This is a genomic window from Hyphomicrobiales bacterium, assembly GCA_016710435.1.
Lineage (GTDB): Bacteria > Pseudomonadota > Alphaproteobacteria > Rhizobiales > Aestuariivirgaceae > Aestuariivirga.
Genome location: JADJVV010000001.1, coordinates 1008173 through 1122342, shown reverse-complemented (window position 1 = coordinate 1122342; position 114170 = coordinate 1008173). Strand labels below are relative to the sequence as shown.

The following is a 114170-nucleotide window of genomic DNA, read 5'->3' as shown; positions in this document are numbered from 1 at the left end:
CCGTGCGTCGGCGATGGCCGGCAATCGGGCACCAGCGGCTCGCCCTCCATTCTCAATGCCTCGCCGGAAGCTGCGGCAGGCGGTGGCCTGGCGCTCCTCAAGAATGGCGACATGGTGCGCGTCGACCTCAACACCGGCGACTGCAACATGCTGGTGAGTGAAGCGGAATTGAAGACGCGCCGCGAAGAGCTTGAGAAGAACGGCGGCTACAAGGTGCCGGAATCGCAGACGCCGTGGCAGGAAATCTTCCGCAAGGAGGTGGACCAGTTGTCCAACGGCATGGTGATGAAGGGCGCCACCAAGTTCCAGCGCGTGGCGAAGGTTCATCCGGTCCCACGGGACAATCACTGACCCGGATGAAGAGACGGCTGTTCCTCGCGGGTGCCGCAAGCGCGCTGCTGGCGTCACCGGCCCTTGCGCGCAAGGACCTGAATGAAGCCGAGTGGGTGACGGGAATCATCCCCGAGAAACCGTTCGACATCCAGTTGATGAACCTGGAGCGCATCCCGCCGGCCTTTCGCAGGCAGGATGTGCGCTGGAACGGCCGTGAAGAGGCGGGGTCTGTGGTGGTCGATGTGGCCGCGCGGCATCTCTACGTCATCGGGGGACAGGGCAAGGCGATCCGCTTCGGCATTGCCGTGGGACGCGAGGGCGTGGGGTGGTCCGGCACGACGGTGGTGGGCCGGAAGGCCAGGTGGCCGACGTGGACGCCCACCGCCGGCATGCGCCAGCGCAATCCCAAGCTGCCGGTGCAGGTGAAGGGCGGGCCGGAGAATCCGCTGGGTGCGCGTGCACTCTATCTCTATCGCGATGGGCGCGACACGCTCTATCGCATCCACGGCACGAATGAACCGTGGTCCATCGGCAAGGCCGCATCCTCCGGCTGTTTCCGCATGCTGAACGAAGACGTGTTCGAGCTTTACGGCAGTGTGCCAGTGGGGGCTCGTGTATTCGTCAGGTGATCGCCGAAACCGTCCGTGTACGGAATGGTTTCCCGGAGCGGAGCCGGCGCAAGACAACTTCCGGTTCCGTTGCGGCGCACATTTTTGTGCGGCGCACGTGTTGTGCCGCAACATCGTTTGCACCCTCCATCACGCATAACTGCCATACTCTTACCACCCTTTAACTGTTATATCAGTTTGCCGCATGCTACGCGTGCCAACAGGCAATGGGAGGAAGACAAACATGATGACGCGCATTACCCGACGTACACTTGTAGCAGGCGTGGCCGCGGCCGCGCTGCTCGGCAGTGCCACCGTGGCGCTGGCCGCTGACAAGATCCTGGCGTCTGTGCCGGGATTGAGCTTTCCGTTCTTTGTTCACATGATGAATGCCTTCAAGGCGGAGATTGGCAAGCAGGGCTACGAAGCCGTGGAGAGCGACGGCCAGGTTTCGTCTCCCAAGCAGACGGCGGATATCGAAGCCGCCATCGCGCAGGGCGTGAAAGGCATCGTGATCAGCCCCAATGAAGTGGACGCCATGGCACCGGCGCTGCAACAGGCGGTGGAAGCGGGTATTCCCGTCGTCACCGTTGACCGCCGCGTGCCTTCGGTTGAAGGCATTCTCGGCCACATCGGCGCCGACAACGTGAAGGGCGGCGAAGCCCAGGGCAATCTCATCAAGCAGCTCTATCCCGATGGTGCGACCATCGTGAACCTGCAGGGACAATCGGGTGCCTCGCCCGCCATCGACCGCAACAAGGGCCTGCATAACGTGCTGGACGGCGATGCGAAGTACAAGATCGTGTTCGAGCAGACGGCAGGCTTCGCCCGCGACAAGGGCCTGTCGGTGACGGAAGCCGCCCTCTCCGGTCTGGCTGAGCCGCCGAAGGTGATCGTGGCTGCCAACGACGACATGGCGCTCGGCGCCATGGAAGCGGTGAAGGCCCGCAATCTCACGGGCATCGCCATCATCGGCTTCGACGCCCTGCCCGAGGCACTGGCGCAGGTCCGTGACGGCGGCCTCACGGCGACGATCGAGCAGTTCCCGGGCCAACAGAGCGCGCTCGGCGTGCAGACGCTGGTGGCCTTCCTGAAGGATGGCACGAAGCCTGCCGAGCAAGTCCACCTGATCACGCCCGTGGCCGTGACCAAGGACAATCTCAACATCGCCGAACGCCTGGGCGAAGTGAAGTAACAGCATCCGGATTTCCGGCCGGGCAATGACCCGGCCGGAGCCTCCCATGCAGACTCCTTCCGACGACGGGCCGCCCCTGCTGCGCATGACGGGCATTTCCAAGTCCTTTCCGGGCGTGAAGGCGCTTGAGAACGTGGACTTCGCGGTGGGTACTGGCGAAATTCATGCCTTTCTCGGCGAGAACGGCGCCGGCAAATCCACGCTGCTGAAAATTCTCTCCGGTGCGCAGGCACCCGACTCCGGCACGATTGCCCTCGACGGAAAACCCGTGGTGTTTGCAACGCCGCAGGAAGCCCAGCGCGCCGGCATCGTGACCATCTACCAGGAATTCACCCTGGCGCCCGACATGAGCATCGCCGAAAACGTGTTCGTGGGCCGGGAACTGGGATCACGCTTCTTCGTCAGCCATCGCCAGATGGAGGAAGAGACGCGCAAATTGTCGAAGCGGATCGGACTCGACCGCAGTCCCGCGACGCGGGTGCGCGACCTGGCCGTGGCCGAGCAGCAGATGGTGGAGATTGCGCGGGCGCTCTCCATGAAATCGCGGATCATCGTGATGGATGAACCCACGTCCGCGCTCAGCAGGTCAGAGGTCGAGAAACTCTACGCCATCATCCGGGCCCTGAAGGCCGACGGCATTTCAACCATCTTTGTCACGCACCGGCTGGATGAAGTGTTCGAGATCTGTGACAGCTACACGGTCCTGCGCGACGGACACCATGTCGGCCAGGGGCGCGTCGCCGACACGAGCATCGAAGGCATCATCCGCATGATGGTGGGACGCGATGTGGGCCTCCTTGCCCACCGGCAGGATACCAGCGCCACGGCGGAGGTGGCACTGGAGGTGCGCAACCTCACCCGCCGCCGCAAGGCCACCGACGCCAGTGCCATCGAACTCCACGACGTCTCCTTTTCCGTACACAAGGGTGAAATCCTCGGCATCGCGGGCCTTGTCGGGGCGGGCCGCACGGAATCGGCGCGCGCCATCTTCGGCGCCGACAGGCTCGACAGCGGCGAGGTGCGCGTGGGCGGCAGGGCCGTTGCCATCGCCAGTCCGGCCGACGCCATTGCCCACGGCATCGGCCTCGTTCCCGAAGACCGCAAGCAGCAGGCGCTGTTCCTCGGACTCGCCATCCGCACCAACCTGTCGATGGCTGCTCATGACCGCATCACCGGGTGGGGGTCCTTCATCAACGTACGGCGGGAAAAGGATCTCGTCGAAGACTACCGCCGCAAGCTCAACATCCGCATGACGTCGGACGAGCAACTGGTCGGCAACCTCTCCGGCGGCAACCAGCAGAAGGTGGTGCTGGCGCGCTGGCTCGCCTTGCGGCCCAGCGTGCTGATCGTCGATGAACCGACACGCGGCATCGACGTCGGCGCCAAGGTCGAGGTGCACAACCTGCTCATCGAGATGGCGCGGGAGGGCATTGCCATCATCGTCATCTCATCGGAGCTGCCGGAAATCCTGGCGCTGGCCGACAGAATCGTCACCATGCGCGAGGGGCGCGTCACCGGAAACGTGCCGGGCCCCGGTGCCACGCAGGAACAACTGATGACGCTGATGACGCTTTCCAAACCAAAGGCTGCCTGAGAGGAAACACGCGCCATGTCCACGACCGGCCTTCCGCCCAGCACGCGCGATACATCCTTCGATGCCTTCGGCTTCATTGCGCGTTTCGCCCCGCTCATCTTCCTGCTCGTCCTCATGGCGATCTTTGCCATCATGGAGCCGCGCTTCCTCTCCTCGATCAATCTCTTCAACGTCATGCGCCAGGTGTCGATCACCGGGCTCCTCGCCATCGGCATGACCTTCGTCATTCTCACAGCCGGCATCGATCTCTCGGTGGGCTCGCTCCTCGCCTTTGCGGGGCTAGTGGCCGCCGCGGTGGCCAAGGGCGGCATGCAGGACCGTTTCACCGTGGGCGATGATGCGGTGGGCTACGGCTGGCCGCTCGCGGCGCTGGCCGCTATCATCGTGGGATTGATCGGCGGATACCTGCAAGGCTTTTCCATCACACGCCTCAAGGTGCCGCCCTTCGTGGTGACGCTGGGCGGCATGTCGGTCTTCCGTGGCGCGGCGCTGCTGTTTGCGGCGGGTGGGCCGATCAGCGGATTCGACAAGGCCTTCACCTGGTGGGGACAGGGCAAGATCGGACCCATGCCCGTGCCTGTGATCATCTTTCTTGTCGCGGCCGCCATTGCCCATGTGGTGCTGCGCTACATGCGCTTCGGCCGGCGTGTCTATGCGGTGGGGGGCAATCCCGAGGCGGCGCGGCTGTCGGGCCTCAATGTCAATGCCATCATCTGCAGCGTCTATGTGATCATGGGGTTCTTCGCGGGATTGGGCGCCTTCGTGCTTTCGGCGCGCCTCAACTCGGCAGAGGCCGTGGCGGGCACGGGCTATGAGCTCACCGTCATCGCATCCGTCGTGATCGGCGGCACCAGTCTTTTCGGCGGCGTTGGCACCATCTTCGGCACGGTGATCGGAACAATCCTGATCGGCGTGCTGCTCAATGGCCTCGTGCTGATGAATGTCTCCAGTTACATCCAGCAGATCATCATCGGTGTCATCATCGTGCTGGCGGTGGCCTTCGACACCTTCGCCAAATCCCGCCGCAAGCGGGGCTAAAGCAGAAGGCCACCCGGAGGTGGCCTTCGTAGTCTCAAAATGATGGTTCGTCAGGTATTGCGCTTGCGCGCCGCCAGTGTGCGCAGGCGGAGCGCATTGAGGCGGATGAAGCCGGCGGCATCCTTCTGGTCGTAGGCGCCGCGGTCGTCCTCGAAGGTGACGAGGTCGTTCTTGTAGAGCGACTTGGGCGAGCGGCGGCCCACGACGATGACATTGCCCTTGTAGAGCTTCAGGCGGACGTCGCCTTCCACATGCTCCTGGCTCTTGTCGATCATTGCCTGCAGCATCTCGCGCTCGGGCGCGAACCAGAAGCCGTAATAGACCAGTTCCGCATAGCGCGGCATGAACGAGTCCTTGAGGTGGGCGGCTTCGCGGTCGAGCGTGATCGATTCCATGGCGCGGTGCGCCACACCGAGGATGGTGCCGCCGGGGGTCTCATAGACCCCGCGCGACTTCATGCCGACGAAGCGGTTTTCCACGAGGTCGAGGCGGCCGATGCCATTGTCGTGGCCGAGGCGGTTCAATTCGGTGAACAGCGTGGCGGGACTCATGGCCTGGCCGTTGATCGCCACCGCATCGCCGTTCTTGAAGCTCACCTCGATGTAGGTCGCTGTGTCGGGCGCATCCTCGGGCGCAATGGTGCGCTGGTAGACGTAAGGCGGCGGCTCTTCCCACGGGTCCTCCAGCACCTTGCCTTCCGAAGAGGAGTGCAACAGGTTGGCGTCAACCGAGAAGGGCGCCTCGCCGCGCTTGTCCTTGGCCACCTGGATTTGGTGGGCTTCGGCGAATTCGATCAGGTCGGTGCGGCTCTTGAACTGCCACTCGCGCCAGGGTGCAATGATCTTGATGTCGGGGTTGAGGGCATAGGCGGTCAGTTCGAAGCGCACCTGGTCGTTGCCCTTGCCCGTGGCGCCGTGGGAGATGGCGTCGGCTCCGGTCTGTTCGGCGATCTCGATCAGGCGCTTGGCAATGAGCGGACGGGCGATGGACGTGCCCAGCAGATAGACGCCCTCGTAGACGGCATTGGCGCGGAACATCGGGAAGACGAAGTCGCGGATGAATTCCTCGCGCAGGTCCTCGATGAAGATTTCCTTGATGCCGAGCAACTCGGCCTTCTTGCGGGCAGGCTCGAGTTCGCCGCCCTGTCCGAGGTCGGCTGTGAAGGTCACGACCTCCGCATCATATTCGGTCTGCAACCACTTGAGGATGATGGAGGTATCCAGTCCGCCGGAATAGGCGAGCACGACTTTGCGGATTTTCTGTTTCGACATGATGGTTCCCGGATGGCCCACGGAAGGGGCAGCAGCTTCGGGCATGCGCCTTACACTTGCAAAAATGGGCAGGCAAGGCCGCCTTCGGCCTCACCCGCCGGATTGACATTACTGCCCGTTGTCGATCTGGTTGATGACGGTCATCAGGCCGAGATCGGGAGAGGCGCCGCAGGCCGCGCCGATTTCCTTGCCGGCGGCCTCGAAGGATTCCATGTCGATCGTGGTGTCGCCCGCCTTGCCGCCGTAATAGCCGTGCAGCCAGATCAGAAGATAACTGGCTTCGTCGTCGGTCATGGTGGCGAGGTCAGAGCACTTGATGGTGGAGATGTCGATCACCTCGGCACGGGCCGGAAGGGTGGCAAGCACCATCATGCCTGCTGCGATGGCAAGTTTCTTGAGCATTGGTTGTCCTCGTTGAGCCCCGGTGCAACCTCTATAGCTTGCTTTTGGGAAAGAGGAACAGTGGGGGTTGCAGGAGAGTGGGGACTAGAGCGCGTAGAGCCACGTCACTGCCGCCGTGGCCAGTGCCGATGCCGCCAGCAGCAGCAACAGAAAGGTGCCCGCCTTTCCCTTCGCAATGAGGTCCCCGGCAGAACGTCCGGCAACGGCCCAGAAGGTCAGTCCGGTGGCGATGCCGGCGGCCAGACCTGCCCACGGCATCCACGGCGTAAGGCGCAGAACCGCGCCGGTAATGCCTCCCACCAGCATGGCAAAGCCCACATAGAGCCAAGGGCTGCGGATGGCGCGCCATTCCGCGACCAGGACGATGGCGTGGGCGGGAAGGGCCGCCCAGATCGCCATAAACAGGGCGGCGAAGGCAGCCAGCACATACCAGGGTGTATCCGGGACGCCTTCTCCAGCCACGGCAAACAGCACGCCAATCAGAAGCCCGGCCACGGCCGCACTCAGCGCGTATGCGACGGCCAGCCGGCAATAGCGCAGGACGGCGGCGGTCATGGGTTTGTGACGGCATCTCCCGGGAGCGCGCCCCGGTCCTTCGCCCTGAGGCGCTGGCTCTCGCTTTTCAGTTGGCCGCAGGCGGCCATGATGTCGCGGCCGCGCGGCGTGCGCACGGGACTGGCGTAGCCCGCCTTGTTGACGATCTCGGCGAAGGTTTCGATCGTTTCCCAATCGGAACATTCGTAGGCCGTGCCTGGCCAGGGATTGAAGGGAATGAGGTTGATCTTCGCGGGAATGCCGGCGAGCAGCTTCACCAGGCGCTTGGCGTCGGCGGGGGAATCATTGATGCCCTTCAGCATCACGTATTCGAAGGTGATGCGGCGCGCGTTGGAAAGTCCGGGGTAGGTTCGGCAGGCCTGCAGCAGTTCGGCCAGCGGATATTTCTTGTTGAGGGGCACGAGGGTGTTGCGGATCTCATCGGTCGTGGCGTGCAGGGAAATGGCCAGCATGGTGCCGATCTCGTCTCCGGCGCGGGCGATCTCGGGCACGACGCCTGATGTGGAGAGGGTGATGCGTCGCTTCGACAACGAGAGTCCTTCGCCGTCGCTTGCAAGCTCCATCGCCTGCTTCACGTGATCGAAGTTGTAGAGCGGCTCGCCCATGCCCATCAGCACCACGTTGGTGATGTAGCGGCCCGAGGAGGGCGGTGCCGGATTGGCGGCGAGGTCTTCCGGCCAGTCCCTGATGCGGTCGCGCGCCAGCATGATCTGGCCGACGATTTCTTCCGCCGTCAGGTTGCGCACCAGCGTCTGCGTGCCGGTGTGGCAGAAGGTGCAGGTGAGGGTGCAGCCCACTTGCGATGAAATGCACAGCGTGCCGCGGTCGGCCTCCGGGATATAGACGGTCTCGATTTCGTGGCGCTGGCCGCGTTCATCGGGGGCGAGGCGGAGCAGCCACTTCATGGTGCCGTCATTGGACTTCTGTTCGGCGACGATTTCGGGCCGGGCGATCTGGAAGGCTTCGTCCAGCTTGTCGCGCAATTCGCGGGCGATGTTGCTCATGGCACCGAACGAGGTTACGCCCTTGTGGTAGATCCAGTGGAAGAGCTGGTTGGCGCGCATCTTGCGCTGCTTCTCGGGCACGCCGACGCGGGCCAGCATCTCCATCAGTTGCGCGCGCGAAAGCCCCACCAGCGACGGACGGAGGTCATTCTGGATGTAGCGTTCGGGCAGGTTGGATATCAGTGTGGCCATTTCGGCCGTCCCTTTACTTCACTTCGTAGGCGCCGACCATGGGTCCCAGAGGCAGGTAGCCATCATTGCGGCGCAGATCGGTCGAATAGAGGCTGGAGATGGTGCCGTCCAGGAACAGCGCATTGGGCGTGCCCAGCGCATCACGGAAGAAGCGGGCGAACTGGTGAAAGGTCACGGCATTTTCCGAAAGGGCGAATACCACTTCGCCCGAGGCCGTGACGCCGACGCCGTTCCGCACCTTGGCGGAAGTGCCGCTTTCTGAAAACTTCGGGTGGATCCTGCCGTTGATGACCAGCATGGGGCCTGATTGCGTGGCGAATTCGGGCTTGCGGCCCGATTTCACGAAGGCTTCCGTCTCCATCACCGCCGCCTTGCCATTCTCCAGCAGGAACACACCATTCGGTTTCAGGTGGAAGTTGCCGTAGCCGTTGCGGCGATTGAGCTTCTTCTGCGTCTGCCCATGCTCGACGTAAAGGCCGATGGGGCGCAGCTTGTCGTCGAACATGCCTGCATTCATGGCGAAGGTCAGGCGCTTGCCGTCACCCGCCAATTGTTGCGCGAGGCCGGAAAAGGTGGCGATGGGTTCGCCGTCGTCGCCGAGGTTGTAGAGTTCGAGCGGCTGCCGGGTGGGATCGAAGCGGCAGACATCGAAGCTCGTCCCCTCGTGCTCCTCGGTCGAACAGGCGGATTGCGCCGCAGCCGGCATGGCCATGGGCCAGAGCGCCAGCAAGAGCACCGCCAATATATTCCGCGCCGTCATCGCAGACCTATTTGCAGGCGCTGTCGATCTCGTCGATCGCAGCAGATATGCCCGCCAGCGAATAGCTGTCGGTGGTTTCAGTGCCCTTCCAGGAAATGCCCGCCACCTTGAGTGATGTGCCGTCCTTCATGGCGGCCACGATGTCGGCATCATCCTTCTCGGCCCAGGCGGTGTCGCCCACGGGGAAGAGGGTGAAGGTCTTGTCGTCGATGGTCAGTTTCACCGTCGTGCCATCCTTGAAGGGATAGCCGATGATGGTGGAGATCTGACCCTTCACCTTGCGGCCCGGATAATTGGTCACGATGAAGCGGATGGGACCGCGTTTCGCTTCGCGGGTGGATTGGCTCTTCTTCGGTTCGGAGAAGGCAAAGCACACCTTGGAATCCGGCGCCTTGTAGGTGAAGGCCTGCCAGTCCTTGAAGGCACCGAGCTTCTTGGGCTCGTCGCTGGATTGGGCCAGGGCCGCGCCCGCAAGCCCGAGGGAAATCAAAACAACTGGAAAAATGCCGCGCATCATCATTTGTTAACCATAGGTTCCAACCCGTTAACAGGACGTAACGGTGAGGCACGTTGCCCTAGAGCGGAAAATTCCGGCCCAAATGGGGCAAGACCTGCCGCACACATCTTGTGCGGGAGCGACCAAAGGCGATGTTGCGGCGCAGCATGGCTGCCCCTAGTCTTCCTGCCCGGACTGACAAGGGAGACGGCCTGTGACGATTGCGGTGGAGTTGCGTGAGGCCCACGGGCGCGTGGCGAAACTTGTGCCGCAAGCGATTGCGCATCTGCGTGTGAAACTTGCCGGCGACCGCACGGCAGAGGGCTTCGACCGCGAGCAGCACCTCGCCCACGGCATCGCCTGGCTCGCCACCTATACCGAAACGCTGGCGGCGCTGGCAGATCATGCGGAACGGCTCACGGCCGCAGGCACCTACAGCATCGCCGATGGGCTTTTGGCCCGCGTCCTTGCCGGGGAATATCTCAATCAGGTTGCGGGTGGCATCTCCCTCAACCAGCAGGAAGTGATCCGCCCGCATGAACTTGGGCTGGCGGAGTCATCCCTCGCGGCGATTCGTGCGCTGCCGCTGTTCCGCAACGGCAACGGGACAGATTCCCGTGCCGCCCTCTCGGCGGAGCTGGCGGGCAAGGCGGCCTCCGACATCCTCGGCTCCTCAGGCCTTGATCCGGCGCTGGAGGACATGCGCCAGAGCATGAACCGCTTTGTCGCCGACAAGGTGGCGCCCCACGCCCATGGTTGGCACCGCGCCAATGCCTATGTGCCGCTGGAGATCATGTCCGAACTGGCAGGGCTTGGCGTCTTCGCGCTCACCTTGCCGGAGGTCTACGGCGGGCTGGCGCTTTCCAAGCAATCCATGTGCGTGGTCTCGGAAGAACTGTCGCGGGGCTGGATCGCCGTGGGCTCGCTCGGAACACGCGCCGAGATCGCCTCCGAACTCATTCTCTGCGGCGGTACCGAGGCGCAGAAGCAGCACTGGCTGCCGCGGATTGCATCCGGTGAAATCCTGACCACCGCCGTCTTCACCGAACCCAACACAGGTTCAGACCTCGGTTCGCTCAAGACACGCGCCGTGCGCGGCGGCGATGTCTACAAGGTGACGGGCAACAAGACGTGGATCACCCATCCGGTGCGTGCCGACCTGATGATGCTGCTTGCCCGCACCAACCCGGCGGAACCCGGCTACAAGGGCCTCTCCATGTTTCTCGCCGAAAAGCCGCGCGGCAGTAATGCCGATCCATTCCCCGCGCAGGGCATGAGCGGCGGCGAGATTGAAGTTCTCGGCTATCGCGGCATGAAGGAATTCGAAATCCGCTTCGAGGATTTTGAGGTGAAGGCGGAAAACCTTCTGGGCGGCGTGGAAGGCCAGGGTTTCAAGCAACTCATGCAGACGTTTGAATCGGCCCGCATCCAGACGGCGGCGCGGGCCGTTGGCGTGGCGCAGAACGCGCTCGACCTCGGCCTCTCCTATGCGCAGGACCGTGTCCAGTTCGGCAAGAGTCTCATCCACTTCCCGCGCGTCGCCGACAAGCTGGCGCTGATGGCGGCGGAGACCCATGGTGCGCGGCTTCTCACCTATCGCGCCGCCGCCGCCAAGGACGAGGGCCGCCGCTGTGACGTGGAGGCCGGCATGGCAAAGCTGCTGGGCGCCCGTGTCGCCTGGGCCAACGCCGACAACGCGCTGCAGATCCACGGCGGCAACGGCTTTGCGCTCGAATACCCGATCAGCCGCGTGCTGTGCGACGCGCGCATTCTCAACATCTTCGAAGGCGCGGCCGAAATCCAGGCCCAGGTGATCGCGCGGCGGCTGCTGGACGGCGCGAATTGAGTGTTCCCGTCGGCATGACGAAGGCCAGGGGACATTGAAAAGGCAGATGCCGGTCCGTCTGTGCAAATCACGTTCCTCCGCGTAGGAAGCCACCATGACCCAGAAGTCCATCCTCATCACCGGCTGCTCGACGGGCATCGGCCACACGTGCGCGCTGGGCCTGAAGGCGCGTGGCTACCGGGTGTTTGCGACGGCACGCACACCTGAAGACCTGAAGCGGCTGGAAGAGGAAGGCCTGGAGGCCATCGCGCTCGATTACCGCTTTCCCGACAGCGTGGAAGCTTGCGCGGCCGAGGTGGCAAGGCGCACGGGCGGCGTCCTCTTCGCGCTGTTCAACAATGGCGCCTATGGCCAGCCCGGGGCGGTTGAAGACATCACGCGCGCCGTGCTGGAGGAACAGTTCGCGGCCAATGTGTTCGGCTGGCATCAGTTGACACGGGCCCTGCTGCCGATGATGCGCAAGGCCGGCGAGGGGCGGATCGTGCAGTGCTCTTCGGTGCTGGGACTTCTCGCGCTCAAATATCGCGGGCCCTACAATGCGTCCAAGTTTGCGCTGGAAGGATTGACAGACACGCTGCGGCTGGAGCTGCGCGGCAGCGGCATCAGGGTGGTCACCATCAATCCTGGCCCCATCGCCACGGCCTTCGTGAAGAACGCGCGCGCGGCGTTCGAGAAGAATGTCGACATGACACACTCCAACTACAAGGCGGATTTCGAGGCGCAGCGGCGGCGGCTGGACCGGGGCGGCAACAGCCGCTTCAAGCTGCCGCCCGAAGCGGTGCTGGCGAAGCTGATCCTCGCGCTGGAAAAACCGAATCCGCGGGCGCATTACTATGTGACCATCCCCACGCACGTGGCAGCGCTCATGCGGCGCATCCTGCCGTCGGGACTTCTCGACCGCTTTGCCAACCGGCACAGCTGAAGCAGGCCGATTGGCAAGCCCGCCGAAAGCGGCTAGGTCCCTTGCCCATGACTTTCACCAGCCTGATCAGTTTTGCTGTCGTTGCCGCCGTGGCGGTGGTTCTTGTCCTTGGCCTTGCCAACATGATGCGCGGCGGCTCGCCCAACCGCTCGCAGAATTTCATGCGCTGGCGCGTGCTCCTGCAATTCGGCGCGATCATCGTGCTGATGCTCGCCCTGTGGCTGAGCCAGCGCGGGGCTTGATTCCGGCGGACGAATTCCCATCTGCAAGTCTCCTTGGAACAGGGAGGGTTGCTCATGGCCGGTCAGGACGAACAGATGGTGCGCGAAGGCTTCTGGCCGAAGCTCACCCGCCATGCCGCACAGCTTCCCTTTGCCGATGAACTGCTCGCCGCGTGGTATTGCGCCACTGATCCCGCCACGCCGCTGAAAGTGAAAGGCACGCTGTTCGGTGCGCTTGCCTATTTCATCCTGCCCTTCGACGTGATTCCCGACATGATCCTGGCGCTCGGATTCACCGACGACATGGCCGTGCTGATGGCGGCGGTGACGCTGGTGCGGCGCCACATCACGCCAGCGCACCGCGACAAGGCACGGGCCATGCTGGATGAAGTCAGGTCCGGGACGGTGGCCGCCGGTTCACAATAAGGACGGCCGCGGCGCAGACGGCCATGCCGAGCACCTGCACCGCCGTCAGGGTTTCGCCGAACAGCACATATGTCATCACTGCCGCAACGCCGGGCACGAGGAAGATGAGGCTCGAGACCTTGGCCACGGCCCCTTCACGGATGAGGATCATGAGCAGCGAGATCGCTCCCAGCGACAGCACCAGTACGGACCACGCCAGCGCGAACCAGGCATTGAAGCTGCCATCGAAGCGGCCCTTCTCGAACAGCGCCACGGCCACAAACATCACCAGGCTTGCACCGACATATTGCCAGGCTCCGCCGCTGGCGATGTGCAGCGCGCTGGCGAAGCGCTTCTGGTAAACCGTGCCCAGCGCAATGGCGATGGTGCCGCCGAAGGTGGCCAGTGTCGTCGCCGGGGTGATGCCGTCAACCGTCGCCCAGGAGAGTTTTGGAGAAAGGACGAGGCCCACGCCCGCAAGTCCCACGGTGAGTCCGAGCCAATGGCGGGGGCCAATCCGTTCCTTCACCAGTCCTGCCGCGAGGAAGGCGGTGAGGAGCGGCTGCAATCCCACGATCAGCGCCGAGACGCCTGCGGGAAGGCCATGGGCCACCGACCAGTAGATGGGTGCGAGGTAGACCGCATGAATGAGGCTGCCCGCCACCGTCGCATGCAACGCCGGGCGAAAGCCGGGCCATGGCGCCTTCACGGCCACGGCGATGGCGGCGAAGAGGGCCGCAGCCAGGGGAAAGCGCAGGGCAAGGAAGGTGAAGGGTTCCACATGAGGCGCCGAGAGCCTTGCCACCACAAAGCCCGTCGCCCACATCACCACGAAGAGGGCGGGTGCCGCGGCGATGAAGGGTTTGACGAAGCGCGATGCCATTGAAGCCTCTTGGACTAAACCTCTTGCCCGTCTTTGCGTACAAAGGCGAATGCAAAGGCTGCAATGGCGCGCACTGCAAACGGGGGATAGGGTGACGGCATGACCAAGAACAGCAGCGCCACGCCCAGCATCAGCCCGGTGCGCCTCGCCGTGGAGAGCCTGAGGCGTCTCTTCGCCGACGAGGCCGTGCCGCTCGCCGGAAACATCGCCTTCCGCATGTTGTTCTCGATCTTTCCGTTCCTCATCTTCCTCACGGCGCTTGCCGGATTTTTCGGCACGGAGGAACAGTCGCGGGCGGCTGTCGATTTCATCATCGGGGTCGTTCCTCCGGCGGTGGTGCAACCGCTGGCGAGCGAGATCCGCTCCATCCTCACGGTGCCGCGCGCCGACCTCCTCAGCCTCGCTGCATTGCTGACGATCTGGAGCGCCATGGCGGGTGTGGATTCGGTGCGCGTCGGCCTCAACCGCGCCTATGACCTGAAAGAGCAGCGCTCGGGCTGGCTCATCTATCTCATCGACATCCTCTTCGTTGTGGGTGCGGCGGCGCTGTTCCTTGCCTTTTCAGTCCTGCTGGTGCTGCTGCCACTGGCACTCCGCTATGCAGCCACCCACGGCGTCGAGGCGGTGGCGCGCTTTGCGGAGTTGCAGCAGATGCGCATTCCGCTGGCGCTGCTGCTGATCTTTGCCGGCGTCTTTGCCGCCCATGTGGCGCTGCCGGCGCGGCGGCTGCCGCTGCGGCGCCTGCTGCCGGGCGTGCTCGTCACGGTCATCATCTGGGGCGTGATGGCGCTGGGCTTTTCCTGGTGGCTGCTGGAGTTCAACTCCTTCGCCTCCACCTACGCCTCGCTCTCCGGGCTGTTTGCCGCCATGTTCTTCCTCTATCTCTCCGCGCTGGTTCTGATCCTTGGGGGCGAAGTGAACCGCGTCATCGACCTGTTGCAGACAACCGACACGGTTCCGGAAAAACCGGACAAGCGGGAGTGAGGGGGCGGAAGCCTCACCCCGCAGCTTCCAGCGTGTCCTCGAAGCTCTTCAGTCCGGCGCGCGGCGCTGAGACCAGCACGGCCATGTTGCCGGGGCGGTGTTCGTTCTTCCACATCTTCATGTGGGCGAGGGGGATGTCGTTCCAGCCGTAGACCTCCGACATGCAGGGATCAATGCGCTGGGCCTCGACCAGCTTGTTGGCGGCGGAGGCCTGCATGAGATTTGCAAAGTGCGATCCCTGGGCGCGCTTCTGGTGCATCCACAGGTACCGCGCATCCATGGTCAGGTTGTAGCCCGTGGTGCCGGCGCAGATCACAACCATGCCGCCCCGCTTCACCACGAGGATCGAGACCGGGAAGGTCGACTCACCCGGATGTTCGAACACCATGTCGACGTTGTTGCCCTTGCCGGTGATGTTCCAGATTGCCTTGCCGAATTCGCGGGCCTGCTTCAGCCAGTCATTGTAGGCGGGTGTGCCCACCTCGGGCATGGCGCCCCAGCATTTGAAGTCCTTGCGGTTGATGACGCCACGGGCACCGAGGCCGAGCACGAAGTCGCGCTTGTCCTCGTCGGACACGACGCCGATGGCGCTTGCACCTGTCGTCGCTGCAAGCTGCACGGCCATGGAGCCGAGCCCGCCCGAGGCGCCCCACACCAGCACGCTCTGGCCCGCGCTCAGCACATGCGGGCGGTGGCCGAAGAGCATGCGGTAGGCGGTAGCGAGGGTGAGCATGTAGCAGGCGCTTTCCTCCCATGAGAGGTGCTTCGGCTTGGGCAGGAGCTGGCGGGCCTGCACGCGGGCGAACTGGGCGAAGGAGCCGTCCGGCGTTTCGTAACCCCAGATCCGCTGCGAGGGCGAGAACATGGGGTCGCCGCCATTGCACTCCTCGTCGTCGCCGTCATCCTGATTGCAGTGGACGACGATCTCGTCTCCCACCTTCCAGCGCTTCACCTTGGCACCCACGGCATAGACAACGCCCGAGGCGTCCGAGCCCGCGATGTGGAAGGGATTCTTGTGGCCGTCGATGGGCGAGATGGGCTTGCCCAGCGCGGCCCAGACGCCGTTGTAGTTCACGCCCGCCGCCATCACGAGGATGAGGCATTCATCCTCGCCGATCTCCCACGTCGGAACGACCTCCACCTGCATCGCCGTATCGGGCGGCCCGTGGCGGTCCTGGCGGATGCACCAGGCATGCATTTGCGCCGGCACCTGACCGAGAGGCGGAATCTTGCCGATGGCATAGACGTCCTTTGCCCGGCCCTGGTCGGTCGAGGAGGGGAGCGTGCTGGCGGCTGCGGTCATGGAGGTCCTCACGGCTGGGAAACAGGAGATCAGTCTGCGCCAGTCCAACCTATTTTGCATTGCACCATTAGTCCATGGCAGGACTGGCCCCCGACCACGCGGCATCTTGACGTTGTCGCAGGTTGCGGACCACATTGCGCAACCGGCGTTCGGCGCGTCGGGATACCATTGATCATCTGCATGCGGGACGGGGGGCCGGACTGATGGAACAGGTTCTTGACGCCGTTTGGGACGTTTACAGCGGCTTCACCATGTGGTCGCCGTCACGCGTGACCACGGTGACGCTGCTTGCCTTCACGGCCTGCTCGTCCTTTGTGCTCACGGGCTTCACGGCGGGAAGCCGCATGTTCACGCTGCCCTTGTGCTTCATCCTCCTCTTTGTCTCCGGCCTTTTTGCAAACTACCTGGGCCGCGACCTGCATCTCGCGGGCGCGACCGAGATGCAGACGGCGATCGTGTTTGCCGTCGCAGGGCAGATGATCGTGGCATTCCTGCTGCTGCTCTTGCTCAAGACCGGAAGTTCGGGGCAAGGGCGCGGCTGAAGGCTGCACCAAAGTGGGGTTGCGGCACCGCAACCGCCATGCTTCCCTGCTGCAATGCAACACGATCGGGTTTCCCACCGCCGGGGCTTCCATGTCTGAACGCCGCAAGGACAGTCCCTGGCTGATGCGGACCTACGCCGGGCATTCCACGGCGGAAGATTCCAACCGGCTGTTCCGCACCAACCTGTCCAAGGGCCAGACCGGATTGTCGGTGGCCTTCGACCTGCCGACGCAGACGGGCTACGACAGCGATGATCCGCGGGCGCGGGGCGAAGTGGGAAAGGTCGGCGTGCCCATCTCGCACATCGGCGACATGCGGGCCCTCTTCGATGGCATTCCGCTCGCCGAGATGAACACCTCCATGACCATCAATGCCACAGCGGCGTGGCTGATGGCGCTCTACGTGGCGGTGGCGGAGGAGCAGGGGGCACCGCGCGAGAAGCTGCAGGGCACCACGCAGAACGACATCATCAAGGAGTATCTGGCGCGTGGCACTTATGTGTTTCCGCCGGAGGCCTCGTTGCGCCTGACGGTCGATACCATTGCCTTCGCCACGCGGGAGATGCCGAAGTTCAACCCCGTCAACATCTGCTCCTACCATCTGCAGGAAGCGGGTGCGACGCCGGCGCAGGAACTTGCCTTCGCGCTCGCCACGGCCACGGCCGTGCTCGATGCCTGCAAGGCCTCGCCCGAGATTGCCGCCGGAGCCTTCCCCATCGTTGCCAGCCGCATCTCGTTCTTCGTCAACGCGGGTATCCGCTTTGTGACGGAAGTCTGCAAGATGCGCGCCTTCGTCGATCTCTGGGACGAGATGCTGCGGGAGCGCTACGGTGTGGCCGACGAAAAACTCCGCCGCTTCCGCTATGGCGTGCAGGTCAATTCGCTCGGACTCACCGAGCCGCAGCCTGAAAACAACGTCTATCGCATCCTCATCGAGATGCTGGGCGTGGTGCTGTCGAAGACGGCGCGCGCCCGCGCGGTGCAGTTGCCGGCGTGGAACGAGGCGCTGGGCCTGCCGCGGCCTTTCGACCAGCAGTGGTCGCTCCGCATGCAGCAGATCATGGCCTTCGAGACGGACCTGCTTGAGCACGAGGACATCTTCGACGGCAGCAGCGTGATTGCCGCCAAGGTGGAGGCGCTGAAGGCGGAGGCCCGGACGGAAATGGCAGCGGTGGCGGCGCAAGGCGGCGCGGCCTCCCTGGCGGGGCTCGCTTACATGAAGGAGGCGCTCGTTTCCTCCAACACGGCACGCCTGCAAGCGATCGAGTCAGGCGAGATACAGGTCGTCGGTGTCAACGTCTTCACCTCCAGCGAGCCGTCGCCGCTTGCCTCCGGCAATGCCATCATGACGGTGAAGGACGATGTGGAGTTCGGCCAGATCGAACGCCTCAAGGCGTGGCGGGCGATGCGCGACTGCAAGGCTGCCGCCGCGGCTCTCGCGGCGCTGAAGCAAGCGGCAGCGGAAGGCCGCAGCATCATGGAGCCCTCCATTGCCTGCGCCAGGGCTGGCGTCACAACGGGTGAATGGGGCAGCGCCTTGCGTGAGGTGTTCGGGGAGTTCCGCGCGCCCACGGGCGTGAGCCTCCGCCCCCATGACGGCGTTCATGCTTCACATGAGGCGCTTCAGGGACGTGTGGCAAAACTTGCACAAGCCCTTGGGGTCGCACCCAAATTCCTCATGGGCAAGCCCGGACTCGACGGCCATTCCAACGGTGCCGAGCAGATCGCAACCCGCGCCGCCGACATCGGCATGTCCGTCATCTACGACGGCATCCGCATGACGCCCGACGAGCTGGTGGAGCGGGCGGTGGCGGAAAAAGTGCAGCTTCTCGGCCTTTCGATCCTGTCCGGCAGCCATGTGCCGCTGGTGCGCGACGTCATGCAGAAACTCCGTGCACGGAACATCTCCATCCCCGTCGTGGTTGGCGGCATCATCCCGGACGACGACGCAAACGTGCTCAAGCAACTCGGCGCCGCCGCCATCTACACACCCAAGGACTACGACCTGAACAGGATCATGGACGGGCTGGTGGGGTTGATGGAGCAGCGCGCTACTGGGTGAGCGCGCCAGCAGGAGAGGCCACGCAATTCCCCGGCATGGGTGTGGACTTGCAGAGGTCGTTGCCCATGAGGAGGGCGACTCCACCGGCGTTGGTGCGGAGGTGCAGCTTTTCGAGCTGATCCTTGGTGAGGTTGTTGATGGACTTGAATTCCGCCTTCTCACTTTCGGTGATGATGGCGAGGTCAATTCCCATCTGCCTGTAGTAGGCCGTCAGTTCCTTCTTCAGGCCCTTGTAGATGCCATACGTCACCTTCGACTTGTCCGGCTTGCGGCTGACGATCTTGCGATCGATCACTTTCTTCTTGCCCTTCACGATGCGGTAGCGCTCGCGGTAGGTGATGATCTCGCGGGTCCACACGGTGCGGGGTTGGTGCACGCCGACGTAGGTTCCCAGTCCGGCGAGACGGTGGGTGCCGGCGGCCAGCACGAGGTGGCAGGCGGAATTGCACCAGGCGTTATATTCAAGCGCGACCCCTTCATAAACGCCAGCGCGGCCCTCGGGCAGCTTGCAGTCTTTCTTGTCGGGGGCGCAGCCGGAATAGAGAGTATAGCCCACCGCCACGTCGAGGCCGCGCTTGCGGATCATCTGGCCGATCTGCATGGCATGGCGGATGGAGCCGCCCGGTGAACGGATGAGGATGGGCAGCTTGCGCTTGCCCATCTGCTTGAACACCTTGGCGAAGAGGGCGGGAGTTGCGGGCGTGATCTCGCCCTCGGCGGCAATCCATTCCGGGCAGATGGCGGTACAGTGGCGGCTGTCCGCCTGCACGATGACAACCCGCATGGGAGCATCATAGATGGGCTTCGCCACCGCCGGAGTGGACGGGGCCGGCTTCTTCTTTTTCTTGCCGGCCGCATCTGCCTCAAGGGCAAATGCCATCGCAAGGGCCAAGGCCAGGCACAGTGCCAGAATACGACGCAACATCGGGAGCCCTCCGGAGGCCCCATGAAACCACAACTCCGGCGGCATGCAAGGCCCCGGCGGGCTCCTGCCGCCAGACTTGACTTTTCAGGGTGAATTCGCCATTCAGCCACGGACTTTGGCGGCAACCATGCTGTCCAAGCCCATTGCGCTGCCCCAGGGTGCCCGGCTTCTTCGGAAGCAATATTGAAAAAGACCGCTTTTCCAACGGGTTAGAAAGCGGCTCCGTCCGGCGCGGGAAAGAAGGAAGAGAATGTACGCAGTCATCAAGACGGGCGGCAAGCAGTATCGCGTTGCCGCCAACGACAAGATCACCATTGAAAAGCTCGACGGCGCCGCCGGCGACCAGATCACGTTCGACAACGTGCTGATGGTCGGCAACGGCGGTTCGGTTGAAATTGGCGCGCCCTTCGTGGCCGGCGCCACCGTGGTCGGCGAAATCGCCGCCCAGGAGAAGGCCGACACGGTCTATATTTTCAAGAAGCGCCGCCGCAAGCACTACCGCCGCCGCAACGGCCACCGCCAGTTGCTGACGTCGGTGACGATCACCGACATCCTGACAGGTGGTGCGAAGCCGGCCGCCAAGGCCAAGGCCGAGAAGAAGGCGGAAGCCAAGGCCGCTCCGGCCGCTGCCGCCCAGCCGCTCGCCGCGCCCGTGGGTGAAGGCAAGTCGGATGACATTTCCCTCATTGGCGGCATTGGCCCCAAGATGGAAACGGGCATGCGCGAACTGGGCTACAACACCTTCGCCTCCATCGCCGCCATGAGCGCCGATGACGTGGCCAAGGCCGAAGCCCACCTGAAGCAGAAGGGCCGCATCGGCCGCGAGGAATGGATCGAGCAGGCGAAGGAACTCCTCGCCGGCAAGCCGCCCCGCGCCAAGACCGACCGCGCCCGCACCTAATCGAATTGATCCAAGGAGACTGATCCATGGCACACAAAAAAGCAGGCGGTTCATCCCGCAACGGCCGCGACACCGCTGGCCGCCGTCTCGGCGTAAAGCTGTTCGGTGGCGAGCAGGCCATTCCCGGCAACATCATCCTGCGCCAGCGCGGCACCAAGTGGCACCCGGGAACGGGCGTCGGCATGGGCCGTGACCACACCATCTTCGCGATGGTCGCCGGCACCGTGACCTTCCGCGGCACCAAGGACAACAAGCAGCTCGTGTCTGTCGTTGCCCCCAAGGCAGCGGAATAACGCAAGCGCTTCTGCCGGATCATCCGGCATTGCAGTCCGGGAGGAGATGGAACACCATCTCCTCCCTTTTTTCGTTGTGGAGGCGATGGTGTGGAACGATCTTGAAACCGCCCGGCTGATCCTGCGCCCGTTGCGCGCGGAGGATGCTGATGTGCTGGTGCGCGAACTCAATGATTTTGCCATCGCGCGCAACACGGCGCGCATTCCCCATCCCTACCACCGCAGCGATGCTTTGGAATTCCTGGACTTCGCGGCGTCAGGCGTTGCCCGCTCGCGCATTGCCGGCGTCGAGGAAAAGACCTCGCCCGGACAGCTGATCGGCGTCATCAGCTATGAATGGCATGAAGCCTCGGACAATGCCGAGCTTGGCTACTGGTATTCGCAAGCGATGTGGGGAAAAGGCATCGGCAGCGAGGCGGGCCGCGCCATGGTCGATGACGCCTTCGGGCGGGAAGGCCACCGCGAACTCATCGCCTGTTACCACAACGACAACGCCGCTTCGGCGCGCATCCTGGTGAAGCTGGGATTTGAAGTGACCGGCCCGTGCAGCAGTTATTCCAAGGCGCAGGGGCGGGAAGTGCCCGTGACAAACCTCAGCCTGTCACGGGAACGCTGGCGTCAAGGCGTTCAAAACACCTTGGCGACGTAGGAGGCCACGAGTTTCTTGCGGCCAAGGCCGCCGTTGTGCTTGGAGGCCGCGAGCTTCAGGTTGCCGTTGGACTTGCGAATGGCAAGGGCAAGGTGCTTCAGGCCGTACTGGATGTTGACGGACGGATTGAGAAGCGTCGTGCAATTGCCACGGAAGCCCATTTCGCGCGCCGTGGCGCACTTCAGCTGGAACAGGCCCAGTTCACCGTGGGATCCGCGGGCGTGCGGATTGTAGTTCGATTCAACCTTGGCGATGCGCAGTGCAAACCAGGTTGGCACACCATGGGCGGGTGCGAGCGCCTTGATCATCGAAACCATTTCTGTTTCGCCGGCAGATGCGGTCGTTGAAAGTAGACCGAAGTAGAGTGCTGACAGAACTGCAGCAGACTTGAAGTACTTATTCATATGGTAATACCCCCTTCAGGCATTCGTTGTTCAGTTCAGACGTCACTCCCAGTAGGAGTGGCGTGCCTCATGACAGCCGCCTGTCTTGAATGGAGATCTTACATTGTCCAAATGTGACCGCAATAAGGATCAGACCCCCGAAAATACCTTGTCATTCCTGTGTTGCTGCGATGCAACAACTTCGTTAACTCTTAGTTAACGCTATCAGATTCCGGATGTTTGGGGGCAGGGTTGCGCAGGATGCGGTGCGAAAACAGGCTTCGGTTGCGCAAGAGAATGCGAATCTCATAAGAATCCCGGGGATGGACAGCACCTCACGGCCCCTTTCCGCCGTCAGCCAGGCCAGCGCCTGGAGTGCGCTTGCATTGGGCGCCGGGGCTTTTTCCCTGTCCAAAGTGCAGGCCTTCCCGCCAAAACTTGCCCTGTTTCTCATCTGCAGCGGCATCGCCATCCCCTTCGTGGGGGCGGAACTGCCCCGGATTGTCGAGGCCGCGCGGAAAGACTGGCAGCCAAATGTTGCGCGGGTGGCGGTGAAAGCGGTGGGGCTCGCGGCGCTGTTGGCCGGGCTTTGCGCCGCCTACATCGTCTTCCGGGGATTTGCCGAGACCTTCGTGCTGCCGCTCCTGCCCGATGGCCCGTGGTGGTATGCGGGTCTCTGTGTGTTGGCGCTCGTCTACCTGTTCGTGGCCGATGCGCTTCTGCCGGAGAAGCAGGATGAGCTGTGGGAGATCGGCAGCGGCACCCTCAGGGGTTTTCCCGCGCCTCTCAGCGATGCGGCCCGGCAATACGTGCTGGGCTGGGTGCTCAAGGGTTTCTTCGCGCCCCTCATGGTCACGTTCGCGCTCTCGAACCTGAAGAACCTGCTGCCGCTCGATCTGGCGGCAACCTTCAGGGATCAGGCGGCCGGCTTCTCGCTCATATTCGACGGGCTCTATTTCATCGACGTGGGCTTCGCCAGCATCGGCTACCTCGCCACCCTGAAGCTGCTCAACACCCACATCAAGACAATCCAGACCACGCTCCTGGGATGGGTCATCTGCCTTGTTTGCTATCCGCCCTTCTGGCCGGCGGTGTGGCAGAATTTCCTGAACTACGACGACGGGCTGGAGTGGGGCGCCTGGCTGTGGGAGACGCCGGTGCTGTGGTACGCTTGGGGAGCGGCGGTTCTGTTCTGTGTCGCCGTCTATGCCTGGGCCACGCTGTCCTTCGGCATACGCTTTTCCAACCTCACCAACCGGGGCATCATCACCAACGGTCCGTACCGCTTCGTGAAGCACCCCGCCTATATCGCCAAGTGCGTGAGCTTCTGGCTGATCGCCATCCCCTTCATTCCCCACGGCAGCCCCGCGGCGGCGATCGGCAATTGCGTGGCCCTGGCATTGGGCAACCTCATCTATGTGGTGCGGGCGCGTACGGAGGAGGCGCAACTGATGCAGGATGCCGACTACCGGGCCTACAGCGCCTGGATCGACCAGCACGGGCTAGTGGCGCGGCTGGCGCGGCGCTTTCCACGGCTCGCCCGGGCCCGTGGCGCGGCCTGAGGCAGCTTGCGGTTCCGCAACTTAGCAATTCCCTGTTTCGCCCCCCTGCGTTAGAAGCCCCCCATGAAATTCCTCGATGAAGCAAAAATCTATGTGAAGGCCGGTGACGGCGGTGCAGGCTCGGTGTCGTTCCGGCGCGAGAAGTTCATCGAGATGGGCGGGCCCGACGGCGGCGATGGCGGCCATGGCGGGGACGTGTGGGTGGAAGCCGCCCACGACCTCAACACGCTCATCGACTACCGCTACCAGCAGCACTTCAAGGTGAAGACGGCCGGGCACGGCATGGGCCGGCTGCGGGCCGGTGCTTCGTCGGAAGACATCATCCTCAAGGTTCCCGTTGGCACGCAGGTTTATGACGAAGACCGGGAAACGCTGGTCGCCGATCTCACGCACGTGGGGCAGCGGGCGCGCATCGCCAAGGGCGGCAACGGCGGGTTCGGCAACCACTATTTCAAGTCGTCCACCAACCGTTCACCGCGCCATGCCAATCCAGGCCAGATCGGTGAAGAGCGCTGGATCTGGCTCCGCCTCAAGCTCATTGCCGATGCGGGCATCATCGGCCTGCCCAATGCGGGCAAGTCAACCCTGCTCTCGGTCGTCTCGGCGGCGCGGCCGAAAATCGCCGACTATCCCTTCACCACGCTGCATCCGCAGCTTGGCGTTGTCCGCGTTGACGGCAACAGCTTCGTGCTTGCCGACATTCCCGGCCTCATCGAAGGCGCCAGCGAGGGTGCGGGCCTCGGCACGCGCTTCCTCGGCCACATCGAACGTTGTGCCGTCCTGCTGCACCTGATCGATGCCACGGGTGATGATCCGGTGGCCGCCTACAAGACGGTGCGTGAGGAACTCAAGGCCTACAGCAAGGAACTGGCGAAGAAGCCGGAAGTGATCGTGCTCAACAAGGCTGACGCGCTGACGGAGAAGGCGCTCGAGAAAGTCGTGACGACCTTCAAGGCGAAACTGAAAAAGACGCCGCTCACCATTTCCGCCGCCGGCCAATTGCGGATCGATCCGGCGATGCGGGCGCTGATGGCCATCATCAGCAAGGCCAAGGCGAAGCTGTTGACGCCAGACCCCGACTCCATTGTCACGGATGAGTGGCGGCCATGACGAGCCGGCTTGCAAAAGCCCGCCGCATTGTCGTGAAGGTTGGTTCCGCCCTGCTGGTGGATGACAAGACGGGCACATTGAAAGCCTCATGGCTCACGTCGCTGGTCGATGACATCGCCGATTTGCGCGTAAGGGGGTCCGACGTCATCCTCGTCTCTTCCGGCGCCATCGCGCTGGGGCGGCGCACGCTGGGCCTGCCCAAGGGCAAGCTCGATCTGCCGCAGAAGCAGGCCGCCGCCGCCGTGGGCCAGATCGCGCTGGCGCAGGCCTGGGCGGAAGCGCTCCGTGCACGGAATATCGTTGCGGCGCAGGTGCTGGTGACGCTCAATGACACCGAAGAGCGGCGGCGCTATCTCAACGGCCGCGCCACCCTGGGAACACTGCTGGCCCAGGGGGCTGTTCCCGTCATCAACGAAAACGATACGGTGGCAACAACGGAAATCCGCTACGGCGACAACGACCGGCTTGCCGCGCGCGTGGCCTCGATGATGTCGGCGGATTGCCTGGTGCTGCTCTCCGACATCGACGGGCTCTACTCCGCGCCGCCCAACCAGAAGGGGGCCGTATTCATCCCGGAAGTGCGTGCCATCACCCCCGAGATCGAGGCGATGGCAGGCAAGCCCGTGTCGGGTGTGGGTTCGGGCGGCATGATCACCAAGATCGACGCGGCCAGGATCGCGCTCGGAGCCGGCTGCAACATGGTGATCGCCTCCGGACATGTGGAGCATCCCCTGCGGCGCATCCGCGACGGGGAGCGGGTGACGTGGTTCGTGGCAGAGGCCACGCCGCTGCAATCGCGCAAGCGCTGGATCGCGGGCACGTTGCAGCCCACAGGACGGCTCACCATCGATGATGGCGCCAAGGCCGCCTTGCTCAAGGGCAAGAGCCTGCTGCCCGCAGGCGTCAAGGAAATCCTCGGCAGTTTCTCGCGCGGCGACACGGTGAGTGTCGCGGGCGCGGACGGGCAGGAGATCGCACGGGGGCTCGTCACCTACGACAGCGGCGATGCCCAACGCATCAAGGGCCGCAAATCTTCGGAGATCGAGAAGGTCCTGGGCATTTCAGGACGCGACGAAATCATCCATCGCGATGACCTTGTGATGATGACGGGAGGCGGCGATGGAGAGTGACATGCCGGCACTTGGCCGCAAGGCGCGTGCCGCCGCCGCGTCACTTGCGCTTGCGCCGGCGGAGCAGAAGAATGCGGCGCTGGCGGCCATGGCCGCGGCGCTGCGGCGCAATGCCAACAGCATTCTCGCCGCCAATGGCAGGGACATGGAACAGGCCGCGCGCAAGGATATGAAGGCCTCATTCACAGACAGGCTGAAGCTCACGCCGGACCGTCTGGAGGCAATGGCCGGGGGACTTGAGAAGATCGCGGCGCTGCCTGATCCGGTGGGGCGCGTACTGGCGCGCTGGACAAGGCCCAACGGCCTCGAAATTTCGCGCGTGTCCGTGCCGATCGGTGTCATCGGAATCATCTACGAGAGCCGCCCCAATGTGACGGCTGACGCCGGTGGCCTCTGCCTCAAGTCGGGCAATGCGGCGATCCTGCGCGGTGGCTCCGACGGATTTGAATCATCGCGCGCCATCGTCGCCTGCCTGGCGGAAGGACTTGCCGAGGCGGGACTTGATCCGGCGTCCATCCAGATGGTGCCGACAGCCGACCGCGCTGCCGTGGGCGAGATGCTGAGCGGACTTGGCGGAACGATCGACCTCATCGTGCCGCGCGGCGGCAAGAGCCTCGTGGCGCGCGTGCAGCAAGATGCGCGCGTTCCGGTGTTCAGCCATCTCGAAGGCATCTGCCATGTCTATGTGGACAAGGATGCAGACCTCGCCATGGCACGGGAGATCGTGCTCAACGCCAAGATGCGGCGCACCGGCGTGTGCGGCTCAGCCGAAACCATTCTGGTGGACAAGGCGATTGCGGCGAAGGCCCTTTCGCCGATCATCCGTACACTGACGGATGCGGGTTGCGAGGTGCGTGGTGATGCGGAAGCCCAGATTGCCGATGCCGCGGTCAAGCCCGCAACGGAAGAGGACTGGTCGACCGAATATCTCGATGCCATCGTCTCGCTGCGGGTGGTGGACGGCGTGAATGGGGCGATGGCCCATATCGCGCGCTATGGTTCGCAACATACGGATTCGATTGTCACGGGCAATGCCGCCACCGCCGAGACTTTCCTGCGCACGGTGGATTCGGCCATTGTCCTGCACAACGCCTCCACACAGTTCGCCGACGGCGGCGAGTTCGGCTTCGGCGCGGAGATCGGCATCGCCACGGGCAAGCTGCATGCGCGGGGCCCAGTGGGTGTCGATCAGCTCACCACCTTCAAGTACCAGGTGCGTGGCCATGGGCAGACGCGGCCCTGATGCTGCGGCTCCCGCCCTTCGGTGCCGGACAGCGGATCGGCCTTTTCGGGGGATCCTTCAATCCGGCGCATCGCGGTCACTACATGGTGGCGCTTTACGCCTTGAAGCGGCTGCAACTCGATTGGGTGTGGTGGCTGGTGTCGCCACAGAATCCGCTGAAGGACCCGTCGGAAACGGATGAGTACGGCAAGCGTCTCGCCTACACGCGGCGCATCGCACGCCATCCCCGCTTCATCGTCACCGATCTCGAGCAACAAATCCACACACGCTACACGGCACAGACGCTGGAGGCGCTGAAGGGGGCTTTCGCGCGCGGCCACTTCGTCTGGATCATGGGGGCGGACAGCCTTGCCAACCTGCACCGCTGGCATCACTGGACCGACATCATGGAGAGCGTACCCGTCGCCGTGCTCGCGCGGCCAGGCTATTCCATCCGGGCGCTGCAAAGCCCCGCCGCCACACGCTTTGCCTCTTGCCGCGTGCCGCAGGATCTTGCCGCCTCATTGCCGTTGCGGAAGCCCCCGGCCTTCGCCTTCATCACCATGCCGCTCCGCAAGGAGAGTTCAACGGCGATCCGCAAGCGGCGCAAGCCTGCTTGAATGAAACGGGCGCGGGGTTTAGATTGCGCCTTCAGCAAGGGAACATCACACTGAAAAAGCCAGCGAAGAAGAGCGCAGCCAAGGCGAAGAAGACCGCCAAGACGGCTGCGGCGAAACGGGCCACGCCCGCCCGCAAGACTGCAAAGGTTGCGGCCAAGTCCAAGGTGAAGGCGCCACGCAAGGCCGTGGCCGCCAAGACGTCCAAGGCTCCGGCCAAGAAGACGGCGAAAGCGAAGGCCGCGAAGAAACCGGCCGCCCGCAAGGCGTCGGCGAAGGCGGTTGCGAAAAAATCCGTGGCCAAGACTTCCGCCGCCAAGAAACCGGCCACCAGGAAACCAGTCACCCGGAAACCCGCCGCCAAGAAGGCCGCCGTGAAGAAGACGGCTGCCCGGAAGCTGGTGGCGACGAAGGTGGCGCCGAAGAAAATTGCCGCCAAGAAGATTGCACCGAAGAAGGTTGCACCGAAGAAGGCCGCGGCGAAGAAGCCCGTGGTACGGCAGGCGGTCAGTGCTCCGATTGCCGCGCCGCAGTGGTCGCCGCTGGTCATGGAGGTGCTGAAGCAGCTCGATGACAGCAAGGCCGAACAGGTGATCACCATCGACGTGTCGAAGAAATCGAGCGTCGCCGATGTGATGGTGGTGGCCTCGGGCCGTTCCAACCGCCATGTCAGCGCCATCGCCGACCAGGTGGTGGAGCGTCTGGAGCAGATGGGCAAGAAGAACATCCGCGTCGAGGGCATGCCGCAATGCGACTGGGTGCTGGTGGATGCCGGCGACCTGATGGTGCATGTGTTCCGTCCGGAAGTGCGCAGCTTCTACAACCTGGAAAAGCTGTGGTCGGAACACGCGCCCCAGTGAGGGCGCCGTGAAGCTCATGATCGCCGCCATCGGGCACCTGAAGTCCGGGCCCGAGAAGGCGCTTGCGGCGGAGTATGAGCAGCGGATCGCCGTGCTGGGCCGCAAGGCGGGGTTCACCGCCGTTGCGGTTCAGGATTGGTCCGAGTCGCGGGCGCAGGACGTGAAGCTCCGCCAGGCGGAAGAGGCGAAGGCGCTGTGGTCGGTGGTTCCCGACGGGTCTCCCGTACTGGTGCTGGACGAGCGGGGCGAGGCGCTGAGCAGCGCCGAATTCGCCAGGTTGCTCGCCGCCGAGGCGCGCAAGGGCGGCAAACAACTGACGCTGATGATCGGCGGGCCCGACGGACATGCGGCGGAAACACGCGGGAAGGCTGTGAAAACACTGAGTTTCGGGCCGATGACCTGGCCGCACCGGCTGGTCCGGGTGATGCTGCTGGAGCAAATTTACCGGGCAGTCACCATTCTGGTTAATCATCCCTACCACCGCGCCTGAATCTTCTCGCAGGCGCCGGCCGCCCTATTTTGGCCCAAGAGACCCTGTATTTATTCCTATCGATGCTGCTGTTCATCCGACATCTCCTGCTGCTCACCGCGCTTTTCGCGGGGCTGTCGGCTGGCGCGGGGGCTCAGACGGCAACGCCATCTGCTGACCCGGCCCAGGACCTGAAGGCGCTGGAGGAGCAGCTTGCCGCCGCCAAACAGAGCCAGGCCGCACTGGTGCGGCGCATGGTGGAAGCCATCCGGGCGCAGGAGGATGCCTCCTCGCGGCTCGTCACCCTCGCGGCCACGGCGCGCCAACAGGAAGCCCAACTCGCCAAGACCACGGCGCGGCTCGACAAGTTGCAGACCGACAATGCCAAGGCGCTGCTGGCGCTGGCACGGAAACGGGAATCCCTGTCGAAACTGCTGGCTGGCCTGCAACGGCTGGAACAAAATCCGCCACCTGCCCTGGTGGTCTCGCCAGGCGATGTGCTGCAGGCGCTGCGCGGCGCCATGATGTTCGGCGCAGTCATTCCCGACCTTCGCCGCGACATGGATGAATTGCGCACCGCCCTCAAGGACGTGGAAGCAATCCGGCTTGCCCTGCAAACCGAAAAGCAGAAGGGGGCGGATGCCCTTGCGGCGCTGGAGGGAACCCGTGCCGAGGTCGCTGCGGCCGTCTCCGAACGGCAGGCGGCCGCCGCCGATATCGCCCTCGCCCTGACGGGCGAACGGGCGAAATCCGATGCCCTTTCTGCCGAAGCAAAGACCTTGCAGGACCTCGTCGCCGTCCTTGACCGGCAGCGGACGGAGGATCTCCGCCGTCAGCAGGTGGAAGCGGAGGCGCGCGTGAAGGCCGAGGCGGAACGCCTCGCACGCGAGGAAGCCGCCCGGCTTGCCGCCGAAGAGGCGCGCCAGAAGGCCCTGGACCGTCCGCGCGTGGCCTTTGCCAAGTCCATGGGACAACTGGATTATCCGGTGCAGGGAACGCTCTGGCGGGGTTATGGCACCGACAATGGCCTCGACGGCAAGACCTCCGGGATCTTCCTTGCCGCACAACCGGGAGCACAGGTGCTGGCACCGGCAGACGGCGAGATTGTCTTCGCCGGGGCCTTCCACAGTTATGACCAACTCGTGATCTTGAATGCCGGTGAAGGATATCTTGTGCTTTTGGCAGGGATGCACGAAATATCGGCCCAGCAAGGCCAAAGCGTTCGGGCTGGCGAACCTGTGGGAATCATGGGTGACAAGCCTGCAAAAATGCTATTGGCAGCGAACCTGACAACCGCGGCTGCTCCCGTGCTATATGTGGAGTTCCGCAAGCATAACGAGCCAGTTGATCCATCTCCCTGGTGGCGCGACGGCGGCAAAGAGGCGATGAGATGAAGGCTTCACGACTGAAGACACTGGGATTGTTGCTGGGCGGCGCCATGACGGGCGTGGTCGCCATGCAGGCCTTCAACGTGGCCGACGCCGCGTCCAATGCCGAGACCTACAAGCTCCTGAACCTGTTCGGCGACGTCTATGACCGCGTGCGCGCCGACTACGTGGAAGAGCCTGACGAGAAGAAGATGATCGAAGCGGCGATCAACGGCATGCTCATGTCGCTTGATCCGCATTCCAGCTACATGGATGCGAACAGCTTCGAGGACATGAACGTCAAGACCAAGGGCGAATTCGGCGGGCTTGGCATCGAAGTGACGATGGAGAACGGCGTCGTCAAGGTGATGTCGCCCTATGATGGCACGCCCGCCTCGAAGGCCGGCATCCTCGCCAACGACCTGATCGTCGGCATCGACAAGAAGGAAGTGCAGGGCCTCACCCTCAACGAAGCGGTGGACAAGATGCGCGGCGCCATCGGCACGCCCGTGACGCTCACCATCGTGCGCGGAAAGCAGGACCCCTTCGACGTCACCATCACGCGCGACGTCATCAAGATGGAATCGGTGAAGTTCTCGCTGGAAGGCAATGATGTTGGGCTGATCCGCATGAGCTCGTTTACCGAGCAGTCGGACATCGGCCTGCAGAAGGCGATTGCCGACCTCGACAAGCAGACCAGCGGCAAGGTGAAGGGATACATCCTCGATCTCCGCAACAACCCCGGTGGCCTGCTGTTGCAGGCGGTGTCCGTGTCGGATGCTTTCCTCGAGCGCGGCGAAGTTGTCTCCACGCGCGGGCGAAATCCGGAAGAAGTGGAACGCCACACCGCCCAGAAGGGCGATCTCACCAACGGCAAGCCGCTGGTGGTGCTGATCAATGGCGGCTCGGCATCGGCATCGGAGATCGTCGCCGGTGCGCTGCAGGACCATCACCGCGCAACGCTGATCGGCACGCGTTCCTTCGGCAAGGGTTCGGTGCAGACCATCATTCCGCTGGGCAATGAAGGTGCGATCCGCCTGACGACGCAGCGCTATTACACGCCGTCGGGCCGCTCCATCCAGGCCAAGGGCATCGATGCGGATATCGTGATCGAGCAGCCGCTGCCGCCGGAACTGCAGGGCAAGAACGTTTCGTCGGAAGGCGAAGCGGGCCTGCGCGGCCACCTCTCCAATTCGGAAGGCGGCGATGAAGGCGGCGGTTCGTCTGTCTATGTGCCGGAAGACAAGGACAAGGACGTGCAGCTGAAGGCCGCGATCGACTTCCTGCATGGCGTGAAGGTGGTGACCAACGTCAAGCCGCCGGAAAAGAAAGACGAGAAGACCCCCCAGGCCAACTGAGGCGCGATATCGCGAGAAAGAAATCGGAAGGCCGGGGCATGCCCCGGCCTTTCGCGTCTGGGGGTGGCGGTGTGGGTTCGTGGTTAACAACGCGTTAACGGTTGGCGGGCCAATGTGGGGGTTCACGAATCGAGCACTGACGGCCCATTTCCATGTTTCGCGATGAACTGAAGCAGCCCTTGCGCAAGAAGAGCCTGACCCAGCGGCTGTGGGCGAAGCGTCCGCATGCGCTGGTGCTGGCCTATGCAATAACGGCCGCGGGATTTGCGGGCACAGCCCTGTGGGCCGTGAAGCAGCCCTTGCCCTTTGCCGGCGAGCCGCTGGTCACGGTGAGCATACCAGCGCCAGAGGAAATCAAGACGGCGTCGACCGATCCGGCGGCAGCCGATGCTGCAGCGGACGAGGCGGTGGATGCGCCGGTTCCTGACATCGACGCCAATGATCCCGCCGCCCAGGCACCGCCGCCCGATGACAGCGAAGCGATCCAGGCGGTGAAGAGCGATGACGCCATCATCGTGCAGCCGCGCCGTACGCTGGCGCCTGCTCCCATTGCATCGGTCGTGGAGGTCACGACCTGGGGACAGTTGCCGCGCATTTCCAAGACCGGCGAGAAACCGTCACGGGTCTATGCCCGCAGCGCCTCGCTCAATGACATTCATTCCGACCGGCCGAAGATCGCCATTCTCCTCGGGGGCCTCGGGCTCAACAAGAAACTGACGCAGCGCGCCATCAAGGAACTGCCGGGCGAGGTGACGCTTGCCTTCGCGCCCTATGGTGACGGATTGCAGGAGCAGGTGAACGTGGCGCGCGGCCAGGGCCATGAAGTGTTCCTGCAGGTGCCGCTGGAACCGATCGGCTATCCCGCCAGCAACCCCGGACCCAAGACATTGCTGGGTGACACCAGCGAAGCGGAAAACATCGATGCGCTGCGCTGGCACATGAGCCGCTTCACGGGCTATGCAGGCGTGGTCAACTACATGGGCGGGCGCTTCCTCTCGATGCCGAAACCCCTGAAGCCGTTCTTTACCGAGTTGAAGAACCGCGGACTCATGTTCCTGGAAGACGGTTCGCTCGCGCTCTCTGCGACGGAACAGACAGCGAAGTCCGCCAACCTGCAGGCCAAGCGCGCCAAGGTGGTGATCGATGCCGATCCTTCGCCGCAGGCCATCACCAGCGCGCTGACGCTGCTGGAGGAAGAAGCCAAGGCCAACGGCATGGCGGTAGGCACGGGTTCCGGACTTGAAGTCACCATCGATACATTGAAGGACTGGGCACGGGATGCCGCCGAGCGCGGAATCGTGCTGGTGCCGGTGACGGCAAGCTATCAGGGCCGTCTCGGGTAGACGTCTTGAACTTCGGCCCCGAACTTGCCAAACAGCGCGCGGGGCGGCCCTCGCTGGCGGCCTTTCCTCAACACTGCGGACAGTGATCACCATGACCAAGAAGGCTTCCGATATCACGGCCTATCGCCCTTGCGTGGGCGTGATGCTGCTCAACAGGGAGGGCCTTGTGTGGGTGGGCCGCCGCTTCGAGAAGCAGAACGACGACGGCGTGGGCAAGTGGTGGCAGATGCCGCAGGGCGGCATCGACGAGGGCGAGGATGCTGCGGCAACGGCCTTGCGCGAACTCGAAGAGGAGACGGGTGTCACCTCGGCCGAAGTGATCGCGGAGGCGCCGGGCTGGTTCACCTATGATCTGCCGGAAGAACTGATCGGGCGAAGCTGGAACGGCAAGTACCGTGGCCAGAAGCAGAAATGGTTTGCCTGCCGCTTCACCGGCGAGGACAGCGAGATCAACCTGAAGCCGCCCGGCCACAAGCAGGAATTCGACCAGTGGAAGTGGGCGACCATGGACGAGGTGCTGGAGATCGTGGTGCCCTTCAAGAAGGCGGTCTATGTCGAAGTCCTCAAGGCGCTGCGGCACCTGGGCAAGTGACGGCGCCATGACCATCCGGCACATCATTTTCGATTGCGACGGCGTGCTGATCGACAGCGAGGAAATCTCGATGGCGGTGGACCGCGCGTTGCTGGCGGAGAACGGCGTTCACCTCTCGGAAGGCGACATGCACCGCCGCTTCGTGGGCAAGACCTTCACCGCCATGATCAGCGAAATCGAGACGCAGTATGGCCGCGCGATGCCCGCCGACCTGGAGGCGCGCAAGGACGTGATCATGCTCGAGGCCTACGCCCGCGATCTCAAGCCCGTGGCCGGCGTTCCTGCCATGCTGGACGCGGTGACGCTGCCGAAGAGCATCGGCACCAATGGTCCGCGGGCGCGGGCGATGCAGGCGCTTCGCCTCCTCAAGATCGGTCATCACTTCGATGAGCGCATGACGACGTTCGAAGACGTGAAGAACGGCAAGCCGGCACCCGACATCTATCTGCTGGCGGCGAAGCGTGCGGGCTTTGCACCGTCCGATTGCGCGGTGGTGGAAGACAGCGTGACCGGCGTGGCTGCGGCCGTGGCGGCGGGCTGCGTGACCTTCGGCTTCACGGGATCGCAGGTGCATCGCAGTGAACACGCGCTGAAGCTCGTGGAACTCGGCGCCCATGTGGTGTTCGACGACATGGCAAAGCTGCCGGGGTTGCTGGCGAAGCTGGGGTGATGCCGCTGGCTGCCTTGCCGCGCGAACGTCGCCCCGGCGGCAGCAGGGATCCAGGCCTCCCGGCCTTGGAGCGGGTTGGGGTTGACATTTTGCAGCGCAGCATCCATATGGCGGCAACCTGCTTCATTGCGGCCAGTTAACGAATGACGTGAGGCGCTTCTTCAAGCTGCCATTCGGCCCTGCAGGTTTTCCAGCATTCCTTTCACGTGGGACTGTCATCACGCACCGCGCCCGGATGCAGCGGTGTGTCATGTCCCTCTTTGCTTCCGACATTGAAAGATATTGTCTTGACGACATTTGACTCCCTCCATCTCTCCGCCCCCATTCTCAGCGCCGTGAAGGCCGAGGGCTATGAGACGCCGACGCCCATCCAGGCGCAGGCCATCCCGCATCTTCTCGCGGGCCGCGACCTTCTGGGCATTGCCCAGACGGGCACGGGCAAGACGGCGGCCTTCGCGCTGCCCATGCTCGAACTTCTCTCCAAGGACGGCCGCCGCGCCGAGCGCGGCACGGCCCGCGCCCTCATCCTCGCGCCGACGCGCGAACTTTCCTCGCAGATCCTTGAAAGTTTCAAGACCTACGGCAAGAACGTCAAGCTGTCGCGCACGGTGGTGTTCGGCGGCGTGTCGCTGGGCAAGCAGATCGAAGCGGTGCGCAATGGCGTCGACATCCTTGTCGCCACGCCGGGCCGTCTCGTCGACCTGATCGAGCGCCGCGCGCTCACCCTGTCGAAGGTCGAAATCTTCGTCCTCGACGAGGTGGACCAGATGCTCGACCTGGGCTTCATTCATGCCATTCGCAAGATCACGGGCCTGCTGCCGAAGAAGCGCCAGAACCTGTTCTTCTCGGCCACCATGCCGAAGGAGATCGCAGGGCTTGCGGCGAACCTTCTCAACGATCCGGCCCGCGTCGAGATCACGCCGGTGGCGACAACCGCCGAGCGCGTGACGCAGTCGGTCATTCACGTCGATCCCGCCAACAAGGCCAAGCTGCTGACAGCGCTGCTGCAGGATCCGCAGATCACCCGCGCCCTGGTCTTCACGCGCACCAAGCACGGCGCCGACAAGGTGGTGAAGGTGCTGACGCAGGCCAAGCTCGAAGCCGCCGCCATTCACGGCAACAAGAGCCAGGCCAACCGTGAGCGCGCCCTTGCCGGCTTCAAGAACGGCAAGGTGCTGGCCCTCGTTGCCACCGACATCGCCGCGCGCGGCATCGACGTCGATGGTGTCAGCCATGTGTTCAACTACGACCTGCCCTTCGTGCCGGAATCCTACGTGCACCGCATTGGCCGCACGGCGCGCGCCGGTGCTGATGGCGAGGCCATTGCCTTCTGCACGCCGGAAGACCGCGGGTTGCTGCGCGACATCGAGCGCACCATCCGCCAGACGGTGCCGGTGAAGGAACATGAACTGGGCATCGCCGGTGTCACCGAGCTTGCCCCCATGCATGGCTGGGATCCGGGTGCCAAGCGCAAGTCGGGTGGTGGCCGCCACATGCCGAAGGCGGCGAAGAAGCCGCATCATCGCGGGCAGGGTCCTGCGCGTGGCGACAAGCCGCGCAACGACGGGCAGCGTAACGATCAGCCCAAGCGCGAATGGAGCCCCACGGGCATGCCCATGCAGGCGATCGACCAGTCGCAGTTTGCCAAGAAGGCGGAACCGGCGGTGCAGAAGCCCGCAGGCGAGCGCCTGCGTCACGAGCGTCCGCACGCCGAGCGCCAGCCGTCTGAACGGCCTGCCCATGTGAAGAGCGATCGTCCGCATGGTGAACGCAAGATGGGCGAACGCAAGTCGGGTGAGCGCAAGATGGGTGATCGTCCGCACGGTGAACGCAAGGTGGGTGATCGCCCGCACGGTGAACGCAAGGTGGGTGAACGCAAGATGGGCGAACGCAAGGCGGGTGAGCGGTCCTTCGGGGCCAAGCCCGGCCGTGGTCCGAACAAGGGTGGCAAGCCCGGCTTCCGTGGCGACAAGGCGTCCGCTCCGCAGGCCAAGCAGGGCAATTCCAACAACTGGATGAAAAACATCGGCCGCGGCAACACGCCGTAATCGCCGAACTGCTTTCCGAAACGTGATGGCCCGCTCCGTGCGGGCCATTTTTTTGTCAGGGACGCAGCCTGGCCGGGAAGGCTCAGGCCAACAGCGGCACCTGCGGGCTGGCGTCGGCGGCGAGTTTGCCGAGGAGGCGGGGGTCGTCGTGGACTTCGACCATGCGCATGTAGGGCGTGAAGCCGGAGCGGACGTAGAAAGGCAGTGCCAGCGGCGAATCGAAGGTGCAGGTGTGCACCCAGAAACGGCGGATGGGCCGCATCCAGGCGCGGCGGATGGCTTCATCCATCAGGGCGCGGCCGAGGCCCTGGCCGATGGCTGTGGGCACGAGGCCGTAAAAGGCCAGTTCGCACTGGCCTGCCTCGGCGAAGTTCAGTTCCAGCATGCCCAGCACATCGGTGCCGCGCATGAGGGCACAGGATTCAATCGCCGGATTGGCGAGGATGGCGGCGAGGTCCGCATCCGCCATGATGAGGCGGGAGAACCACATGAGGTCGCTGCCCACGTCGCGGAAGAGGGCGCGGTGGCCGGCAAGGTCGCGGGCGTCGAAGCGCTTCAGCCACAGGTCGGCGGGGAAAGGTTGGAGCGCCCGGTGCGGCATCTCCTTCATCTCCAGGCAGGTGACGATGTTGGCGAGCTTGCCGGGCGGCAACTCATAATAGCCGTTGGGCAGATCAAGGCGTGACATTCAGCGGTTCATGCTTTCGGTGGGTTTGTCTTCGGCAGGTGGCGGGAGGGAATCCACACATAGCCATCATTGTCGAGAAGCATGCATTCGCGCAAGCCATGGGGCTTGTCGATTGATCCGGCAAGCACGGTGTAGCCGTGGGCCCTTGCCCGCGCTTCCGCTTCGTCGGGATCGACATGATAGCAGCGCAACTCGACGCCCACGCCCCGGGGCGCATCGCTGGTGAGGGTGGCGTGGAGTTCATTGCCGCGATAGCTCGCCGGAATGTGGAACATGAAGTCAGCCCCATGGAGCTTCATGGCGGCAAAGACATCGGTTCGGAAAAAGAGAGTCGCGCCAAGCACTTCGGTGGCGAAATGCACCGCGGGCGTGACCTCGTTCACAATCAGGTTGAAGCCGAGGCCGGTGAGGGTGCGGCCATAGTCCGCGCCAGACATGGGGGTGGCGGAGGGGGTATCGGATGCCATGGCAGGGGTTTCACCACGGCACGGGCGCACGGTCCAGACCACTCGTCAGGCGGTGAGAGATTCCACTGCTTCGGCGCGGCGGCGGTCGTCGAAGGAGATGCGGCAGCCGCGCAGCATGTCGTCAAGCGGCAGGTTGTGGTGGCGAATGGCGAGGAACAGACAGGCGGCAGCCTCGCCCGCGATCTGCTCCTCATCGTGTTCATCGCCGGCGAGTTCGGTGCACAGGCGGTGGGCGAGTTCGGCCACCATGGCGCCGGCCACTTCGGCCCGCAGGCTCTGGGCCGACAGCCAGCTTTCGCGGATGTCGTCAGGCGTGAGTTCGAACATGCAGGAGGCGCCGACGCTGACGGGAATGTTGCCGCGGGCACGGATCGCCACCGCAAGCCCGCCTGCGCCTTCGGGCGGGCAGGACAGGATTTCCGTCGCAGGCTTTCCACAGAAGGCCATGACGCACCTCCACACACAGACACTGGGACTGCGAGTGTGCGCCGGGTTGATTGCAATCGGGTTAAGAGTCGCCGGCTGGGCGCGCGCGCTCCCGCCAGCGCTGCCGATAGGCGGCGAGGCCATCGATTGCCGCCCCGGCCACCTTGCGCATGGCGATGTCGATATGGGGGAGTCTTCCGTTGGGCATGAGCGCGAGGCAGGCGGCACCGGCGGCGGTGCCGTCGCGGGCCTCTGAAGCCAGGACGGCCTGTTCCGGGCGCAGGGCTGCCAGTACCGCGAGGAAGACGCCGTTCTGCGAGAAGGGTCCATCGACGATGACGTTGCCCTTGGACGAAATGGCATCGAGGGATTCCGCCACCATGAGGGCGCAGTAGAGCGAGGCCAGCGCGGCACGCGCCCCGGGGCTGTCGCGGAGGCTTTCGCGGAACGGCCCGGTGATGCGGCCCTTGAGGCCGGTGCCCGGCATGGGGCCGCCTGAATCCGTGAAGGAGGGCAGCGCCATTACATCAGCCGCCACGAGATCCGCCACCTCCTGCAGCGTTCCACCCGCGGCGCCTTGCGAGAGCACCTCGAATTCCTTGCCGCCGAAGAAGCGGCAGCTGGCCACCGTCTCGCCGAAGACATTCTTGTTGGCGACAATGTCGCGGGCGGGGTCCAGCGTGGTGATGTCGGCGTCGGTGTCGAAGCCGATGATCCAGGTGCCGGTGGAGAGAAGCGTGAAGTGACTCTGGCCGCCGGCGAGATAGCGCAGCAGGTTGGCATTCGAATCGTGCACGCCGGCGAGGATGTCGGCGCTGCCGCGGAAACCCTTGCCGCGCAGGGACGGCGTCAGCGTGCCGATGACCTCCCAGGCGTGGGCCTGAGGCGCATAGTGCCTGTCCCATCCGAGCCGGTGAGCCAGCGAGGAGGGGCCGCCGTTCCGCATGTCCACCAGATGAGACTGGCAGGACATGGACGACACCTCGGTGACGGCGCGGCCGCCGAGGGCAAAGCCCACGTACTGCATGAGCGGCAGGATGGTGCGCGTGGCGGCAAAGGCCTCCGGCATCACCTGCTGCTGCCAGAAGAGCTGCATGCCATGAAGCAGGGCGCGGGGCAGTGGCGGCGAATAGCTTTCGGCATAGTCTGGCATGATGTCGTGATAGGCCCGCTCGATCTCTGGCGGTGGTTCCGACATGTAGTCCATGACGGGTACGGCCGGCGTTCCGTCCGCGTCCAGGCTGACGATGCAGGCGCCATGGGCCGACGTCACGATCCGGTCGATGGGGAGCAGCTGATCGAGTTCGCGCAGGGCCTCGGCGGCAAAGGCGATGATGGGTGCGGTATCGATTTCGCGGTAATGGGCACCATCGTGATGGGGGCTCACGCGCTTTCTTTCGCTCACGATGTTGAGCGAGGTATCGTAGAGGATGACCTTGGTGTTGGTGTAACCGACATCTACGACGGCAATTCCGCGCATGGTTGCAATTTCATTCGTCATACATGCACTCTATGCAGACGTTCGCGCTGGACGCAACGGCGCAGGCGCTGTTAGCAATGACGCAGGAAACGGAGTTCGCCCATGAGCAAGCTGAAGTACAAGGACCTGCGCAGGGAGGTGATCGCCACGTGCCTCGCCATGAATGAAGAGGGCATCAACCAGGGCACCTCCGGCAATGTCAGCGTGCGCACCGAGGAAGGTTTCCTCATCACCGCGTCGGGCATTCCCTACAAGAAGATGAAGCCGCATCATGTGGTGGAGATGGATCTGGACGGTGGCTATCGCGGTGACTTCCTGCCCTCGACCGAATGGCGCATGCACCTCGACATCTTCCGCAACCGGCCCGAGGCCAAGGCCATCGTGCATACGCACTCGACCTATGCCACGACGCTCGCCTGCCTGCGCAAGGACGTGCCGGCCTTCCACTACATGATCGGCGTTACCGGTGGGCCGAGCCTGCGCTGTTCCGACTATGCGGAATTCGGCACGCCGGAGCTTTCCACCGTGATGCTGAAGGCGATGGAAGGGCGCAACGCCTGCCTCCTCGCCAACCATGGGCAGATCTGCTTCGGGCCGAACCTGGAAAAGGCGCTGTGGCTGGCAGGTGAAATCGAAACCAACTGCCATCAATACTGGGCCGCACTGCTGGCGGGCAAGCCGGTGGTGCTGGACGAGGCGCAGATGACCAGCGTGCTCCGGCGCTTCAAGAGCTACGGCAAGCAGGCGAAGGATTTGCAGGGACTCGATTCGTCACAGCTTGCCGTGATGATGCCGGTGAAGCGCGATGAGGCGCCACCTGCGCCTCCGGAAAAGCCGCGCAAGAAGAAATCTGCGACGTTCTGAAGCGCCGCCTGCGGATGTCGCGCGCGATGTTGCGCCGCAGCATCGCGCGCGTTCTGTTGCAGTGCGAGATGAGTTGCGCGGATTCTTCCTGTGCGTGTTGACAGTGACGACGTCATGATTCTACTGTCGCCGATACAAATGTAATTTCAGATTTACAAAAGTTCACAGGTGCCTTCGGGCGGTTGAAGAACAGTCGGGAAGGGTCAATGGGAACGGGGCAATCGCCTGCAACGAAACGTGCGTGGCTTCCGCGCTGGCTGACCAGCGAGCACCCTTTCCCATGGCTTTTTCCAGCCACCGCCCTGATGGTCGTGTTCGGGCTGTTCCCGCTCTACAAGGCGGTTGAGACCTCGCTTTACAAAAAGAACGCCGCCACCCGGAAACTGGTGTTCGATCCCGACTTCAACTGGACGAAGGTGCTGTTCGACGATCGGGTGTGGAACGCGCTGGGCAACACGCTCATGTACACGGGTATCGCGCTCACCTTCCAGCTGGTGCTGGGCATGCTGATCGCGTTGCTGCTTGATTCGGACCGCAAGGGCTATGGCCTGATGCGGGCCATGATGACGCTGCCGCTGGTCATTCCGCCGTCGGTGACGGCCATGATGTTCCTGCTCATGCTCAACGGTTCGTTCGGCGTGCTGGCGCAAGGGCTGATCGGGCTCGGCTTGCTGCCGCCCGGCTATCCCATTCTCGGCAATGCCTCGACCGCCATGGCGGGCGTGCTCTTTGCCGAGATCTGGCAATGGACGCCCTTCATGGTGCTGATCATGCTGGCGGGCCTGCGCTCGCTTCCCAAGGAACCATTCGAGGCAGCGGCGATTGACGGCGCCACGCCGGTTCAGGCCTTCTTCAAGCTGACGCTGCCGATGATGAGCAAGGTGATTGCCATCGCGGTGCTGATCCGCGGCATCGATCTCATGCGCGCCTTCGACTACGTGAAGGTGATGACGGACTCGGGCCCCGGCACCGCCACGGAGACGATGACGAGCTACGCGGGCCGCATCTACTTCGGTAATGCCGACTTCCCCTATGCCTCGACGATCTCGCTGATGACGCTGCTCCTCGTGATCATCACCTCCACCCTCTTCATGCGCATTTTCAAGGTGAAGCTCTGATGGAACTGTCCCGGCGCTGGCAGCTTGTGCGCGATGCGGTGGCGGTGTTCGTCACCGGCATCTTCATGTTCCCCATCTTCTGGTGGGCGCTGACCTCGATCAAGCCCATCTCCGCCGTGTTCGACAAGGACCGTGTGGTGTGGTTCGACTTTGCCCCGACGCTCATCAACTATGCGGTCACGCTGTTCGGGCGCTCGCGTTCGCAGCTTGCAATCGACGAAGGGCTCGGCATGGGCGTCGCCGGTGCTGATTCCTATGACTCCCGCCAGTCGCTGCTCGATTCGATCATCATCTCCGTGGGCGCGACCGTGCTCACCATGATCGTCGCCGTGCTCGCGGCCTATGCGCTGTCGCGCATGCGTTTCCGCGGCCGGGACACGTTCCTCAACTGGGTGCTGGGCCAGCGCTTCATGCCGCCCATCGCAATCCTCGTGCCGATGGTGACGATCTATGCCGGCCTCGGCATGCGCGACAACCAGAACCATTTCCTCGGCTATGTCGGCATCATCCTCATCTATGCGCTGATGAACCTGCCGATCGCGCTGCTGCTGCTCAAGTCGTTCTTCGACGACGTGCCGCACGACGTCGACCAGGCCGCGATGATCGACGGCGCCACGCGCTGGCAGAGCTTCGCCAAGATCGTGCTGCCCATGGTCAAGGGCGGAGTCGCCGCCGCCGCCGTGCTGTGCTTCATCTTCTCATGGACGGAATTCCTGCTGTCGCTGTTCCTCACGACGGAAATCCGCACCATCCCCGTCAAGATTTCAACCTTCGTCACTTCCACCGGCAACGAGTGGGGCTTCATCACGGCGCTGGGCACGGCAGCCGCGATCCCGAGCTTCATCTTCATCCTGCTGGTGCAACGCCATCTGGTCCGCGGCCTTACTCTGGGCTCCCTGAAGGAGTGATGCCGCGAACGAGAACCTGAACTCTAAACCATTGGGAGGATATTCATGAGCTTTAGAGAGTACGACAAGAAAACCTACATTGCGGACCTGGCCCGCGATTTCGCCGCGCGCCGCATTTCCAAGCGGTCCTTCCTCAAGAAGGCCGGCCTTGCCGGCGTGGGCTTCTCGGCCTTCAACCTCGCCCTTCTCGGCAACGTGCGCCGTGACCGCGGCTTCACGCTGGGCGAAGAAGCCATGGCGCAGGATGCCGACATCATGAAGTGGCTGAAGGATGTCTCGGGTCCGTTCAAGGGCACGAAGATCCGCTACACCTCGGAAGCGACGCCGCCGACGGTGGTGCTCGACAAGCTGAAGGGTGAATTCACCGAAGCCACGGGCATCGAAGTCGAAATCGAAATCGTGCCGCTTGAGCAGGTTCTCGCCAAGGCCACGCAGGACGTGCAGGGCCAGCTCGGTTCCTACGACATCTACTATCTCGACCAGTCGTGGGTCGCGACCTTCAGCCAGGACACGGTTGACCCCGTGCAGTACTACAAGGACAAGCCGGACCTGGCCATGCCGGGCTTCGACTTCGACGACTTCTCGAAGCCGCTCGTCGAAGGCCTTGCCATGTATGACGGCCACTGGGTCGGCATTCCCTTTGACATTCCGATCATGACCACGATGTACCGCAAGGACATCCTGGAGAAGCACAAGATCGCCCCGCCGAACACGCCGGAAGAATTCCTGGCCGCGGCGCAGATGATCACGGAAGCCGAAAAGGCCAATGGCATCTTCGGTACGGGCCTCCAGGCCAAGTCGGGCCACTACTCGCTCGAATGCGACTGGACGCAGGTTGTCTGGAACGCTGGCGGCTCCATCTTCGGCGCCGACAAGAAGTTCAAGGGCAACGACGAAGCAGGCATCAAGGGCCTGCAGCTGTACCAGGAACTGCTCAAGAACGCTCCGCCCGAATCCACCAACTCCACCTGGGACGGCCAGTTCCAGATGGGTGCTGCCGGACAGGTCGCCCTCATCAACTCGTGGGATGAATTCTTCCCCGGTTGGGATGCGGCCGATTCCAAGGTGCAGGGCCTGTGGGAAGCCAAGCGCCCGATCCGCGGTCCGAAGTATCGCACCCCGGCGGAAGCAGGCTTCGGTGAAATCCCGAACGCCGGCCACCAGGGCGGTTCGATCCTCGGCCTGTCCAAGTACTCCAAGAACGTGGACGCCGCCTGGATCTTCATGCAGTGGGCCTGTTCGAAGGACATCATGACACGTTGCACGCTGGGCGGTGGTTTCGCTCCGATGCGCCTGTCGTCCTTCGCTGATCCGCGCGTGAAGGCCAAGGAAGTCGTCGGCCCCGGCACGACGCGCCACCTGCCGATCGTGAAGGAAATCATCGACAACGACATGGCTTCCGAACCCGATATGCCGCTGTGGGCTGGCTTCTCGAACAACGAGATCCCGGTGAACCTCGGCAAATTGCTGACGGGTCAGGACTTCGGCGGCGACGCCAAGAAGTGCATGGACACGATCGCCTCGGCGATCGACGCCGCAGTGGCCGAAGCGGGCCTCTGAGACAAAAGCTGAAGCCTTTCCCCGCCTTCAGGGCGGGGGAAGGTTTTACCGGCTGGCAGGAGATCCGCGCGCCGGATCTTCCGCCAGTTCCCGCGTTGCCGCCGGAGAGACCGGCGCTCCGCGCAACAGGCGCACCCCTTCCGGACCCACAGGATTCATGACCCCCGATCTCGTCATCGGCATCGACCAGTCAACGACCGCGACGAAGGCCATCGCCTTCGACAGGCGCGGGCGCATTGTCGCGGAAGGCCGGGCTGGCGTTCCCATTTCCAATCCGCGCATGGGCTGGTTCGAGGAAGAGGTTTCGGACTGGACTGGCTCCGCCGCAAAGGCGCTGAAACTTCTCACCAGGAAGATTGCCAGGGACCGCATTGCCGCGGTTTCGATTTCCAACCAGCGCGAGAGTTTCGCGCAGTTCGACAAGACCGGAAAGGCGCTCCGCCCCGGCACGCTGTGGCTTGATGAGCGCGCCCATGTGGAGGTGAAGGAAATCGCCGACGAGGTGGGCTCCGACAGGCTGCACATGCTGTCCGGCATTCCAGACGATGTCACGCCCTGCCGCACGCGCTGCCGCTGGTTCTCCAAGAACGAAGCGAAGATGTGGGGCAAGACCGCCAAGACGGCGGAGGTGCACGGCGTCCTCGCCCATTTCCTCACCGGGGAATGGAAGACATCCATTTCCTCCGCCAGTCCCATGGGCCTGCTCGATGCCAAGACCTATGACTGGTCAGACACCTTGATGGCGGCCGCCAAGGTGCGGCGTGACATGCTGCCGGCCCTCGTACCTTCGGGCGAAGTGATGGGCCTCGTCACGGCTGAGGCCGCCCGGATCACGGGCCTCAAGGCCGGAACGCCTGTGGTTGCGGGCGGTGGCGATGGCCAATGTGCCGGCGCCGGAGCCAACACCTTCCTCAAGGGCCGTGCCTACCTCAATCTCGGCACGGCGGCCGTGTCCGGCAGCTACGGCGAGGCCTATGCGGTGGACCGTTCCTTCCGCAGCCTCGTGGCTGTGGGCGAGACGGGCTTCAGCTACGAAACGGCGATCCGCACCGGCACTTATCTTCTGACGTGGCTCGTCGAGCGCATCTTCCACCAGAACCCGGCCAGGAATCCGAAAATCTTCGCCGAACTGGAAGCCGAGGCAAAGGCGGTGCCCATCGGTTCGCGCGGGCTTGTCATGCTGCCCTATTTCTCCGGCATCATGACGCCCTATTGGGACACGGATGGCCGGGGCATGTTTGCGGGCCTCTCCGGCAGTCACACGCGCGCCGACCTCTATCGCGCCCTGATGGAGGGGATCGCCATGGAACAGGCGATGATGACCAATCGCGTGGCGGAGGTGACGAGCCCCATCGACCATTTTGCCATCGTCGGCGGCGGATCGAAATCCGACTTGTGGTGCCAAATTGTCGCCGACGCCTCGGGCCGCGACGTGAAGCGGCTGGAAACCGTTGAGGCGTCCGCATTGGGTGCGGCCATGGCCGCCGCCAAGGGCGCGGGCTGGTTCAAGACGCTTCCCGCAGCCGCTGCCGCCATGAGCGGCAAGCCCACGAAGACCTTCCGTCCACGGACGAAAGAATCGAAGGCCTATGCAGAACTTCTCTCCATCTACCAGGAACTCTGGCCGCAAATCTCAGGATGGAATGCGAAGCTGCAGGATTTCGCCCGGAGGCAGGGCTGATGAACGCCAATCCCAAATCCATCACCGGCAAGACCGATTGGAACAGCCTCATCCGCGACGTGATCTCGGGAGAATGGCGCGACCCCGCCACGGGTAAACGCTGCGAGGTGCCCTTCGAGACCATCCGCATCGAGGAGACGCTTGATGGCGGTGCCGCCGACCTGGTGGCGCCACTCAAGATCGGCCGCAAGCTGGCGGTTGTTTCCGACACCAATACGCTCGAAGCCATGGGCCGCCGCGTGGCCAAGGAATTGAGGGGCTGGACCGATGTGGAAGAAATCGTCTTCCCCGGCGACACCCATTGCGATGAGCCGACGATTGCACTGATGCAGGAGAAGACGCGCCACTGCGACGGCTGCGTGGTGGTGGGCTCCGGCTCGCTTTCCGACACGGTGAAGTATGCGACCTTCAAGGACGGGCGAAAATATGTGAGCTTCGCCACCGCGGCTTCCATGAACGGCTATGGCGCCGGCACGGCATCGGTCACGCTCGCCAATGGCTACAAGACCAGCGTTTCGGCGCAGGCGCCGCGGGCGGTGTTCGTGGACCTCAAGGTCAACGCGGCAGCCCCGCCGTGGCTTTCGGCGGCGGGCTTCGGTGATTCCATCGTGCGGCCCGTGGCGCAGGTGGAGTGGTGGGCGGCGCACCGCCTGCTCGGCACGTCCTATTCGCAGACCCCCTTCGACCTTTTCCACGTGGAGAAGGACGAGGACCTGATGATCAAGACCTCGCCTGGTTACAAGACGGGATCGATCGAGGCCAATGGCTATCTCTACCGCGTCCTGGTGCTGGCGAGCTTCGGCAACAACATCGTGGGGTCGTCGCATTCGGGCTCCATGGGCGAGCACCAGATTTCGCACTGGATCGACATGTTCGCGGGTGCGGCCCATCCCGGCACGACGCACGGCCAGCAGGTCGGTGTTGCCACGGTGACGCTGGCGCGTCTGCACCGCTTCCTCCTCTCACTCGACAAGGCGCCGCAGATCAAGGCGACCCGCATTTCAGAAACGGATTTTGTCCTGCGCTATGGCGCAAGCATCGGCCGCATGATGTTTGCCGAAGCAAAGAAGAAGTCCTTCGACACGGAAGGTGCGGCGCGCTTCAACCGCCGCCTTGCCGAGGTGTGGCCGCAACTGCGCGCCGAACTGAAGGCCATGATGATCGACCCCGATGAACTCCAGCACATGCTGCAGGAGGCGGGTGGCCCCGTCACCGCAAGCGATCTCGGCCTGCCGCGCGACATCTGGCGCCAGGCCATGAAACATGCCCGCGACATCCGCAACCGCTGGTCCTTCCTGGACCTCGCGGATGACGCCGGGCTTCTCGACGATTTCCTCACACACGATCCGCAATAGGGACCGCATCCATGGCATCCGTCACGCTCCGCAACATCCGCAAGAACTACGGCAACCTCGAAGTCATCCACGGTGTTGACCTCACCATCGACGATGGTTCCTTCGTGGTGCTGCTGGGGCCATCCGGCTGCGGCAAGTCCACGCTGCTGCGCTCGATCGCCGGACTGGAAAGCATCAACTCCGGTGATATTTCCATCGGCGACAGGCGCGTCAACGACGAGCATCCGAAAGACCGCGACATCGCCATGGTGTTCCAGAACTATGCGCTCTACGCGCACATGAACGTCAAGGACAACATGAGCTTCTCGCTCAAGCTGGCCAAGCGCCCGCAGAGCGAGATCGACGAGAAGACGTCCTGGGCCGCAAAGATCCTCAACCTCGAACCCTACATGGCGCGCTTCCCGCGCGAGCTTTCGGGCGGGCAGCGCCAGCGCGTCGCCATGGGCCGCGCCATCGTGCGCAACCCGGCGGTGTTCCTGTTCGACGAGCCGCTCTCCAACCTCGATGCGAAGCTGCGCGTGCAGATGCGCACCGAGATCAAGGAATTGCACGAGCGATTGAAGACGACGACCGTCTACGTGACGCACGACCAGATCGAGGCCATGACCATGGCCGACAAGATCGTCATCCTGCGCGATGGCGTGATCGAGCAGGAAGGTTCGCCGCTGGAGGTCTATGACCACCCGGCAAATCTTTTCGTGGCCTCGTTCATCGGTTCGCCATCGATGAACCTGATCAAGGGCACGGTGACCAAGGGGGCCGTGGTTGCCGCCAACGGCACGCGCCTGCCGCTGCCGCCCAAGGATGCCCGCGCCAGGGAAGGCCAGAAGGTGGTCTATGGCATCCGCCCGGAAGACCTGGAATTGGGCAAGGGTTTCGACATCGCCCTCTCGGTCACGGAACCCACGGGGCCGGAACTGCATGTCTATGGTGATATGGGCGAGGAAGAAATCTGCGCGGTGCTGCGCGAACGCGCCGACCTCAAGCGCGGCTCCACGGTGAGCCTGGCGCCGCGCCTCGACCGCGTCCACCTGTTCGACGCCGATACAGGCAAGGCGCTGTGAGACTGTCACTGTGAGCAAGACCGTCACCATCCTGGGGGCTGGCGTCATGGGATCCGCCATGGTGCTGCCCTTCGCCGACCGGGGCATGCGCGTGCGGCTTGTCGGCACGCATCTCGACCGGGCCATCATCGACAGCGTGAAGGCGAGCGGCCTTCATCCCAAGCTGAACGTCACGCTGCCCAAGCCGGTGCAGGCCTTCCATCACGAAGACCTGGCCAAGGCCGTGGGAGATGACACCGATTTCATCTTGCTGGGCGTGGCCTCGGCGGGGGTGGAGTGGGCCATCGACCAGCTGGCGGGCGTGCTGAAGAAATCGACGCCCGTCATCATGATCACCAAGGGCATGTCGCCGGAGCCGGCGGGGCTCGGGGCGTTCCCCGACGTGGTGCAAGCCGCCTTGCAGACGCGGCTCGGATTCAAGGTGCCCGTCGCTGCCATTGGCGGGCCCTGCATTGCCGGTGAACTGGCGGTGCGGCGGCAGACGGGCACTGTCATCGTCTCGCGCGATGAAGCGCTGGCGCACAGCTTCGCCCGCGATTTCGAGACGGACTATTATCACCCCCGCACCTCCACCGACATGCTGGGCGTGGAGGCCTGCGCGGCGTTCAAGAATTTCTTCGCCATCGCCGTGGGCTGGGCCCATGGCAAGCTGGAAACCTTGCCGGAAGCGGAGAACAAGGGCCGCAACAACAATGCCGCCGCCATCCTTTTCGACCAGGCGGTTCGCGAGATGATGGAGCTTTCGCGGGCCCTGGGCGGCACGGCGGAGAGCGTTTGGGGCATGCCGGGCACCGGCGACCTCTATGTGACATGCCAGGCCGGGCGCAATTCCAGGCTTGGCAACAATCTGGGCCGTGGCCTCACCTACAACCAGGTGAAGGCGGGGCCGATGCGCGATGATACGATCGAAGGGGCGGAACTGGGCCGCGCCGTCGCAGCATCGCTCCGGGCGATGATGGCGGCGGGCACGCTGGTGGCAATACGCCTGCCGCTGACGCAGGCGCTGCTTGACTGCCTCACCAACGACACGCCACTCGATCCGCCCTGGGCGAAATTTCACACGGGCTGAGAACACATGTCCGCAACGCTTCCCGATGATGCCGCTGCCAGCCTCTCCGCTGCGGCAGTTGATGTTGGGAGCATGCTTCCGGAAGCCGACCGCGAGGAGCAGCTGGCGACGCGCGCGGCCTGGCTCTACTTCATCGGCAACAGCACGCAGGAGCAGATTGCCAAGAAGCTGGGATTGACGCGGCTGCGCGTGAACCGGCTTCTGGCGCAGGCGCGGGACCAGGGCCTCGTGCAAATCCAGGTGACTGGCCGGCTTGCGGGTTGCGTGGCGCTGGAACATGAACTGGTGGCGCGCTACGGTCTCAAGGATGCGGTCGTGGTGCCATCGCCGGCCGATGCCATGCAGATCCGTCCGCTGATCGCGGCGGCGGCTGGGCACTACCTGTCGCAGCACCTGCACGACAACATGTCGGTTGGCGTGGGCTGGGGGCGGACGCTGCGGCTGTCGCTGGCCTCGGTGGTGCGCAAGCCCTATCGAAAGCTGTCGGTTGTCTCGCTGATCGGCGGGCTGACGCAATCCTCCGCCGTCAATCCGCATGAAACGGCCTCGCACCTCGCGGATATCATCGGCGGGCAGTGCTATTATTTTGCCGGTCCCGCCTTCACCGATTCGGCTGAAAGCCGCGACATGCTGATGAACCAGCCCATGTTGCGCGATGTCTTCGAGCGTGGCCGCACCGTCGATCTGGCCTTCCTCTCGGTGGGGGACCTTGCCCATGCCAACACCATGACGGCACTCAACCTCATCACCGATGCGGAGGCCAAAAGCCTGCAGGCCGCCGGCGCGGTGGGCGACGTGTGTTCTCACTGGATCAACACGGCAGGCGATGTGATCGACCATCAGCTCAACTTCCGCGCCGTGGGGCTGTCGCCTGTCCATCTCAAGGGGGTGCGGGATTCGATCCTGGCGTCGGGCGGCAAGGCGAAGGTCGGCGTCATCCACGGGGCGCTGGTGGCGCGTTATGCCAACCGCCTGTTGACGGATGAGGCGACGGCGCGCCAACTGCTGGCCCTGAAGTAACCGCGGGGGAGAGCAAGATCATGGCACAGGAAGCCGTTCTGGGCATTGATGTGGGCACATCGGGCGTGCGCATTGCGGCGCGCGGCAAGGACGGCGCGCTCCTCGCCATGTCGCAGGCCACGATGGCGGCACCACTCATCGATTTCGGCCGCGCCCTGCAGGATCCGGCGATCTGGTGGGATGCGCTCACCCAGGCCTTCGCGGGTCTCCGGCTGAACGGCATACAGGTGCTGGCGCTGGCGATTGACGGAACATCGGGAACGATCCTGCCGGTCGATGCCGCGGGCCAGCCGCTGGGCCTTGCCTCCATGTACAACGACGTGGCGGAGGCCGATGCGGTGAAGGCCATTGCCGCCGTTGCCCCGGCGGAGACGGCGGCGCTTGGGGGAACATCGCCGCTGGCGCGCGCCATGATGATGGACAAGGCCGCGCCCCGCATCCTGCATCAGGCGGACTGGCTGCTGGGACGTTTGTGCGGACTCTTCGATGTGTCTGATGAAAACAACGCGCTCAAGTCCGGCTATGACCCGGTGAAACGGGAATGGCCGGCGTGGATCGCAGGGACCGGATTCGATGCGGCACGTTTTCCCAAGGTGGTGCCCGCAGGGACGCGCGTGGGCACGCTCACGCCGGAGATGGCGCAGAACCTGGGCCTGCCCGATGGCGTCGCCGTGGTGGCGGGCACGACGGACGGCTGTGCGGCCTTCCTCGCCAGCGGCGCCCGCGCTGCAGGTGATGGCGTCACATCGCTCGGTACCACGCTGACTTTGAAGCTTCTTTCGGCAACGCCGGTGTTCGCGCCGAACTTCGGCATCTACAGCCACCGCATCGGCGACCAGTGGCTGGCGGGTGGCGCGTCGAATACGGGCGGCGGGGTTCTGGCGTCATTCTTCTCGCGCGAGGAAATCGTGCGGCTCACGGCGCTGATCGATCCCGAGGTGCCGACGGGCCTCGACTACTATCCGCTGTCGCGGCCGGGCGAGCGCTTCCCCGTCAATGATCCGGCCTTTGCGCCGCGCGTCACGCCACGGCCCTCGCAGGACGAGGTGTTCCTGCAAGGCCTGCTGGAGGGAATCGCGGCGGTGGAGGCGCTGGCCTATCGCAAGCTCGCCGAGCTTGGCGCATCACCGCTGGCGTCCATCCGCAGCGTCGGTGGCGGTGCGGCCAACGACAAATGGACACGCATGCGGCTGAAGGCGCTGGGCGTTCCGGCGCTTGAGCCTGAAAGCGAACATGCCGCCATGGGTACGGCCCGGCTGGCCTGGCGCGGGATCGGCCACGATGCGTAGGATCTCGGGCCTCGGGGAGATCGCGCGCGATTTCGATGCCATGCTGATCGACCAGTTCGGCGTCATCCATGATGGGCAGAAACTCTATCCGGGTGCTGCCGCTGTGCTGGCGGAACTGCATGCGGCTGATATTCCCGTCGTCGTCATGACCAATTCCGGAAAGCGCGCCGCGCCCAACACAGCGCGCGTCGTCAAGATGGGAATCCCGCGCGCGCATTTCGTGGACTGCGTGAGTTCTGGCGAGGTTGCGTTCCAGTCGCTTGACGTGAAGACGGCCTTCCTCGTCGGCAAGGATGGCGAGGACTACGCCTTCGATCCCATCCGATTCGTCGATGACCCAAAGGAGGCGGAGGTGATGCTCATCCTCGGCTCCAATGCGCCGCGCCTGTCGCTCGATGATTATCGCGCCCTGTTCCGGGGCATCACGTTGCCGGCGCTGTGCTGCAATCCCGACCGGTGGATGATCACATCCTCCGGCTTGCAGCCCGCGCCCGGCGCCATTGCCGCCGTCTATGAGGAGATGGGTGGCAAGGTGTCGTGGATTGGCAAACCCTACGCGGGCATCTACCGGCATGCGCTGAAACTGTTCGGCAACCCGGCCCGCGTGCTCTGCATCGGCGACAGTGCCGAACACGATGTGGCAGGCGGGCGTGGAGCCGGATTGTCAACACTGCTGGTGCAGCAGGGTGTGAGTGCGGGCGTGGTGGAGGCGGAACTGGAACCGCAGCCGGATTACGTGGCGGCGGAGTTCCGGTGGTGAGCCCCGCCCCGGCCTGCGCCGGGGTGTCGGCACTGGGTTGGATCGTTCAAATCAGAACGCGCTGTCGTGCCATCAAGGCGCGCCTCTGGAATGACGAATGAAAAGAGGAACTGGTGCCGCCCTCACGTCTTCTTCAGCAGCCACTCGTGGTCTTTCTGGTTGTTGAACTTCCAGATCCGTACTGGTCCGGCCATGACGTTGAGATAATACAGGTCGTAGCCGTGGATGGTGGCGCAGGGGTGGTAGCCCTTGGGCACCATGGTGATGTCGCCGTCTTCCACGGCCATGGCCTCGTCCAGCTTGCGGTCGTCGGTGTAGACGCGCTGGAAGGCGAAGCCCTGCGGCGGGTTGAGGCGGTGATAGTAGGTCTCCTCCAGCAGCGACTCCTTGGGCAGGTTGTTCTTGTCGTGCTTGTGCGAGGGGTATGACGAGGTGGACCCGTTGGGCGTGATCACCTCGACGACCAGCAGGCTCTCGGCGCGGGGGTCTTGCTCAGGCAGGATGTTGCAGACGTAGCGCGTGTTGGAGCCGGAGCCGCGTGTTTCGATCGAGAGTGTGGCCGGATCGATGACGAAGGCCTCTGTGGCCTTTTTTGCTGGTGCGGTGCAGATGTTGACGACGCAATCGGTTTCCGCCGTCACCGACCATTTCGCCCCCGGCGGCACATAGACGCTCCACGGCTTGCCCTCGAACACGTTCATGCGTTCACCGACCACGCCGAAGCTCTTGCCGGCAACCTTCACCTCGCCCTTGCCGGAGATGAACACGATGCAGGTTTCGCGCGCGGCTTCAACACCCTTGGCGGTCTTGCCGGGGGTGAGTTTCCACACGTCATGGCCGACGTATTTCCACTTTGCCGATTTCGGCGTGACGGAGATGACCTTGCCGGTCTTCTTCGACGGCTTGACGAGGAGTCTGGAGGGCATGGTTGTCTATCCCAGTATCAATATCCGAGGGTCTGCCTGGCGCGTGCTTCGGCCCATTCCTTGCTGGCGTCAAGGACGGTGGGGCGGACGGAGACTTCGGGCACGCCCACGTCCCACCAGGCGCCACCGGCATCGGTGGAGATCATCGGATCGGTGTCGATGACGATGAGCGTGGTGCGGGTGTTGTCTTTCGCGTCCTTGAGGGCCGTCTCCAGTTCGGCGAGCGACTTGACCTTCAGGGCAATCGCACCCTGTGCGCGCGCATGGGCGGCGAAGTCGATGGCGGGCGAGACTTCCTGCTTCACGTTGTGGTCATAGAGGTTGTTGAAGCGTTCGCCGCCCGTCGCATGCTGCAGGCGGTTGATGCAGCCATAGCCGCGGTTGTCGAGCAGCACGATGGTGAGCTTGTGGCCGAGCATCACGGCGGTCGAGAGTTCGGAGTTCATCATCATGTAGGAACCGTCGCCCACCATGACGACGACGTCCTTGTCGGGCCGCGCCATCTTGATGCCAAGGCCGCCGGCAATCTCGTAGCCCATGCAGGAGAAACCGTATTCCATGTGGTAGGAGCCGGGGAAACTGGCCTGCCAGAGCTTGTGCATCTCGCCGGGCAAGCCGCCTGCGGCACAGATGCCGATCACGTCGCGGCCGAGCGCGCGTTGCACCGAGCCCACCACCTGCGCATCCGATGGCAGTTCGGCATTGCTGGCGGCGGTGTAGGTCTCGGCCACCTTGATCCAGTCGGCGCGGGCGGCCTTTGCCTTTGCCGTCCACGCGGCGGGGGCGGTCCACTTGCCGAGATTGGCGGAGAGTTCCTCAAGGCCGACGCGGGCATCCGCGACCAGCGGCAGGGCCTGATGCTTGCTCGCGTCGAAGACTTGCGTGTTGAGGCCGATCAACGTCTTGGATGCGTTCTGGAACAGCGTCCATGAGGCGGTGGTGAAATCCTGGAGGCGCGTGCCCACGGCGAGCAGCAGGTCGGCGTATTCGCTCACGGTGTTGGAGGCACCCGTGCCGGTGACACCGACGGCACCCATGTTGAGGTCATTGAGGAAGGGCAGTGACGACTTGCCGGCCTGTGTCTCCACCACGGGAATGCCGTGGCGTTCAGCGAAGGCGGCGAGAGCTGCGTTCGCTTCCGAGAAGTTGACGCCACCACCGGCAATGATGACGGGTTTCTGCGCGGCCTTGAGGGCGGCCACGGCGGCGTGGAGTTCGCCTTCGTCCGGGCGCGGGCGGCGGAAGCTCCAGGTGCGTTCGCGGAAGAAGCTCTCGGGATAATCGAAGGCTTCGGCCTGCGTGTCCTGGCAGAGGGCGAGCGTTACGGGTCCGCACTCGGCGGGATCGGTCAGCACGGACATGGTGCGGTTCAGCGCGGGGATCAGCTGTTCGGGACGCATGATGCGGTCGAAGTAGCGGGACACAGGCTTGAAGCTGTCGTTGACGGTCGCGGTGCCGTCGCCGAAGTCCTCGATCTGCTGGAGGACGGGATCGGGCCTGCGTCCTGCAAACACGTCGCCGGGCAGGAGCAGCAGCGGCAGGCGGTCCACATGGGCGACGGCGGCGGCGGTCACCATGTTGAGGGCGCCGGGGCCGATCGAGCTTGTCGCCGCCATCACGCGGCGGCGGTTGGTGGCCTTGGTATAGGCGATGGCGGAGAGCGCCATGCTCTGCTCGTTCTGCCCGCGGTAGGTGGGAAGCCGGTCGCGCACCTGGTAGAGCGCCTCGCCGAGGCCGGCGACGTTGCCGTGACCGAAGATGCCCCAGACGCCGGCAAAGACCGGCGTTTTCCTGCCGTCGATCACGGTCATCTGGGCGCAGAGGAACCTGACGAGGGCCTGTGCGGTGGTGAGGCGGATGGTCTTGCTCATGCTCGTGTCTCCTCAGGCGCGACGCGCATCGTCCCAGATGCGCACGAGGCTGCCGAATTTCTCTGCCATCATGGTGACGGCTGCGGTGTCGTCGATCTGGCCTGCGAGCCAGGCGCGGGCAGCATCGTTGAAGATGGTGCGGCCTACAGCGAAGCCTTTCACATGGCGCTTGGCGGCCACGGCGGCGAAGCCCTTGGCCAGTTCGTCCTCCGGCGCTTCAAGGCCGAGCAGCACCACGCCGCGGCAGAGCGCGTCGTTGTTGTCGATGACCTTGCCGATTTCGTCCCAGGCGGACGCGTCCGCCTGCGGTTCGAGCTTCCACCAATCGGGGCGGATGCCGAGGTCGTAGATCTCCTGCATGGCGCGGGCGATGGTGTAGCGGTCGAGCGGACCGTTCTTGCCGGCAATGATCTCGATCAGCAACTCGCGGCCCACCTTGCGGGCGGCCTCGTAGAGCTGGCGGTATTTGGCAAGCTGCTGCTGCTTCAGTTCGGCAGGATCATCGGGATGATAGAAGGCGAGGCACTTGATGCAGTGATCGACGGGCCAATCGACGAGGCGCGATCCCACATCCTGCGTGTGTTCGAACTGAAGCGGGCGTGAGCCGGGCCTTTCCAGCGGACGGCCGACCCACAGGCCGAGTTTCGCAGCATCGAACATGGCCTCGCGGCCATAGGTGTCGTCGAGAAGCGTGCCGAAGCCGGACTGGCCGTTGGCGACCTTGGCGATGGCCTGCATGGCGAGGCGCTTGAAGGGCGCGATCCGGGCCCGGTCGGCGCCCACGCTGTCGGCCATGTCTTCCAGTTGCTTGCGATGGTCGATGGCGAAGGCGAGGAGTTTCGGCCAGGCCTTGCGGCGCGTGGTCGCGTGATGGATGTGATTGAGGTTGTCGTCGGTGCGCAGCGCCTTCACGGGCGAGCCGTGCTTGAGGAAATACTGCAGTTCTTCCCAGGTGACGTATTCCGGCGAGCAGAGCAGGCGCGAGACGGCGAAGGCACCGCAGGCATTGGCCCAGGTGGCGCAGATCTCGTAGGGCTCGTTCTTCAGCCAGCCCCGCAGGAAGCCCGACATGAAGGCATCGCCTGCGCCCAGCACGTTGTAGACTTCGATGGGGAAGCCCTTGCCGACGATGCCGCCTTCGAGGGAGGCGGGAATTGCGGCGGGATAGACAACGCAGCCCATGGGGCCGCGCTTCAGCACGATGACGCCCTTCGACAGGCCGCGAATGGTGCGGAGCGCCGTCAGCGTGTCCTCGCTGCCGCCGGCGATGTGCACTTCCTCTTCTGTGCCGACGATGAGGTCGCAGTCGGCGAGGATGGATTGCAGGTGGGACGTCACCATGTCCGACTTGATGTAGCGTTCCTCGCCCGCGCCATGACCGGCGAGGCCCCAGAGGTTCGGACGGTAGTCGATGTCAATGACGATGCGGCGGCCATGTTTCTTTGCGAGCGCCATGGCCTTGCGCTGGGCCTTGTCGTTCACCTCGCGGGCGAAATGCGTGCCGGTGACGAGGAGGGCCGCCGCGGAGCGGATGAAGTCCTCGCTCACGTCGGCCTCGGAGAGGGCCGAGTCGGCGCAGTTGTCGCGGTAGAAGATGAGCGGGAAGGACTTGTCGCTTTCGACCGCCAGCAGCACCAGCGAGGTGAGGCGGGCGGGGTCGGTGGCGATGCCTTTGGTGGAGACGCCTTCGCGGGCCATCTGCTCCAGCACGAAGCGCCCCATCTGCTCGTCGCCCACGCGGGTGATGAGGCCGGAGCGGAGACCGAGGCGGGCGGTGCCGATGGCGATGTTGGAGGGAGAACCGCCCACCGACTTGGCAAAGGAGGCCATGTCTTCGAGGCGCGAGCCGATCTGCTGGCCGTAAAGATCGATGGAGCAGCGCCCCATCGTAATGACGTCAAGCGCTGTCGGCGCGCCGGATGGGGCAGCCATGGGAAAACTCCGTGGTAACGTAGGGGTCAAACGTGACCAACACAGAACAATAATTCCCCTAATTTGTCAAGTGGAATGAATATTCTATTTCTTCTTGCTGCGCCGTTCTGCCGTCGCCACGGTGAGCGTCATGGCGAGCGTCAAGGTGGCCGCCATGGAGCGGAAGCCCTCAAAATTGGCTTCCTGCACCTCGAACCAGGCCTGGGCGATGGAGGCGAGCGGCGAGAAGGGTGAATCGGTGATGGCCAGCACCGGCACGCCACGGGCGGCGAGCTTCTGTGTCAGGGTCACGGTCTCGCTGGCGTAGGGCGTGAAGCTCACGGCCAGCACCACGTCCTGCGGTGTGGCGAAGCTGGTGTCTTCCGCCGCAAGTCCGCCGAGGGAATCAACGAGCGCATAGCGGATGCCGAGCTTGCCGAAGGCATAGGCCATGTAGGTGGAGATCGGGAAGGAGCGGCGCAGGCCGATCAGGTAGATGGTCTCGGCCTTGGCCAGCATGTCGGCGGCCACCTGCAACTGCTGCGGGTCCAGCTTCTCGCGCAGTGTCGCCAGCGACTGCTCGGAGGCATTGGCGAAGCCGTCGAAGACAAGCCCCGCCTTGCCCGAATTGCGCGTGTGTTCGCGCAGTTGTTCGAGGCGTTCGTCGTAGTTCAGCACGCGCTCGCGCAGGCGGGACTGGAAGACCTCCTGCAATTCGCTGAAGCCCTGGTAGCCGAGGCTCTGGGCGAAGCGCACCAGCGTCGAGGGCTGCACATCCGCCGCCTGGGCGATGGTCGCGACCGTCCCGAAGGCGATGTCGTCCGGGTTTTCCAGTGCGTAACTCGCAACCTGGGTGAGACGGCGGGGAAAGTCCGGGGCACGCTCGACGATGAGGGCGCGGAGGGCTGTGAAGTCACGCGGGGTATCGGTCACGGTCATGCCCCGCAACAAACCATGGAACAGCCGCAACAGCAATGATTCCGGAACGGTTGTTCCGCATCATTCGTCGATGGCAGAACCTTTCCCCCTGACGTGGCTGCCGCTGTCGGCCGCTGGCGCACCATTGGCCTCCACCAGCGCGCGGCGGAGGCGGCGGACGATGACGGCCTTCGACTTGGCATCGGCAGCGGTCTTCAATTGCTCGCCGATGTCGAGGATGAGGGATTGCAGGTCGTTGTTCCAGTCGAGCTTCGCCACATCGGTGGGATCGATGCGGGGCTTCGTTTCATCGGCCAGCAGGGCGCAGGCGCTGCCGGTGAGGTCGTAGACGTCGTCAAGGCGGGGACGCACGATGCAATCGTCGGGCACCAGCCCGCGAATGTCCTCGGCCAACGCCACCTGCGGCTCCTCTTCGCCATGGGTGAGGAAGATGGATTTGCCGACAGGAAGGCGGTTCTTGATCCACTTCACCAGTTCGGGGCCGTCGGCGTGGCCGGAATAGTCCTCGATGCGGCGGATGGTGGCGGCAACCTTGATCTCGTCTCCCATGATGGTGACGCGCTTGGCGCCATCTTCGAGGAGCGAGCCCAATGAACCCCTGGCCTGAAAGCCCACCAGCAGAACGGTGGTGGAGCGCTGCCACAGGCGGTTGCGCAAATGATGACGGATACGCCCCGCTTCCGCCATGCCGGATGCGGCAATGACGATGTGGAATCCGGTAAAGCGGTTGAGCGCCTTGGAATCCTCCACGCTCTCCGTGGATTTCACCAGCGGCGAGGCGAAGGCATGGGCCAGCGCTGCGCCGCCCGTGCTCTCATGGGCATGCTTGCGGAAAACGGCGGTCGCCTTGTTGGCAAGTGGTGAGTCGATGAAGATGTTGCACTTGGGCGCAAGGCCGCGCTCCATCACGGTGATGAGGTCGGTCACAACTTCCTGGGTGCGTTCCACCGCGAATGACGGGATCAGCATCACGCCGCCGCGGCCTGCAGCATCGCGCAATTCGCTGGCGAGCAGTTCCAGGCGCTTCTCGGGGGAACGTTCAAAACGGTCCCGGCCGCCATAGGTCGATTCACAGATGACGAAGTCAAAATTCTGCGGGGCTTCCGGATCTTCTTCCAGCAGCTTGTTGTCGGGGCCGATGTCGCCCGAGAAGAGAATGCGGGTGGGCTTGGTGCCGGCCTGCTCCACTTCCACTTCGATGGAACATGAGCCGAGGAGGTGGCCCGCGTTCCAGAATCGCATGCGGATTCCCTCGGCAGGCGAGAACCACTGTTCCATCGCTTGCGTCTGGAACAGGTTCAGCGACGCCATGGCATCATCCATGGTGTAGATCGGCTCCACCTCGGGGCGCCCGCGCTTGACGTTGCGCTCGTTCAGCTTCTTCACTTCCGTTTCCTGGATGAAGCCGGAATCGGGGAGCATGATGCCGCAAAGGTCGCGGGTTCCCGCACTGGCGTGAATGGGTCCGGCATAGCCGTGCTTCACCAGCTTGGGCACGAGGCCTGTGTGATCGATGTGGGCGTGGGTCAGCACCAGCGCTGTGATCTTCGTCACGTCATAGGGAAGGGGGCGGTAGTTCAATTCGCTTACGGTGCGTGCGCCCTGGAACATGCCGCAATCGATGAGGACGCGGGCCTTTTCGGTCTCGATCATGTAGTTGGAACCCGTGACCGTGCGGGCGGCGCCGTGGACGTGCAACTTCAGCATGATCAATCCTTGGGAACGGGGAGGCCGGCAGCGAGGAGTTCGCTCCATGCCTGTTCGGGGGTATCGGCAAAGGTGAAGAGGCCGAGGTCGCGCTCATTGATCAGGCCGCCGTCGACAAAGCTCTGGAAATTGATGGTGCGCTTCCAGAACGCGGAATCGAAGAGCACGACCGGGAGCGGCTTCGTCATCTTTCCGGTCTGGCGCAGGGTGAGCAATTCGAACAATTCATCCATGGTGCCGAAGCCGCCGGGGAAAACCACCAGGGCTGCGGCACGCATGGCAAAGTGCATCTTGCGCATGGCGAAATAGTGGAAGCGGAAGGTGAGGTCGGGGGTGGAGAAGGCGTTGGGTTCCTGCTCCATGGGAAGCGTGATGTTGTAGCCGATCGATGGAGCGCCCGCGTCATAGGCACCGCGGTTTGCGGCTTCCATGATGCCGGGACCGCCGCCGGTGGCGATCACATTGTAGAGAGGCTTGACCCGGTGCTTGGAGCCGCCGTTCTCGGAGCAGATGCGGCCGAAGGCGCGGGCGCCATCATACCAGCCATCGGCAGCGCCGGGTTTCACCCGGGCCGAGCCGAAGACAACGACGGTTGTCTCCACACCCCAGCTGCGCAGGTTTTCTTCCGCCTTCTGGTATTCAAGCTGGAAGCGGATGCCGCGCGTCGTGTCGCCCAGCAGGAATTCGATATCCATGGCGGGCAGGCGGTAGGCCGCGCTCTTCATCTGCGGAATGTTGGACGGATGGTCGGACACAAAGTACCCCTTAGGATTGCCAAATCTTGAGGCTTGCAGCAAAGGATGCTTTCAATCAAGGGCAGGTTAATGCCTGCCGTCCTGCGTGAAAGGGGTCAAGCTCATGGCAAAGTCGCTCGCCGAACGTTTCCGGGTGGCACCCGGCAAGGCCTTCAAGCTGGCCTCCGCCGATCCGCGTGATACGGGCACCTTCGACGACAAGGACAAGACCAAGGCGCAGACCGAAAAGGATGCCGAGGCCATCGACGGGTTGCAGGACCGCCTGTTTGCGGAAGGCAAGCGCGCCCTGCTGGTGGTGCTGCAGGGCATCGATTGTTCGGGCAAGGACGGCACGGTGCGGGCGGTGTTCAACACCTGCGGGCCCATCGGCGTCACCATCTCGCCCTTCAAGGCACCGACGGCACCGGAACTGGCCCAGGACTATCTCTGGCGCGTGCACAAGGTTGCCCCGCCCAAGGGCATGATCGGCATCTTCAACCGCTCGCATTATGAAGACGTGCTGGTGGTGAAGGTGAAGGGCTATGCGCCCAAGGAGGCAATCGAACGGCGCTATGACGAGATCAACGCCTTCGAGAAGATGCTGAGTGACAATGGCACGCGCATTCTCAAGTTCATGCTGCACATCTCGAAGGACGAACAGGCTGAACGCCTGAAGGAGCGCGTGGAGGACGAGACCAAGCGCTGGAAATTCAATCCGGGCGACCTCGATGACCGGGCGCTGTGGGACAACTATGCCGAGGCCTATGAGGTCATGCTGAACCGCTGCTCCACGGCACATTCGCCCTGGCATGTGATCCCCGCCGACCGCAACTGGGTTCGCAACGGCATCGTCGCGGGGATCGTGCGCGAGACGCTGGAAGAAATGAATCCGCAATACCCGCAGCCCAAGGACTGGGACCCGAAGACGATCAAGATCGTGTGAGGATCAGCGCACGCCGCGCAGGCGGGCTTTCAGGTACTGGAAGAAGCCGGGGTGATACCAGACCGCGGATGGTCCATTGCGCGAGAGAGTGCGCAGGCTGCCTGCCGCGAGGGAGCGGATGGCGACGGCAAGAAGGGGCAGGGCCGCCGCAATCTGCAGGTAGGGATAGGTGAGGTAGCCGTCGATCGCGGCTGGGGAGATCAGGGCCTGGGCGATGATACCGCCCGTGTCTATCCCTTCATCCACGAGATGGATGGTGACGCCGCAGTTCGCAGGGTCGTTGTTGTAGATTGCCCAGTAGCCGCCGTGGGCACCGCGGTACATGGGCGTGATGCCCTGGTGCGTATTGATGAAGGTCGCCTTGATCGCCGACAGCAGGTTCTTCTTCAGGATGCGCGTGCCGTTGACGATCACGACATCGGGTTTGCGCTCGGCGATGAGGGCAATCGACTCGGGAGCGTTGATGTTCGAGACGTTGTGGATGGCGGGCGTGAACGGCTGCTGGCGTTCCAGGTCATGGTCGCGGCAGATGGCGCGGATGCGGCGTTCCGACTGGTAGGCAAGGATCGGCCGGATGAGCGCCACGAAGGCCATTTGCGAAAGCACGGACGGCCAGCCCAGCTTGCGGGCGCGGTTCTTCACCAGCACGGACTTCGCCACCGGCTGCTCGATGATGGCATCGAACAGGCCGAACTCCCGCACCAACCTGTTGTAGACGATCCAGGTCGTGGGATGATCGCTGCCGATCAGCAGGAGGCGCGGAAGTGAGGCGTTCGGAACCATGACGGCGAGGTTTTAGCGGCCACCCCGCAACGAAGCGTTAACGTGCACAGCTCCTGCTGATGCCCGCAAGGCGTGTGACGGTCAGGCCGGTTTCGCGTTGTTGACGCCGCAGAGGAGGATGTCGATGACGGCGCGGCGGACCCTTTCGCGGTCGGGCGGGCCGTCAGTGATGGCCTCCACCTGGGCCGCGAAGTCGGCGTAGTGCTGGGTCACCGCCCAGATCGCGAAGATGAAATGCACTGGATCAAGCGGGCGCAGCCGCCCTTCCGCCACCCAGCGGCGCAGCACCAGCGCCTTCGCCTCGACCAGATCCTTCAGCGGACCTTTCAGGAATTTCCCGACGTGCGGTGCGCCATGCAGGATCTCGTTGGCAAAGAGGCGGGAGGCGGCCGGGCGCTCGAAGGTCATGTCGAGCTTGGCCGAAATGTAGCGTGTCAGCTCACTCACCGGGTCGGCGGCCGCATCGAGCGTGCGCAGCGGCTCCAACCAGTCGGCAAGGGTGCGTTCGAGCACCGCTTCGTAGATGTCGTCCTTGCGGCGGAAGTAATAAAGAAGGTTGGGCTTGGACAAACCGCAGCGGGCGGCGATCTGGTCGATAGTGCCGCCGCGATAGCCATAGGCGGAGAATACCTCCAGGGCCGCGTCCAGAATGATCTGCTCGTTCTGCGACTGGATGCGCGTTTTCCGTTCAGGCTTTGCCTGGGCCTTGGGCATGGCCCCAGCCTGATAAATCTTGATCAAATGGTCAAGTGCGGTTAGCTTTCCGGCCAACAAGAAAAAACCTTCGGGGAGAATGCCGTGGCGGCAGCCGTGATCGAGGCCAAGGACCTCAGCTTGACGTTCCAGACGGCTGACAGCCCGGTCTATGCGCTCTCGAAGGTCAACCTGACGGTGGCGGATGGCGACTTCGTGTCCTTCATCGGTCCCTCCGGCTGCGGCAAGACCACGCTTTTGCGCGTCATCGCCGATCTTGAGCAGGCGACCTCCGGCACCATCACCGTCAACGGCCTGACACCCCATGCGGCGCGCCTCGCCCGGGCCTATGGCTATGTGTTCCAGGCGCCAGGCCTTTTCCCGTGGCGGACGGTGGAAAAGAACGTGGCCCTGCCGTTGGAGATCATGGGCATCGAAGGCGCTGCCGAACGGGTGAAGCGCAATCTCGATCTCGTCAACCTCGGCGGCTTCGAAAAGAAATTTCCCTGGCAGCTTTCCGGCGGCATGCAGCAGCGCGTGTCCATCGCCCGCGCGCTGGCCTTTGATCCCAAGCTGCTGCTGATGGACGAACCCTTCGGTGCCCTCGACGAGATCGTGCGCGACAAGCTGAACCAGCAGTTGCTCGACCTGTGGGCGCGGACGCAGAAGACGGTGGTGTTCGTCACGCACTCGATTCCTGAGGCGGTGTTCCTCTCCACCAAGATCGTGGTGATGAGCCCGCGGCCCGGCCGCATCATCGACGTCATCGAAACAAACCTGCCGCGCGACCGCACGCTGGATTTCCGCGAGTCGCCGGAGTTCCTCAAGCTGGCGCATCGCGTGCGCGAGGGCCTGAAGGCGGGGCACAGTTATGAAGACTGAGCGCGGCCAGGCGATCCCCGTGCTCGTGATCTGCCTCATATTGGTGGTGGTGTGGTATCTCGCCTGCATCCCCATGAATTCCGTTGTGGCGGAGGCGAAAATCGCGGCGGCTGGCGGCGGGCTTGCCGCCACGCTCACGGAAAGCTGGAACCACACGCGGCCGGTGATCCCGGCACCGCACCAGATTGCCGCCGATCTGTGGGCGACGGTGTTCACCATCGCGCCCTGGGCGAAGAAGTCACTGCTCTACCATTGCTGGGTCACGCTCTCCTCGACGCTGGTGGGGTTCATCCTCGGCACGCTGCTAGGCATCGGCCTTGCCATCCTGATCGTGCATTCAAGGCTGCTCTCGAAGGCGCTGATGCCGCTGATCATCGCCTCGCAGACCATTCCCATTCTCGCCATCGCGCCGATGATCATCGTGGTGCTGGGGGCGATGGGTTTCACCGGGCTCCTGCCCAAGGCGCTGATTTCCACCTATCTCTGCTTCTTCCCCGTCACCATCGGCATGGTGAAGGGCCTGATGTCGCCTGATGTCATCCACCGCGATCTCATGCACACTTACAACGCCGGTGCGGCGGAGACGCTATGGAAGCTCCGCCTTCCCGCCTCGGTGCCCTATCTCTTCACTTCGCTCAAGATCGCCATCGCGATTGCGCTCACCGGGGCCATCGTCGGTGAGCTGCCCACGGGTGCCGTGGCCGGCATCGGCGCGCGGCTGCTCATCGGCTCGTACAACGGCCTCACCATGATGATCTGGTCGGCGTTGGTCGCTGGCTCGGTGATGGCGGCAACACTCGTGTGGCTCGTGGGCCATGCCGAGCGCAGGATGCTGACCCGCATGGGGGTGCGCGCATGAGGGCCTTGCGCAACCTTCTCGCCCCGGCGCTGCTAGGTGTGGCGATCCTCGCCGTCTGGGAGGTGGCCTGCCGCGCCATTCCGATCCCGCAGGTGCTGCTGCCCGCGCCCTCGGTGATCGGGGCGCGCATCACGAACGAGATTCCGCTGCTGGCCTACGATTTCCTCAAGACCGTTATCCAGGCGGTGATTCCCGGCTGGATCATCGGTTGTGCTGCGGGGCTCATCGTGGCGCTTCTGTGCGACCGTTTCGATTTCCTCCGGCGCGGCCTCCTGCCGCTCGGAAACTTCTTCTCGGTGCTGCCGCTCGTCGGCGTGGCCCCCATCATGGTGATGTGGTTCGGCACGGGCGTTGCGCCCAACATCGCGGTTGTTGTGATCATGACCTTCTTCCCCATGCTGGTGAACGCGCTTGCGGGCCTGCAGGCATCCTCGCATCTGGAGCGTGACCTCATGCGCTCCTACAATGCCTCGTGGATGCAGGCTCTCACGTCCTTGCGGCTGCCCGCCGCCATGCCCTTCCTCTTCAACGCCCTGAAGATCAATTCGACACTGGCGATGATTGGTGCCATCGTGGCCGAGTTTTTCGGCACGCGCATCGCGGGCATGGGCTTTCGCATGCAGACGGGCTTCGGCAGCATGAGCCTCGATCTGGTCTGGGCCGAAATCGCCGTGGCGGCGGTGGCGGGCTCGCTTTTTTATGCACTGCTCGTTCTGGCAGAACGGGGAGTGACATTCTGGCATCCGTCTTACCGCACGTAAGGCGTGACTTTGGACATAAAACAGGGAGACTAAAGATGAAGAAATATCTGACGGCGGCAGCCGCTGCTGCGGCCATGCTCGCCACTGCCAGTGCGGCCAGTGCCGAAAAGGTCACACTGCAGCTGAAGTGGGTGACGCAGGCGCAGTTTGCCGGCTACTACGTCGCACAAGCCAAGGGCTTCTACAAGGACGCCGGTCTTGATGTTGAGATCAAGCTGGGCGGGCCGGACGTGAACCCGCAGCAGGTGCTGGCAGGCGGCGGCGCTGACGTCGCCGTGGACTGGATGCCCTCGGCGCTGGCCTCGCGTGAAAAGGGCTTGCCCACGGTGAATATCGCCCAGCCCTTCAAGCGTTCCGGCATGATGCTCACCTGCCGCGCTGAAACCGGCATCAAGGCACCGACAGACCTGAAGGACAGAACATTGGGCGTGTGGTTCTTCGGAAACGAATATCCCTTCATGGCCTGGATGTCGCGCCTTGGCTACAAGACCGATGGTTCGGCCGGTGGCGTCAAGGTCATCAAGCAGGGCTTCAACGTTGATCCTTTGATCCAGAAGCAGGCGGATTGCGTCTCCACCATGACCTACAATGAATACTGGCAGGTGATCGACGCCGGCATTCCCGCCGACCAGCTCGTCACCTTCAAGTATGAGGACCAGGGTGTGGCCACGCTGGAAGACGGCCTCTATGTTCTTGAGGACAAGCTGAAGGATCCGGCTTTCGTCGAGACCATGGCGAAGTTCGTCAAGGCGTCCATGAAGGGCTGGGACTATGCCCGAGCCAATAACGATGAATCTGCCCAGATCGTTGTCGATGCCGACGCGACGGGTGCCGCTGCCATCGACCATCAGAAGCGCATGATGGGCGAAATCTCCAAGCTGACGGAAGGCTCGGATGGCACCCTCGACATCGCTGCTGCCGACCGCACGGTGGAAACGCTGCTCTCGTCTGGCGGCGAGGCCCCGGTCATCACCAAGAAGCCGGAAGGCGCCTGGTCCGCCGCCGTGACGGACAAGGCCAAGGGCATGTAAGCGACACGCCCCTGCGCTCTTTCCGGAAACGGGTAGCGCAGGGGCTCCACTCCCCATGCATCCGCATGCGGAGCTGCCGCGTGGATTGTCAGGCCGGCCACGCCTTGAGTTGACGGACATGAAACCGCTTCTCACACTCGCCTTGACAGTGGCCGCAATCCTGGCTTTTGCGGGCAACTCCGTACTGACGCGGCTTGCCCTTTCCAGCCACGACATTTCCCCGGCCATGTTCATGGGTGTGCGGTTGATTTCCGGCGCAGCCATGCTTGCTGCAATTGGCCTCGCCAGGGGCCTGACCTTTGCCCCGGGCCCCAAGGATCTTGCCGGCATTGCAGCGTTGTTCATTTACGCACTCGCATTCACCTATGCGTATGTCGCCATGGGTGCGGCAACGGGTGCCTTGATCCTGTTCGGGGTGGTACAGCTCACCGTTTCCGCCATTGCCATGGTCATGGGACACGCGCCGCGGACACGGGATGTGCTCGGCATTGCCATCGCCCTTGCCGGACTTGGCTGGCTTCTGTTGCCGCGCGCGTCGGCTCCGCCGATCCTTGCCGCGTTGTTGATGATCGTGGCTGGCGTGGCCTGGGGATTCTACACCGTTGAAGGCCGCAAGGGCGGCCACGCGGTGGCGCGCACGGCGCGGAATTTTCTCGGCGCGGCTGTCCTCGCAGGCATCTGGCTGGTGGCCGCCCAGCCGGAATGGCCAGGCCTCCATGGCCTGCTGCTGGCGCTCGCCTCCGGTATCTTCACATCGGCCCTGGGCTATGTGATGTGGTATGCTGTCGTTCCGCACATGAACGTGTTCACGGCAGGTGCCTTGCAGCTGCTGGTGCCGGCTGTCGCCGCAGCGGGAGGTTTCCTGTTGCTGGGGGAGCATTTGCCAGGCGAATTCCTGCTGGCATCCGCGCTCATCCTTGGCGGTATCGCGCTGACGCTCAAACGCGTGCGGGCTTGACAGGTTCTCGCGCGCGGCGGCATCTTCTGACCAAACAGTCAAAAATCACCGGAGGACTACCATGGCCACCACTTTGATCCGCGGCGGAACTGTCGTGAATGCCGATGTTTCCGAACGCGCCGACGTGCTCATCAAGGACGGGCAGATTGTTGCCGTCGGCGAGGGCCTCTCGGGCGATACGGTGATTGATGCGGGCGGCTGCTATGTCATGCCCGGCGGCATTGATCCGCACACGCACATGGACATGCCCTTCATGGGCACGTCGACCGCCGACGACTATGAATCCGGCACCATGGCGGGCCTGGCGGGCGGCACGACGATGACAGTGGACTTCTGCCTTCCGGCGCCCGGCGAGAGCCTGCTCAAGGCCTATCAGGCCTGGCGCCACAAGGGCGAGAAGGCGGCCGCCGACTATTCCTTCCACATGGCAATCACACAATGGTCGCCGATGATCCACGATGAAATGGAAACCGTGGTGAAGACCTACGGCATCAACACCTTCAAGCACTTCATGGCCTACAAGGGCGCGCTGATGGTGAACGATGACGAACTCTACAACTCGTTCAAGCGCTGCGCCCAGCTTGGCGCGCTTCCGCTGGTGCATGCCGAGAACGGCGATGTTGTGGCGCGCATGCAGGCCGACCTTCTGGCGCGTGGCGTCACGGGCCCTGAAGGCCACAGCTATTCGCGTCCGCCGGAAGTGGAAGGCGAGGCCGCCAACCGCGCCATCATGATCGCCGACATGGCGGGTGTGCCGCTCTACATCGTGCATGTGAGTTGCGAGCAGACGCATGACGCCATCCGCCGCGCCAAGCAGGCGGGGCAGCGCGTTTATGGCGAACCGCTGGTGCAGTATCTCGTGCTTGACGACAGCGAATACCAGAACAAGGACTGGGACCATGCGGCGGGCCGCGTGATGAGCCCGCCCTTCCGCAACAAGAAGCACCAGGATTCGCTGTGGGCGGGCCTGCAATCGGGCACGCTCTCGGTCGTGGCCACCGATCACGCCACCTTCACGCGCGCGCAGAAGCGCATGGGGACGAAAAACTTCACGCAGATTCCCAACGGCACGGGCGGGCTTGAAGACCGCATGCCGGTGCTGTGGACCGCAGGCGTGAACACGGGGCGCCTGACCAAGGAGGAATTCGTGGCGGCGACCTCCACCAACATCGCCAAGATCCTCAACATGTATCCGCGCAAGGGAGTGGTGCGCGCGGGCGCGGACGCCGACATCGTGATCTGGGACCCCAAGGGCACCAAGACGATCACGGCGAAGAAGCAGATCAGCCGCATCGAATACAATGTCTTCGAAGGCTTCAAGTGCACGGGCGTGCCGCGCACCGTGATCTCGCGTGGCAAGATCGCCTGGGATCAGGGCGACATGCGCGCCAAGGCCGGCGACGGAGACTTCGTCGCCCGCAAACCCAACGCCCCCGTGAACCAGGCGTTCTCGATCTGGAAAGGCATCACGCAGCCGAAGGGAGTTGAGCGGATCGAGGTGACGCCGTGATCCGTCACGCGGCCATTTTCAAGCTGAAGCATGCCAAGGGTTCGACGCAAGAGCGGTCGTTCCTTGATGCCCTCAATGGCTTGCAGAAGATTCCCGGTGTGCGGGATTTTGCGATTTCGCGGGAGACGAGTCCGAAGAATGATTTCGACTATGCCGTCTCCATGACCTTCGACGACCAGGATGCCTATCACGGCTACAACATCCATCCCGACCACGTGGCCTTTGTGGAGTCGCGCTGGGTGCCCGAGGTCGTGTCGTTCATGGAGCATGACACCGAGGTGATGACGTTCTAGGTCAGGTGGAGAAGACGTACATTGCCTCAGCGCTCCAGCCAGTCGTGTTCGAGGGTGCGCATCTTGCTCATCATGGAAATGAGGAAGGCGGTGGACCAGCCGAAGAGGATGAGGCCGTTGGCGCCTTCGATGGCGCTCATGATGCGCCAGTCCGGCCCCAGTACGATGTCGCCGTAGCCCAGGGTGGTGAAACTGACGGTGGAGAAATAGAGCGCCGGCTCGAACTCGGTGATGGCGCCCAGCGTGAGGTAGACCAGCGCATAGGACCAGATTTCCGCCGTATGCAGGGCGACGATGCCGAGTACGGCGAAAATCAGCAACGAGATCTGCCGCATCACCTCGGACATGTGGGCGACGCGGTGGCTGTGGCGAGTGAGGAGCCGCAGCAAAAAGACGATGCCGAAGAAATGGATGCCAACCGTCCAGGTCATCATGACCGTGGCGAGGACGAGATTGAGGATGAGGGCGTGCATGGGCGGAGGTTACAGGACGTGCCGCGTCACGCAAACCGCTCAGGCGGCGGTGCGCGAATTCGCCTCGCTGCCGTCGCGGGCGATCACCACATTGACGCCACGGCCGCGCATCATGTCGAGCATGGCGGGGGGCGCGTCCTCGTCGGTGATGAGGGTATGGACCTGGGAGAGCTGGCACAACACCATGGAGCCCCGTGTCTCGAACTTGGTGGAATCGGCCAGCACCACCAGCTGCTCGGCGCGGGTGAGGAGCTTCGCCTCGGCGCGGGCAATGAGAGGATCTCCCTCGATCACGCCCATCTGGCTGATGGCATGGCAGCTCATGAACATGCGCGACGCGGTGAAATGCTGGATCGCATCTTCATCAAACGGCGAGAGGATGATGCCCTGCTCGCGATAGACCTCGCCGCCGGGCAACACGATGCGGTTGCCGCTGGTTCCGATCAGTTCCTGAGCGATGGGAAAGGAGTTGGTGAGAATCTGCAGTCGGCGCTCACGCAGGTATTCGGCCATGTACCAGGTGGTGGAACCGGCATTGATGATGATCGATTCGCCGTCGCGGCACATGTTGGCGGCTTCGCGCGCCAGCGCCCGCTTCTTGGCGGAGTTCATGCCCTGGGCAATGCCGAAGGGCCTGGCGCTGAGGTGCGACTGCTGGAACGACTCCACGACTTCGATGCCACCATGAATACGCCTGATCTGGCCCAGCTCCTCCAGCTTGGTGACATCGCGGCGCAGGGTGGCGGGCGAGGCCCCCGTCATGGCACCCAATTCGCGCAGCCGCATGACGCCACGGCTGCGGATGTGGGTGAGGATCAACTGCCAGCGCTCGCGTTCATGCATGAGCGGACGCTAATCAAAATCGCTCACAAAGGTCAATGTCGTTTCACTCATATTGCATCGCAAAACGTCATTGCAGTGCAATATCGCACATGCAGTGATGATTTCTGATTGACCTTGAGCGAATGCCTTGCCTATGGTTTGCGCCATGAGCAACATCCTCCTGACGTCCCTGTGGGACGATAAACACGCCGCCAGTCTCGATGAGCCGGGCAAACTCCTCTATCGCTCCAACCTGCTGGGGGCCGATCTCCGGATCACCAACTTCGGTGGCGGCAACACCTCCGCCAAGGTGACGCACAAGGATCCGCTGACGGGCAAGGATGTGACCGTGCTGTGGGTGAAAGGCTCCGGCGGCGACCTCGGCTCCATGAAGCTCGACGGGTTTGCCACACTCTACATGGACAAGCTGGAATCGCTGAAGTCCCTCTACAAGAGCCTCGACCAGGAAGACGCGATGGTGCACGCGCTGAACCATTGCATCTTCAACCTCAATCCCCGCGCACCGTCGATCGATACCTGCCTCCATGGCTATGTGCCGTGGGCCCATGTGGATCATGTGCATTCGGACGCGGTGATCGCCATTGCCGCCTCGGCCGATTCCGAGAAGCTGACCAAGGAGATCTTCGGCGACGAGATGGGCTACCTGCCGTGGCAGCGCCCGGGCATCGACCTTGGCATCAAGCTCGGCGCCATGGCGGCGGCCAATCCGAAACTCGTGGGCGTTGTGCTGGGTGCCCATGGCCTGTTCACCTGGGGCAAGACCGCCAAGGAAAGCTACGAGACGACGCTCCGCATCATCAACAAGGCTGCGGTGTGGCTCGACAAGAATGTGAAGCGCCCCGTGTTTGGCGGCGAGGCCGTGGCATCGCTCCCGGCGGAGGAACGCAAGGCGGTGGCGCGCCGCCTCATGCCGGATATTCGCGGACGCATCAGCAAGGGCGAGCACAAGGCGGGCCACTTCACCGACGTTCCCGAGGTGCTGGACTTCGTCAATTCAAAGCAGCTCGGCGCGCTGGCTCCGCTCGGCACCTCATGCCCGGACCACTTCCTGCGCACCAAGATCAAGCCGCTGATCGTGCCGCATGATGCCGACGGTCCCGCCCTCGATGCGCTTCTGGACGGCTACCGCAAGGACTACGCGGCCTATTACGCGCGCTGCAAGCATGCGGATTCGCCCGCGCTGCGCGACGCCAATGCCGTGATCTATCTCGTGCCGCGCGTGGGGCTCATCTCCTTTGCCAAGGACAAGGCCACGGCGCGCATCGCCTCGGAATTCTATGTGAACGCCATCAACGTGATGCGCGGCGCCAACGGCGTGTCGCAGTATCGCGGCCTTCCCGAGCAGGAGGCCTTCAACATCGAATATTGGCTGCTGGAAGAAGCGAAGCTGCAGCGCATGCCGAAGCCCAAGGCCTTGCAGGGGCGTGTGGCGCTCGTCACGGGTGGTGCCAGCGGCATCGGGCTTGCGATCGTCGAAAAGCTGCTCTCGGAAGGCGCCTGTGTCACCATCGCCGACATCAATGACGACGGCATGAAAGAGGTGAGCGCGGCACTGGGCAAGCGCTTCGGCAAGGACAATGTCTTCACCGTCAACATGGACGTGACGAAGGAAGAGGCCGTGGTGAAGGGCTTCGACGAGACCGCGCTGCGCTTCGGCGGCCTCGACATCGTCGTCAACAATGCGGGCATTGCCATTCCCATGCCGGCGGATGAGACGACGCTCGATGTGTGGAACAAGCAGATGGCCATCCTTGGCACGGGTTATTTCCTCGTGGGCCGCGAAGGCTTCCGCCTGCTGAAGCGTCAGAACAACGCAGGCTCAATGATCTACATCGCCTCGAAGAATGGCATGGTGGCCTCGCCCGGCACCTCGGCCTATGGCGCGATGAAGGCGGCGGAAATCCATCTGGCGCGCGTGCTGGCGGCGGAAGGTGCGCCGCTCGGCATCCGCGTCAACACGGTGAACCCGGATGCGGTGCTGCGCGGTTCGAAGATCATGTCGGAAGGTTTCCGCATGAGCCGCGCCCAGAGCCTCGGCATCAAGCCCGATGAACTGGACGATCACTATCGCAAGCGCTCGCTGCTGCAACGTTCCGTCTATCCCGAGGACATTGCCGAGGCGGTCTACTGGTTTGCTTCCGATGCCTCCAACAAGTCCACGGGCAACATCCTCAACGTGGATGCGGGTCATCTCGCTTCCTTCACACGGTAGGGGCACATGAGCTTCGCGATTTCAGGTGATTTCATTGCAGGTGAGAACGCGAAGTCTCTCATCGCCCACACGGATGATTATGCCCATCTCGGGCAGCAGTTGCAGCGGCGCGGGATTTCGATCGAAGACCTGACACGGCGGACCATGGACTATCAGGTGGCCGTGCCCACCTGGGGCGTGGGCACGGGGGGCACGCGCTTCGCCCGCTTTCCAGGGCCTGGTGAACCACGCCACGTCCACGACAAGCTGGAAGACTGTGGCGTCATCAACCAGTTGACGCGCGCCACGGGAACCGTGTCCCCGCATTTCCCGTGGGACAAGGTCTCAGACTACAATGCGCTCCGCCAGGAGGCGGCGCAATATTCGCTTGGCTTCGATGCAGTCAATTCCAACACCTTCCAGGACCAGAAGGGCCAGCCGCTCTCCTACAAGCATGGCTCCCTGTCGCATGCCGACAAGGGAACGCGGCAGCAGGCGGTGGAGCATAATCTGGAATGCATCGAGATCGGCCAGAAGCTGGGGTCGACGGCGCTGACGGTGTGGATCGCCGACGGCACCAACTTTCCCGGACAGCAGAACCTGACTCGGATGTTCGACAACTATCTGGCGGCCTGCGAACAGATCTACGCCGGCCTGCCAAAGAACTGGCTGCTCTTCCTCGAACACAAGATGTATGAGCCCGCCTTCTATTCCACGGTGATCTCCGACTGGGGTTCCAGCCTCATGGCGGCGCAGCACCTGGGGCCGCAGGCGAAGTGCCTCGTCGATCTTGGCCACCATGCGCCCAATACCAATATCGAGCAGATCGTGGCGCGGCTCATTCATGTTGGGCGGCTTGCAGGCTTCCACTTCAATGACTCAAAGTATGGCGACGATGATCTTGATGCGGGCGCCATCGAGCCGTTCCGCCTCTTCCTCGTGTTCAACGAACTGGTGGATGCCGAATTGCGCAAGGCCAAGGACTTCGCCCCGGCCTACATGATTGACCAGTCGCACAACGTCACGGACCCGATCGAAAGCCTGATGTCGTCGGCCACGGAAATCCTTCGGAGCTTCGTGCAGGCCTCACTGGTCAACCGCAAGGGGCTCGCTGCCGCGCAGGAGTCCAACGATGTGATGGCGGCGCACCGCATGCTGAAGGTCGCCTATACCACCGACGTGTCCCCGATCCTGGCGGAGGCGCGGCTGCGCAAGGGAGGCGCTCTGGCACCGATCGAGACCTACCGTGCCTCGGGCTATCGTGCCCGCAAGACGGCCGAACGTCCCGCCGTTGCAGGCTCGTCGTCGGGCATCGTCTGACGCACGCCACGGCGGCTTGGCAAGCTGCGGCGGCCATGGCAAACCTTGCGCCACGCAACGACGTTTCAAGGATATTCCCCATGCCTGTGCGCATTGATCTTTCTGCGGTCCAGTTTGGCGAGAAGGAAAAGCCGCTGGCGGAAGCCGCAGGCTTCACGCTCTCGACCTTCCGCTACGACAGCGGCATCGCCGCGATGCGGGTGCGCAACAGGCGGGGCGAGATAATCGTGCTACCTTTCAAGGGGCATCAGATCTGGCGCTGCATCTTCGATGGCCGCGACCTCACGATGAAGTCGATGTTCGACGAACCGGTGCCGGATGTGCCCTATCTCGAAACCTACGGCGCGTTCTTCATACACTGCGGCGCCACGGCGATTGGCGCGCCAGGTCCCACGGACCGCCATCCCCTGCATGGCGAACTTCCCAATGCGCCTTACCAGAAGGGCTGGGTCGTCCTCGATGAGCAGAAGGGCACATGCGCCATTGTTGGCACCTATGAATACACGGTGGCCTTCTCGTATCACTACCTCGCAACGTCGACCCATGTGATGGGCGCGGATTCGACCCTGCTTGATATTTCACTTTCGGTGGAGAATCTGAAGAAGACGCCCATGGACCTGATGTACCTCGCCCATGCCAACTTCCGTCCCGTGGACAATGGCGAACTCTTCTATTCCGCACCGGCAACTTCCAAGGCCGTCCGCGTGCGCAAATCCATTCCGGCCCACATCACGCCGACTGCCGCGTACAAGGATTTCCTGGAGAAACTTGCCGCTGATCCCAAGCTGCATCACGTTCTGAGGCCCGGCCTCGCCTTTGATCCCGAAGTGGCCATGACCATCGACATGACGGCAGGTCCCGACGGGTTCGCACACGCCCTGTTGCGGCGCCCGGATGGATCATCGGACTACATGCGCTACCGTCCCGAGCAGTGCGGACAATGCATCCGCTGGATCTGCCGCACGCCCGACCAGGATGCCATTGGCGTTGCGTTCCCTTCGACGTCGGAGGTGGAAGGCCACACGGCCGAAAAGAAGAAGGGCCTCTATGTGAACCTGGGTGGCGGCGAGACCTGGCGCGTGGACATGCGGGTGGGAACGCTGGACGCGGAAGACACGGCCCGCGTCGCCAGGGAGATCGCAGCGATCAACGGGTGATATATGGCAGGGCTTCGGCTTTCTCCCGCACATGTGGCGCTCTGCCACCGCGAGGTGGCGGACGCCGGACCCTTGCCGTCGGTCGAGTTGCTGGGGGAAGAGGATTTCCTGCCGCTCGCGACATTGATCCTGTCCGGCCGTGGTGACGGGCCGCTCTGGCTTTTCGCCTATGGGTCTCTGATCTGGAAACCTGAAGTGCCCCATGAGGAGATGCGGCGGGCCGTGGCGCAGGGGTGGCACCGCGCCTTTTCCATGCAGATCCGGCGCCACCGTGGCACCATCGAGCAACCCGGCTACATGATGTGCCTGGATCCCGGCGGCCATTGCGAGGGCGTTGTGTTGCGCTTGCCGGAGAGCGACCTGCTCAGTACCGTGGAAAAGCTGATCCGGCGCGAATTGACCCGCCGTGGCGCCGTCGAGGCGGTACGCTGGATTGATGTGGAGACGCCACAAGGGCCGCTCAAGGCGTTGGCCTTCTATGCGGGGCCGTCACGTCTCGACAACTATATGGCAGGCCGCCCGCTGGCGGACGTGGCTCACGGCCTGGCGCGGGCCTGCGGGCACTGGGGGTCGGGCGCGGAATATCTCTACAATACCGTCTCGCACCTGGAGGGGCTGGGCATCCACGACGAAGGGTTGTGGCATTTGCAGGAGAAGGTGGCGGCGGAGATCGAGGCCCTCTACGGGAAGCCCATGCCACTCTGAGGGACAGCCTCGAGATCGCTCTTCTTCGCGCCCGCGAATGACAAGCTCATGATGTAGGCCGCGAGCGCCTCGGCCTGTTCGGGCGACATCTGCCAGTCCGGCATGGCAGGATGATCGGTGGCCACGCCTTCGTTGAAGGCATCCTCGAGTTCTGCGAAGTCATAGCTTACGGCCATGTCGCGGAACTTCGGTGCGATGACGAGGGGGCTTTCACCGGTCGCATAGATCGCATGGCAGATGGCGCAGTTGGATTCGGCCAGACGCTTCCCATGATCAATCTTGGTCTGGTCATCCTGGGCCGCGGCTACTGCCGCAAAGGCCAGTGCTGCAAAACATGTAGCGGCAATGCCGATGGCGGTACGCTTCATCATGGCTTGGCTTCCAATGTATGGAGGTAGGCAACGATGGCACCCACCTGTTCGGGAGGAAAGACAAACTCGGGCATGTCGGGATGGCCGGTGATGAGGCCTTCGCCCAAGGCCTCCTCCAGGGAATCCGCGCCATAGATCTTCATGACCGTACGGAAGGGCGGTGCAATGGGAAGCGGGCTTTCGCCTTCCGCACCGACGGCATGACACCGGCTGCAATTGTCCTGTAGCAGTTTCTGGCCCTCGGTTACCGGATCACCGGCAAAGGCCGGGGAAACCCCGAAGAGGACGCCCAACACCACTGCATATGCACGGATGCTCATAGTCCTTGGCTAGCACGAGCAATGACAATTGACCTTGATGCAGGTCAACGGCGGGTTTCAGCTGCCGAGATGGGTTTTCCAGAAGGCCAGCATGCGCTTCCACGCCAATTCCGCGGCCGCACGGTCATGCACGCCGCGCTGTTCATTCATGAAGGCGTGGTCGGCGTCGTAGCTGAAGATTTCCGCCGCCGGACGCACGGATGCGAGGGACTGGGAAAGGTTCGCAACCAGTTCTGGCGTGCACCAGTCGTCACGGCTGGCAAAATGGCCCTGGAAAGGGATGCGGATGTCTTCGGGATGCGCCGCGGCGCGCGGTGGAATGCCATAGAAGCAACAGGCGGCGGCAATTTCCCGGAGGCGAACGGCTCCGAGGATGGTGACAGCCCCGCCCAGGCAGAATCCGGTGAGGCCGACCTTGGCGCCACTGCGTGACAAGTACTGGGCAGCCCCGCGCACGATGTTGTCGGTGGCATCGAGAAAGTCCAGCGAGGCCATCTCGTGGTTGGCGCGCTCCGTGTCGTGGTAGGGCACGGTGGTTCCGGCGTAGAGATCGGGTGCAAGTGCTTCGTATCCGGCGCGGGCCAGCCGGTCGCAAATGCCCTTGATCTGATCCTGCAATCCCCACCATTCCTGTATCACGATGATGCCGGGGGCATGGTCGCGCCCCGGCTTGGCGAGATAGCCCGCCGTTTCCTTGCCGTCATGGCGTTTGAACGTGATTGATGTGCCCATGGTCTGCATCCCCTTTTCGGCGCAAGTGTTGCAAAGAGGTTGGCGCGTGACAAGGGATCAGCCACCGCCCTTGCGCGGCGGCGTCCATCATGAAACAAGGTGCGCCATGTCATTCGGATCAACCGACCATCCATTCTACCGTCCCCTGTGGCGGCGCCTTGCCATCATCGCCGTGACGGCGGTGTGGGCTGCCCTTGAAATCTTCCGCGGCGGCGAGCCGATGTGGATGGTGATTGCGGGCGGGGCCTTTGCCTATTCGCTGTGGACGTTCCTGATCACCTGGAAAGAACCGGTCCAAGCCGAACCGGTCAAGCCCGCGCCACCTTCTCCGCCAGATCAGAATTGAGCAGCGTCAGAAGCGCGGTCTTCAACTCACCATCCTTGTCGCAGGCACGGCGCAATTCGGCATGGGCCCACGACACCAGCACGGCCCGCGGCTTTACCGTGACGGTTGCTGTTGCCGGCTTGTCCCGCAGATAGGCCAGTTCACCGATGAAGACAGCGGGATCGACATCAATTGCACGGCCCGACTTGTTGACCTCCACGCCGCCGTCCAGAACATAGTAGAGGCGATCAAGGAGTTGGCCTTCCTTTGTGATCGCGCGGCCTTCTTCCAGTTGTTCCCACCGGCCCAGTTTCATCAGCCGGCGGAACTGGCCCGGTGTCAGGCCACGCAAATTCTGAAACAGTGTCATTTCGTGGTCACTCAGCGACGTCATCCGGCGGTCGCGCAGGATGAGCGCAATCATCACAATATTGATGCCCATGTTGGGGATGATCCAGAAGATTGCTTCCCACAGGGGACTGGAAGATGCGCTGTAGTAATAGGCCATGTAGGCAAAGTCGCCGGCAATGGCGAAGGTGCGGAGCGCTATCTGGTCACGGAACAGAAAGCAGATCAGATAGAGCACGGCACCGACATGAATCAGGTGCTGTGCCATCGCCTCGAAGCCCGGCATTGATATTCACTCCCATTGTCCCGCCATGAGGCTGGACGGCGCGTGGCCTTCTTGTCCAGAGGGAAAAATTCCGGCTTTGTGGTCCGGGCCTAGGCGGCGGCCACCTTGTCGGCCATGTCGGCGGAAAGAAGGGCCTGCATGGCGTTCTTCATGTCGTCGTTCTTTTTCAGAAGTGCGCGCAACTCCGCCTGGTCCCACGAGACATAAAGCGATTTCTCCGCCGTGGTCACCGTGGCGCTGGCGGCCTTGTCGCGCAGGAAGGCAATTTCGCCGATGAACAGGCGAGGGTCGCGCTCCATCAGGCGGCCCTGCTTGCCGATCGTCACCTTGCCATCCAGCACGTAGTACAATTTGTCGAGCATCGCGCCTTCTTCGGTGAGCCGCGCTGGTTCTTCCCCCTCGTGCCATGTCGCGAGCTTGAGGAGTTTGCGGAACTGACCGGGATTGAGTGTTTCGAGGCAGCGGAACAACGTCATCTCGTTGTCGGTGAGCAGTGACATGCGGTGTTCGCGCAGCAGGATGGCGATCATGGTCACATTGATGGCGACGTTGGCGATGCTCCAGACCAGAGGGTTCCAGAGCGGATCGGCAAAGGCAAAATAGTAGTAGGCCGACAGCAGGCTGTCGCCGATGGCGGCGAAGATGCGGAGCTTGATCTGGTCGCGGAACATGTAGCAGACCAGTGTGGCGATGGCCGCAAGATGGACCAGATAGTCAGGCGAAAAGGCTGGCATAAATATTCACACGTTTGGCGCCGCGCATTCTGCATCTGCACGAAACGCAGTTGATTATCGCCCCCGTCCATGGCGTGATAGCGCAAAACGCGGGAGGATCAACTGATGGAATACCGTTCTCTGGGCCGCTCCGGCCTCAAGATTTCGCTGCACACGCTGGGAACCATGAATTTCTCGGGCGAGGGCTTTTTCGACAAGATTGGCGGGATCACCCCGCAGGAATGCAAGCGTCTGGTGGACGTGGCGGTCGACCACGGCGTCAACCTCATCGATACGGCCAATGTCTACACCACGGGCAAGTCGGAAGAGGCGCTGGGGGCCGCCATCAAGGGACGCTCCAACCAGCTGATGGTGGGCACCAAGGTGCGTTTCCCCATGGGCCAGGGGCCCAATGAACAAGGCAATTCCCGTTGGCACATCATCAATGAATGCGAAGCCAGCCTGAAGCGGCTGGGCCGCGATCACATCGATATCTACTACCTGCATGAATGGGACGGGATGACGCCGGTGGAGGAATCCATGGCGGCGCTGGACCTGCTCGTGAAGCAGGGCAAGGTGCGCTACATCGGCTGCTCGAATTTCTCAGGCTGGCACATCATGAAATGCATGATGGCGGCCGACCGCCACAACTTCGAGAAATTCGTGGTTCAGCAAATCCATTACACGCTGGAATCGCGCGATGCCGAGTTCGAGCTCATCCCGCTGGCTATCGACCAGGGCATAGGCGTGCAGGTGTGGAGCCCTATTGCGGGCGGGCTGCTCTCGGGCAAGTTCCGAAAGGGCGTGACGCCCGATGTGACGCGGCACAACAACAACTGGGGTGAGCCTCCCATCCGCGATGAAGAGCGCCTCTACGAAATCATGGATGTGCTGGCCAAGGTCGCGGACGGCCGCGGCGTGTCCGGTGCCCAGGTGGCGCTGGCTTGGCTGGCGGGCCGCGCAGGCGTCTGCTCGCTCGTTCTCGGCGCGCGCAATGAGGCCCAGCTGAAGGACAATCTTGCTTCCGCCTCGCTCGTCCTCACCGCGGAAGAACGCGCCATGCTGGATGATGTGAGCCTGCTGCAACTTCTCTATCCCTACTGGCACCAGCTCAACGCGGCGTCGCGCCTCGGCCCTGCCGATCTTTCGCTGATGGCACCACATGTGGCCCGGATGAAGCCGCGCCTGTGATCATCCGGCACGGGGAGCCGGCTTACGCTGTCTCCCTGTTTGCTCATGCGGCATCGCCACGCTTCTGCGGGGCTTGACGCCGGGGCCGGTCCCGCGCCTAATCTTGACCAAACGTTCAAAGATTGGGAACCGAACACATGGCCACGCCGAAGACCAACCTCACCATCAATCCGCAGCGGCTGTGGGACACACTGATGGAAACAGCGGCCTTCGGCGGCACGCCCAAGGGCGGAATCAAGCGGCTCACCGTATCGGATGAAGACAAGAAGGTGCGCGACTGGTTCAAGGCCCAGTGCGAGGCGCTGGGTTGCACCGTCGAGGTGGATGAAGTCGGCAACATGTTTGCGACGCGCCCCGGCAAGCGCAAGGACCTCGCCCCCATTGCCATGGGCTCTCACCTCGATACACAGCCGACGGGTGGGAAGTTCGACGGGGTTCTGGGCGTGCTCGGTCCACTGGAGGCGCTTCGGACAATGGTGGACATGGGCTACGAGAGCAACGCGCCCATCATGATCGTGAACTGGACGAATGAGGAAGGTTCGCGCTTTGCACCAGCGATGTTGTGCTCCGGCGTCTATGCGGGCGTGTTCACGCCTGAATTTGCCTACAGCCGCGAAGACCGTCAGGGCATCAAGCTCGGCGACGAACTGGAACGCATCGGCTACAAGGGAAAGCACAAGGCGGGCGCCATCACATTCAGCGCGATGTTCGAATTGCACATCGAGCAAGGCCCGATCCTTGAAGCCGAGGGGAAGATGATCGGTGTCGTCACCGGTGTGCAGGGCATGCGCTGGTATGAAGTGACGGTGCGGGGTCAGGAAAGCCATACGGGTGCAACACCCATGGGCCTGCGCAAGAACGCGCTGCTCGGGGCCTCGCGCATGATCGAAGCCATCCATCAGGTCGGCATGGCGCATTTGCCCGGCGTGGCTTCCGTGGGGCTGATCGAGAACCGTCCCAACAGCCGCAACGTGGTTCCGGGCGAGGTGTTCTTCACCGTCGACCTGCGCCATCCGGACGAACGCGTGCTCGACGCCATGGAGGCAGGATACCAGGCGGCGCTGCCGAAAATCGCAGCAGACCTGAATCTCGACCTGGAAGAAAAATGCATCTGGAAATCACCGGCGGTGAAGTTTGCCCCGGAGCTGATCCGCTGCGTGCAGCAGGGCGCCGACCAAGCTGGTTTTGCATCCCGCGAAATGGCGTCCGGCGCGGGCCATGACGCCGCGTATATCGCGCGCGTGGCGCCCACCACGATGATCTTCGTACCCTGCCTCGGCGGCATCTCCCACAACGAGTCGGAATCGACGACGCTGGAAGAATGCGGTGCGGGCGCGCAAGTGCTGCTGAACGCCGTTCTCGCCCACGATGCGGGCCTGGCATGACGAGCGAACTTGCGGCGCGGGCCAAGGCGCTGTCGCTTCTCCTGACGGGCTGGCCCTCGGTCACGGGGACAGCAGACGAAGCGGCCCTGCCGCACCGGCTGGCTGGCGAACTTCAGCATTTTGATACGGCCTGGGTGGCGGCCATTCCCGGTGACCCGTTCGGGCGCAGCAACGTCTTCGCGTTGAAGCGGGGACGGTCGCGGCGGACGGTCGTGCTGACCGGGCACTTCGATACCGTGACAATCGAGGACTATGGCGCACTGACGGATGTGGCGCTGAAGCCGGCGGCACTGGCGCGGGCCATGATCGCAAGGCTCCAGAACAGCGGCGAAAGTGCGCTGGCACTGGCCGACCTCGAAAGCGGCACGTTCCTGCCGGGGCGCGGCCTTCTCGACATGAAGGCAGGACTGGCCGCAGGGCTTGCCGCCATGGAGGCCTATGGCGGGGATGCCACACTGCTGTTCCTTGGGGTCTCGGATGAGGAAGAACGGTCTGCCGGTGCGCGGGCCGCCATTGCGCAGTTGCGCGATGCCGCGGAGCAGCACGGCCTTGATATTGCACTGGTCATCAATCTCGATTCGATCTCCGACCAGGATGATGGGCGCGCGGGGCGGATCGTCACCTATGGTTCGATCGGCAAGCAGCTTCTGTGCGCGCATGTGGAGGGCGTGCCCGTCCATGCGGGATATGCGCAACTGGGCGTGAATGCCGCTTATGTGATGGCGGAACTGGTGCGGGCGATCGAATTGTCGCCGCGCCTGTCGGACCGCACCGGTGACGAAGTCGCGGCGCCGCCGACCGTGCTTTTCGCCAAGGATGGCAAGCAGGGTTACAACGTGACGACTCCTGCCTCCGCCTTCGCCTACTGGAATACGTTGCAACACCGCCAATCCGGGGCGGAGGTGCTTGATATCGCCATGGACCTCGCCGCTGAAGCCGTGGCCGCGGCGGAGGCGCGCACCGGGCAGAAGATTGCTCTGCACCGCGCGTCTGATTTTCCCATGCCGGCCTTCACGCCCGATCCTGCCTTGTCTCTTCCGGAGCAGACGCGCCTTGCCTTTGCAGCCCTGGTGAAGGCCAATGACGTGCGGGGGCCGGCGGTGATCGTCGGCTTCGGGTCCATTCCCTATCCTGCGGTGTTGTTGAAGGACGGGCCGCTGCGCCGGGCCATCTCGTCCGCGGTGACTCCCTTCGGCCTCGGCGAGGTCAATTTCTTCGCCGGGATTTCCGACATGAGCTTCTACGGCGAAGCGGCGGGTGACCTTTCCGTGGTGGCCGCCAACACGCCGATCTGGGGGAGCGGCTTCACCATGCCCGCGCCCGGCGGGTGGCCTTGCATCAACATCGGACCCTGGGGCCGCGACTATCACACCTGGCTCGAACGGCTGCATGCGCCTTACGCCTTCGAGACATTGCCGCGCGTGTTGCTGTCGGTCATTGAAGCGGTGGCGAAACTTGGCTAGAGCGCCAGTGGCAATTCCAAGGAGAGCAACACAATGGCATTGAAGCGCATCGAACCCGGCAAGCGCATGAGCGCGGCCGTCATCCACAACGGCATGGTCTATCTCGCGGGCTACACGCCCGAGAAGGCGCAGGGCAAGTCCGTGGCCGAGCAGACCAAGGACATTCTCGACCAGATCGACGAGACGCTGAAGGAAGCGGGCACCAACAAGACCAATATCGTCAAGGCCAACATCTGGCTCACCGACATCAAGACCTGGGCCGAGATGAACTCGGTGTGGGACCAGTGGGTGGTGCCGGGCCAGACGCCCGCCCGCGCCACGGTGGAATCGAAACTTGCCGCCCCCGGCATCGACGTGGAAATCATGGTGGAAGCAGCCATCGTGAGCAAGGCTCGCAAGGCCGCCAAGGCCACCCGCCCCGTCAAGAAATCCGCCAAGAAATCCGCCAAGCCGGCGAAGAAGGCGAAGAAGGCCAAGAAGGCGAAGCGCAAGTAAGCGACATTTTTGTCTGATCGAGAAACTCCCCCATTCCATGGGGGAGTTTTTTTGTCTGATGGCGTGAGGGCGCGCCCGCGGAATCTCCAAAAAGCCCCGTCCCGGCCTTCGCCGGGGTGACGGGCAATCTGGTGCGAGGGTTCACGGTGGCATGGGGTGTCGAGGGAAAAATGGAGGGACTGTTCCCGTACGGGCCTGTCGCCTGCATGCAGTGGTGAAAAGGAGGTATTGGATTCGGCGATAAGCCCAACCTTGAAACGCAGCGGTTTTGGCCCGCAAGGCCCGCACTCGCCAATCCACACAACCAGGGCACTTACGGACTGAGCCCGGCCCCGTTGCGCATTCCTCCAAAGAGGAACGCGGGGTGTGGGTGAACTGCGGTAAACCGCGCTTGGACCCTAGTGTCCAAGGGGCGGACCTCCGGCTCCCGGGAGAGATGGATGCTTTGTCCATCCCGCGCGGGCGCTGCTCACGGGTGAGGCAGTGCAGATAAGCTCGCGACACTGATCCCTCCTTGCCAGACCCATCGCAAGTTATAAATCATATAACAGGAATAAAGTCAATAGACGCGATGGCGCCACGTATCCGGTTCGCCTGAACCGCGCCACCTCAGCGGCTGTCCTGCCAGCCGAACCAGAGATAGGCGCCCTTCAGGTAGAGCGGGCGGAACATGGGGAGGGGATATTTTGCGAGTCGGCGGGTGATGACGGCGGGCATAGCGCGCGCCGCCTGCCCGTCCAGCATCATGCGGGCAACGGCGCGGCCCGACCACGACCCCATGGCGACGCCGTTGCCGTGATAGGCGAGCGCGGTCCACACCGTCTTTCCTTCATCCAGTGCGCCGACATAGGGCACGAGGTCGTGCGCGAGGCAGACAAAGCCCCGCCAGAAGTGAGTGATCTCCGCGTCCTTCCAGGCCGGGAACATGCGCTGGAATGTCTCGGTCATGTAGGCCCGGTAGCCCGCTGCCGCGGCCGCCGATGAATCGGTGCCGCCACGGCCGCCGAAGAGAAAACGCTTGCCGGGCAGGAGGCGGAAATAGTGCAGCAGGTTGCGGCTGTCGTAGGCGAGGATCTCGCTGGTCCAGTTCTGCGCCTTCAGTTCCGCATCGGTGAGCGGGCGCGTGACGATGATATTTGAAAGGGCCGGCATGATGCGGCCGGCGTGACGCGGCGAAACATCCTCGGGCGTGTAGCCATTGGTGGCGACGATCACACGTTTTGCGGTGAGCGTTCCGGTGGCCGTCGTGAGGCGGTGCGCGCCGTTGCTTTCCTCCCAGCGGATGAGGCGGCTGTGGGGATGCAGCCTGGCGCCGGCCTTGTGGGCCGCGCGGGCGAGGCCGCGTGCATAGTTGAGGGGATGGACGCCAAAGCCGGTCGGCCCGAGCAGGCCGCCATGGAATCCCGGTCCGGCCATTCCGCGCTCCACGAGTTGGTCGCGCGTGAGCACCTCATTGTCTTCGCCGAATGTCTCGCGATGAAACCGCTGGTCCTCGCGCAGTTCGTCGAGACGGTTGGGGAGATGCGCCAGGGTGATCTCGCCGTTGCCGGTCTTCCAGATGTCGATGCCGTGGCGCGCCGCATTGTCTGCCACGAGGGCCACGCTCTCCTGCATGGTCTTGAAGAACTGCTTGGTGGCATCGCGGCCATAGCGGCTGATCATCTTGCCGTAGGACATCTTGTGGGAGCCGATGCAGGCAAAGCCGCCGTTGCGGCCTGACGCGCCCCAGCCGATGGCGCCAGCCTCCAGAAGGCGCACGTCAACGCCCCGTTCCGCCAGTTCCAGTGCTGCTGAAAGGCCGGTGAAGCCACCGCCGATCACGGCCACATCGCAACTTTCCGGCCCGGCGAGAGTTGAAAGGCTGAGGTTCAGGGGATCCGCAGAAGATTCCCAATAGCTATCAACGGGTTGATCAAAGTGAAGGGCGTCTGGATGCACGAGATTCATAAGTTCACCTTGCCATATTCTCGCCCCATCTCAAACTATGGTGCGCTGCACACTACAGGGGGCATTATGAAGAATATTGTGGCAGCCGCAGTTGCGGCGATGGTTATTGTTGCGCAGCCAGTGACGGCCAAAAACGTTGGCATGGCGTCCTATTACAAATCCGGAAAGCGCACCGCCAATGGCGAACGCTTCAATCCCAACGGCCTCACCGCCGCACACCGTTCACTGCCGTTCGGCACCAAACTGAAAGTGACAAATCCGCGCACCGGACGTTCGGTCGTCGTGCGCGTCAATGACCGTGGACCCTTCATTCGCGGCCGCGTCATTGATCTTTCGTTGGGTGCGGCGCGCGTGATCGGCCTCACCGCCTCGGGCGTCGGGCGGATTTCCTACACTATCATTCGCTGAGGATTGAACGGTGGCGCTGCACTGGCCCCAAACCGGGGCCGGGGCGGGGCCAGTGCAGGCGTTGATCAGGCGAGCAAGTTTTGCCAGTCTCACCGGACAAGAGGTGGGCACATGCAAATCGTTTTCTCGGAAGATCACCGCAAGCATTTCGCGCAAGGCGAAGTCTATGGCGGCGAACTGGTGACGCCGTTCGAGCGTCCGTCGCGCATGGAGTACATCCTGCGCGAATTGAAGCGGCGCGGCATGACTGACATCATCGCGCCGGGGAAGCTCGACATGAAGGCGGTGAAGCGCGTGCATGACGCGGGTTTTCTCGACTTCCTGCGCACCGCCTGGGACGAATGGCAGAAGGCCGGCTACCGGGGTGAAATCCTGCCGACGGCCATTCCCAACCGATCCTTGCAGCAACGCATTCCGCGCTGGATCGATGGCAAGGTGGGTTACTACATCCACTCCGTCGAGACGGCGATCACGGCGGGCACATGGGAAGCGGCCTGCGCTTCGGCATCCGTGGCGCTGACGGCGCAGAAAATCGTGGGCAGCGGTACGAGCGCGGCCTTCGCCCTGTGCCGCCCGCCGGGGCACCATGCGCACGACGATCTCTATGGCGGCTATTGCTTTCTCAACAATGCGGCAATCGCCGCGCAGGCGTTTCGCGACCAGGGAGCGGCGCGCGTCGCCATCCTCGACATCGACTTTCACCACGGCAACGGCACGCAGGACATTTTCTATGACCGGGGCGATGTTCTGTTCTGTTCGCTCCATGGCAACCCGGAGGACTGCTATCCGCACTTCCTCGGCTACAAGGACGAGACGGGTACGGGCAAGGGCGAGGGTTTCAATTTCAACTATCCCATGGGCCCCGGCACAGGGTTCGAGAAATGGGGCAAGGCACTGAAGTCCGCACTGGCGAAGATCAAGACCCATGGGCCTGATGTGCTGGTGGTGTCACTCGGTGTCGATGCCTTCAAGGATGATCCCATCAGCTTCTTCAAGCTGACGAGTGAAGACTTCACGCGGACAGGTGCCGCGATCGCCAAGCTCAAGCTGCCGACGCTGTTCGTGATGGAGGGCGGCTATGCCATCGAGGCAATCGGCGTCAATACCGTGAACGTTCTTGCAGGTTTCGAGGATGCGTGATCCGCGCCACGACATCCTCTTCGAGCCGGTGAAGATCGGGCCGCTCACCGCCAAGAACCGCTTCTACCAGGTGCCGCATTGCAATGGCGGCGGCTACCGCGACCCGTCCGCCGTTGCGGAGATGCGGCGGGTGAAATCGGAAGGCGGATGGGGTGTCATCTTCACCGAGCAGGTGGAGATCCACCACACGTCGGAAATCACACCCTTCATCGAGTTGCGGCTGTGGGAGGAGAAGGACATGCCGTCCTTCGTGAAGATGGCGGATGCCATTCATTCCCATGGCGCGCTGGCGGGGATCGAGCTTGCCTATCCCGGTGTCAACGGACCCAATCTCTACAGCCGCGAGGTGCCCATGGCGCCCGTGAACATGCCGATCCTGACCTTCACGAGCGACCCTGTGCAGGCGCGCGCCATGGACAAGCAGGATATCCGCAACCTGCGCCAGTGGCATCGCGAAGCCTATCGCCGGTCAAGGCGGGCGGGGTTCGACATTCTTTGTCTCTATGGGGCGCATGGCTTCGGTGTCATCCAGCACTTCCTCAGCCCGCGCATCAATCAGCGTACGGATGAATATGGCGGGTCGCTGAGGAACCGGGCGCGGCTTCTGGCCGAGCTTGTGCAGGATGCGCGCGAGGAGGTGGGTGATACCTGCGCCATTGCGGTGCGCCTGTCGCTGGACGAGATGGTGGGGGCCGATGGTTTCAGCAATGCGGAACTGCGCGAGCTTGTGGCGATGCACGCGGAGCTTCCCGATGTGTGGGATTTTGCCCACGGCACGTGGGAGGCCTGTTCCGGCACCTCGCGCTTCACGGAAGAGGCCGCGCAGGAAGAGCTGATCCGCGGCCTGAAGCAACTGACACCGCGGCCCGTTGTGGGCGTGGGCCGCTTCACCTCGCCGGACCAGATGGTGCGGCAGGTGAGGCAGGGGTTGGTTGATTTCATCGGCGCGGCGCGGCCCTCCATCGCCGATCCCTTCCTGCCAAAGAAAATCGACGAGGGCCGCAGCGACGACATTCGCGAGTGCATCGGCTGCAACATCTGCGTCACCGGCGACATGACCATGGGCCTGTCGCGTTGCACGCAGAATTCCTCCTTCATGGAGGAATGGCGAAAGGGTTGGCATCCGGAGCGCATGCGCAAGTCCGCCCCGCAGAAGAAGGTTCTGGTTGTGGGCGCAGGCCCTGCGGGACTTTCCGCGGCGCACCGCCTTGGCCTGCGGGGTTACGAAGTGGCGCTGGCGGAAGCGCGAAAGGAGGTGGGCGGGCGTGTGACGCTGGAGTCGCGCCTGCCGGGGCTTTCCGCCTGGGCGCGGGTGCGGGATTACCGCATGGGCCAGATCGGCAAGATGAACAACGTCGAAGTCTATCGCGACTCCCAGCTGTCGGCGGAGGATGTGCTGGCCTTCGGGGCGCAGCATGTGTGTCTCGCCACCGGCGCCACATGGCGGCGCGACGGCGTTGCGCGCTATCACTTGCGTCCCATTCCCCTTGCCGGGGGCGTGACGGTGCTGACGCCGGACGACATCATGGCGGGCGCACAAGCGTCCGGCCACGTGCTGATCTATGACGATGATCACTACTACATGGGGGGCGTGATGGCGGAGGCCTTGCTCAAGATGGGTTGCACCGTGACGCTGGTCACGCCATCGGTGAAGGTGTCGGAGTGGACGGCGAACACGCTGGAACAGGGCTTCATCCAGCGCCGCCTGCTGACGGCGGGCGTCGATGTGCGCACCAGCCGGGCGCTCATGGCGGTGGCGCGCGGAATGGCGCGGATAGCCTGCACCTATACCGGCCGCGAAGACGATGTGGCCTGTAATGCCGTGCTCCTGGTGACGTCGCGTCGGCCCGTGGATGGGTTGCGAGATTCGCTGCTGGCGGTGAAGGACCGATGGACGGGCCACGGCATTGAGAGCGTGACGGCCATTGGTGATGCGGAAGCGCCGTCGTCGGCCATTGCGTGGGCCACCTATGCGGGGCATCGCTATGCCGAAAACCTGGATGAGCCGGAGGCGGGCGGCCGTCTGCCCTTCCGGCGCGAAATTGCGGAGTTGTCACCATGAGAAACGTCACCGTTGCCATCACCCAGATGGCGTCGCGGCAGGATTGGGCCAGAAACTGCGACGCGGCGGAGGCGCTGGTGCGTGCGGCGGCCAAACAAGGGGCGCACCTTATCCTGCTGCAGGAGCTTTTTGACGGTGACTATTTCTGCATCGAGCAGCATGCGCGGTTCATTGCACAGGCCGAGGAACTGGACCGCCACCGCACCGTGGCGCGATTTGCCGCGCTCGCCAGGGAACTGGGCGTGGTGCTGCCAGTGAGCGTGTTCGAGCGCGCCAACGCGGTGCATTACAACACGACCGTCATTGTCGATGCGGACGGGAAGCGGCTCGGCCATTATCGCAAGAGCCATATTCCCGATGGCCGGGGCTATCAGGAGAAATTCTATTTCTCGCCGGGCGACACGGGCTTCAAGGTGTGGGACACGGCGGCAGGCAAGCTCGGCCTCGGCATCTGCTGGGACCAGTGGTTTCCCGAAACGGCGCGCGCCATGGCCCTGATGGGCGCGGAACTGCTGCTCTATCCCACGGCTATCGGATCGGAGCCGCCCAATCCCGGATATGATTCCTCTACCCACTGGCAGAACGTCATGCGCGGGCATGCGGCAGCGAACATCATGCCGCTCATGGCCTCCAACCGCATCGGCCGGGAGACGGCTCCCGATGGACGGAGCGACGTTTTCTATGGCCGGTCTTTCATCGCCGATCATCAGGGCGAGAAGGTGCAGGAAATGGATCGCACGGAAGAAGGGGTGCGGCTGCAGGTTTTCGATCTCGATCTCATTCGTGACTTGCGCCAGAGCTGGGGCCTGTTCCGCGACCGCCGCCCGGAAATGTACGGGGCGCTGATGACGCTGGATGGGCGCATCCGCAGTGCGGCCGTGTGATGGCATGGACAGGCTTGCACCGGATTGGCTAGAGACGCTGTGAGACCTTGAAAGGAACGAAAGACATGACCGGACGGCTGGCTGGAAAAACGGCAGTGGTGACATCTGCGGCGCAGGGAATCGGCCGGGCCACGGTGCTGGCCATGGTGGCAGAAGGGGCCAAGGTCATTGCAACGGATATCAACGTGCCAGCCCTCGAAGCCCTGGCCAAGGAGTCGCCCACGGTCGCCATCCATCGCCTGGACGTGACACAGCAGGCCGATGTGGACGCGCTGGCCGCAAAGGTCAATGCACCCGATGTGCTGTTCAATTGCTCGGGCTATGTGCATGCCGGGACGATCATGGACGTGGTCGACAAGGATTGGGATTTTGCCTTCGAACTGAACGTGCGTGCGCACTACCGCATGATGCGGGCCTTCACGCCGGGCTGGCTGGCGAAGGGCAAGGCCTCGGTCATCAACATGGCGTCGCTGGCCTCGTCGGTGAAGGGCGTTCCCAACCGCTTCCTCTACGGAACCAGCAAAGCCGCAGTGATCGGCATGACCAAGGCCATGGCAGCTGATTATCTGGCCAAGGGAATCCGCGTGAATGCCATCTGCCCCGGCACAGTGGACACGCCCTCGTTGCACGACCGCATGCGCGCAACGGGGGATTATGAAGCGGCGCACAAGGCCTTCGTGGCACGCCAGCCCATGGGCCGCCTCGGCACGGCCGCGGAAATTGCCGCGCTGGTCGTATATCTTGCGAGCGACGAGAGCGCCTTCATCACCGGGCAGGCCATCAATATCGACGGCGGCTGGTCCGTCTGAGCGGACAAACTGAACCCATTGGCAAGGCTGCCTCTTGCGGCCTAGTATCGTATTTCGAGGTGCCCGCGAGAGGCACCCAGGGGAGACATTGATCTTGGCTTCAACTGCAAGCGCCATTGATGCGCGTGGTGTCAGCAAGGTGTTCAAGGGAGCGGGACAGGACGAAGTCCGGGCTCTCGACAATGTTTCCGTCAGCATTCGCGAGAACGAGTTCTTCACGCTGCTTGGCCCGTCCGGCTGCGGCAAGACGACGTTGCTGCGCCTGATTGCCGGATTCGACTTCCCCACCGATGGCGAAATCCTGCTCCATGGCGAGAACATCGCCCTGCTTCCGCCCTACAAGCGGCCCGTGAACACGGTGTTCCAGAACTATGCGCTATTCCCGCACATGACGGTGGGACAGAACATTGCCTTCGGTTTGGAAATGCTCGGAAAGCCGAAGGCTGAGACATCCCAGCGCGTCACCGAGATGCTCAAGCTGGTTCGCATGGAAGACCTGCGCGACCGCCGCACCTCGCAGATCTCCGGTGGCCAGCAGCAGCGCGTGGCATTGGCCCGCGCCCTGGCACCGCGGCCGCGCGTGCTGCTCCTCGACGAACCGCTCTCGGCGCTCGACTACAAGCTGCGCAAGGACATGCAGATCGAGCTGAAGCGCCTGCAACACGATACAGGCATCACCTTCATCTTCGTGACGCACGACCAGGAAGAAGCGCTCACCATGTCGGACCGCATCGCGGTGATGAGCAAGGGCAATATCCTGCAGATCGGAAGTCCGCATGACATCTACGTGCGCCCGATCGATCATTTCGTGGCAAACTTCATCGGCGAAACGAATTTCCTCAAGGGCAGGGTGAAGACCAAAAAGGCCGGCAAGGTGACGCTCGAGATGTCGGCGGGTGGTACGCTGGTGGCCGAAATTCCGGAGAGTGGCGTTTCCGGCGGAGACGTGAGTGTGGTGGTACGGCCCGAAAACGCCGTGCTGGTGGCGCCCTCCAAGGGCGACTTCCGGGGGACGGTCGAAAACATCGTCTATTTCGGCACCGACACCCATGTGCACCTTCGCCTCGACGATGGTGCGCCCTTCATCGTGCGCCAACAGAACGCGGCGGGAGACAGTGTCGAGGTGAAGCGGGGCGACAAGCCCGGCATTTCCGTTGCCGCGGGTACGCCCCGCATCCTCAAGGACTGAACCATGACGGATGCTGCCGGAATTGCCGAGTCCGCCCGCCGCACCGATGTGCGCAACAGGTGGTGGCTGACCTCGCCTGCCCTCATCATCATCTTCTTTGCCGCCATCGGGCCGCTGTTTGTGGTGGTGCTCTATTCCCTGATGGCGAAAGGTGACTACGGCGACGTGAAGTTCGGCCAATTCTCCTCCGAGGCCTGGCTCAACGTGCTGTTCGACCGCGACATCTTCGATGACACGCTGTCGCTGGCGAGCGCCCATCTGGAAATCTTCTGGCGCTCGGTCCGGCTTTCGCTGATCACCACGCTCGCAACATTGTTCCTGGGTTTTCCCACGGCCTATTTCATCTCGACGCGGCCCGAGAACCGCCGCGACATCTGGCTGTTCCTCATCACCATTCCGTTCTGGACCAACATTCTCATCCGCACCTTCGCCATGCAGGAGGTGGTGCGAAACGAGGGCATCATCAATTCGCTGCTGATTGCGCTCCACATCATTGACCAGCCGGTGCAGATCATGTTCACCGACTGGGCGGTGCTGTTCGGCATGATCTATGTCTATCTGCCGCTGATGGTGCTGCCCATCTACGCCAGCATGGAGAAGCTGGACTTCCGGTTGGTTGAGGCGGGCTATGACCTTTATGCCACGCGTTTTGGCGTGCTCCGCCGGATCATCATTCCCATGGTGAAGCCTGGCATCGTGGCGGGTTCCATCCTCGTGTTCATTCCGGCGCTCGGTGCTTACGTCATTCCCCGTGTTCTGGGTGGCGGCAAGAGCATGATGCTCGGCAACCTGATCGAATTGCAGTTCGGGCAGGGGCGCAACTGGCCGCTCGGATCGGCACTCTCCATCACGCTCATGTTCATCGTGACCATCGCGCTGCTGTTCTATGTGCGCAACGCCAACGCCTCGGGGTCCGGCCATGGCCACTAAGGTGCGCAAGACGTTTTCCATCCGCTCGCAGCCGGGCTTCGTCACCATCGCCATGCTGTGCTTCGCGATGCTCTACCTGCCCATCGCCACGCTCGTGTTCTACGCTTTCAACGCCGGCGTTTCCGTTGCCGTGTGGGAGGGCTTCTCGCTGCGATGGTTCCAGTCGGCCTGGCAGAACGAGGCGGTGCAGGAGGCAGCGTTGCGCTCGTTTTACGTGGCGCTGGCCGCGGCCATCATCGCCACGACGGCGGCCACCATGGCCGCGATTGCCACCACACGCACGCCGCCCTATCCCGGACTCACCTTCCAGTATGCCTTCATCAACCAGCCCCTGATGGTTCCGGAAATCGTGACGGCTGTTGCGTTGCTGATCGTCTTCTCGCGCATCAAGGTGTGGACCGGTTACAGCGGCATGGGATACCTGATTGCGGCGCACACGGCGTTCTGCATTCCCTTTGCCTATCTTCCCATCCGGGCGCGGCTTGAAAACATGGACCTGACGCTGGAGCGGGCGGCGGCCGATCTTTACGCCACGCCGTGGAATGCCTTCCGGCGGGTGACGCTGCCGCTGCTCTCGCCGGGCATGCTGGCGGGATTCATGCTGGCCTTCGTCATCTCGCTCGACGACGTCGTCATTACCGAATTCGTCAAATCCGCGGGGCAGGACACGCTGCCCACCTACATGCTGGGGCAATTGCGCCGCTCCGTGACGCCCGAAATCAACGCCATCTCGACGGCCTTCCTCGGCCTGTCGCTGGTGCTGGTGACAATCTTCTTCTTCCTCAACCGGAAGAAGTCGTGACACGACCAAACACAAGGGAGACTTTCGATGAAACTGCTCAAATCTCTGCTTCTTGCCGCCGCTGCGGCAGTAGCGCTTTCGGGTGCCGCCAAGGCCGATGGCGAACTCAACATCTACAACTGGGGCAACTACACGAGCCCCGAGGTGGTGAAGAAGTTCGAAGACAAGTACAAGGTCAAGGTCAACATCACGGACTATGACTCCAACGACACGGCACTGGCCAAGGTGCGCGCCGGCGGCCACGGCTTCGACATGGTGGTGCCGTCGGGCAACTACATGCCGATCTGGATCAGCGAAGGCCTGCTGCTCGAAACGCGCCCCGACCAGATGGAAAACTTCAAGAACGTGGCGCCGGAATGGGTGCACGTGCCTTACGATGATGGCCGCCACTACTCGGTGCCGTGGCAGTGGGGCACTGTCGGTATCTCGGTGCGCACCGACAAGTACAAGGGCGACATCAACACCTGGGGCATCATCTTCAACACGCCGGACGAACTGAAGGGCAAGGTCAACGTTGTTCCGGAAATGAACGACGTGATCGATGCGGCCATCAAGTACAATGGTGGCAAGCACTGCTCCATGGACAAGGAAGTGCTGAAGAAGGCCCGTGACACGCTGGTCAACGCCAAGCCGAACTGGATCGCCATGGAATACTCCACCATCGAGAAGATGGTGAAGGGTGACTACCTCGCCACCAGCGACTGGAACGGTTCGGCCATGCGCCAGCGCCTGCAGAACCCTGACATCAAGTATGGCTATCCCACGGAAGGCTTCACCACCTGGATGGACAACCTCTCGGTGCTGAAGGACGCCAAGAATGTGGAGAACGCCAAGCTCTTCCAGAACTTCGTGATGGACCCGGAAAATGCCGCGGGCCTCTCGGCCTTCGCGCGCTACGGCAATGGTATTGCGGGTTCCGACAAGTTCATGCCGGCCGACATGCGGGATGCACCGGAACTGGTGATCCCCAAGGAAATGGAAGGCCATTATGAGTTCTCCACGGCCTGCCCGCCGGAAGCAGTCGAGATCTACACCAAGATCTGGACGGAACTGATGAAGTAACGTCAATCGACAAGAGGAGCCCCCGCCCGCGACGGCGGGGGCTTTTTCACATGGCCAGCTACAAGAATTCAGAGGCGCGGCCCGCCATCATGCAGGGATCGCCGCCGGCGCTCATTCCGCCGCGCATCGATTGGGACCGGCCGCCGTGGAACCGCTGGGCCTTCCAGCATATCCGCGAAATCCTTCCCACCGCCGAGGTGTGGCGAGGGCGTGGGGCTCCACGCATGTTCGAACGCCGCGAGCGCGACCTGGATGGGCTCGCGGTGACGGGCGTAAGTGGCGAGCCCACGACACTCGCCACGCTCCTCGATGATACGTACACGGACGGATTTCTCGTGCTCAAGGATGGAGCCATCGTCCACGAGCGCTATTTCAACGGCATGGATGAGCGCACGCTGCATCTCTCGCAATCGGTGGCGAAATCGTTCACAGGGGCGATTGCGGGCGTTCTCGTGGGCAAGGGGCTGCTCGATGTCGCGGCGCCTGTCACGCACTACATTCCCGAACTCGCGGGAACGGGCTGGAAGGGCGCGACGTTGCAGCAGGTACTCGACATGACGACCGGTGTGCGCTTCTCGGAGGACTACACCGACCCCTATTCGGAAATCGGTTGGGTTGACGTGGCGTCGGGTTGGAAGCCGCCGCCGCCGGGCACGGACCCCGGATATGACTGGCCCGCCCATGTCTTCGACGTCATCCTGCGATTGAAGGAGACCGAGCGTCCCCATGGCGCGCGCTTCGTCTACCGTTCGATCGAAACGGACTTGCTGGCCTTCTGCATGGAACGCGTGACGGGCAAGCGCCTGCCGCAGATTTTCTCGGATGAACTCTGGCAGAAGATGGGCGCCGAGGAGAATGCGGCCTTCACGGTCGATCCCGCCGGCTATGCGCTGGCCGATGGCGGCCTGAACGCCTCGCTCCGCGACTATGGCCGCTTCGGGCAATTGTTGCTCGAGAATGGCGGCGGCATCATTCCTGCCACCTGGGTAGAGACCACGCGCAACGGCAATCATGCCATCTTCGGTGCGCCGTACTCCGAGACCCTGCCGGGGGGCGCCTACCACAACATGTGCTGGATCGAGGATTCACGCGCGCGCAACCTCATGGCGCGCGGTGTATTCGGGCAATGGATCTACGTGAACTACGACCACGCCATGGTGGTGGTGAAGCTGTCGTCGTGGCCGGACTTCCTCTCGCCTGCCTTCAGCATCGCCACGCACAAGGCAGCTCTGACCATCGCAGAGCACCTCAAGAGAAGCTGACAATTCAGCCTTGCCCGGACCTCCGCCCGGTGACGGCGTTGTGTCCCTAGAGGCGGCCTGATGACTTGAGATAGCGGACGATTTCCGTCGCGGCGTCAGGGGCACTGGTCCTGCCGGTATCAATGCGCACCTCCGCATTTTCGGGCGCTTCGTAAGGCGAGGTGATGCCGGTGAAGTTCTTGAGTTCGCCACGGCGGGCCTTGGCGTAGAGACCCTTCACGTCACGTTTTTCGGCTTCGGCAAGGCTGGTGTCGACGAAGACCTCCACGAATTCCTCCGTGCCGATGCGTTCGCGCGCCATCAGGCGTTCGGCCCGGAAGGGCGAGATGAACGAGACGAGCACGATCAACCCCGCGTCGGCCATCAGTCGGGCGACTTCCGCCACGCGGCGGATGTTCTCCACGCGGTCCGCGTCGGTGAAGCCGAGGTCGCGGTTCAGGCCATGGCGCACGTTGTCGCCATCAAGCAGATAGGTGAGGTGGCCATCGGCGTGGAGTTTCTTCTCCACCAGGTTGGCGATCGTCGATTTTCCGGCCCCCGACAAGCCGGTGAACCACAGCACGGCCGGCTTCTGCTTGAGCAGCCTGGCGCGCGACAGCTTGTTCACGTCGGTGGCCTGCCAATGAATGTTGGCGGCGCGGCGCAGCGCAAAGTGAATGAGCCCCATGCCCACGGTGGCATTGGTGAAGCGGTCGATGATCACGAAGGAACCGAGGGCACGGTTGTCCTCATAGGGCGCGAAGGCGAGCGGGCCATCGAGTTCCAGCGCACACACGGCAATTTCGTTCAGCGACAGCTTCGTTGCCGCCACGTGTTCCATGGTGTTGACGTTGACCTTGTACTTCAGCTTGTCGAGCGTTCCCGTCACCGTCCTGGTGCCGGACTTGATGAGGTAGGGACGGCCGGGCAGCATTTCCTGGTCGCCCATCCACAGGACCTGCACCTCGAACTGGTCTGAGACTTCCACGGGATCACCCGCGGCGCAAAGCACGTCGCCGCGGCTCACGTCGATTTCGTCGGCAAGGGTCAGCGTCACGGCCTGATCGGGTATGCCGGTGTCGAGATCACCGTCGGCGGTCACGATGCGCGTGACGGTCGATTGCCGGCCTGACGGCAGCACCTTCAATGTATCGCCCGGCTTCACGGTACCGGCGGCAATCGTTCCGGCAAATCCACGGAAGTTCTGGTTGGGGCGCGAGACCCACTGTACCGGCATGCGGAAGGAACGGCCACGCAGGTCCTCTCCCACGGGCACGGTTTCCAGGTGTGCCATGAGTGTCGGCCCCTGGTACCATGGCATCCTGGCCGAGCGCTCGATGATGTTGTCGCCTGCCAGAGCCGAGGCAGGGATCACGGTGATATCGCCCGCGCCGACGGATTTCGCAAAAGCGCGATAGTCGGCCTCAATCGTCTCGAAGGTCTCGCGGCTGTAGTTCACGAGGTCCATCTTGTTGACGCAGACCACAAGCTTGCGGATGCCGAGCAGGGTGCAGATGTAGGTGTGGCGGCGCGTCTGGGTCAGCACGCCCTTGCGGGCATCGATGAGGATGATGGCGAGTTCGGCGGTGGAGGCGCCGGTTGCCATGTTGCGGGTGTATTGCTCGTGTCCCGGCGTATCGGCAACGATGAACTTGCGGCGGGCTGTCGTGAAGGCGCGATAGGCCACGTCGATGGTGATGCCTTGTTCGCGTTCGGCGGCAAGGCCATCGACCAGCAGCGCGAAGTCAAGATTGCCGCCCTGCGTGCCGAGTTTCTTCGAGTCCGCTTCAAGGGCGGAGAGCTGATCCTCGAAGAGCATCTTCGATTCATAGAGCAGGCGTCCGATGAGTGTGGACTTGCCATCATCCACGGAGCCACAGGTGATGAAACGCAACATATCCTTGCGCTCCTGGGCCTGCAGATAGGCCTCGACGTCGCCGCCGGTGTATTCGATGAAGCGGGTCTTTTCGGTCTGGGCAGTCATCAGAAGTAACCTTCCTGCTTCTTCTTTTCCATGGAGGCGGAGGCGTCTTTGTCGATGACGCGGCCCTGGCGTTCCGAGGATGTGGTGACGAGCATCTCCTCGATGATGTCGAGGAGTGTCGTGGCATCGCTGTCGATGCCGCCGGTCAGAGGATAGCAGCCGAGGGTGCGGAAGCGGACCTTGCGCATCTCCGGTGTTTCGCCGGGTTGCAGGCGCATGCGGTCATCATCAACCATGATGATCTGGCCGTCGCGCCATACGATGGGACGTTCCTTGGCGAAATAAAGCGGCACGATCTCGATCGACTCGCGGTGGATGTATTGCCAGATGTCCAGCTCGGTCCAGTTGGAGAGCGGGAAGACGCGGATCGATTCGCCCTTGTTCTTGCGGGCGTTGTAGATGTTCCACAGTTCCGGGCGCTGGTTCTTCGGGTCCCAGCGGTGGCGCGAATCGCGGAACGAGAAGATGCGTTCCTTGGCGCGCGACTTTTCCTCGTCGCGGCGCGCGCCTCCGAAGGCGGCGTCGAAGCCATACTTGTCGAGTGCCTGCTTCAGGCCTTCCGTCTTCATGATGTGCGTGTGCAGGGCCGAGCCGTGGTCGAAGGGGTTGATGTCCTTTTCAATCCCTTCCGGGTTCACGTGGACGATCAGGTCCATGCCCAGCCTGGCCGCGGTCTTGTCGCGGAGGTCGTACATGTCGCGGAACTTCCAGCGCGTATCCACGTGCATGAGCGGGAAGGGCGGCTTGGCAGGATAGAAGGCCTTCATGGCGAGATGCAGCATGACGGCGGAGTCCTTGCCGATCGAATAGAGCATCACCGGCTTTTCGCACTCGGCGGCCACTTCGCGGATGATGTGGATCGATTCCGCTTCCAACCGCTCAAGGTGGCTGAGGCGCTCGGGCGAGGCAATGAGCGCGGACGCAGCCGGTGTGGCAGACAAACCGGCAGAATCCGCGGGTGCCGCCATGAAGGCGCGCACCTTGTCCATGGTGCGGGTGGAGGGCGAGCGGCCCTTCTTCAGGTCAAAAACGAAATTGGGGTCACCCAGGGCCTGCTTGCCGAAGGCCGAGGCTTCGATGTTGCGGGAGGCGAGATAGCGTTCGATGTCCGCCAGGAAGGTCTGTGCAATCGTGTCCATGGCCGTGTTTCAGGCCAGATGGGCGAAACTGTCAAGGATAAATCCTATTCTGCTGGCTACTTAATGCGTCAGTATAGGCTATTTCCTTCATCCGCTGATTCCGGGAGGATGATGGCCTTCTTTTTTGCGGGCTTCGCCGGTTTGACTGGCTTTACCGGAGCTGTGACCGCCGGGGACTCCTCAGCGACCGTTTCAACAGGTGCGGTCTGCATTTTGACCGGCGCGCTGGCCTGGCTACCATCGTCCAGCATGCTGGCCGGGATGTGTCCCTTGTGGGTGCTCTTGAGGATCTGGGCGATCACTTCCTGGCTGGGGTAGGAATCGGCGGGCAAGCTGAGCTTGATCTGCTGGTCCTTCACGGCATAGCGCGTGCCCTTGCCGATCTTGCCGTCGATCTTGCCCACGTCATAGCCGAGCTTGGCGAGCTTGGTCTGCAGCTGCACGATCTGCTCGTAGGAGGGATGGTTGACCGTGGCCCGGCCCGGGTGCACCGGTTCGGCGCCCGCAATGCGCGTGGCGAGGTAGGCGGCCGTGGTGGAGTAGACGAGGCTTTCGTTCCACTTCAGATAAGCGCGGGTGAAGTTGGAATAGGCCAGGAAAGCCGGACCGTTGCGGCCCATGGGCAATAGCAGGGAGGCCTTCATGCCATCCGCCTTGATGGGATTACCGCTCACCGCCGTCACACCCCATTCCGACCACTGGCTGCGCGGATGCTGGATCGCGATATCCGCCTCCTTCCAGGGCAGGTCGGCGGGCACTTTCACTTCCTGCAGCCAGGGCTGGTTCGGCTGCCATCCATGCTTGCGCAACAGGTTGGCCGTGGAGGCCAGCACGTCCGGCACGGAGTTGCGCAGGTCGCGCTTGCCGTCGCCGTCATAATCAACGGCACTCTCGTTGTAGTCATAGGCCATGAACTGCGTCTGGCCGATCTCGCCGGCCCAGGCGCCCTTGAATTCCGCAAGCGTCAGGTCACCCCGGTCGAGAAGCTGCAACGAGGCGATGAGCTGGGGCCGGAATTTCTCCGGGCGGCGGCAGTCCCAGGCCAGCGTCGCCAGAGACTGGATGGTGGGGTAGTCTCCCGTCACGGCACCGAAATCCGTCTCCAGAGCCCAGAAGGCAGCGATGACCGCAGGTGGCACGCCGTATTGCTTCTGCACCTTGTCGAAGAGAGCCTTGTTCTGGACGATCTTGTCCTTGGCGCGCTGCAGGCGGCCTGCGGAAATCATCTTCTTCTGGAAAGCGAGGAAGCTGTCGGAGAAAATGTTCTGGGCCCGGTCGCGCTTGATGATCGCCATGTCGTAGGACACCGTATCGAGGACCGCGATAGAGCGCTTGCTGACGCCCGCTGCGGCGGCTTCCTTCTTCACGCCGGCGACGAAGGGTTCGAAGCCGCTGGCAGTATCGCCGCAGGTTGCCGCAAGGGCGGCAGAGGACGAAAATGCGATGGCGAGGCTGGCAATGAGAGCGCGCATGATGACCGCCGAATCCTTTTCACTTGCCCCCGTCAAGACACCCGTACCGGGGCAGCGTGGCAAGATCAAGATTGACGGCGCGGCGCCAGCCAGTTGAGCAGCAGCGAGAGGATGATGCCGGCGGCAATGCCTTCAATCAGGTCGCGGAAAATGGTGACGAGGAATGTGACAGCAAGCACCAGCAGCGGGCCCCAGTGGACGAGCTTCAGGATCTCCTTCTTCTCCACCATGTTCCACGCCACCAGTGCGAGAATGCCCGCCAGCGCCGCGAGGGGAATGAGGCTCATGAGCGGGGCCGCGAGCAGCATGAAGAGCAGCACGTAGAGCGCATGCATCATGCCGGAGATGGGGCCGTGGGCGCCTGCCTTCACGTTGGTGGCGGTGCGCGCGATGGTGCCGGTGACGGTAATGCCGCCGAACAATGGGGTCAGGATGTTGGCCACCCCTTGCGCCACAAGCTCGGCATTGGAGCGGTGAAGGCGTCCCGTCATGCCGTCGGCGACGACGGCGGAGAGCAGGCTTTCGATGCTTCCCAGCACGGCGAGCGAGATGGCGCTGGGCAACAGCGCCAGCAGGCTCTGGCCCTCAAAAGAGGGCAGCGACGGGAAGGGCAGCATGGAGGGAATGCCGCCGAAGCGCGTTCCAATCGTCTCCACGGGAAGTTGCAGTGCCCAGGCTGCCGTTGACGCCAAAACGACGGCGATCAGCAGTGACGGCCAGAGGGGACGCCAGGTGCGGATGGCGACGATGATGGCAATGGTGCAGGCCGCGAGGGCGATGGCCCAGGGGTTGGCCGTGGGGCTGGCTTGCCACAGCGCCTTGAGCTTGTGAACGAGGTCGCCGGGTTCGGGTGCGGCCAATGTCAATCCGAAGAGATCGTGAATCTGGCTGGCGAAGATGATGACAGCGATGCCCGCCGTGAAGCCGACGGTGACGGCGTGGGGGACGTGGCGTACCAGCGAGCCAAGGCGCAGGAGTGCCCCCACCACCATGATGGCACCCGCCATCATGGTCGCGAGCATCAGGCCGGCCATGCCGTGCGCATCGATGATGGAGGCGACCAGCACGATGAACGCGCCGGCGGGACCGCCAATCTGGAAGCGGCTTCCGCCCAGGGCAGACACGAGAAAGCCGCCGATGATGGCCGTGAACAATCCCGCCTGTGGCGGGGCGTGGGAGGCAATGGCGATGGCCATGGAAAGGGGCAGCGCCACGATCGCCACCGTGAGACCCGCGAGGGCATCCTTGCGGAAGTACGCGGCCGAATAGCCCTCGCGAATTTGCGTCACGAGTTTCGGCGTAAAGGGGAATTGCATGATCTTGAAAGGCCGCAGGTCAAGGGAGAGTGAGTCCTTCTCCCTTACCACAACCGTGGCTGAATAAAAAACGGGAGCAGTGCTTTCACACTGCTCCCGTCCCAGGCCATTCATGCCAGAATCCACGCTTCAAGCCATTCATCGAACCGGGGGCGATGCCGATGAATCGGAAAGCACAGACTCCCGGCATGCCCGGTCCTAGCCCGACATCCCGCAGATCCACGCCCCCGTGAAAACGAAGTGCCCTTATAGCGCGTTCAAAAAGAACTGCAATTTTTCCGCGTAACTTTATTTTTTCACCCGCTCAAAGGGCTTTGACCAGCGCCTTGAGCATCACCTGAACGCGAGGGTCTGGTAAAAGTTCCCTTTTCAAGGCCAGGACGGCACAAGATTCCAAAATCACCCCGTCATCGAGGATGCGAAGGTGGTTGGCGGCGAGGGTGGACCCCGTTGTGGTGATGTCGACAATGATGTCGGCCATCCCGGCGGCGGGAGCGCCTTCCGTGGCGCCGGAACTGTCCACGATGCGGTATCCTGTCACGCCATGGGCAGCAAACCACCTGCGGGTCAGGTGAACGTATTTGGTGGCGACGCGGATGCGCCGGCCATGGGCGCGATAGAACTGCTCCGCCACCTCGTCGAGGTCGGCCATGGCGGCCACATCGAGCCAGCATTCCGGAACGGCGACGACGACATTCGCCGGGCCGAAGCCGAGCCGCACGGCGACGTCAACCGATTCATCCGTGGGCGGAATTTTTTCGCGGAGCAGGTCCTCGCCGGTGACACCGAGCTGGATCTTGCCGTCGCGCAATTGTCCGGCGATCTCGGAGGCGGAAAGGAAGGCCACGTCGATGCCATCAACACCGGTGAGACGGCCGCGATAGCCGCGGTCGTTGCCGATGCGCTCGATCGGAAGGCCAGCCTTGGCGAAGAGTTCCGCAGTTGCCTCCATCAGGCGGCCCTTGGAGGGAATGCCCAGCGTGAGTGGTGTGACCGTCATGACAGCACCGCCTTCACCCGCTCGGTGTGGATGGCGCAGCCCACGGCGGAGACACGCGTTGATGCGCCAAGGTCGTGCAGGAGGTCATTGTAACGGCCTCCGCCCGCCACCACGAGGGGCGCGTTGCGGGCTTCCACTTCGATCTGGAAGACGAGGCCGGTGTAGTATTCGAGTTCGCGCCCGAAGTTGGCGCTGAAGTGGAAGCGGCGGGGATTGAGGCCTTGGTCTTCGAGCGCGGCGATGCGGGCTTCAAACCAGCGGCGCGCGCCATCCAGCGCGGGCGAGGAGGGAAGTTTCGCCAGCTCCGCCACCACATCGGTGACGCTGCCTTCGATGGCGAGATAGGCCTCGATCAGTTTGACCATGGCGGGATCGAGGGGTGCCTCCGAACGGTCGGCCAGCTTCTCGGACAGGCGCACGGCGATTTCGGCGACGCCGCGGTCGGTGACGTGGGGGAGGTCCAGGGCCGCAAGGCGCGCGGCCACGGCGGCCTCGGCATCCTGTCCGGCGATGGCATCGACATGGGACGAGATGGCGGTGCGCTTCTGGGTGGCGGGCCTGGCAAAGCGGTCAAGCAGGCTGCGGAAAGCCTGCGGACGCCAGAACTGGTGCTTGAGGCGGCGGCGCCAGCGCTCCGGCATCGCCATCGCATCAATGAGGGCGTTGAACAGGCCAAGGTCGCCCATGGTGATCTTGAGGCCCGACAATCCCGCCGCTTCAAGGGCGGCAATGGCGAGCTTCATCACGCGGGCTTCGGCCTGCACGGGATTGCGGTCGCCGAACCATTCGATGCCCGCCTGGTTGAATTCCTGGGGGCTCAGCAGTTCATCGGGAAAGCGGAAGGCGGTGCCGAGATAGCAGTAGCGCGACTCCGCCGTGGCGTCGGCCGCGTGGCTGAGGTGATAGCGGCAGGCCGGCACGGTGAGGTCGGGCCGCAGGCAGAGTTCGTTACCGTCCGGATCGCTGAAGACAAACGTCCGTGCACGGATGTCTTCTCCCGAGCGTTCAAGGAAGATGTCGGCGGGCTGGATGATGTCAGGCGCGATGTGGTCGAAACCGGCACGTTCGAACACCGCCATGATGGCGGCGTTCTGGCGGGCCAGCGCCTCGCGTTCGGCGGATGAGCGCCCGGCCATGGTCAGGCGAGCGCCTTCTTCACGGCGGACACAAGCTCGGTCTCGGGCACGGTGAACTGGGCGAGGCGCTGGCTGGCGTATTCCTCGCGCGACGTGATCGCGCTCGCCAGTTCGCTGCCGAGGCGGAGGTCCTTGATCTGCACTTCGCCCTTTGGCCTTTTCATCGCCGCCCTGGATGATGACAAGGGGGCTGCCGCGCTTGTCGGCGTACTTCATCTGCGCCTTCATGCCGGCGGTGCCCATGTACATTTCGGCGCGGATGTTCGCCTTGCGCAAGTCGGTCACCATGCGCCAGTAATCGGCCTGGCGGTCCTTGTCCATGACGAGGACCACCACGGGCGCGAGCACGGTCGATTCCTGCGCCTTGCCGACAAGTTTCAGCGCGGAATAGAGGCGCGACACGCCGATGGAGAAGCCGGTGGCGGGCACTTTCGCGCCGGTGAAGCGGGCGACAAGATCGTCATAGCGGCCACCGCCGCCGACCGAGCCGAAGCGCACGGGCTTGCCGTCCTCATCCTTCGTTTCCATCAGGAGTTCGCACTCGAAGACGGGGCCGGTGTAATATTCGAGGCCACGTACGACAGAGGGATCGACCTTGATGCGATCTGCTCCGTAACCTGCGGCGGTGAAAAGGTCCTGCATGGCGGAGAGTTCGCCAATTCCCTCATGGAATTGTGATGTTGTCCAGAAGAACTTGTCGCCATTGCTAAGTGCTTCGAATGGGCTTTCCAGAAGGAGCAAGACCTTTTCGATCTGTTCAGGGTTGAGGTCCGCACCTTTGGTGAAGTCGCCGCTCTCGTCTTTCCTGCCTTTGCCCAAAAGAAGTGCCACACCTGCTGTGCCGAGCTTGTCCAGTTTATCCATAGCTCGAAGAACGGTTAAACGGCGCCCCGTGTTTTCATCACCGTCGAGGCCTATTGATTGGAGGACTCCGTCGAGCACTTTTCTATTGTTGACCTTCATCACATATTGCCCGCGCGGGATGCCCAGCGCTTCCATCGTGTCGGCGGCCATCATGCAGACTTCGGCGTCCGCGGCGGGTGAGGCGGTGCCCACGGTGTCGGCATCGAACTGCATGAACTGGCGGAAGCGGCCCGGTCCCGGCTTCTCGTTGCGGAAGACCCAGCCCTGGCGATAGCTGCGATAGGGCGTCGGCAACTGGCCCTGGTTGTTCTCGGCCACATAGCGGGCAAGCGGTGCGGTCAGGTCGTAGCGCAGCGACAGCCACTGCTCGTCCTCGTCCTGGAAGGAGAAGACGCCGGCGTTGGGGCGGTCCTGGTCGGGCAGGAACTTGCCCAGCGCTTCGGTGTATTCGATGAAGGGCTGTTCCACGGGTTCGAAACCGTAGGATTCATAGACCCGCTGGATGGTCGCCAGCATGCTGCGCACGCCGCGGATCTCCTCCGGCCCGATGTCGCGGAAGCCCTTGGCCACGCGGGCCTTCGGGCGGAAGTCTTTTGCCATGTCTCACTCGTCTCTTTGCGGGCGCTTCTAGAGAAGGTGAGGTGTTTTGACCAGAGTGGTGTGAAAGTGCCGGGGCCCCTCGATCCATCGGACAGCTCCTCCAGCGGGCCGGGGAAGCGCGGGCTGCGTGGGGTGACCGGGGCGGAAGAGGTTCTTCCGGCGGTGGTTTACAGCCGCCCCGCCAGCCGCGAAATCCGGCGGGCGGCTTCTGCCATGGTGGCTTCGTCGACGGTGAGGGCGACGCGGAGGTGGCCTGCGCCGCGCGCGCCAAAACTCTCGCCCGGCATCGTCACCACGTCTTCCTCGTCGAGCAGGCGGCGGGCGAAGGCCTCGCCGGACAATCCGGTGCCGCGCACATCAAGCATGAGGAACATGCCGCCTTCGGGCAGGTGGGTCGTGACGCCCTTGGCCTGCTTCACGCCTTCCATCAGCACGCGGGCGCGGGCGAGGTAGGCTTTCTTCATGGCATCGGTTTCATCGAAATGCGTGTCGAGCGCAAAGGCCGTGGCATCCTCGAGGAAGGGCTGCGACCCGAAGAGTTGCGTTTCCGTGACGGGCAGGAGGTGATTGCAGAACTCCGCCGAGCCCGCCACCCAGCCGCAGCGGAAGCCGGGCAGGGCATGGGATTTCGAGATCGAGGATACGACGATGGTGCGTTCCTCCAGGTCCTTGTCGAAGAAGGGCGAGTGGAAGACATGATTGCCGTGGATCATCGAGGCATAGACTTCGTCGGAGACCAGCCACAGGTCATGCTTGCGCGCGATTTCGCCGATGGCGCGGTTCTCCGCCGCCGTGAACACGGCCCCCGTCGGGTTCGACGGCGAGTTGAGCAGGATTGCCTTGGTCCTTGATGTTATGGCTTTTTCGATGGCGGCGATGTCGGGATGGAAGCCGCGGTCGGGGTCCAGCGGCACGGGCACGGGCACGCCGCCCGGGGCCGTCACCACCGCTTCATAGGTGGCGTAGTAGGGATCGAGCAGCAGCACCTCATCGCCTGGTTCAATGATGGCGGTGAAGGTGCAGGCGAGTGCCGCCTGGGTGCCCGGCAAGAAAAGGAACTGGTCGGCGTTGATGGGACGGCCCGTCTGCCGGGTGTAGTAGCGGGCGAGAGCCTCGCGCACGGAAAGGTCGCCGCGCCCTGCCGAGTAGCGCAGGCGCCCTGCGCGCATCTGGCGGTCGGCCACGTCGATGATTGCGGTGGGTGGCGGCAGGTCGGGTTCGCCGATGGACAGGAAGATGAGTTTGTCACCCTTGGCGGCGCGCATGCGCCCGGCAATGTGAATGGCCCATTTGGCCGAGCCCAGGTGTTCCAGGCGGGAGACAGTCGAGGAATAACGCATGATGAGAGGCGGGATACACGTTCCGCCAGAGGCACTCAACATCGGCGTGGCGCACCAGCGTTGCGCAAAATTCACGCGTCAAGGCGAAGGGCCAAGGTGGGTCGCCTGAAGCGGGCCATGACGGATCAACATTTGCCCCGGCAGAAGCGGCGCTATTCCGGCACGCGTTCCTTCGCCATGCGGTTCATGGTGACGTAGTCGGTCTTGCCGGAGCCCAGGATGGGCAAGGCGTCAACCGGAAAGATGTTCTTGGGAATCATCAGGTCCGACAGGCCGAGGCGCTTCAGGCCGGTGGCCATCTCCTTGCGGTCGGGTGCTTTCAGGGTTGTGAACATGACCAACTGCTCGCCCTTCTTCTTGTCCGGCACGGCGACAACGGCGTGGGCGTCGTCGGGATAGAGTTCCATGAGCTTGGTTTCGATGGCGTTGAGCGACACCATTTCGCCCGCGATCTTGCAGAAGCGCTTGGCGCGGCCAAGGATGGTGATGAAGCGGCGTTCATCCACGGCAACGATGTCGCCGGTGTCATACCAGCCATCGGGCGGCGGCTCCAGCACGCCGGGATTGTCAGCGCGCAGATAGCCCAGCATGATGTTGGGGCCCTTCACGTGCAGACGGCCGCCACCTTCGATGCCGGGCACTTCTTCAAGGCGGTAGTCCATGCCATCCAGAAGGCGGCCCACGGAACCGGCGCGGTAGTGCATGGGCGTGTTCACGGAAACAACGGGCGCACATTCTGTCGCGCCGTAGCCTTCGAGAATGCGGAGGCCAAAGCGGTTCATCCAGATTTCGCGTGTCTCGGGCTTCAGGCGTTCGGCGCCCGCCACGACGAGGCGCATCCTGTAGAAGTCGTAAGGATGGGCGTTCTTGGCGTAGCCGGAGAGGAATGTATCGGTGCCGAAGATCACCGTGGCGCCGGTGTCGTAGCACATTTCCGGAATGATCTTGTAGTGCAGTGGCGAGGGATAGAGGAAGCTGAAGATGCCGGAGAGCAGCGGCAGCATCAGCCCACCCGTCAACCCGAAGGCATGGAACACGGGGAGTGCGTTGAACACCAGGTCTTCCGGCGTGAAGGCAATGCGCGCTGCGGCCTGCAGGCGGTTCGCATTGATGTTGCGGTGGGAGAGGACCACGCCCTTGGGCACGCCCTCCGAGCCAGAGGTGAAGAGCACCACCGCCGGGCTTCCCGGATCGAAGGAAGCGCCCATGCGCTTCAAGGCGCGGGGTGCAAAGGATTTCTGCAGGAGGCCGCGCAGCTTGTCGAGGCTGCCCACCTGTTCGCGGATGTCCTCGAGGTAGACGATCTTGCAGCGTTCGGAGAGCACCTTGAGGTCGCTCTCCATCTCGCCCGCCTCGATGAACTTGCGCGAGGTGATGATGGTGCGCACTTCCGCCGCCATGCAGGCTGCGGCCATGTTCACGGCGCCGGTGGAAAAGTTCAACATGGCGGGCACGCGGCCGGAGGCCTGCAGGCCAAACAGGGTGACGGCGGTGGCGGTGGCGTTGGGCAGGAGTACGCCCACCATCTTTTCGCCAGGCGTTGCCGCGGCGATCTTGCGACCGAGGATGAAGCTGCCGAGGATCAGTCTGTCGTAGGTGACGGGCTTGCGCTGGATGTCCTCGAGGATCTTCGTGTGTCCGCCAAAGAGATTGCGGGCATCGAGCAGCGATTGCCACAGCGTCTCGTTGATGGGCGCGGTCTTGAACTGCGAGTCCGTCATGACATCGTAAAGATGCTCGGCCTGGTATTCGCGCAAGGCGGCGCCACGCAAGCCTTCCGGCGCCTTCCACGTGATCGGCGGCATGAAGGTGATGGTGATCTTGGGGAACCACACGGTCGGCAGCTTGCCGGCGAGACGCGAGAAGGGCGTGAGATGGGCGCCGTCGATCCGGACGGGGACAAGGTGCCCGCGGGCCATCTGGGCAACGGCGGCGGGTCCTTCGTAGACCTTCATCAATCCGCCCGTGACGGTGATGCGGCCCTCCGGGAAGATCACCACGCGGCGGCCCTTCTTCAGCATGTCGACGAGGCCGCGGAGCGCCAGCGGATTGGCGGGATCGATGGGGCAGAGATCGAACAGGCCGAAGGCGGGCTTCACCCACCAGCGCTTGGCCATCTGGGTGTTGATGGCAAAACCGGCGCGTTCCGGCAGGAAGGCGGAGAGCAGCGGACCGTCGAGGAACGATGTGTGGTTGGCGACGATGAGTGAGCGGCGTCCACGCGCCGTGACGTTCTCGATGCCGCGCACTTCCACGCGGTAGAGCACGCGGAAGATGCTGCGCACCAGTCCGGCCAGCGCTTCATGGGGCAGGATGCGGATGACGTAGATCGCCGCGACGAGGTTGGCGAGGCCGAGGGTGAGGAAAAGGCCGCGCGCCGTCAGCCCATAAGCCAGCAGCGCGCCCGAGAGCACGGTGGCGATGATCATGAAGATCGCGTTCACGATGTTGTTGGCGCCGATGATGCGGGCGCGGAGATAGTAGGGTGTGCGGGCCTGCATGGTGGCGAAGAGGGGCACCACATAGAGACCCGAGAGGAAGGCGATGGCCGCGAGATCGAAGAGGACGCGCCAGGACTGCCAATGGGTGAGCATGGCGGCGAGACCCATCACCTTGTCACCGGAGGCAGTTGTTTCCGTCGCCACAGAGCCATCGGCGATGGCCGCCGAAAGCACGCCTTGTGCGCTGCCTGCGGCGAAATAGAGTTCGATCATGAAGACGCTCATCAGCACGGCGGCCAGCGGCACGAAGCGGCCGCTGATCTTGCCGCCCAGGAGGCGGTTGCAGAACACAGAGCCCGCGGCAATGCCGATCGAGAACAATGCGAAGATGAGCGAGGCGGCGGTTTCGCTGCCCTTCAGGCTGTCGAAGGTGAAGAGCGGAATCTGCGTGACGAAAACAACGCCCAGGAACCAGAACCAGGAAACGCCCAGGATGGCATTGAACACGTCGGGTTTGCGCATCGACATGCGGACGACGTTCCACGTCTCGCCGAAGATGTTCCAGTTCAGCTTCAAGTCTGCCTGGGCGGCAGGTGCCCTGGGAATCTGCAGGCAGGTGAAATAGGAGACGATGCCGATCCCCACCATGACGGCGGCGACCCACATGTGGCCGCCTTCCGTGTTGATGACGATGGAGCCGAAAATCGTGCCGAGGAGAATGGCGATGAAGGTTGCCATCTCCACCATGCCGTTGCCGCCAAGGAGTTCGTCCTTGGTCAGGTGCTGGGGAAGAATGCCGTATTTGATGGGACCGAAGAAGGCCGCCTGGCAGCCCGCGAGAAAGACGCAGAACTGCTGCAGGTGGACGATGCCCGAAAACAGCGAGTAGGCCGAGAGCGCCACGATGAAGATCTCGGCAAAGCGGATGCGGCGGGCGACGCGGGACTTGTCGAACTTGTCGGCCAGTTGCCCGGCAAAGGCGGAGAAGAGAAAGAACGGAACAATGAACAGTGCGGCAGAAATGGTGTTGAGCACCCCGCCCTGGTCCTTGCCCAGCGTGGTGAGGAAGAGGATCGACAACGCATAGCGGAAGACGTTGTCGTTGAAGGCGCTCATCGCCTGGGTGACGAAGAGCGGCAGAAAGCGCCTGGTCTTCAAGAGTGCAAACTGGCTGTGGGCCGCCATCAAATCCTCCGGTCGTGTCGCGTCTGGCCTCTTCCGGGCCTTGGCCTGCCGGAATCCCATGGGGTCATGGCGCGGTCAAGCGTTCAAACTGTGAAGGATGAAGCGCAGGCTTTCAACATGGTTTCCGGTGACGTGGCGGGCACCTGCGGCGGCTAGCTGGTTGCGGCGCGCCGCGTCACGTGAAAAGCCGATGAAGTGGACGCCGTTCCGAAGGCCTGCCTCCACATCATTGAGATTGTCACCGATGTAGACAATGCGGCTTGGAGGAAGACCCGAGGCGCGAATGGCGCGGGCGAGGATGTCGTGCTTGTGGCCGCCGCCATCGGCGCCGTGGGCCAGCGTTGCCACGGCGTCCCAGAGGCCCGAAGCCACGAGGCGGAGGCGCGCGGCCTCCCGGAAGTTGGCGGTGGCAATGCCCAGCACCGCCCTGCCGGAGATCTCCGCGAGCAGCTCTTTCGCGCCCGGAATGACTTCGCTCTTCAGGCGGCCATCGCCGAGGCGCGCCGCAAGGGCTTCATGGTAGGCCGCGACAAGACCGGACTTCTCCGCAGGCGGGATGGACCAGCGTTCCATGATCTCGTCCACGATGTCGTCGTCGTTGCGGATGCGGTAGCTGTTCCAGCTCCGCGACAAGGTGGAGGGATCACCCCAGGGCGCGAAGGCGGCAAAGAAGATGTCTTCCTCGTTGGGCGTGAGTTCAAGAAGGACGCCATCCACATCGAAGATGACGGCGCAACGCTCTGGCATCATGGATTGACCATGCGCGGCGTCATCTCGATGAGCGTGGGGCCATCGGCGGTGAGTGCGGCTGCAATGGCGCGTGACAGTGCCGCCAGCGACTCCGGGCGTTCGGCGCGGGCGCCATAGGCCTTTGCCAGTGCCACGAAATCCGGATTGTGGAGCGTGACGGCGTTGGGCTGGATGCCGGCCGCGGCCATGCCGTCCCTGATCTGGGCCAAGGCTTCATTGTTCCAGAGCAGGATGGGCAAGGGCTGTCCCAGTTCGACGGCGGTGCCCAGTTCATTGCCGGTGTACTGGAAACCGTAGTCGCCCATCAACGCGGCGACGGGCTTGCTGCCGACGGCGACTTTCGCGCCGATGGCGGCGGGGAGTGCAAAGCCCAGCGTGCCGAAGCTCACGGGATGAAGCCAGGTTCGCGGCTGCGAGACGGGGAAGACTTCGTTCGCCGCATAGGCGATCTGGGTCATGTCGGTGGCGATGACCGTCTCGGCAGGCAGGCTGTCGCGAATGACGGAGAGCACGCGGGTGAGCATGGCGCGGAGCGGCGTGACATCATCCGTGGACGGAGCATTCAACCGGGGCGCTGCCGTGCTGCCTGCGAGGCCTGCCGCAATGGCCGCAAGGGCGGGCGCTGCATCCGCAAGGATCGCGAGGCGCGCACTGTGCGGGCGGGCGAGCGAGGCGGGATCAATGTCGATGCGGATGAGGTTGTCGAGAAGGCAATTGCTGTTCCAGAAATCTGTTTCCGAGAGTTCCGTGCCAGCGGCCAGCACACAGTCAGAGGCTTGCAGCAGGGCCTGCACCCGGGGATCGCCCATGCAGTACCCCCAGCACAGGGGATGCTCTGCCGGCACGGCACCCTTGCCAGCCGTCGTCGTGACGATGGGTGCACCCAGCGCCTCGGCGATGGCGCGTGCTGAAGCGCCTCCCTCCAGGGCCCCGCCGCCCAGCACGATCATCGGCGACTTCGCCGCTTTCAGGAGGCTGATGGCGAAGGCCACGTCAGCGGCGCTGTGCCGGGGTCTCGCCGGTGCAACGCGGGCCTTCCAGCCCGGCCCTGCCGGCATGGAGAGGAGATCAAGCGGGATTTCGAGATAGGCTGGCCGCGGCCTTGCAGAAGCGAAGGTGGCAAAGGCGCGGGCCACGCCATCCTGCATGTCCTTTGGTGTGTAGGCGCGCACCGCTGTTGCCGTCACGGCGGCGGCCGCGTTGAACTGGCTGATCATCTCGTGCAGGCGGCCGCGCCCTTGCGCTGAATCGGCGATGTCGAGAGCCGACGAGATGACAAGCACGTTGGAGCTGTCGGACCAGGCCTGCCCCAGGGGGGTGAGGATGTTGGTCAACCCCGGTCCCGTGATGGTGAAGCAGACGCCGGGCTTTCCGCTGGCGCGGGCATAGCCATCGGCCATGAAGCCGGCGCCCTGCTCGTGCCGGGTGAGGATATGGCGGATCTTCGAGCGCGGCAGGGCGCGGTACATCTCGATGTTGTGGACGCCGGGAATGCCGAAGATCGTGTCCACGCCATAGTTTTCCAGCAGCGTGACGAGGGCCTCGCCAGCAGAAAGTTCAGGTCTTGTGCTCATGCGTGTAACCGTTCGGGTGAGATGTGAGAGAGTTCGAGACCATGTCCGATCACGGACACGGGCAGAGGCGTTTCGAGGATGAGGGCCGCTGCCGTTTCCGCCAACGCCGGCGAGGATTGAATGCCGTAGCCCCCCTGGCCCACGAGCCAGAAGAAGCCTTCGCTGCCGGGGGCGAAGCCCACGACCGGGTTGCCGTCGCGCACGAAGCTGCGCAACCCGCCCCAGCGGTGTTCCAGCCTTTCCACGGTCAATGTCGTTGCCTCCATCATGCGCTCCACGCCAAGGGCGATTGCCATGTCGTCGGCATAGGCATCATGCGGGTCAACGGGCGTCGCATCGGCGGAGGAGACAATCAGCTTGCCGCTCTGCGGCTTGCAGTACCAGGTCTCGCCCACATCCGTGACCAGCGGCCAGTCGGCGGCACCGGGATGATCGTCCACGGGAACGACGCCAATCGAACGCCGCTTGGGCTGGAGGCCCACCGGCCTGACGCCGCCCAGCTTGGCGATGGTATCGCCCCAGGCGCCCGCGGCATTGACCACGACCGGGGCTGCAAAAATGCCATGGGCCGTCGCCACCTGCCATTGCCAGTCACGGCGCAGCAGTCCCTTCACTTCGTGCGATGTGAAGACGTCGCCGCCGCGCTCACGGAACTGGCGCAGGAAACCCCGATGGATGAGGTCCACGTCGAGATCTCCCGTGTTGGGATCAAGGAAGACCCGCCGCGCATAGCCTTCGCGCAAGACCGGAAAGACCTCGCGGGCGGCGCGTTCGGAAATCTCGCCCAATTCGCTCGCCTTGGCGAGCAGGTTGTCGGCAGCGTCCTCCTGCCCCTCGGCCACGAGAAACAGCGACTCGCGCGGCGTCAGCAACGGGGCATCGGTGAAACCCTGCGGCGGCGCGTTGAAGAACGACTCGCTGGCGCGGGTGAAGGCCAGCATGGGCGGTGGGCCGTAGTTGGGCTCGAAGCTCGCAGCAGACCGCCCGGTGCTGTGGAAGCCCGCGCGCTCCTCCATCTCGAGGATGCAGACACGTTTGGTGCGGGCGAGATGCGCCGCCACCGATGCGCCTGCGATGCCCGCACCGATCACGATGATGTCGTAGGATTTCATGAGCCGAACCTATCGCATGGTTTGCTTCCTTGTCACGCACTGGCAGTTGCCAAGATGCACAGGCCTGATAGCGTGGCGGGAACAGGAGATTTCGCATGCCCAGCCATGATTTCAACCAGCCCGTCTCGGGGCTCGTCACGCCGCGCTTCGGCGGCATCGCCACCTTCTTCCGCCTGCCGCACGTCGCGCCTGCGGATGCGGCGAACATTGACATTGGCATCGTGGGCATTCCCTGGGATGGCGGCACCACCAACCGGCCCGGCCCGCGACACGCGCCCCGCCAGATGCGCGACCAGTCGTCCATGGTGCGGCGCATGCACCAGACCAGCCGGGTCGTTCCCTACGATCTCGCCAATGTCGCCGACCTCGGGGATTGCTCGGTCAATCCGGCCAGTGTTGACGACACACTGAAGCGGGTCGAGGGCCATTTCGCGGCGCTGGTGGCGAAAGGCATCCGTCCCTTGTCGGCGGGCGGCGATCACCTGTGCTCGCTGCCGGTGCTGCGTGCGCTCGGCAAGAAAAAGCCGCTGGGGATGATCCATTTCGATGCGCACACCGATCTCTATGACGGCTATTTCGGTGGCTTCAAATATACCCACGGCACACCCTTCCGCCGTGCCATCGAGGAAGGCCTGCTCGATCCCAAGCGCGTGATCCAGATCGGCCTGCGCGGCTCCATGTATGACAATGACGACTTCGAGTGGGGCGAAAAGATGGGCGTGCGGCTGATGCGCATCGAGGAAGCGATGGATCTGGGGCCCGCGACGGTGATGGAGATCGCGCGCAAGGTGGCCGGGGAC

107 protein-coding genes and 2 pseudogenes (2 of these 109 running past the window's edge) are annotated in these 114170 nt (G+C 63.4%); 67 read left to right on the top strand and 42 right to left on the bottom strand.

Annotated elements, in window-relative coordinates; genetic code table 11:
• From IPM06_05460 to IPM06_05440, 5 genes are all read left to right on the top strand, one after another.
• Positions 1-351, top strand: the final stretch of a protein-coding gene (locus tag IPM06_05460) for a dihydroxy-acid dehydratase family protein (GenBank protein ID MBK8769860.1). The gene continues 1452 nt to the left of window position 1, outside the view; the window shows 351 of its 1803 coding nt (coding positions 1453-1803); its start codon lies beyond the left edge, outside the window; the stop codon is at positions 349-351.
• A gap of 5 nt (positions 352-356) precedes the next feature.
• Positions 357-962 carry a L,D-transpeptidase gene (locus tag IPM06_05455; protein ID MBK8769859.1) on the top strand — a complete coding sequence of 202 codons (606 nt, stop codon included), beginning with the start codon at positions 357-359 and terminating at the stop codon, positions 960-962.
• 226 nt (positions 963-1188) lie between these two features.
• Positions 1189-2136, top strand: coding sequence for a substrate-binding domain-containing protein (locus IPM06_05450; GenBank protein ID MBK8769858.1), 948 nt, complete (start codon positions 1189-1191; stop codon positions 2134-2136).
• Between the two features lie 46 nt (positions 2137-2182).
• Positions 2183-3730 (top strand): sugar ABC transporter ATP-binding protein, encoded by a 1548-nt coding sequence (locus tag IPM06_05445; GenBank protein ID MBK8769857.1) that lies wholly within the window; start codon positions 2183-2185, stop codon positions 3728-3730.
• A gap of 15 nt (positions 3731-3745) precedes the next feature.
• Positions 3746-4768, top strand: coding sequence for an ABC transporter permease (locus IPM06_05440; GenBank protein MBK8769856.1), 1023 nt, complete (start codon positions 3746-3748; stop codon positions 4766-4768).
• 50 nt (positions 4769-4818) lie between these two features.
• On the opposite strand, the gene IPM06_05435 is transcribed toward IPM06_05440, so the two are convergent.
• The 6 genes from IPM06_05435 to IPM06_05410 form a co-directional block, all read right to left on the bottom strand.
• A complete protein-coding gene (locus IPM06_05435) occupies positions 4819-6039 on the bottom strand; it encodes an argininosuccinate synthase (GenBank protein ID MBK8769855.1) in 1221 nt (406 codons plus the stop codon).
• 108 nt (positions 6040-6147) lie between these two features.
• Positions 6148-6441: a hypothetical protein gene (locus tag IPM06_05430; protein ID MBK8769854.1), complete on the bottom strand. Its 294-nt coding sequence runs from the start codon at positions 6439-6441 to the stop codon at positions 6148-6150.
• A gap of 84 nt (positions 6442-6525) precedes the next feature.
• On the bottom strand, positions 6526-6996 hold the full coding sequence (locus IPM06_05425) for a hypothetical protein (protein ID MBK8769853.1): 471 nt from the start codon (positions 6994-6996) through the stop codon (positions 6526-6528).
• Positions 6993-8192 carry a 23S rRNA (adenine(2503)-C(2))-methyltransferase RlmN gene (gene rlmN, locus IPM06_05420; GenBank protein MBK8769852.1) on the bottom strand — a complete coding sequence of 400 codons (1200 nt, stop codon included), beginning with the start codon at positions 8190-8192 and terminating at the stop codon, positions 6993-6995. Before rlmN ends, IPM06_05425 begins: the two co-directional genes overlap by 4 nt.
• 13 nt (positions 8193-8205) lie before the next feature.
• Positions 8206-8952, bottom strand: a complete 747-nt coding sequence (locus IPM06_05415; protein ID MBK8769851.1) for a phosphodiester glycosidase family protein — start codon at positions 8950-8952, stop codon at positions 8206-8208.
• Between the two features lie 7 nt (positions 8953-8959).
• Positions 8960-9472, bottom strand: a complete 513-nt coding sequence (locus IPM06_05410) for a hypothetical protein (protein ID MBK8769850.1) — start codon at positions 9470-9472, stop codon at positions 8960-8962.
• Positions 9473-9662: 190 nt separating this feature from the next.
• Between IPM06_05410 and IPM06_05405 the strand changes: the two genes are divergently transcribed.
• The 4 genes from IPM06_05405 (at position 9663) to IPM06_05390 (ending at position 12863) form a co-directional block, all read left to right on the top strand.
• Positions 9663-11294, top strand: coding sequence for an acyl-CoA dehydrogenase family protein (locus IPM06_05405; GenBank protein MBK8769849.1), 1632 nt, complete (start codon positions 9663-9665; stop codon positions 11292-11294).
• A gap of 94 nt (positions 11295-11388) precedes the next feature.
• Positions 11389-12216: an SDR family oxidoreductase gene (locus IPM06_05400; GenBank protein MBK8769848.1), complete on the top strand. Its 828-nt coding sequence runs from the start codon at positions 11389-11391 to the stop codon at positions 12214-12216.
• Positions 12217-12263: 47 nt separating this feature from the next.
• Positions 12264-12458 carry a twin transmembrane helix small protein gene (locus IPM06_05395; protein ID MBK8769847.1) on the top strand — a complete coding sequence of 65 codons (195 nt, stop codon included), beginning with the start codon at positions 12264-12266 and terminating at the stop codon, positions 12456-12458.
• Between the two features lie 54 nt (positions 12459-12512).
• Positions 12513-12863, top strand: coding sequence for a DUF1232 domain-containing protein (locus IPM06_05390; GenBank protein MBK8769846.1), 351 nt, complete (start codon positions 12513-12515; stop codon positions 12861-12863).
• On the opposite strand, the gene IPM06_05385 is transcribed toward IPM06_05390, so the two are convergent.
• Positions 12829-13725, bottom strand: coding sequence for an EamA family transporter (locus IPM06_05385; GenBank protein MBK8769845.1), 897 nt, complete (start codon positions 13723-13725; stop codon positions 12829-12831). The two genes, IPM06_05390 and IPM06_05385, sit on opposite strands and share 35 nt — an antisense overlap.
• Positions 13726-13824: 99 nt before the next feature.
• On the opposite strand from IPM06_05385, the gene IPM06_05380 reads away from it, so the two are divergent.
• Positions 13825-14709, top strand: a complete 885-nt coding sequence (locus IPM06_05380) for a YihY/virulence factor BrkB family protein (GenBank protein ID MBK8769844.1) — start codon at positions 13825-13827, stop codon at positions 14707-14709.
• Between the two features lie 13 nt (positions 14710-14722).
• On the opposite strand, the gene ccrA is transcribed toward IPM06_05380, so the two are convergent.
• Entirely contained in the window at positions 14723-16012 is a 1290-nt protein-coding gene (ccrA, locus tag IPM06_05375) for a crotonyl-CoA carboxylase/reductase (GenBank protein ID MBK8769843.1), read from the bottom strand.
• A gap of 203 nt (positions 16013-16215) precedes the next feature.
• Between ccrA and IPM06_05370 the strand changes: the two genes are divergently transcribed.
• Both IPM06_05370 and IPM06_05365 read left to right on the top strand, forming a co-directional pair.
• Positions 16216-16554, top strand: coding sequence for a hypothetical protein (locus IPM06_05370; GenBank protein ID MBK8769842.1), 339 nt, complete (start codon positions 16216-16218; stop codon positions 16552-16554).
• Positions 16555-16645: 91 nt separating this feature from the next.
• The gene (locus IPM06_05365) at positions 16646-18616 is read left to right on the top strand and encodes a protein meaA (protein MBK8769841.1); all 1971 of its coding nucleotides are present in this window, start codon (positions 16646-16648) and stop codon (positions 18614-18616) included.
• Here the strand turns inward: IPM06_05365 and IPM06_05360 are convergent.
• Positions 18606-19541: a hypothetical protein gene (locus IPM06_05360; GenBank protein ID MBK8769840.1), complete on the bottom strand. Its 936-nt coding sequence runs from the start codon at positions 19539-19541 to the stop codon at positions 18606-18608. The two genes, IPM06_05365 and IPM06_05360, sit on opposite strands and share 11 nt — an antisense overlap.
• A 250-nt stretch (positions 19542-19791) precedes the next feature.
• On the opposite strand from IPM06_05360, the gene IPM06_05355 reads away from it, so the two are divergent.
• Genes IPM06_05355 through IPM06_05345 form a run of 3 tightly spaced genes read left to right on the top strand, consistent with a single transcriptional unit; the run spans position 19792 to position 21384 of the window.
• Positions 19792-20442: a 50S ribosomal protein L21 gene (locus IPM06_05355; protein ID MBK8769839.1), complete on the top strand. Its 651-nt coding sequence runs from the start codon at positions 19792-19794 to the stop codon at positions 20440-20442.
• A gap of 26 nt (positions 20443-20468) precedes the next feature.
• Positions 20469-20735, top strand: a complete 267-nt coding sequence (gene rpmA / locus IPM06_05350) for a 50S ribosomal protein L27 (GenBank protein ID MBK8769838.1) — start codon at positions 20469-20471, stop codon at positions 20733-20735.
• 46 nt (positions 20736-20781) lie between these two features.
• Positions 20782-21384, top strand: coding sequence for a GNAT family N-acetyltransferase (locus IPM06_05345; GenBank protein MBK8769837.1), 603 nt, complete (start codon positions 20782-20784; stop codon positions 21382-21384).
• Here the strand turns inward: IPM06_05345 and IPM06_05340 are convergent.
• On the bottom strand, positions 21363-21788 hold the full coding sequence (locus IPM06_05340) for a lytic transglycosylase domain-containing protein (protein MBK8769836.1): 426 nt from the start codon (positions 21786-21788) through the stop codon (positions 21363-21365). The two genes, IPM06_05345 and IPM06_05340, sit on opposite strands and share 22 nt — an antisense overlap.
• A gap of 302 nt (positions 21789-22090) precedes the next feature.
• On the opposite strand from IPM06_05340, the gene IPM06_05335 reads away from it, so the two are divergent.
• From IPM06_05335 to IPM06_05275, 13 genes and pseudogenes are all read left to right on the top strand, one after another.
• On the top strand, positions 22091-23329 hold the full coding sequence (locus IPM06_05335; GenBank protein MBK8769835.1) for a hypothetical protein: 1239 nt from the start codon (positions 22091-22093) through the stop codon (positions 23327-23329).
• Between the two features lie 63 nt (positions 23330-23392).
• Positions 23393-24439: a GTPase ObgE gene (gene obgE, locus IPM06_05330; protein ID MBK8769834.1), complete on the top strand. Its 1047-nt coding sequence runs from the start codon at positions 23393-23395 to the stop codon at positions 24437-24439.
• Positions 24436-25569, top strand: a complete 1134-nt coding sequence (locus IPM06_05325; protein MBK8769833.1) for a glutamate 5-kinase — start codon at positions 24436-24438, stop codon at positions 25567-25569. Before obgE ends, IPM06_05325 begins: the two co-directional genes overlap by 4 nt.
• 1 nt (position 25570) lies before the next feature.
• Positions 25571-26812: a glutamate-5-semialdehyde dehydrogenase gene (locus IPM06_05320; protein MBK8769832.1), complete on the top strand. Its 1242-nt coding sequence runs from the start codon at positions 25571-25573 to the stop codon at positions 26810-26812.
• A complete protein-coding gene (locus tag IPM06_05315; protein ID MBK8769831.1) occupies positions 26812-27411 on the top strand; it encodes a nicotinate-nucleotide adenylyltransferase in 600 nt (199 codons plus the stop codon). The genes IPM06_05320 and IPM06_05315 overlap by 1 nt, the downstream gene beginning before the upstream one ends.
• A 23-nt stretch (positions 27412-27434) precedes the next feature.
• Complete coding sequence (gene rsfS / locus IPM06_05310; protein MBK8769830.1) at positions 27435-28268, top strand: ribosome silencing factor; 834 nt, start codon at positions 27435-27437, stop codon at positions 28266-28268.
• A gap of 7 nt (positions 28269-28275) precedes the next feature.
• Positions 28276-28758, top strand: coding sequence for a 23S rRNA (pseudouridine(1915)-N(3))-methyltransferase RlmH (rlmH, locus tag IPM06_05305; protein MBK8769829.1), 483 nt, complete (start codon positions 28276-28278; stop codon positions 28756-28758).
• 62 nt (positions 28759-28820) lie between these two features.
• Positions 28821-30131, top strand: a complete 1311-nt coding sequence (locus tag IPM06_05300) for a peptidoglycan DD-metalloendopeptidase family protein (protein MBK8769828.1) — start codon at positions 28821-28823, stop codon at positions 30129-30131.
• Positions 30128-31462 carry a S41 family peptidase gene (locus IPM06_05295; GenBank protein ID MBK8769827.1) on the top strand — a complete coding sequence of 445 codons (1335 nt, stop codon included), beginning with the start codon at positions 30128-30130 and terminating at the stop codon, positions 31460-31462. The genes IPM06_05300 and IPM06_05295 overlap by 4 nt, the downstream gene beginning before the upstream one ends.
• 152 nt (positions 31463-31614) lie before the next feature.
• On the top strand, positions 31615-32805 hold the full coding sequence (locus tag IPM06_05290; GenBank protein ID MBK8769826.1) for a divergent polysaccharide deacetylase family protein: 1191 nt from the start codon (positions 31615-31617) through the stop codon (positions 32803-32805).
• A 91-nt stretch (positions 32806-32896) separates the two neighbouring features.
• Positions 32897-33397 (top strand): RNA pyrophosphohydrolase, encoded by a 501-nt coding sequence (locus IPM06_05285; protein MBK8769825.1) that lies wholly within the window; start codon positions 32897-32899, stop codon positions 33395-33397.
• Positions 33357-34067: an HAD family phosphatase gene (locus IPM06_05280; protein ID MBK8769824.1), complete on the top strand. Its 711-nt coding sequence runs from the start codon at positions 33357-33359 to the stop codon at positions 34065-34067. The genes IPM06_05285 and IPM06_05280 overlap by 41 nt, the downstream gene beginning before the upstream one ends.
• Before the next feature lie 287 nt (positions 34068-34354).
• Positions 34355-35797 (top strand): annotated as a pseudogene (locus IPM06_05275) (DEAD/DEAH box helicase).
• A 400-nt stretch (positions 35798-36197) separates the two neighbouring features.
• Here IPM06_05275 and IPM06_05270 read toward each other — a convergent pair.
• The 4 genes from IPM06_05270 to IPM06_05255 all read right to left on the bottom strand — a co-directional run bounded on the left by IPM06_05270 (position 36198) and on the right by IPM06_05255 (position 39197).
• Positions 36198-36803, bottom strand: coding sequence for a GNAT family N-acetyltransferase (locus tag IPM06_05270; GenBank protein ID MBK8769823.1), 606 nt, complete (start codon positions 36801-36803; stop codon positions 36198-36200).
• Between the two features lie 8 nt (positions 36804-36811).
• Entirely contained in the window at positions 36812-37270 is a 459-nt protein-coding gene (locus IPM06_05265; GenBank protein ID MBK8769822.1) for a hypothetical protein, read from the bottom strand.
• A 45-nt stretch (positions 37271-37315) separates the two neighbouring features.
• Positions 37316-37717, bottom strand: coding sequence for a hypothetical protein (locus IPM06_05260; protein ID MBK8769821.1), 402 nt, complete (start codon positions 37715-37717; stop codon positions 37316-37318).
• 61 nt (positions 37718-37778) lie between these two features.
• Entirely contained in the window at positions 37779-39197 is a 1419-nt protein-coding gene (locus IPM06_05255) for a hypothetical protein (protein MBK8769820.1), read from the bottom strand.
• An 81-nt stretch (positions 39198-39278) separates the two neighbouring features.
• Here IPM06_05255 and IPM06_05250 point away from each other — a divergent pair, with 81 nt between their 5' ends.
• From IPM06_05250 to IPM06_05200, 11 genes are all read left to right on the top strand, one after another.
• On the top strand, positions 39279-40040 hold the full coding sequence (locus tag IPM06_05250; GenBank protein ID MBK8769819.1) for a class II aldolase/adducin family protein: 762 nt from the start codon (positions 39279-39281) through the stop codon (positions 40038-40040).
• A 206-nt stretch (positions 40041-40246) separates the two neighbouring features.
• The gene (locus IPM06_05245) at positions 40247-41158 is read left to right on the top strand and encodes a sugar ABC transporter permease (protein ID MBK8769818.1); all 912 of its coding nucleotides are present in this window, start codon (positions 40247-40249) and stop codon (positions 41156-41158) included.
• Positions 41158-42066 (top strand): carbohydrate ABC transporter permease, encoded by a 909-nt coding sequence (locus IPM06_05240; GenBank protein ID MBK8769817.1) that lies wholly within the window; start codon positions 41158-41160, stop codon positions 42064-42066. Before IPM06_05245 ends, IPM06_05240 begins: the two co-directional genes overlap by 1 nt.
• A 45-nt stretch (positions 42067-42111) precedes the next feature.
• Positions 42112-43626, top strand: a complete 1515-nt coding sequence (locus IPM06_05235; protein MBK8769816.1) for an extracellular solute-binding protein — start codon at positions 42112-42114, stop codon at positions 43624-43626.
• Positions 43627-43783: 157 nt separating this feature from the next.
• Positions 43784-45307: a xylulose kinase gene (locus IPM06_05230; protein ID MBK8769815.1), complete on the top strand. Its 1524-nt coding sequence runs from the start codon at positions 43784-43786 to the stop codon at positions 45305-45307.
• Entirely contained in the window at positions 45307-46662 is a 1356-nt protein-coding gene (locus IPM06_05225; protein MBK8769814.1) for an iron-containing alcohol dehydrogenase, read from the top strand. Before IPM06_05230 ends, IPM06_05225 begins: the two co-directional genes overlap by 1 nt.
• An 11-nt stretch (positions 46663-46673) precedes the next feature.
• Positions 46674-47726 (top strand): sn-glycerol-3-phosphate ABC transporter ATP-binding protein UgpC, encoded by a 1053-nt coding sequence (gene ugpC / locus IPM06_05220; GenBank protein MBK8769813.1) that lies wholly within the window; start codon positions 46674-46676, stop codon positions 47724-47726.
• Positions 47727-47736: 10 nt separating this feature from the next.
• Entirely contained in the window at positions 47737-48795 is a 1059-nt protein-coding gene (locus IPM06_05215; protein MBK8769812.1) for a glycerol-3-phosphate dehydrogenase, read from the top strand.
• Positions 48796-48801: 6 nt separating this feature from the next.
• The gene (locus IPM06_05210; GenBank protein ID MBK8769811.1) at positions 48802-49815 is read left to right on the top strand and encodes a sugar-binding transcriptional regulator; all 1014 of its coding nucleotides are present in this window, start codon (positions 48802-48804) and stop codon (positions 49813-49815) included.
• Between the two features lie 20 nt (positions 49816-49835).
• Positions 49836-51104 carry an FGGY-family carbohydrate kinase gene (locus tag IPM06_05205; GenBank protein MBK8769810.1) on the top strand — a complete coding sequence of 423 codons (1269 nt, stop codon included), beginning with the start codon at positions 49836-49838 and terminating at the stop codon, positions 51102-51104.
• Positions 51097-51864, top strand: coding sequence for a TIGR01459 family HAD-type hydrolase (locus IPM06_05200; protein MBK8769809.1), 768 nt, complete (start codon positions 51097-51099; stop codon positions 51862-51864). Before IPM06_05205 ends, IPM06_05200 begins: the two co-directional genes overlap by 8 nt.
• Before the next feature lie 122 nt (positions 51865-51986).
• On the opposite strand, the gene iolB is transcribed toward IPM06_05200, so the two are convergent.
• The 6 genes from iolB to IPM06_05170 all read right to left on the bottom strand — a co-directional run bounded on the left by iolB (position 51987) and on the right by IPM06_05170 (position 59943).
• Positions 51987-52790, bottom strand: a complete 804-nt coding sequence (iolB, locus tag IPM06_05195) for a 5-deoxy-glucuronate isomerase (protein ID MBK8769808.1) — start codon at positions 52788-52790, stop codon at positions 51987-51989.
• Positions 52791-52807: 17 nt separating this feature from the next.
• Positions 52808-54661: a 3D-(3,5/4)-trihydroxycyclohexane-1,2-dione acylhydrolase (decyclizing) gene (iolD, locus tag IPM06_05190; protein ID MBK8769807.1), complete on the bottom strand. Its 1854-nt coding sequence runs from the start codon at positions 54659-54661 to the stop codon at positions 52808-52810.
• 12 nt (positions 54662-54673) lie between these two features.
• Positions 54674-56593: a 5-dehydro-2-deoxygluconokinase gene (iolC, locus tag IPM06_05185; GenBank protein MBK8769806.1), complete on the bottom strand. Its 1920-nt coding sequence runs from the start codon at positions 56591-56593 to the stop codon at positions 54674-54676.
• 84 nt (positions 56594-56677) lie between these two features.
• Positions 56678-57511, bottom strand: a complete 834-nt coding sequence (locus IPM06_05180; GenBank protein ID MBK8769805.1) for a MurR/RpiR family transcriptional regulator — start codon at positions 57509-57511, stop codon at positions 56678-56680.
• Positions 57512-57571: 60 nt separating this feature from the next.
• The gene (locus IPM06_05175) at positions 57572-59218 is read right to left on the bottom strand and encodes an MBL fold metallo-hydrolase (GenBank protein MBK8769804.1); all 1647 of its coding nucleotides are present in this window, start codon (positions 59216-59218) and stop codon (positions 57572-57574) included.
• Between the two features lie 2 nt (positions 59219-59220).
• Complete coding sequence (locus tag IPM06_05170; protein MBK8769803.1) at positions 59221-59943, bottom strand: TIGR00730 family Rossman fold protein; 723 nt, start codon at positions 59941-59943, stop codon at positions 59221-59223.
• Positions 59944-60076: 133 nt separating this feature from the next.
• On the opposite strand from IPM06_05170, the gene IPM06_05165 reads away from it, so the two are divergent.
• Complete coding sequence (locus IPM06_05165) at positions 60077-60895, top strand: polyphosphate kinase 2 family protein (GenBank protein ID MBK8769802.1); 819 nt, start codon at positions 60077-60079, stop codon at positions 60893-60895.
• A gap of 3 nt (positions 60896-60898) precedes the next feature.
• Here the strand turns inward: IPM06_05165 and IPM06_05160 are convergent, their stop codons facing one another.
• Both IPM06_05160 and IPM06_05155 read right to left on the bottom strand, forming a co-directional pair.
• Positions 60899-61678, bottom strand: a complete 780-nt coding sequence (locus IPM06_05160; protein ID MBK8769801.1) for a formyl transferase — start codon at positions 61676-61678, stop codon at positions 60899-60901.
• Positions 61679-61759: 81 nt separating this feature from the next.
• Positions 61760-62392: a TetR family transcriptional regulator C-terminal domain-containing protein gene (locus IPM06_05155; GenBank protein MBK8769800.1), complete on the bottom strand. Its 633-nt coding sequence runs from the start codon at positions 62390-62392 to the stop codon at positions 61760-61762.
• Positions 62393-62476: 84 nt separating this feature from the next.
• Here IPM06_05155 and IPM06_05150 point away from each other — a divergent pair, with 84 nt between their 5' ends.
• The 7 genes from IPM06_05150 (at position 62477) to IPM06_05120 (ending at position 68665) form a co-directional block, all read left to right on the top strand.
• A complete protein-coding gene (locus IPM06_05150; protein MBK8769799.1) occupies positions 62477-63253 on the top strand; it encodes an ABC transporter ATP-binding protein in 777 nt (258 codons plus the stop codon).
• Positions 63243-64112 (top strand): ABC transporter permease, encoded by an 870-nt coding sequence (locus tag IPM06_05145; protein MBK8769798.1) that lies wholly within the window; start codon positions 63243-63245, stop codon positions 64110-64112. Before IPM06_05150 ends, IPM06_05145 begins: the two co-directional genes overlap by 11 nt.
• A complete protein-coding gene (locus IPM06_05140) occupies positions 64109-64873 on the top strand; it encodes an ABC transporter permease (GenBank protein ID MBK8769797.1) in 765 nt (254 codons plus the stop codon). The genes IPM06_05145 and IPM06_05140 overlap by 4 nt, the downstream gene beginning before the upstream one ends.
• 35 nt (positions 64874-64908) lie before the next feature.
• Positions 64909-65904 carry an ABC transporter substrate-binding protein gene (locus IPM06_05135; GenBank protein MBK8769796.1) on the top strand — a complete coding sequence of 332 codons (996 nt, stop codon included), beginning with the start codon at positions 64909-64911 and terminating at the stop codon, positions 65902-65904.
• Positions 65905-66022: 118 nt separating this feature from the next.
• Complete coding sequence (locus tag IPM06_05130; protein MBK8769795.1) at positions 66023-66862, top strand: DMT family transporter; 840 nt, start codon at positions 66023-66025, stop codon at positions 66860-66862.
• 61 nt (positions 66863-66923) lie between these two features.
• On the top strand, positions 66924-68372 hold the full coding sequence (hydA, locus tag IPM06_05125; protein MBK8769794.1) for a dihydropyrimidinase: 1449 nt from the start codon (positions 66924-66926) through the stop codon (positions 68370-68372).
• Entirely contained in the window at positions 68369-68665 is a 297-nt protein-coding gene (locus IPM06_05120; protein ID MBK8769793.1) for a Dabb family protein, read from the top strand. Before hydA ends, IPM06_05120 begins: the two co-directional genes overlap by 4 nt.
• A 26-nt stretch (positions 68666-68691) precedes the next feature.
• On the opposite strand, the gene IPM06_05115 is transcribed toward IPM06_05120, so the two are convergent.
• A complete protein-coding gene (locus IPM06_05115; GenBank protein MBK8769792.1) occupies positions 68692-69138 on the bottom strand; it encodes a two pore domain potassium channel family protein in 447 nt (148 codons plus the stop codon).
• A 39-nt stretch (positions 69139-69177) separates the two neighbouring features.
• Positions 69178-69981, bottom strand: a complete 804-nt coding sequence (locus IPM06_05110; GenBank protein MBK8769791.1) for a DeoR/GlpR transcriptional regulator — start codon at positions 69979-69981, stop codon at positions 69178-69180.
• A 145-nt stretch (positions 69982-70126) separates the two neighbouring features.
• Here IPM06_05110 and IPM06_05105 point away from each other — a divergent pair, with 145 nt between their 5' ends.
• The 4 genes from IPM06_05105 (at position 70127) to IPM06_05090 (ending at position 75354) form a co-directional block, all read left to right on the top strand.
• Entirely contained in the window at positions 70127-72193 is a 2067-nt protein-coding gene (locus IPM06_05105; protein ID MBK8769790.1) for a bifunctional rhamnulose-1-phosphate aldolase/short-chain dehydrogenase, read from the top strand.
• A gap of 6 nt (positions 72194-72199) precedes the next feature.
• Positions 72200-73492: an L-rhamnose catabolism isomerase gene (gene rhaI / locus IPM06_05100; GenBank protein ID MBK8769789.1), complete on the top strand. Its 1293-nt coding sequence runs from the start codon at positions 72200-72202 to the stop codon at positions 73490-73492.
• Positions 73493-73572: 80 nt separating this feature from the next.
• The gene (locus IPM06_05095; protein MBK8769788.1) at positions 73573-74649 is read left to right on the top strand and encodes a DUF4432 family protein; all 1077 of its coding nucleotides are present in this window, start codon (positions 73573-73575) and stop codon (positions 74647-74649) included.
• A 3-nt stretch (positions 74650-74652) separates the two neighbouring features.
• Positions 74653-75354 carry a gamma-glutamylcyclotransferase gene (locus IPM06_05090; protein MBK8769787.1) on the top strand — a complete coding sequence of 234 codons (702 nt, stop codon included), beginning with the start codon at positions 74653-74655 and terminating at the stop codon, positions 75352-75354.
• Here the strand turns inward: IPM06_05090 and IPM06_05085 are convergent.
• The 3 genes from IPM06_05085 to IPM06_05075 are packed head-to-tail and all read right to left on the bottom strand — an operon-like array spanning position 75330 to position 76777.
• Positions 75330-75725 (bottom strand): cytochrome c, encoded by a 396-nt coding sequence (locus IPM06_05085; protein MBK8769786.1) that lies wholly within the window; start codon positions 75723-75725, stop codon positions 75330-75332. The two genes, IPM06_05090 and IPM06_05085, sit on opposite strands and share 25 nt — an antisense overlap.
• Complete coding sequence (locus IPM06_05080) at positions 75722-76045, bottom strand: cytochrome c (GenBank protein ID MBK8769785.1); 324 nt, start codon at positions 76043-76045, stop codon at positions 75722-75724. Before IPM06_05080 ends, IPM06_05085 begins: the two co-directional genes overlap by 4 nt.
• A gap of 57 nt (positions 76046-76102) precedes the next feature.
• On the bottom strand, positions 76103-76777 hold the full coding sequence (locus IPM06_05075; protein ID MBK8769784.1) for a dienelactone hydrolase family protein: 675 nt from the start codon (positions 76775-76777) through the stop codon (positions 76103-76105).
• Between the two features lie 106 nt (positions 76778-76883).
• Here IPM06_05075 and IPM06_05070 point away from each other — a divergent pair, with 106 nt between their 5' ends.
• Positions 76884-77123: a DUF3329 domain-containing protein gene (locus IPM06_05070; protein MBK8769783.1), complete on the top strand. Its 240-nt coding sequence runs from the start codon at positions 76884-76886 to the stop codon at positions 77121-77123.
• Here IPM06_05070 and IPM06_05065 read toward each other — a convergent pair.
• Complete coding sequence (locus tag IPM06_05065; protein ID MBK8769782.1) at positions 77086-77736, bottom strand: cyclic nucleotide-binding domain-containing protein; 651 nt, start codon at positions 77734-77736, stop codon at positions 77086-77088. The two genes, IPM06_05070 and IPM06_05065, sit on opposite strands and share 38 nt — an antisense overlap.
• Before the next feature lie 89 nt (positions 77737-77825).
• A complete protein-coding gene (locus IPM06_05060) occupies positions 77826-78470 on the bottom strand; it encodes a cyclic nucleotide-binding domain-containing protein (GenBank protein MBK8769781.1) in 645 nt (214 codons plus the stop codon).
• 105 nt (positions 78471-78575) lie between these two features.
• Here IPM06_05060 and IPM06_05055 point away from each other — a divergent pair, with 105 nt between their 5' ends.
• From IPM06_05055 to IPM06_05040, 4 genes are all read left to right on the top strand, one after another.
• Entirely contained in the window at positions 78576-79640 is a 1065-nt protein-coding gene (locus IPM06_05055) for an aldo/keto reductase (protein ID MBK8769780.1), read from the top strand.
• Positions 79641-79777: 137 nt separating this feature from the next.
• A complete protein-coding gene (locus IPM06_05050; GenBank protein ID MBK8769779.1) occupies positions 79778-81025 on the top strand; it encodes a M20 family metallo-hydrolase in 1248 nt (415 codons plus the stop codon).
• Positions 81022-82488: a M20/M25/M40 family metallo-hydrolase gene (locus IPM06_05045; GenBank protein MBK8769778.1), complete on the top strand. Its 1467-nt coding sequence runs from the start codon at positions 81022-81024 to the stop codon at positions 82486-82488. The genes IPM06_05050 and IPM06_05045 overlap by 4 nt, the downstream gene beginning before the upstream one ends.
• 33 nt (positions 82489-82521) lie before the next feature.
• On the top strand, positions 82522-82983 hold the full coding sequence (locus IPM06_05040) for a RidA family protein (protein MBK8769777.1): 462 nt from the start codon (positions 82522-82524) through the stop codon (positions 82981-82983).
• A 609-nt stretch (positions 82984-83592) separates the two neighbouring features.
• On the opposite strand, the gene IPM06_05035 is transcribed toward IPM06_05040, so the two are convergent.
• On the bottom strand, positions 83593-84810 hold the full coding sequence (locus IPM06_05035; GenBank protein ID MBK8769776.1) for an FAD-binding oxidoreductase: 1218 nt from the start codon (positions 84808-84810) through the stop codon (positions 83593-83595).
• Positions 84811-84996: 186 nt separating this feature from the next.
• Here IPM06_05035 and IPM06_05030 point away from each other — a divergent pair, with 186 nt between their 5' ends.
• The 10 genes from IPM06_05030 to IPM06_04985 all read left to right on the top strand — a co-directional run bounded on the left by IPM06_05030 (position 84997) and on the right by IPM06_04985 (position 95478).
• Positions 84997-85338 (top strand): septal ring lytic transglycosylase RlpA family protein, encoded by a 342-nt coding sequence (locus IPM06_05030; protein MBK8769775.1) that lies wholly within the window; start codon positions 84997-84999, stop codon positions 85336-85338.
• Between the two features lie 111 nt (positions 85339-85449).
• Positions 85450-86478: a histone deacetylase family protein gene (locus IPM06_05025; GenBank protein MBK8769774.1), complete on the top strand. Its 1029-nt coding sequence runs from the start codon at positions 85450-85452 to the stop codon at positions 86476-86478.
• Positions 86471-88540: an FAD-dependent oxidoreductase gene (locus IPM06_05020; protein MBK8769773.1), complete on the top strand. Its 2070-nt coding sequence runs from the start codon at positions 86471-86473 to the stop codon at positions 88538-88540. The genes IPM06_05025 and IPM06_05020 overlap by 8 nt, the downstream gene beginning before the upstream one ends.
• The gene (aguB, locus tag IPM06_05015; GenBank protein MBK8769772.1) at positions 88537-89424 is read left to right on the top strand and encodes an N-carbamoylputrescine amidase; all 888 of its coding nucleotides are present in this window, start codon (positions 88537-88539) and stop codon (positions 89422-89424) included. Before IPM06_05020 ends, aguB begins: the two co-directional genes overlap by 4 nt.
• Positions 89425-89489: 65 nt before the next feature.
• Entirely contained in the window at positions 89490-90233 is a 744-nt protein-coding gene (locus tag IPM06_05010; protein MBK8769771.1) for an SDR family oxidoreductase, read from the top strand.
• 139 nt (positions 90234-90372) lie between these two features.
• Positions 90373-91422 (top strand): ABC transporter ATP-binding protein, encoded by a 1050-nt coding sequence (locus tag IPM06_05005; protein MBK8769770.1) that lies wholly within the window; start codon positions 90373-90375, stop codon positions 91420-91422.
• A 3-nt stretch (positions 91423-91425) separates the two neighbouring features.
• On the top strand, positions 91426-92352 hold the full coding sequence (locus IPM06_05000) for an ABC transporter permease (GenBank protein MBK8769769.1): 927 nt from the start codon (positions 91426-91428) through the stop codon (positions 92350-92352).
• Between the two features lies 1 nt (position 92353).
• Positions 92354-93154, top strand: coding sequence for an ABC transporter permease (locus IPM06_04995; GenBank protein ID MBK8769768.1), 801 nt, complete (start codon positions 92354-92356; stop codon positions 93152-93154).
• Between the two features lie 27 nt (positions 93155-93181).
• Positions 93182-94216 (top strand): extracellular solute-binding protein, encoded by a 1035-nt coding sequence (locus IPM06_04990; GenBank protein MBK8769767.1) that lies wholly within the window; start codon positions 93182-93184, stop codon positions 94214-94216.
• Positions 94217-94266: 50 nt separating this feature from the next.
• A complete protein-coding gene (locus IPM06_04985; GenBank protein MBK8769766.1) occupies positions 94267-95478 on the top strand; it encodes a serine hydrolase in 1212 nt (403 codons plus the stop codon).
• Positions 95479-95524: 46 nt separating this feature from the next.
• Here the strand turns inward: IPM06_04985 and cysN are convergent, their stop codons facing one another.
• From cysN to IPM06_04925, 12 genes and pseudogenes are all read right to left on the bottom strand, one after another.
• The gene (gene cysN / locus IPM06_04980) at positions 95525-97441 is read right to left on the bottom strand and encodes a sulfate adenylyltransferase subunit CysN (protein MBK8769765.1); all 1917 of its coding nucleotides are present in this window, start codon (positions 97439-97441) and stop codon (positions 95525-95527) included.
• On the bottom strand, positions 97441-98409 hold the full coding sequence (gene cysD / locus IPM06_04975) for a sulfate adenylyltransferase subunit CysD (protein ID MBK8769764.1): 969 nt from the start codon (positions 98407-98409) through the stop codon (positions 97441-97443). Before cysD ends, cysN begins: the two co-directional genes overlap by 1 nt.
• Before the next feature lie 239 nt (positions 98410-98648).
• Entirely contained in the window at positions 98649-100052 is a 1404-nt protein-coding gene (locus tag IPM06_04970; GenBank protein MBK8769763.1) for a lytic murein transglycosylase, read from the bottom strand.
• Positions 100053-100117: 65 nt separating this feature from the next.
• On the bottom strand, positions 100118-101368 hold the full coding sequence (locus IPM06_04965) for a sodium-independent anion transporter (protein MBK8769762.1): 1251 nt from the start codon (positions 101366-101368) through the stop codon (positions 100118-100120).
• 304 nt (positions 101369-101672) lie between these two features.
• Positions 101673-102368, bottom strand: a complete 696-nt coding sequence (locus tag IPM06_04960; protein MBK8769761.1) for an ATP phosphoribosyltransferase — start codon at positions 102366-102368, stop codon at positions 101673-101675.
• A complete protein-coding gene (locus IPM06_04955) occupies positions 102365-103504 on the bottom strand; it encodes an ATP phosphoribosyltransferase regulatory subunit (GenBank protein MBK8769760.1) in 1140 nt (379 codons plus the stop codon). Before IPM06_04955 ends, IPM06_04960 begins: the two co-directional genes overlap by 4 nt.
• A 2-nt stretch (positions 103505-103506) precedes the next feature.
• Positions 103507-104968, bottom strand: a pseudogene (locus IPM06_04950) (histidine--tRNA ligase).
• A gap of 167 nt (positions 104969-105135) precedes the next feature.
• The gene (locus IPM06_04945) at positions 105136-106308 is read right to left on the bottom strand and encodes a pyridoxal phosphate-dependent aminotransferase (protein MBK8769759.1); all 1173 of its coding nucleotides are present in this window, start codon (positions 106306-106308) and stop codon (positions 105136-105138) included.
• 152 nt (positions 106309-106460) lie between these two features.
• On the bottom strand, positions 106461-109934 hold the full coding sequence (locus IPM06_04940; GenBank protein MBK8769758.1) for an acyl-[ACP]--phospholipid O-acyltransferase: 3474 nt from the start codon (positions 109932-109934) through the stop codon (positions 106461-106463).
• 75 nt (positions 109935-110009) lie between these two features.
• The gene (locus IPM06_04935) at positions 110010-110684 is read right to left on the bottom strand and encodes an HAD family hydrolase (protein ID MBK8769757.1); all 675 of its coding nucleotides are present in this window, start codon (positions 110682-110684) and stop codon (positions 110010-110012) included.
• Positions 110681-112258, bottom strand: a complete 1578-nt coding sequence (locus IPM06_04930) for a 5-guanidino-2-oxopentanoate decarboxylase (GenBank protein ID MBK8769756.1) — start codon at positions 112256-112258, stop codon at positions 110681-110683. The genes IPM06_04935 and IPM06_04930 overlap by 4 nt, the downstream gene beginning before the upstream one ends.
• Entirely contained in the window at positions 112255-113370 is a 1116-nt protein-coding gene (locus IPM06_04925; protein MBK8769755.1) for an FAD-binding oxidoreductase, read from the bottom strand. Before IPM06_04925 ends, IPM06_04930 begins: the two co-directional genes overlap by 4 nt.
• 95 nt (positions 113371-113465) lie before the next feature.
• Between IPM06_04925 and speB the strand changes: the two genes are divergently transcribed.
• A protein-coding gene (gene speB / locus IPM06_04920; GenBank protein ID MBK8769754.1) for an agmatinase crosses the window boundary here: on the top strand, positions 113466-114170 show its 5' portion. 267 nt of this gene lie beyond the right edge of the window; only the first 705 of its 972 coding nucleotides appear in the window; it begins with the start codon at positions 113466-113468; its stop codon lies off the right edge, out of view.

Bases quoted from the DNA above. Each gene is read 5' to 3' on its own strand.
- IPM06_05455 (MBK8769859.1), top strand. From the start codon at position 357: ATGAAGAGACGGCTGTTCCTCGCGGGTGCCGCAAGCGCGCTGCTGGCG.
- IPM06_05450 (MBK8769858.1), top strand. From the start codon at position 1,189: ATGACGCGCATTACCCGACGTACACTTGTAGCAGGCGTGGCCGCGGCC.
- IPM06_05445 (MBK8769857.1), top strand. From the start codon at position 2,183: ATGCAGACTCCTTCCGACGACGGGCCGCCCCTGCTGCGCATGACGGGC.
- IPM06_05440 (MBK8769856.1), top strand. From the start codon at position 3,746: ATGTCCACGACCGGCCTTCCGCCCAGCACGCGCGATACATCCTTCGAT.
- IPM06_05435 (MBK8769855.1), bottom strand. From the start codon at position 6,039: ATGTCGAAACAGAAAATCCGCAAAGTCGTGCTCGCCTATTCCGGCGGA.
- IPM06_05430 (MBK8769854.1), bottom strand. From the start codon at position 6,441: ATGCTCAAGAAACTTGCCATCGCAGCAGGCATGATGGTGCTTGCCACC.
- IPM06_05425 (MBK8769853.1), bottom strand. From the start codon at position 6,996: ATGACCGCCGCCGTCCTGCGCTATTGCCGGCTGGCCGTCGCATACGCG.
- rlmN (MBK8769852.1), bottom strand. From the start codon at position 8,192: ATGGCCACACTGATATCCAACCTGCCCGAACGCTACATCCAGAATGAC.
- IPM06_05415 (MBK8769851.1), bottom strand. From the start codon at position 8,952: ATGACGGCGCGGAATATATTGGCGGTGCTCTTGCTGGCGCTCTGGCCC.
- IPM06_05410 (MBK8769850.1), bottom strand. From the start codon at position 9,472: ATGATGATGCGCGGCATTTTTCCAGTTGTTTTGATTTCCCTCGGGCTT.
- IPM06_05400 (MBK8769848.1), top strand. From the start codon at position 11,389: ATGACCCAGAAGTCCATCCTCATCACCGGCTGCTCGACGGGCATCGGC.
- IPM06_05395 (MBK8769847.1), top strand. From the start codon at position 12,264: ATGACTTTCACCAGCCTGATCAGTTTTGCTGTCGTTGCCGCCGTGGCG.
- IPM06_05390 (MBK8769846.1), top strand. From the start codon at position 12,513: ATGGCCGGTCAGGACGAACAGATGGTGCGCGAAGGCTTCTGGCCGAAG.
- IPM06_05385 (MBK8769845.1), bottom strand. From the start codon at position 13,725: ATGGCATCGCGCTTCGTCAAACCCTTCATCGCCGCGGCACCCGCCCTC.
- IPM06_05380 (MBK8769844.1), top strand. From the start codon at position 13,825: ATGACCAAGAACAGCAGCGCCACGCCCAGCATCAGCCCGGTGCGCCTC.
- ccrA (MBK8769843.1), bottom strand. From the start codon at position 16,012: ATGACCGCAGCCGCCAGCACGCTCCCCTCCTCGACCGACCAGGGCCGG.
- IPM06_05370 (MBK8769842.1), top strand. From the start codon at position 16,216: ATGGAACAGGTTCTTGACGCCGTTTGGGACGTTTACAGCGGCTTCACC.
- IPM06_05365 (MBK8769841.1), top strand. From the start codon at position 16,646: ATGTCTGAACGCCGCAAGGACAGTCCCTGGCTGATGCGGACCTACGCC.
- IPM06_05360 (MBK8769840.1), bottom strand. From the start codon at position 19,541: ATGTTGCGTCGTATTCTGGCACTGTGCCTGGCCTTGGCCCTTGCGATG.
- IPM06_05355 (MBK8769839.1), top strand. From the start codon at position 19,792: ATGTACGCAGTCATCAAGACGGGCGGCAAGCAGTATCGCGTTGCCGCC.
- rpmA (MBK8769838.1), top strand. From the start codon at position 20,469: ATGGCACACAAAAAAGCAGGCGGTTCATCCCGCAACGGCCGCGACACC.
- IPM06_05345 (MBK8769837.1), top strand. From the start codon at position 20,782: ATGGAACACCATCTCCTCCCTTTTTTCGTTGTGGAGGCGATGGTGTGG.
- IPM06_05340 (MBK8769836.1), bottom strand. From the start codon at position 21,788: ATGAATAAGTACTTCAAGTCTGCTGCAGTTCTGTCAGCACTCTACTTC.
- IPM06_05335 (MBK8769835.1), top strand. From the start codon at position 22,091: ATGGACAGCACCTCACGGCCCCTTTCCGCCGTCAGCCAGGCCAGCGCC.
- obgE (MBK8769834.1), top strand. From the start codon at position 23,393: ATGAAATTCCTCGATGAAGCAAAAATCTATGTGAAGGCCGGTGACGGC.
- IPM06_05325 (MBK8769833.1), top strand. From the start codon at position 24,436: ATGACGAGCCGGCTTGCAAAAGCCCGCCGCATTGTCGTGAAGGTTGGT.
- IPM06_05320 (MBK8769832.1), top strand. From the start codon at position 25,571: ATGCCGGCACTTGGCCGCAAGGCGCGTGCCGCCGCCGCGTCACTTGCG.
- IPM06_05315 (MBK8769831.1), top strand. From the start codon at position 26,812: ATGCTGCGGCTCCCGCCCTTCGGTGCCGGACAGCGGATCGGCCTTTTC.
- IPM06_05300 (MBK8769828.1), top strand. From the start codon at position 28,821: ATGCTGCTGTTCATCCGACATCTCCTGCTGCTCACCGCGCTTTTCGCG.
- IPM06_05295 (MBK8769827.1), top strand. From the start codon at position 30,128: ATGAAGGCTTCACGACTGAAGACACTGGGATTGTTGCTGGGCGGCGCC.
- IPM06_05290 (MBK8769826.1), top strand. From the start codon at position 31,615: ATGTTTCGCGATGAACTGAAGCAGCCCTTGCGCAAGAAGAGCCTGACC.
- IPM06_05285 (MBK8769825.1), top strand. From the start codon at position 32,897: ATGACCAAGAAGGCTTCCGATATCACGGCCTATCGCCCTTGCGTGGGC.
- IPM06_05280 (MBK8769824.1), top strand. From the start codon at position 33,357: ATGTCGAAGTCCTCAAGGCGCTGCGGCACCTGGGCAAGTGACGGCGCC.
- IPM06_05270 (MBK8769823.1), bottom strand. From the start codon at position 36,803: ATGTCACGCCTTGATCTGCCCAACGGCTATTATGAGTTGCCGCCCGGC.
- IPM06_05265 (MBK8769822.1), bottom strand. From the start codon at position 37,270: ATGGCATCCGATACCCCCTCCGCCACCCCCATGTCTGGCGCGGACTAT.
- IPM06_05260 (MBK8769821.1), bottom strand. From the start codon at position 37,717: ATGGCCTTCTGTGGAAAGCCTGCGACGGAAATCCTGTCCTGCCCGCCC.
- IPM06_05255 (MBK8769820.1), bottom strand. From the start codon at position 39,197: ATGACGAATGAAATTGCAACCATGCGCGGAATTGCCGTCGTAGATGTC.
- IPM06_05250 (MBK8769819.1), top strand. From the start codon at position 39,279: ATGAGCAAGCTGAAGTACAAGGACCTGCGCAGGGAGGTGATCGCCACG.
- IPM06_05245 (MBK8769818.1), top strand. From the start codon at position 40,247: ATGGGAACGGGGCAATCGCCTGCAACGAAACGTGCGTGGCTTCCGCGC.
- IPM06_05240 (MBK8769817.1), top strand. From the start codon at position 41,158: ATGGAACTGTCCCGGCGCTGGCAGCTTGTGCGCGATGCGGTGGCGGTG.
- IPM06_05235 (MBK8769816.1), top strand. From the start codon at position 42,112: ATGAGCTTTAGAGAGTACGACAAGAAAACCTACATTGCGGACCTGGCC.
- IPM06_05230 (MBK8769815.1), top strand. From the start codon at position 43,784: ATGACCCCCGATCTCGTCATCGGCATCGACCAGTCAACGACCGCGACG.
- IPM06_05225 (MBK8769814.1), top strand. From the start codon at position 45,307: ATGAACGCCAATCCCAAATCCATCACCGGCAAGACCGATTGGAACAGC.
- ugpC (MBK8769813.1), top strand. From the start codon at position 46,674: ATGGCATCCGTCACGCTCCGCAACATCCGCAAGAACTACGGCAACCTC.
- IPM06_05210 (MBK8769811.1), top strand. From the start codon at position 48,802: ATGTCCGCAACGCTTCCCGATGATGCCGCTGCCAGCCTCTCCGCTGCG.
- IPM06_05205 (MBK8769810.1), top strand. From the start codon at position 49,836: ATGGCACAGGAAGCCGTTCTGGGCATTGATGTGGGCACATCGGGCGTG.
- IPM06_05200 (MBK8769809.1), top strand. From the start codon at position 51,097: ATGCGTAGGATCTCGGGCCTCGGGGAGATCGCGCGCGATTTCGATGCC.
- iolB (MBK8769808.1), bottom strand. From the start codon at position 52,790: ATGCCCTCCAGACTCCTCGTCAAGCCGTCGAAGAAGACCGGCAAGGTC.
- iolD (MBK8769807.1), bottom strand. From the start codon at position 54,661: ATGAGCAAGACCATCCGCCTCACCACCGCACAGGCCCTCGTCAGGTTC.
- iolC (MBK8769806.1), bottom strand. From the start codon at position 56,593: ATGGCTGCCCCATCCGGCGCGCCGACAGCGCTTGACGTCATTACGATG.
- IPM06_05180 (MBK8769805.1), bottom strand. From the start codon at position 57,511: ATGACCGTGACCGATACCCCGCGTGACTTCACAGCCCTCCGCGCCCTC.
- IPM06_05175 (MBK8769804.1), bottom strand. From the start codon at position 59,218: ATGCTGAAGTTGCACGTCCACGGCGCCGCCCGCACGGTCACGGGTTCC.
- IPM06_05170 (MBK8769803.1), bottom strand. From the start codon at position 59,943: ATGAAGAGCGCGGCCTACCGCCTGCCCGCCATGGATATCGAATTCCTG.
- IPM06_05165 (MBK8769802.1), top strand. From the start codon at position 60,077: ATGGCAAAGTCGCTCGCCGAACGTTTCCGGGTGGCACCCGGCAAGGCC.
- IPM06_05160 (MBK8769801.1), bottom strand. From the start codon at position 61,678: ATGGTTCCGAACGCCTCACTTCCGCGCCTCCTGCTGATCGGCAGCGAT.
- IPM06_05155 (MBK8769800.1), bottom strand. From the start codon at position 62,392: ATGCCCAAGGCCCAGGCAAAGCCTGAACGGAAAACGCGCATCCAGTCG.
- IPM06_05145 (MBK8769798.1), top strand. From the start codon at position 63,243: ATGAAGACTGAGCGCGGCCAGGCGATCCCCGTGCTCGTGATCTGCCTC.
- IPM06_05140 (MBK8769797.1), top strand. From the start codon at position 64,109: ATGAGGGCCTTGCGCAACCTTCTCGCCCCGGCGCTGCTAGGTGTGGCG.
- IPM06_05135 (MBK8769796.1), top strand. From the start codon at position 64,909: ATGAAGAAATATCTGACGGCGGCAGCCGCTGCTGCGGCCATGCTCGCC.
- IPM06_05130 (MBK8769795.1), top strand. From the start codon at position 66,023: ATGAAACCGCTTCTCACACTCGCCTTGACAGTGGCCGCAATCCTGGCT.
- hydA (MBK8769794.1), top strand. From the start codon at position 66,924: ATGGCCACCACTTTGATCCGCGGCGGAACTGTCGTGAATGCCGATGTT.
- IPM06_05115 (MBK8769792.1), bottom strand. From the start codon at position 69,138: ATGCACGCCCTCATCCTCAATCTCGTCCTCGCCACGGTCATGATGACC.
- IPM06_05110 (MBK8769791.1), bottom strand. From the start codon at position 69,981: ATGCATGAACGCGAGCGCTGGCAGTTGATCCTCACCCACATCCGCAGC.
- IPM06_05105 (MBK8769790.1), top strand. From the start codon at position 70,127: ATGAGCAACATCCTCCTGACGTCCCTGTGGGACGATAAACACGCCGCC.
- rhaI (MBK8769789.1), top strand. From the start codon at position 72,200: ATGAGCTTCGCGATTTCAGGTGATTTCATTGCAGGTGAGAACGCGAAG.
- IPM06_05095 (MBK8769788.1), top strand. From the start codon at position 73,573: ATGCCTGTGCGCATTGATCTTTCTGCGGTCCAGTTTGGCGAGAAGGAA.
- IPM06_05090 (MBK8769787.1), top strand. From the start codon at position 74,653: ATGGCAGGGCTTCGGCTTTCTCCCGCACATGTGGCGCTCTGCCACCGC.
- IPM06_05085 (MBK8769786.1), bottom strand. From the start codon at position 75,725: ATGATGAAGCGTACCGCCATCGGCATTGCCGCTACATGTTTTGCAGCA.
- IPM06_05080 (MBK8769785.1), bottom strand. From the start codon at position 76,045: ATGAGCATCCGTGCATATGCAGTGGTGTTGGGCGTCCTCTTCGGGGTT.
- IPM06_05075 (MBK8769784.1), bottom strand. From the start codon at position 76,777: ATGGGCACATCAATCACGTTCAAACGCCATGACGGCAAGGAAACGGCG.
- IPM06_05070 (MBK8769783.1), top strand. From the start codon at position 76,884: ATGTCATTCGGATCAACCGACCATCCATTCTACCGTCCCCTGTGGCGG.
- IPM06_05065 (MBK8769782.1), bottom strand. From the start codon at position 77,736: ATGCCGGGCTTCGAGGCGATGGCACAGCACCTGATTCATGTCGGTGCC.
- IPM06_05060 (MBK8769781.1), bottom strand. From the start codon at position 78,470: ATGCCAGCCTTTTCGCCTGACTATCTGGTCCATCTTGCGGCCATCGCC.
- IPM06_05055 (MBK8769780.1), top strand. From the start codon at position 78,576: ATGGAATACCGTTCTCTGGGCCGCTCCGGCCTCAAGATTTCGCTGCAC.
- IPM06_05050 (MBK8769779.1), top strand. From the start codon at position 79,778: ATGGCCACGCCGAAGACCAACCTCACCATCAATCCGCAGCGGCTGTGG.
- IPM06_05045 (MBK8769778.1), top strand. From the start codon at position 81,022: ATGACGAGCGAACTTGCGGCGCGGGCCAAGGCGCTGTCGCTTCTCCTG.
- IPM06_05040 (MBK8769777.1), top strand. From the start codon at position 82,522: ATGGCATTGAAGCGCATCGAACCCGGCAAGCGCATGAGCGCGGCCGTC.
- IPM06_05030 (MBK8769775.1), top strand. From the start codon at position 84,997: ATGAAGAATATTGTGGCAGCCGCAGTTGCGGCGATGGTTATTGTTGCG.
- IPM06_05025 (MBK8769774.1), top strand. From the start codon at position 85,450: ATGCAAATCGTTTTCTCGGAAGATCACCGCAAGCATTTCGCGCAAGGC.
- IPM06_05020 (MBK8769773.1), top strand. From the start codon at position 86,471: ATGCGTGATCCGCGCCACGACATCCTCTTCGAGCCGGTGAAGATCGGG.
- aguB (MBK8769772.1), top strand. From the start codon at position 88,537: ATGAGAAACGTCACCGTTGCCATCACCCAGATGGCGTCGCGGCAGGAT.
- IPM06_05010 (MBK8769771.1), top strand. From the start codon at position 89,490: ATGACCGGACGGCTGGCTGGAAAAACGGCAGTGGTGACATCTGCGGCG.
- IPM06_05000 (MBK8769769.1), top strand. From the start codon at position 91,426: ATGACGGATGCTGCCGGAATTGCCGAGTCCGCCCGCCGCACCGATGTG.
- IPM06_04990 (MBK8769767.1), top strand. From the start codon at position 93,182: ATGAAACTGCTCAAATCTCTGCTTCTTGCCGCCGCTGCGGCAGTAGCG.
- IPM06_04985 (MBK8769766.1), top strand. From the start codon at position 94,267: ATGGCCAGCTACAAGAATTCAGAGGCGCGGCCCGCCATCATGCAGGGA.
- cysN (MBK8769765.1), bottom strand. From the start codon at position 97,441: ATGACTGCCCAGACCGAAAAGACCCGCTTCATCGAATACACCGGCGGC.
- cysD (MBK8769764.1), bottom strand. From the start codon at position 98,409: ATGGCGGCACCCGCGGATTCTGCCGGTTTGTCTGCCACACCGGCTGCG.
- IPM06_04970 (MBK8769763.1), bottom strand. From the start codon at position 100,052: ATGCGCGCTCTCATTGCCAGCCTCGCCATCGCATTTTCGTCCTCTGCC.
- IPM06_04965 (MBK8769762.1), bottom strand. From the start codon at position 101,368: ATGCAATTCCCCTTTACGCCGAAACTCGTGACGCAAATTCGCGAGGGC.
- IPM06_04960 (MBK8769761.1), bottom strand. From the start codon at position 102,368: ATGACGGTCACACCACTCACGCTGGGCATTCCCTCCAAGGGCCGCCTG.
- IPM06_04955 (MBK8769760.1), bottom strand. From the start codon at position 103,504: ATGGCCGGGCGCTCATCCGCCGAACGCGAGGCGCTGGCCCGCCAGAAC.
- IPM06_04945 (MBK8769759.1), bottom strand. From the start codon at position 106,308: ATGCGTTATTCCTCGACTGTCTCCCGCCTGGAACACCTGGGCTCGGCC.
- IPM06_04940 (MBK8769758.1), bottom strand. From the start codon at position 109,934: ATGGCGGCCCACAGCCAGTTTGCACTCTTGAAGACCAGGCGCTTTCTG.
- IPM06_04935 (MBK8769757.1), bottom strand. From the start codon at position 110,684: ATGATGCCAGAGCGTTGCGCCGTCATCTTCGATGTGGATGGCGTCCTT.
- IPM06_04930 (MBK8769756.1), bottom strand. From the start codon at position 112,258: ATGAGCACAAGACCTGAACTTTCTGCTGGCGAGGCCCTCGTCACGCTG.
- IPM06_04925 (MBK8769755.1), bottom strand. From the start codon at position 113,370: ATGAAATCCTACGACATCATCGTGATCGGTGCGGGCATCGCAGGCGCA.